The 115343-nt window shown below is 54.3% G+C and carries 96 protein-coding genes, 3 tRNA genes and 2 riboswitches (2 of these 101 cut by a window edge); of the genes, 44 read left to right on the top strand and 55 right to left on the bottom strand.

Features of this window, described 5'->3' with window-relative positions; genetic code table 11:
• Positions 1-1219 carry the 3' portion of a glycogen debranching protein GlgX gene (glgX, locus tag FDK21_RS06820; RefSeq protein WP_246657499.1) on the top strand. 911 nt of this gene lie to the left of the window's left edge, so only the last 1219 of its 2130 coding nucleotides appear in the window; the start codon falls outside the window, past its left edge; it ends in the stop codon at positions 1217-1219.
• The gene (gene malQ, locus FDK21_RS06815) at positions 1216-3330 is read left to right on the top strand and encodes a 4-alpha-glucanotransferase (protein ID WP_138147893.1); all 2115 of its coding nucleotides are present in this window, start codon (positions 1216-1218) and stop codon (positions 3328-3330) included. Before glgX ends, malQ begins: the two co-directional genes overlap by 4 nt.
• Positions 3331-3416: 86 nt before the next feature.
• On the opposite strand, the gene FDK21_RS20590 is transcribed toward malQ, so the two are convergent.
• From FDK21_RS20590 to phaC, 8 genes are all read right to left on the bottom strand, one after another.
• Entirely contained in the window at positions 3417-3737 is a 321-nt protein-coding gene (locus FDK21_RS20590; RefSeq protein ID WP_157967774.1) for a YARHG domain-containing protein, read from the bottom strand.
• A 223-nt stretch (positions 3738-3960) separates the two neighbouring features.
• Positions 3961-5712 (bottom strand): flavodoxin domain-containing protein, encoded by a 1752-nt coding sequence (locus FDK21_RS06805; RefSeq protein WP_138147891.1) that lies wholly within the window; start codon positions 5710-5712, stop codon positions 3961-3963.
• Between the two features lie 52 nt (positions 5713-5764).
• Positions 5765-11245 carry a glutamate synthase-related protein gene (locus FDK21_RS06800; RefSeq protein ID WP_246657498.1) on the bottom strand — a complete coding sequence of 1827 codons (5481 nt, stop codon included), beginning with the start codon at positions 11243-11245 and terminating at the stop codon, positions 5765-5767.
• Between the two features lie 617 nt (positions 11246-11862).
• Complete coding sequence (locus tag FDK21_RS06795) at positions 11863-12324, bottom strand: hypothetical protein (protein ID WP_138147890.1); 462 nt, start codon at positions 12322-12324, stop codon at positions 11863-11865.
• A gap of 137 nt (positions 12325-12461) precedes the next feature.
• Positions 12462-13529, bottom strand: coding sequence for an ABC transporter ATP-binding protein (locus FDK21_RS06790; protein WP_114011280.1), 1068 nt, complete (start codon positions 13527-13529; stop codon positions 12462-12464).
• Positions 13517-15250: an iron ABC transporter permease gene (locus FDK21_RS06785; protein WP_138147889.1), complete on the bottom strand. Its 1734-nt coding sequence runs from the start codon at positions 15248-15250 to the stop codon at positions 13517-13519. The genes FDK21_RS06790 and FDK21_RS06785 overlap by 13 nt, the downstream gene beginning before the upstream one ends.
• The gene (locus tag FDK21_RS06780) at positions 15250-16221 is read right to left on the bottom strand and encodes an ABC transporter substrate-binding protein (RefSeq protein ID WP_138147888.1); all 972 of its coding nucleotides are present in this window, start codon (positions 16219-16221) and stop codon (positions 15250-15252) included. The genes FDK21_RS06785 and FDK21_RS06780 overlap by 1 nt, the downstream gene beginning before the upstream one ends.
• Before the next feature lie 259 nt (positions 16222-16480).
• Complete coding sequence (gene phaC / locus FDK21_RS06775; protein WP_171021980.1) at positions 16481-18259, bottom strand: class I poly(R)-hydroxyalkanoic acid synthase; 1779 nt, start codon at positions 18257-18259, stop codon at positions 16481-16483.
• 452 nt (positions 18260-18711) lie between these two features.
• Between phaC and FDK21_RS06770 the strand changes: the two genes are divergently transcribed.
• Positions 18712-19104 carry a hypothetical protein gene (locus FDK21_RS06770; protein WP_138147886.1) on the top strand — a complete coding sequence of 131 codons (393 nt, stop codon included), beginning with the start codon at positions 18712-18714 and terminating at the stop codon, positions 19102-19104.
• A 2-nt stretch (positions 19105-19106) separates the two neighbouring features.
• Here FDK21_RS06770 and FDK21_RS20585 read toward each other — a convergent pair whose 3' ends face one another.
• Positions 19107-19256, bottom strand: coding sequence for a hypothetical protein (locus FDK21_RS20585; RefSeq protein ID WP_157967772.1), 150 nt, complete (start codon positions 19254-19256; stop codon positions 19107-19109).
• 32 nt (positions 19257-19288) lie between these two features.
• Here FDK21_RS20585 and FDK21_RS06765 point away from each other — a divergent pair, with 32 nt between their 5' ends.
• From FDK21_RS06765 to recJ, 4 genes are all read left to right on the top strand, one after another.
• Positions 19289-20467, top strand: coding sequence for an LL-diaminopimelate aminotransferase (locus FDK21_RS06765; RefSeq protein ID WP_114011276.1), 1179 nt, complete (start codon positions 19289-19291; stop codon positions 20465-20467).
• 321 nt (positions 20468-20788) lie between these two features.
• Complete coding sequence (locus tag FDK21_RS06760) at positions 20789-22117, top strand: homoserine dehydrogenase (RefSeq protein ID WP_114011323.1); 1329 nt, start codon at positions 20789-20791, stop codon at positions 22115-22117.
• A gap of 59 nt (positions 22118-22176) precedes the next feature.
• A complete protein-coding gene (glpX, locus tag FDK21_RS06755) occupies positions 22177-23166 on the top strand; it encodes a class II fructose-bisphosphatase (RefSeq protein ID WP_114011275.1) in 990 nt (329 codons plus the stop codon).
• Positions 23167-23299: 133 nt separating this feature from the next.
• Positions 23300-25111, top strand: coding sequence for a single-stranded-DNA-specific exonuclease RecJ (gene recJ, locus FDK21_RS06750; protein WP_138147885.1), 1812 nt, complete (start codon positions 23300-23302; stop codon positions 25109-25111).
• Between the two features lie 107 nt (positions 25112-25218).
• Here recJ and FDK21_RS06745 read toward each other — a convergent pair whose 3' ends face one another.
• Both FDK21_RS06745 and FDK21_RS06740 read right to left on the bottom strand, forming a co-directional pair.
• Positions 25219-26061 (bottom strand): PRC-barrel domain-containing protein, encoded by an 843-nt coding sequence (locus FDK21_RS06745; protein ID WP_171021964.1) that lies wholly within the window; start codon positions 26059-26061, stop codon positions 25219-25221.
• Positions 26062-26217: 156 nt separating this feature from the next.
• Positions 26218-27681: a sensor histidine kinase gene (locus FDK21_RS06740; protein WP_138147884.1), complete on the bottom strand. Its 1464-nt coding sequence runs from the start codon at positions 27679-27681 to the stop codon at positions 26218-26220.
• A 280-nt stretch (positions 27682-27961) separates the two neighbouring features.
• Here FDK21_RS06740 and FDK21_RS06735 point away from each other — a divergent pair, with 280 nt between their 5' ends.
• From FDK21_RS06735 to FDK21_RS06725, 3 genes are all read left to right on the top strand, one after another.
• Positions 27962-28282 carry a DUF883 family protein gene (locus FDK21_RS06735; protein WP_138147883.1) on the top strand — a complete coding sequence of 107 codons (321 nt, stop codon included), beginning with the start codon at positions 27962-27964 and terminating at the stop codon, positions 28280-28282.
• 3 nt (positions 28283-28285) lie between these two features.
• Positions 28286-28708: a hypothetical protein gene (locus FDK21_RS06730; protein WP_138147882.1), complete on the top strand. Its 423-nt coding sequence runs from the start codon at positions 28286-28288 to the stop codon at positions 28706-28708.
• 113 nt (positions 28709-28821) lie between these two features.
• Positions 28822-29331 carry a DNA starvation/stationary phase protection protein gene (locus FDK21_RS06725; protein WP_138147881.1) on the top strand — a complete coding sequence of 170 codons (510 nt, stop codon included), beginning with the start codon at positions 28822-28824 and terminating at the stop codon, positions 29329-29331.
• Between the two features lie 194 nt (positions 29332-29525).
• Here the strand turns inward: FDK21_RS06725 and FDK21_RS06720 are convergent, their stop codons facing one another.
• Both FDK21_RS06720 and FDK21_RS06715 read right to left on the bottom strand, forming a co-directional pair.
• The gene (locus FDK21_RS06720; RefSeq protein WP_114011268.1) at positions 29526-30080 is read right to left on the bottom strand and encodes a sigma-70 family RNA polymerase sigma factor; all 555 of its coding nucleotides are present in this window, start codon (positions 30078-30080) and stop codon (positions 29526-29528) included.
• 8 nt (positions 30081-30088) lie between these two features.
• On the bottom strand, positions 30089-30265 hold the full coding sequence (locus tag FDK21_RS06715; RefSeq protein ID WP_157967775.1) for a NepR family anti-sigma factor: 177 nt from the start codon (positions 30263-30265) through the stop codon (positions 30089-30091).
• Between the two features lie 209 nt (positions 30266-30474).
• On the opposite strand from FDK21_RS06715, the gene FDK21_RS06710 reads away from it, so the two are divergent.
• Together FDK21_RS06710 and FDK21_RS06705 are read left to right on the top strand one after the other, a co-directional pair.
• On the top strand, positions 30475-31257 hold the full coding sequence (locus FDK21_RS06710) for a response regulator (RefSeq protein ID WP_138147880.1): 783 nt from the start codon (positions 30475-30477) through the stop codon (positions 31255-31257).
• A 74-nt stretch (positions 31258-31331) separates the two neighbouring features.
• Positions 31332-31496, top strand: a complete 165-nt coding sequence (locus FDK21_RS06705) for a DUF1328 domain-containing protein (protein ID WP_114011265.1) — start codon at positions 31332-31334, stop codon at positions 31494-31496.
• Positions 31497-31704: 208 nt separating this feature from the next.
• Here the strand turns inward: FDK21_RS06705 and FDK21_RS06700 are convergent, their stop codons facing one another.
• Entirely contained in the window at positions 31705-31902 is a 198-nt protein-coding gene (locus FDK21_RS06700; protein WP_114011264.1) for a CsbD family protein, read from the bottom strand.
• Between the two features lie 255 nt (positions 31903-32157).
• On the opposite strand from FDK21_RS06700, the gene FDK21_RS06695 reads away from it, so the two are divergent.
• Positions 32158-33825, top strand: coding sequence for a CHASE domain-containing protein (locus tag FDK21_RS06695; RefSeq protein ID WP_114011263.1), 1668 nt, complete (start codon positions 32158-32160; stop codon positions 33823-33825).
• On the opposite strand, the gene FDK21_RS06690 is transcribed toward FDK21_RS06695, so the two are convergent.
• From FDK21_RS06690 to FDK21_RS06675, 4 genes are all read right to left on the bottom strand, one after another.
• Entirely contained in the window at positions 33822-34016 is a 195-nt protein-coding gene (locus FDK21_RS06690) for a PLDc N-terminal domain-containing protein (RefSeq protein WP_114011262.1), read from the bottom strand. The two genes, FDK21_RS06695 and FDK21_RS06690, sit on opposite strands and share 4 nt — an antisense overlap.
• Before the next feature lie 106 nt (positions 34017-34122).
• Complete coding sequence (locus FDK21_RS06685) at positions 34123-34617, bottom strand: DUF992 domain-containing protein (protein ID WP_245418539.1); 495 nt, start codon at positions 34615-34617, stop codon at positions 34123-34125.
• 221 nt (positions 34618-34838) lie between these two features.
• The gene (locus FDK21_RS06680) at positions 34839-37403 is read right to left on the bottom strand and encodes an ATP-binding protein (RefSeq protein WP_138147879.1); all 2565 of its coding nucleotides are present in this window, start codon (positions 37401-37403) and stop codon (positions 34839-34841) included.
• Positions 37403-38146, bottom strand: coding sequence for a response regulator transcription factor (locus FDK21_RS06675; protein ID WP_198663049.1), 744 nt, complete (start codon positions 38144-38146; stop codon positions 37403-37405). The genes FDK21_RS06680 and FDK21_RS06675 overlap by 1 nt, the downstream gene beginning before the upstream one ends.
• A gap of 322 nt (positions 38147-38468) precedes the next feature.
• On the opposite strand from FDK21_RS06675, the gene FDK21_RS06670 reads away from it, so the two are divergent.
• The 9 genes from FDK21_RS06670 (at position 38469) to FDK21_RS06630 (ending at position 50186) form a co-directional block, all read left to right on the top strand.
• On the top strand, positions 38469-39488 hold the full coding sequence (locus tag FDK21_RS06670; protein WP_114011320.1) for an ABC transporter substrate-binding protein: 1020 nt from the start codon (positions 38469-38471) through the stop codon (positions 39486-39488).
• Positions 39489-39586: 98 nt separating this feature from the next.
• Complete coding sequence (locus FDK21_RS06665; protein ID WP_138147878.1) at positions 39587-41764, top strand: iron ABC transporter permease; 2178 nt, start codon at positions 39587-39589, stop codon at positions 41762-41764.
• An 18-nt stretch (positions 41765-41782) separates the two neighbouring features.
• On the top strand, positions 41783-42850 hold the full coding sequence (locus tag FDK21_RS06660) for an ABC transporter ATP-binding protein (protein ID WP_138147877.1): 1068 nt from the start codon (positions 41783-41785) through the stop codon (positions 42848-42850).
• Positions 42851-42870: 20 nt separating this feature from the next.
• Complete coding sequence (locus FDK21_RS06655) at positions 42871-43530, top strand: HAD family phosphatase (RefSeq protein ID WP_138147876.1); 660 nt, start codon at positions 42871-42873, stop codon at positions 43528-43530.
• A gap of 345 nt (positions 43531-43875) precedes the next feature.
• Positions 43876-44964, top strand: coding sequence for an extracellular solute-binding protein (locus FDK21_RS06650; RefSeq protein WP_245418538.1), 1089 nt, complete (start codon positions 43876-43878; stop codon positions 44962-44964).
• 128 nt (positions 44965-45092) lie between these two features.
• Positions 45093-46223 carry an ABC transporter ATP-binding protein gene (locus FDK21_RS06645; RefSeq protein WP_138147875.1) on the top strand — a complete coding sequence of 377 codons (1131 nt, stop codon included), beginning with the start codon at positions 45093-45095 and terminating at the stop codon, positions 46221-46223.
• Positions 46224-46238: 15 nt separating this feature from the next.
• Entirely contained in the window at positions 46239-47108 is an 870-nt protein-coding gene (locus FDK21_RS06640) for an ABC transporter permease (protein ID WP_210238689.1), read from the top strand.
• A gap of 9 nt (positions 47109-47117) precedes the next feature.
• Positions 47118-47978: an ABC transporter permease gene (locus FDK21_RS06635; protein ID WP_138147874.1), complete on the top strand. Its 861-nt coding sequence runs from the start codon at positions 47118-47120 to the stop codon at positions 47976-47978.
• 267 nt (positions 47979-48245) lie between these two features.
• The gene (locus tag FDK21_RS06630) at positions 48246-50186 is read left to right on the top strand and encodes a GNAT family N-acetyltransferase (RefSeq protein ID WP_138147873.1); all 1941 of its coding nucleotides are present in this window, start codon (positions 48246-48248) and stop codon (positions 50184-50186) included.
• 172 nt (positions 50187-50358) lie between these two features.
• On the opposite strand, the gene FDK21_RS06625 is transcribed toward FDK21_RS06630, so the two are convergent.
• Positions 50359-52653: a fused MFS/spermidine synthase gene (locus FDK21_RS06625; protein ID WP_138147872.1), complete on the bottom strand. Its 2295-nt coding sequence runs from the start codon at positions 52651-52653 to the stop codon at positions 50359-50361.
• A gap of 345 nt (positions 52654-52998) precedes the next feature.
• Positions 52999-54051 (bottom strand): DUF418 domain-containing protein, encoded by a 1053-nt coding sequence (locus FDK21_RS06620; RefSeq protein ID WP_138147871.1) that lies wholly within the window; start codon positions 54049-54051, stop codon positions 52999-53001.
• Positions 54052-54501: 450 nt separating this feature from the next.
• Here FDK21_RS06620 and FDK21_RS06615 point away from each other — a divergent pair, with 450 nt between their 5' ends.
• The gene (locus tag FDK21_RS06615; protein WP_246657497.1) at positions 54502-54918 is read left to right on the top strand and encodes a TetR family transcriptional regulator C-terminal domain-containing protein; all 417 of its coding nucleotides are present in this window, start codon (positions 54502-54504) and stop codon (positions 54916-54918) included.
• A 115-nt stretch (positions 54919-55033) separates the two neighbouring features.
• Here the strand turns inward: FDK21_RS06615 and FDK21_RS06610 are convergent, their stop codons facing one another.
• The 5 genes from FDK21_RS06610 to FDK21_RS06590 form a co-directional block, all read right to left on the bottom strand.
• Entirely contained in the window at positions 55034-57415 is a 2382-nt protein-coding gene (locus FDK21_RS06610) for a glycoside hydrolase family 3 N-terminal domain-containing protein (RefSeq protein ID WP_138147870.1), read from the bottom strand.
• A gap of 26 nt (positions 57416-57441) precedes the next feature.
• Positions 57442-58602, bottom strand: coding sequence for a sn-glycerol-3-phosphate ABC transporter ATP-binding protein UgpC (ugpC, locus tag FDK21_RS06605; RefSeq protein ID WP_138147869.1), 1161 nt, complete (start codon positions 58600-58602; stop codon positions 57442-57444).
• Between the two features lie 125 nt (positions 58603-58727).
• Positions 58728-59561, bottom strand: a complete 834-nt coding sequence (locus tag FDK21_RS06600; protein WP_138147868.1) for a carbohydrate ABC transporter permease — start codon at positions 59559-59561, stop codon at positions 58728-58730.
• A 3-nt stretch (positions 59562-59564) separates the two neighbouring features.
• A complete protein-coding gene (locus FDK21_RS06595) occupies positions 59565-60491 on the bottom strand; it encodes a sugar ABC transporter permease (protein WP_210238687.1) in 927 nt (308 codons plus the stop codon).
• A gap of 98 nt (positions 60492-60589) precedes the next feature.
• Positions 60590-61885: an extracellular solute-binding protein gene (locus tag FDK21_RS06590; protein WP_138147867.1), complete on the bottom strand. Its 1296-nt coding sequence runs from the start codon at positions 61883-61885 to the stop codon at positions 60590-60592.
• A 348-nt stretch (positions 61886-62233) separates the two neighbouring features.
• Between FDK21_RS06590 and FDK21_RS06585 the strand changes: the two genes are divergently transcribed.
• Entirely contained in the window at positions 62234-63247 is a 1014-nt protein-coding gene (locus tag FDK21_RS06585; protein WP_114011247.1) for a LacI family DNA-binding transcriptional regulator, read from the top strand.
• A 243-nt stretch (positions 63248-63490) separates the two neighbouring features.
• Here the strand turns inward: FDK21_RS06585 and FDK21_RS06580 are convergent.
• From FDK21_RS06580 to FDK21_RS06565, 4 genes are all read right to left on the bottom strand, one after another.
• Positions 63491-63565: transfer RNA gene (locus tag FDK21_RS06580), tRNA-Glu, on the bottom strand.
• A gap of 175 nt (positions 63566-63740) precedes the next feature.
• Positions 63741-63950: a cold-shock protein gene (locus tag FDK21_RS06575; RefSeq protein WP_114011246.1), complete on the bottom strand. Its 210-nt coding sequence runs from the start codon at positions 63948-63950 to the stop codon at positions 63741-63743.
• A 410-nt stretch (positions 63951-64360) separates the two neighbouring features.
• Positions 64361-65131: a cobalt-precorrin-6A reductase gene (locus FDK21_RS06570; protein WP_138147866.1), complete on the bottom strand. Its 771-nt coding sequence runs from the start codon at positions 65129-65131 to the stop codon at positions 64361-64363.
• 14 nt (positions 65132-65145) lie between these two features.
• Positions 65146-66285 carry a cobalt-precorrin-5B (C(1))-methyltransferase gene (locus FDK21_RS06565; protein ID WP_138147865.1) on the bottom strand — a complete coding sequence of 380 codons (1140 nt, stop codon included), beginning with the start codon at positions 66283-66285 and terminating at the stop codon, positions 65146-65148.
• 115 nt (positions 66286-66400) lie between these two features.
• Here FDK21_RS06565 and cobA point away from each other — a divergent pair, with 115 nt between their 5' ends.
• Together cobA and FDK21_RS06555 are read left to right on the top strand one after the other, a co-directional pair.
• Positions 66401-67228, top strand: coding sequence for a uroporphyrinogen-III C-methyltransferase (cobA, locus tag FDK21_RS06560; RefSeq protein ID WP_246657516.1), 828 nt, complete (start codon positions 66401-66403; stop codon positions 67226-67228).
• Between the two features lie 5 nt (positions 67229-67233).
• Positions 67234-68559 carry a cobyrinate a,c-diamide synthase gene (locus tag FDK21_RS06555; protein ID WP_138147980.1) on the top strand — a complete coding sequence of 442 codons (1326 nt, stop codon included), beginning with the start codon at positions 67234-67236 and terminating at the stop codon, positions 68557-68559.
• A gap of 233 nt (positions 68560-68792) precedes the next feature.
• Here FDK21_RS06555 and cobM read toward each other — a convergent pair whose 3' ends face one another.
• The 18 genes from cobM to FDK21_RS06465 all read right to left on the bottom strand — a co-directional run bounded on the left by cobM (position 68793) and on the right by FDK21_RS06465 (position 88342).
• Complete coding sequence (cobM, locus tag FDK21_RS06550; RefSeq protein WP_138147863.1) at positions 68793-69575, bottom strand: precorrin-4 C(11)-methyltransferase; 783 nt, start codon at positions 69573-69575, stop codon at positions 68793-68795.
• Positions 69576-69635: 60 nt separating this feature from the next.
• On the bottom strand, positions 69636-71489 hold the full coding sequence (cobJ, locus tag FDK21_RS06545; RefSeq protein WP_138147862.1) for a precorrin-3B C(17)-methyltransferase: 1854 nt from the start codon (positions 71487-71489) through the stop codon (positions 69636-69638).
• Entirely contained in the window at positions 71477-72196 is a 720-nt protein-coding gene (gene cobI, locus FDK21_RS06540) for a precorrin-2 C(20)-methyltransferase (protein WP_138147861.1), read from the bottom strand. Before cobI ends, cobJ begins: the two co-directional genes overlap by 13 nt.
• Before the next feature lie 38 nt (positions 72197-72234).
• On the bottom strand, positions 72235-73470 hold the full coding sequence (gene cbiE, locus FDK21_RS06535; protein WP_138147860.1) for a precorrin-6y C5,15-methyltransferase (decarboxylating) subunit CbiE: 1236 nt from the start codon (positions 73468-73470) through the stop codon (positions 72235-72237).
• Positions 73471-73482: 12 nt separating this feature from the next.
• The gene (locus FDK21_RS06530; RefSeq protein ID WP_138147859.1) at positions 73483-74172 is read right to left on the bottom strand and encodes a precorrin-8X methylmutase; all 690 of its coding nucleotides are present in this window, start codon (positions 74170-74172) and stop codon (positions 73483-73485) included.
• 7 nt (positions 74173-74179) lie between these two features.
• Positions 74180-74365, bottom strand: a complete 186-nt coding sequence (locus FDK21_RS06525) for a hypothetical protein (RefSeq protein WP_138147858.1) — start codon at positions 74363-74365, stop codon at positions 74180-74182.
• A 276-nt stretch (positions 74366-74641) separates the two neighbouring features.
• Positions 74642-75289 carry an ABC transporter ATP-binding protein gene (locus tag FDK21_RS06520; RefSeq protein WP_114011239.1) on the bottom strand — a complete coding sequence of 216 codons (648 nt, stop codon included), beginning with the start codon at positions 75287-75289 and terminating at the stop codon, positions 74642-74644.
• On the bottom strand, positions 75273-76091 hold the full coding sequence (cbiQ, locus tag FDK21_RS06515; RefSeq protein ID WP_210238686.1) for a cobalt ECF transporter T component CbiQ: 819 nt from the start codon (positions 76089-76091) through the stop codon (positions 75273-75275). Before cbiQ ends, FDK21_RS06520 begins: the two co-directional genes overlap by 17 nt.
• Before the next feature lie 22 nt (positions 76092-76113).
• Positions 76114-76797, bottom strand: coding sequence for a cobalt ABC transporter permease (locus FDK21_RS06510; RefSeq protein WP_210238685.1), 684 nt, complete (start codon positions 76795-76797; stop codon positions 76114-76116).
• On the bottom strand, positions 76794-77411 hold the full coding sequence (cbiM, locus tag FDK21_RS06505; protein ID WP_114011238.1) for a cobalt transporter CbiM: 618 nt from the start codon (positions 77409-77411) through the stop codon (positions 76794-76796). Before cbiM ends, FDK21_RS06510 begins: the two co-directional genes overlap by 4 nt.
• A 29-nt stretch (positions 77412-77440) precedes the next feature.
• Positions 77441-78232 carry a DUF4198 domain-containing protein gene (locus FDK21_RS06500; protein WP_246657496.1) on the bottom strand — a complete coding sequence of 264 codons (792 nt, stop codon included), beginning with the start codon at positions 78230-78232 and terminating at the stop codon, positions 77441-77443.
• A 157-nt stretch (positions 78233-78389) separates the two neighbouring features.
• Positions 78390-78614: riboswitch (cobalamin riboswitch) on the bottom strand.
• A gap of 161 nt (positions 78615-78775) precedes the next feature.
• The gene (cobO, locus tag FDK21_RS06495; protein ID WP_114011236.1) at positions 78776-79402 is read right to left on the bottom strand and encodes a cob(I)yrinic acid a,c-diamide adenosyltransferase; all 627 of its coding nucleotides are present in this window, start codon (positions 79400-79402) and stop codon (positions 78776-78778) included.
• Positions 79399-83196, bottom strand: a complete 3798-nt coding sequence (gene cobN / locus FDK21_RS06490) for a cobaltochelatase subunit CobN (protein ID WP_138147856.1) — start codon at positions 83194-83196, stop codon at positions 79399-79401. The genes cobO and cobN overlap by 4 nt, the downstream gene beginning before the upstream one ends.
• Before the next feature lie 24 nt (positions 83197-83220).
• On the bottom strand, positions 83221-84315 hold the full coding sequence (cobW, locus tag FDK21_RS06485; RefSeq protein WP_138147855.1) for a cobalamin biosynthesis protein CobW: 1095 nt from the start codon (positions 84313-84315) through the stop codon (positions 83221-83223).
• A 9-nt stretch (positions 84316-84324) separates the two neighbouring features.
• Positions 84325-84738 (bottom strand): DUF1636 domain-containing protein, encoded by a 414-nt coding sequence (locus tag FDK21_RS06480; RefSeq protein ID WP_138147854.1) that lies wholly within the window; start codon positions 84736-84738, stop codon positions 84325-84327.
• A gap of 106 nt (positions 84739-84844) precedes the next feature.
• A riboswitch (cobalamin riboswitch) is annotated at positions 84845-85058 on the bottom strand.
• Between the two features lie 178 nt (positions 85059-85236).
• Entirely contained in the window at positions 85237-85557 is a 321-nt protein-coding gene (locus FDK21_RS06475; protein WP_138147853.1) for a DnaJ family domain-containing protein, read from the bottom strand.
• Between the two features lie 126 nt (positions 85558-85683).
• Positions 85684-86598, bottom strand: coding sequence for a bifunctional methylenetetrahydrofolate dehydrogenase/methenyltetrahydrofolate cyclohydrolase FolD (folD, locus tag FDK21_RS06470; RefSeq protein WP_138147852.1), 915 nt, complete (start codon positions 86596-86598; stop codon positions 85684-85686).
• Positions 86599-86671: 73 nt separating this feature from the next.
• Positions 86672-88342 carry a formate--tetrahydrofolate ligase gene (locus FDK21_RS06465; RefSeq protein ID WP_210238684.1) on the bottom strand — a complete coding sequence of 557 codons (1671 nt, stop codon included), beginning with the start codon at positions 88340-88342 and terminating at the stop codon, positions 86672-86674.
• Between the two features lie 205 nt (positions 88343-88547).
• On the opposite strand from FDK21_RS06465, the gene FDK21_RS06460 reads away from it, so the two are divergent.
• The gene (locus FDK21_RS06460) at positions 88548-89705 is read left to right on the top strand and encodes a saccharopine dehydrogenase family protein (protein WP_138147850.1); all 1158 of its coding nucleotides are present in this window, start codon (positions 88548-88550) and stop codon (positions 89703-89705) included.
• 278 nt (positions 89706-89983) lie between these two features.
• A complete protein-coding gene (locus FDK21_RS06455; protein WP_138147849.1) occupies positions 89984-91174 on the top strand; it encodes a saccharopine dehydrogenase family protein in 1191 nt (396 codons plus the stop codon).
• An 83-nt stretch (positions 91175-91257) separates the two neighbouring features.
• Here the strand turns inward: FDK21_RS06455 and FDK21_RS06450 are convergent, their stop codons facing one another.
• Positions 91258-92952: a U32 family peptidase C-terminal domain-containing protein gene (locus FDK21_RS06450; protein ID WP_138147848.1), complete on the bottom strand. Its 1695-nt coding sequence runs from the start codon at positions 92950-92952 to the stop codon at positions 91258-91260.
• Between the two features lie 219 nt (positions 92953-93171).
• On the opposite strand from FDK21_RS06450, the gene FDK21_RS06445 reads away from it, so the two are divergent.
• Both FDK21_RS06445 and FDK21_RS06440 read left to right on the top strand, forming a co-directional pair.
• Entirely contained in the window at positions 93172-93795 is a 624-nt protein-coding gene (locus tag FDK21_RS06445; RefSeq protein ID WP_114011227.1) for a hypothetical protein, read from the top strand.
• Positions 93796-93844: 49 nt separating this feature from the next.
• On the top strand, positions 93845-94783 hold the full coding sequence (locus FDK21_RS06440; protein WP_138147847.1) for a rhodanese-like domain-containing protein: 939 nt from the start codon (positions 93845-93847) through the stop codon (positions 94781-94783).
• A gap of 22 nt (positions 94784-94805) precedes the next feature.
• Here the strand turns inward: FDK21_RS06440 and FDK21_RS06435 are convergent, their stop codons facing one another.
• The 3 genes from FDK21_RS06435 to FDK21_RS06425 form a co-directional block, all read right to left on the bottom strand.
• Positions 94806-96572 carry a monovalent cation:proton antiporter-2 (CPA2) family protein gene (locus FDK21_RS06435; protein ID WP_138147846.1) on the bottom strand — a complete coding sequence of 589 codons (1767 nt, stop codon included), beginning with the start codon at positions 96570-96572 and terminating at the stop codon, positions 94806-94808.
• A 193-nt stretch (positions 96573-96765) separates the two neighbouring features.
• The gene (locus tag FDK21_RS21060; RefSeq protein WP_114011224.1) at positions 96766-97308 is read right to left on the bottom strand and encodes a D-Ala-D-Ala carboxypeptidase family metallohydrolase; all 543 of its coding nucleotides are present in this window, start codon (positions 97306-97308) and stop codon (positions 96766-96768) included.
• 529 nt (positions 97309-97837) lie between these two features.
• Positions 97838-98257, bottom strand: coding sequence for a VOC family protein (locus FDK21_RS06425; RefSeq protein ID WP_114011223.1), 420 nt, complete (start codon positions 98255-98257; stop codon positions 97838-97840).
• A gap of 77 nt (positions 98258-98334) precedes the next feature.
• On the opposite strand from FDK21_RS06425, the gene FDK21_RS06420 reads away from it, so the two are divergent.
• From FDK21_RS06420 to FDK21_RS06390, 7 genes are all read left to right on the top strand, one after another.
• Complete coding sequence (locus tag FDK21_RS06420) at positions 98335-99102, top strand: Sir2 family NAD-dependent protein deacetylase (protein ID WP_138147845.1); 768 nt, start codon at positions 98335-98337, stop codon at positions 99100-99102.
• 266 nt (positions 99103-99368) lie between these two features.
• A complete protein-coding gene (locus tag FDK21_RS06415; protein WP_114011221.1) occupies positions 99369-99950 on the top strand; it encodes a cold-shock protein in 582 nt (193 codons plus the stop codon).
• A gap of 556 nt (positions 99951-100506) precedes the next feature.
• Complete coding sequence (locus FDK21_RS06410; protein ID WP_245418536.1) at positions 100507-100896, top strand: DUF192 domain-containing protein; 390 nt, start codon at positions 100507-100509, stop codon at positions 100894-100896.
• Positions 100897-100991: 95 nt separating this feature from the next.
• A tRNA-Pro gene (locus FDK21_RS06405) sits at positions 100992-101068 on the top strand.
• A gap of 96 nt (positions 101069-101164) precedes the next feature.
• Positions 101165-101476: an ETC complex I subunit gene (locus tag FDK21_RS06400; RefSeq protein ID WP_114011220.1), complete on the top strand. Its 312-nt coding sequence runs from the start codon at positions 101165-101167 to the stop codon at positions 101474-101476.
• A 436-nt stretch (positions 101477-101912) separates the two neighbouring features.
• Positions 101913-101989 (top strand) — tRNA-Arg (locus FDK21_RS06395).
• A gap of 148 nt (positions 101990-102137) precedes the next feature.
• Entirely contained in the window at positions 102138-103076 is a 939-nt protein-coding gene (locus FDK21_RS06390) for an AEC family transporter (protein ID WP_138147843.1), read from the top strand.
• 88 nt (positions 103077-103164) lie between these two features.
• On the opposite strand, the gene FDK21_RS06385 is transcribed toward FDK21_RS06390, so the two are convergent.
• The 3 genes from FDK21_RS06385 to FDK21_RS06375 form a co-directional block, all read right to left on the bottom strand.
• Positions 103165-104340: a response regulator gene (locus FDK21_RS06385; protein ID WP_138147842.1), complete on the bottom strand. Its 1176-nt coding sequence runs from the start codon at positions 104338-104340 to the stop codon at positions 103165-103167.
• A 52-nt stretch (positions 104341-104392) separates the two neighbouring features.
• Positions 104393-105166 carry a hypothetical protein gene (locus FDK21_RS06380; RefSeq protein WP_138147841.1) on the bottom strand — a complete coding sequence of 258 codons (774 nt, stop codon included), beginning with the start codon at positions 105164-105166 and terminating at the stop codon, positions 104393-104395.
• Positions 105167-105314: 148 nt separating this feature from the next.
• Entirely contained in the window at positions 105315-106523 is a 1209-nt protein-coding gene (locus FDK21_RS06375; RefSeq protein WP_171021963.1) for an ATP-binding protein, read from the bottom strand.
• A 492-nt stretch (positions 106524-107015) separates the two neighbouring features.
• Between FDK21_RS06375 and FDK21_RS06370 the strand changes: the two genes are divergently transcribed.
• From FDK21_RS06370 to FDK21_RS06355, 4 genes are all read left to right on the top strand, one after another.
• Positions 107016-108788 carry a glycosyltransferase family 39 protein gene (locus FDK21_RS06370; protein ID WP_138147839.1) on the top strand — a complete coding sequence of 591 codons (1773 nt, stop codon included), beginning with the start codon at positions 107016-107018 and terminating at the stop codon, positions 108786-108788.
• 61 nt (positions 108789-108849) lie between these two features.
• Positions 108850-109698 (top strand): phosphatase PAP2 family protein, encoded by an 849-nt coding sequence (locus tag FDK21_RS06365; RefSeq protein ID WP_138147838.1) that lies wholly within the window; start codon positions 108850-108852, stop codon positions 109696-109698.
• A gap of 78 nt (positions 109699-109776) precedes the next feature.
• Positions 109777-110553, top strand: a complete 777-nt coding sequence (locus FDK21_RS06360; protein ID WP_171021962.1) for a glycosyltransferase family 2 protein — start codon at positions 109777-109779, stop codon at positions 110551-110553.
• Positions 110554-110555: 2 nt separating this feature from the next.
• Positions 110556-111311, top strand: coding sequence for a VTT domain-containing protein (locus FDK21_RS06355; RefSeq protein WP_138147837.1), 756 nt, complete (start codon positions 110556-110558; stop codon positions 111309-111311).
• Positions 111312-111380: 69 nt separating this feature from the next.
• On the opposite strand, the gene metC is transcribed toward FDK21_RS06355, so the two are convergent.
• Complete coding sequence (gene metC, locus FDK21_RS06350; RefSeq protein ID WP_138147836.1) at positions 111381-112568, bottom strand: cystathionine beta-lyase; 1188 nt, start codon at positions 112566-112568, stop codon at positions 111381-111383.
• A gap of 323 nt (positions 112569-112891) precedes the next feature.
• Between metC and FDK21_RS06345 the strand changes: the two genes are divergently transcribed.
• From FDK21_RS06345 to FDK21_RS06335, 3 genes are all read left to right on the top strand, one after another.
• Positions 112892-113908: an amino acid ABC transporter substrate-binding protein gene (locus FDK21_RS06345; protein ID WP_114011210.1), complete on the top strand. Its 1017-nt coding sequence runs from the start codon at positions 112892-112894 to the stop codon at positions 113906-113908.
• A gap of 175 nt (positions 113909-114083) precedes the next feature.
• Positions 114084-115277, top strand: coding sequence for an amino acid ABC transporter permease (locus tag FDK21_RS06340; protein ID WP_138147835.1), 1194 nt, complete (start codon positions 114084-114086; stop codon positions 115275-115277).
• Between the two features lie 9 nt (positions 115278-115286).
• Positions 115287-115343, top strand: the 5' portion of a protein-coding gene (locus FDK21_RS06335; RefSeq protein WP_114011208.1) for an amino acid ABC transporter permease. It continues 1251 nt past the right edge of the window; only the first 57 of its 1308 coding nucleotides appear in the window; it begins with the start codon at positions 115287-115289; its stop codon lies beyond the right edge, outside the window.

The following is a 115343-nucleotide window of genomic DNA, read 5'->3' as shown; positions in this document are numbered from 1 at the left end:
CTATTACCGTCTGATCGCCGGTCAACCACGCTATTATGTCAACGATACCGGCACAGGCAACACGGTCAATGTGGCTCATCCCTATGTGTTGAGAATGGTACTCGACTCCTTGCGTTATTGGGTTCAGTGCATGGGCATTGACGGCTTTAGGTTTGACCTTGCCACTACGGTTTGCCGCGAAGAGCATGGCTTTGACCTTTATGGCGGTTTCCTTGATGCCATCCGGCAGGATCCGGTGCTTCAAAAGGTCAAACTGATTGCCGAACCATGGGACATCGGCCCGGGTGGCTATCGTCTGGGGGGCTTTCCGCCTGAATTTTCCGAATGGAATGACAGCTACCGCGACACCACCCGCCGTTATTGGAAAGGGGATCCGCAAACCACGCCGGATCTCGCCTCGCGTTTGCTGGGCTCGGCGGACAAGTTTGACCGCGCAGGGCGTCGGGCCTGGTCGTCGGTCAACTTCATTTCTGCCCATGACGGCTTCACGCTGGCTGATATCGTGCGATACAACAATCGGCACAATCTGGCCAATGGCGAAAACAACATGGATGGCCATGGGGCCAATTACAGCGACAATTGCGGCTTTGAAGGGGATACCGACGATCCGGTCATCAATGCTCGCCGCCACCGCCGCCAGCGCAATTTCATCGCCACGCTCTTCTTCTCTCAAGGCACCCCGATGTTGCTGGCCGGAGACGAAATCGGCAACAGCCAGCATGGCAACAACAATGCCTATTGTCAGGACAATGAAATTGGCTGGGTCAGTTGGGACAAGGCGGATGACAACCTGAAGGCCTTTGTGTCCTATCTGTCGGATTTCCGCCGCGATCACAAGACGCTGCGACAGGATCGCTTCCTTCATGGGGCCAAGCGGCCCGAAGACGATCAGCCGGACGTGCGATGGACCGACTTTTCCGGCTTCCCGCTGCAATGGCGCGATCCGGGGCTGTCTAGCATCTGCGTCACGTTGCGTTGCTGTGCCGAAGCGCCGACCTACGAAACCAACGACGACGTCGTTTTCCTGATTTTCAATCGCAGTAATGTGGCTGCGAGTGTTGTCCTGCCCCCACATCCTGAAGGGTACCACTGGGTCAGAGCAGTGGACACGGCACTTCAGGTCCAATCGCCAAAGCGTGAGCCACGCGACGAAACGACGGAGGTCTCCGGTTCGTCTGTGGTTGCCTTGATACTTGAAGTGGATACTGACCCATCATGAATGTCGACAAACTCAATCTGCTTGCCAGACATTTCGGAATTCACCCCAACTATAATGACTTTGACGGTAATCTCGTTAATACGTCGATCGAAACCCAGATTGCCCTGTTGAAGGCCAATGGTCTGGCGCTGGACAATGAGGCCATGATCGATGAGGCCATTGCCTTCTATGTGGCCGTGGAGGAAGACCGCTGGTTCCCCCATGAACTGGTCACCGGGGCAGGCTATGGCTATGAATGCAATTTTGGCCTCGGCGCAAAGTGGCATATCGAACTCGATGATCAATTGAGCGAAGACGTGCGGTCTCAGGTCCATCCTGACAGCCTGTCGGGTGTTGCTGATACCCATATCTCCCTGCCTGCACTGCCAGCCGGCATTCATGATCTCATTTGCGAGGTTGGAGGGCGCTGTGAGATTGTCACCATTATCTGTGCGCCGCATCGTGCGCCTGCAATTGAAAGTCTGACCGGAAAGTCACACATCTGGGGCCTCAATGCGCCGCTTTATGGCCTGCGCAGTGAGCGCAATTCCGGACTGGGGGACTATGAAGATCTGGCGCGTCTGGCTGAGTATACCTTGTCGCTTGGCGGCAGCTATGTTGGTATCAACCCGGTTCATACGCTGGGCTTCAATGATCTCGATGCCATGAGCCCTTATTCGCCGAGCCACCGCGGCTTTTACAACACGCAGCATATCGCAGCCGACTTTGTACCCGGTCTTGATCAGATCCCCGAGGCGCGGGCCCTGTTCCAGACGGTGGAAGCGCAATGGGATGAACTGCGCCGCTCTGAGAGCGTGCGGTATCGCGATCACCGGATCTGTCATAATGCCGCTTTGCGCGATCTCCATACCTTGTTCAATGCCCATGCGAGTACGGAAAGCAAAATGTGCTTCCAGACCCATCGGCAGGCAAGTGGTGACTATCTCGAGCGTTTCGCTCTGTTTGAGGCGCTTTCCGAGCTTTATGGGCAGGATTGGCGCCGCTGGCCGGCAGCTGTGCGAGACCGGGACGCAACTGCGCTCGATCAGCATCGTACCCGTCTGGCGGCCCGGATCGACTTCCATGCCTGGCTACAATGGGTCGCCGAAACCCAGCTTGCCGACGCGCAGCGCCGCGCCTCCGCCGATGGCCGCTCGATGGGGCTCTATCTCGATTTGGCAGTCGGTGCGCGCCATGGCGGTGCGGAAAGCTGGTGCGAGGCTGACAGTGTTGCCATGGGCGTTTCTCTGGGGGCTCCACCCGATCAACTCGGACCTGACGGCCAGAATTGGGGTCTGATGACCTATGCCCCCAAAAAGCTCGCCTTGAACAAATATCGCAGCCTGCGCAAGATCTATCAGTCGGCAATGCGTCATGCTGGTATCCTGCGGATTGACCATGTGCTCGGCCTCAATCGCAGCTTCTGGATCCCAGAGGATGGCAGCCCTGGGGCTTATGTATCTCAGCCAATGGATGTTTTCCTTGCCATTCTGTCCATTGAGGCGAATGCGTCTGGCACATCGATCATCGGCGAAGATCTGGGACTTGTGCCAGAAGGTTTCCGCGAAAAGGTTCAGGCGCGTGGTGTCTATGGTTATTCGGTCCTGCAATATGAGAAATGGCCCGATGGCGCGTTCAAGCATCCAGATGATCTGCGCCAATACAGCCTTGCCTGCTTCAGTACCCATGATACGCCCACGCTCAAGGGATACTTAAGCGGCAGTGACATTGTCTGGCGCGATCGCCTGAGTGGAGATGGCAGCCGCCACTCTCACGAAGCCAAGGAAAGTCGCCGACGGGATGTGTCGGCACTTGCTGCGATGAACGGCGAAGACGGCAGTATGGATGACAGTTTCGACCATCTGTTCGACGTCGTGCATGGAAAGCTCGCAGCCTCCAAGGTGGCGATGATATCCGTGCAGATGGATGATGTGCTTGGTCAGGAAGAGGCACAAAACCTGCCCGGCACCATCGATGAGCATCCAAACTGGCGCCGCAAATACGCGTTGAGCCTCACAGACCTTGATACAGCTCCGGGTTTTCAGAAGATATCGGACATGATGGAGCGCAATGGCCGCAACATCGACCCGCCTTCGGGACTTGAAAATCCAGACGAACAATCGATCCACTAGTCAAACAAAAAGCCCCGCAATCAACCGATTGCGGGGCTTTGTTATTCTGATCCGATGACCTGATCAGGCATCAGTCTCAACGGGTCTTAACGGCAGCCAAAGCGCCGCTCCCAACTCACGATGCGATTGACACGCCGTTGCTGCGAAGCGGTCAACCGACCCCATGGCGCATAGCATCGTGGGCCGAAAACCTGGCGAGCGCGGCGGGTTTTGAAGCAGTAGCCCTGACGGGCATAGATCGCATTGCGCGCATGCCACAATTGATTGCAGCTCATATATTGGTAGCTCTGTGCTTGGGCCAAACCGGTGAAGCTGAACTGACCTTCGGTGTTGGAGAGAAGTGAGCTCGAAATGAAAAAGCCGGTTGCCAGCAATAGGACCGACAGCAAGGAATGAATTCTAACCATGAAAGCCTCCGGGCAAGACCAACCACGCCTCGCCATGATGAACCTGAACATCCCCACTATACGCCAACGCGAAATGTTCAACAAGGAAGTGGGGTGTACTAGATCATAATAGGCAAGAAGATAGAAAGGCGTAGGGCCAGTTGGTCTGTCTTCTCTCCAACAGGGCCCACAAAAAAGCCGACCCAGAGGGCCGGCTTTCATCATGGATTCGAGACTACGCTATTCAGTAGACGTCGCGGACATAGCGTTTGTCTTTTTTGAGGCGGTTGACATAGTCGACAGCCTGATCTTCATCCAGGCCGCCATGTTCGGCAATCACATTATGCAGGGCTTGGTCGACATCTTTCGCCATTCGGGTCGCGTCGCCACAGACATAGAAATGGCCGCCTTCCTCGAGCGCTGCAAACAGGTCCTTGCCATTTTCCTTCATCCGCGTCTGAACATAGATCTTTTCTTTCTGATCACGCGAGAAAGCAAGGTCGAGGCGGTTCAATATGCCGGACGCCTGCATCTCAGCCAGTTCGTCCTTGTAGATGAAATCGCATTTTTCATGCTGATCGCCAAAGAACAACCAGTTCATGCCACCAGCACCCAGTGCTTCACGCTCCTGCAGGAAGGCGCGGAATGGCGCAATGCCAGTACCGGGACCCACCATGATCATCGGCACATCGCCATTTTCCGGCACTCGGAAGGCCTTGTTTGGTGAAATGAAGACCTTTGAAGCATCGTCACCAACGCGGTCTGCGAGGAAACAGGAAGCAACGCCCACATGTTTGCGTCCGTGGCTCTCATACCGAACAGACGCGATCGTCAGATGAACCGAATCCTCGAATTTCTTCGAGCTGGAGGAAATCGAATAGGCGCGATGCTGCAAAGGCTTGAACATCGAAACCAGTTCGTCAGGGGAAAACTTGACTTCCGGATGTAGCCGCAACAGATCAAGCGCATCCTTGGACCACAGATAGGCCTCCATGGCCTCCTTGTCGCCATGGCCAACAATGTGGGCCAGATGGTCGTCATTGGCCCGCTCGCACACCGCTTTGACGAACTCGCTGTTCGGGGTCGAAATCTCGAACTGACTGAACAGCAATGCCTCAAGGGACTTGTCCTTGCCCGCGATCGCCGTATCACCCGAGACACCCAGATGCGTCAGCCAATCGGCCACCAAAGCCGGATCGTTGGTCGGAATGACATTCAGTGCATCGCCCGCTTCATATTTTGGTCCGTCATTCGACAGATCAAACTCGTAATGGCGAATTTCCTTGGCTGATCCTTCGCCGGACAGGAGGCGATTGACCGTGACCGGAGCCTCAAATGGGTTTTTCCGGGTCCATTTGGATTTTTCCGGTTTCTGCGCAGCTGCCGCAGGGGTGACCGCATCGCCAGACCCGGCAGGCTTCTGCTTGGCAAGTTCAGCCAGAACCTCATTGGTCCAGCTTTCAGCCGGTTCTTCGAAATCAACATCGCAATCGACGCGCGGCACCAGCCGTTTGGCGCCCAGCTGCTCAAAGCGCAGGTCGAATTGTTTGCCTGCTTCACAGAATTCGTCATAGGCCGTATCGCCCAGCGCCAGAACGGCAAACTGCATATGCTCCAGACGCGGCGCGGTGGTGGCCTTAAATGCATCCCAGAACAACTCGGCATTGTCCGGCATTTCGCCTTCGCCATAGGTGGACGTGACGATGAAGACAAAGTCCATTTTGAGCAGGTCTTCAACTTCGATATCGTCGAGCGATGCAACGCTTGCATTGATGCCATTGGAGCGCATCGACGCCCCAAGATCTTCAGCAACCGACTCCGAGTTGCCCGTCTGCGTGCCAAACAGAATATGGGCGGTCAGGCTTGCGGTTGATTCCTGAGCGGAAGCCTGCTGACCCTGCAGCATCTGGGAGTGCAAACCGGCATAAAAACCGGCCAGCCATGATTTCTGATCGCTGGAGAAGGGCGCGTCATCAGGAAGAAACGGGAGGTTCATGATATGTGATCCGTTCGTTGGAATGGGCGAGGCGGGCGGAACGGCAGGTGTCCTAAGACACCTGCTTGATCAGCTCGATGCTGGACGTTGAAGCAAACAGAGCTTCAAAGTCGGGCAATGTGCCCATGGCTTCACGGTTCAGTCGATCCTGCAGCAGGATCCAGCCATAGGTTCCAATGGAATCCATCAGCCGGACATTCCGGTTGGACAGGGCCGTCTTGTAGTCTTTCATCCGCTTGTCGGACACCATCACGGCAATTTCCATGTCGGAATAGCTTGACAGAGCCTGACGGGCGATCGCCGCCAACTTGGTCATCAGCGTAAAGTCCTCGGTCAGGATCAATTTGCGAACGCCAGAATTGAGCGTTGCATCATCGATATCCTGCCCCTTGTAGCGGCCTTTGACGATCTGTTGCGCCATGTTGATGACGGTGTAGTTGTTGAGCAGCTCATACATCAGCTTGGTGTCGTTCTGACCCTGCTGAGGCACCATGCCGTTCGCGACCAGTTTGCCATCGCGATAGGCTTCCTTGAACTTACGGATCTGGTAGGAAACCAGAGCCTGTGCCAGCTCTTCGGTCAGCTCTTTTGGCGTGTTGGCTTTCAGGATCGCCTCATAGTTCTGGTAGGTTTCGAGCGCCAGAGGGGTCGCAAACTTGAAGTTAGCGAGTTCTGTTTCAAAATTCTCCAGAAGGAAACGGGCCTTGGCCGAATTGGTGAATTTTACATGCCGTTCCAACAGCGTTTTCACCGCGATCCGGTGCAGCTTGGCGCGGTCACTGTCCGTATCAAGGCGGTGCAGTTTGACCGAGTCATGGCTGTAGAGCGATTCCAGCTGATCATACGGATCATACTGATAGGCCACACCACCGGACATGCCGTTGCAGAAGCCTTTGCCAAAGCCACCAAGGTTCATGATGGCGCCATTGGTCATATATTCGCAGCAGAAATCGCCAACGCCTTCGACCACCGCCGTCGCACCGGAGTTACGAACACCGAAGCGGTCACCGGCTCCCCCTTCGACAAACAGGGCCGAGCCGGATGCACCGAACAGGGCAAAGTTGCCGATGAGATAGTTTTCGGTCTCTCCGCCACCCGGAGAATGGATGGCAATGTTGCCGCCGGATGCCCCCTTGCCAACACCGTCGTTGCAGGTGCCGGTATGATGGAACACCATGCCCGAGTTGCAGAAAGCAGCATAGGACTGACCGGCAGATCCATGGGTATGGATTTCCAGCAACTCCGGCTTGATCAGGTTGCGGCCACGGTCATCGGTATAGATTATTGGCATAGATGCCAGATGTTTTTCCGACAATTCATGCTGCAGCATACGCTCGATATCGATCGCCAGCTGGCCACCAACGGTCTTGTTGCGGTTGTCGAGTTTCTTCTCGACCACCAGCTTGACCCGGCTCTGATGACGCTGAACAGCCTGATTTTTGAAGTCTTTCAAGAGCTGGTTGTCGACATCAAAATTGGCTTCAAGATAGACAGGCTCCTTGATTTTGACCTCATGGACCACCTGCAGCATCTTGCGCAGATCCATTTGACCGATGGCGCTTGGATGCTTGACCAGATGCAGATAGTCCGCACGGCCCCGCGCTTCCTTCAGGCTCTTGAAGCCAAGGCCTGCAAGAATTTCGCGCACCTCGTGAGCAATGTTCAGCAGATACTGGGCCAGCGCCCGTGGATCACCATCAAACACTTCGGAGTTGGTGGTCAGACCGGCTGGGCATTTGACGTTGCAGTTTTTCGCCATGACGCATTTCAGCATCATCAGAGCCGTGGTACCAAACTCAAAGCTGTCCCCACCCAGAAGGGCCGATTTGACAACGTCGGAGGCCGTCTGATGGGCGTTCGAGCACCGCAGAATAACCTTCTCGCGCAAGCCATTGACACACAGCGCCTGATGCACTTCCGCAAGGCCGATTTCGGCAGCCCGGCCGGTGTTTTTCAACGACGTCACAGCCGCCGCACCCGTGCCACCGGTGTTGCCGGCAATGTTGATCACATCGGCGCCAGCCTTGGCCACACCAACCGCAATCGTGCCGATGCCCTCGGACGATACGAGCTTGACGATAACCCGCACGCGGGCTGCTTTTGCATCGTGGATCAGCTGTGCCAAATCCTCGATCGAATAGGTGTCGTGATGCGGTGGAGGGGAGATCAGTTCTACCCCAGGCGTGCCGCCACGGGCCGCCGCGATTTCCACCGTCACCTTCTTGCCGGGCAGCTGACCGCCTTCACCGGGTTTTGCACCCTGTGCGATCTTGATTTCCAGCTCTTCAAGGGTCGGGTCGGCCAGATAACCGGTCCAGACACCAAAACGACCAGATGCCAGCTGCTTGATGCGGCTGGAACGAATGGTGCCATAGCGGGTGAAATGCTCCCCCCCTTCACCAGAGTTGGAGAAGCCGCCGGCCATGTTCGTGCCATGCGCCACCGCTTCGTGGGCTGGCGCAACCAGAGCACCGTGAGACATGGCGCCCGAGGCCAGGGTTGCCGTTACTTCGTGCGCAGGCTGGATTGCATCCAGAGGAAGCTTCGGATTGGCCGACTTCACATGGTCGAAATAGAAGTTTGCCTGACCGGATGCCTTGATGTGAATGACATCATCTTCGGTTTCAAGGCTTTCGAGCTCCTTGCCAAATTTGCCTTTGAGCGCAACCGTCAGCGCGATCAACCGGTCATGGGTGGCATTCTCTGTCAGCGTGACGTCGAAATGACCTTCGCCATTTGAGTCCACAGTCATGCCGCGCACAACGAAGTTGTTGTTGCCAACCAGATCATGCTGGAACAAAGACTGCGCAAACTCATCCGCCGACATGGCCCAGTTGATATCGGCAGGGAAGGCCAACACATCACGCAGGGCGGCAGGACGTTTTTCGCGCTCCTTGAACAAATCAAGTGAGAATTTCCGATAGCTCTCGGTGATCTGGAAGGCGTCAATCTCTTCCGGCGTCAGACGGCTGAAGCTGGTATTCTTGTAGGCTTCCGAGCCTTTGCCATAGGCATCTTGCAACCGCGCGACTTGCAACAGGCGCAGGTCCGTCGTGTCGATGTCATCGGCATCCCCGGATGGCTTGTTGCTCTGGATCGGCTCTTCGGTCATCTCCACGAAGCCACGCACGGCGGCGGTGCCGTAGGTATGGCCAGCGCCTTCGGAGCGTTCCTTGAACAGGCCGAGCAGCGGAATGTCTTCTTCCTTCTCTACCTGACAGGCGCGTTTGTGCCAGTCGACAACGCTCTGCGCGATAGCGGCAAAATTCACGCCGCCAACCGTGTTGCGCATGTTCGGGAAGTAGCGCTTGAGGATTTCTTCGTCGGTATCAAGGAAGTTCGGCTCGAAAAACTCGCCGCCAATATAGCTTTCGGCGGTGCACAGACCGACCTTGCCCATGGTTTTCATCAACGACTTGTTGGCCGCCTTGATATAGCGGGCAATGCCAGCTTTTACTTCGGCAGCATCGCCTTTGGCGAACAACTTGGCACGGGCTTCAACAACGATTGGCATCAGCGCAGAGGCCCCGAAACCAAGGGTCGTCGCAACCTGGTGGGCCGAGGCGATCTGGCCGCTTTCGGCGATGATGGACACCCGGAAGCGCAAACCCTGCTCGATCAGCCGCTGGTTGGCTGCCGAGATCATCAGCGGCAGCGGGATTGCAGCCAGTTTTTGATCGACCATTGCATCGGACAGAATGATGATGCCGCCACGTTCACGGGCCGCTTTCTCCACCTGATCGCAAACCCCATCAACCGCAGCAATCAGGTCATCCTGAGCCTTGGCGCTGTCCGCATTGTGATCGATCTCGAACACCATCTCGATTTCGGTGACCTTCACATCGCTCTGGGCACGAATGGTGGCCAGATCGTCAGGCGAGAGAACAGGGCTCTGAACAACCAACTGCTTGGTTTCTTCATGATTGAAGTGGGGCTTTGGCCCCAGCGCCACACGCAGGGTCATGCCATCGGCTTCCCGCAGGCTGTCGAGCGGCGGGTTGGTCACCTGCGCAAAACGCTGCGAGAAATACTTCGCCATGCCGCCTTCCTGATTGGTCAGCGAGTTGATGGCGACGCCATAGCCCATGGCCGAAATTTTCTCCGAGCCTGCCTGCATCATCGGGTCGAGCAGGAATTTATAGCTTTCCTGATTGAGACCATAGGCAACCGAACGCTGAACATCGTTGAAGTCGGCGGATACTTCCGTTTCGCCTTCCTTCTGCGGCAGATCGGCAAGATTGTTGCGGGCCTTTTCGAGCAGGGCGCGATAATCACGCTTCTTGGCAAGCATTTCCAGCGCGTCGGCAGAGGTGTAGGACTTCTTCGTTTCGTGGTCGAAATAAAGCATGCCGCCAGCCTCGATCCGGCCACGACGGATAATGCTGTCCGGTTCGAAGTCAATCTGACCGGCTTCGGACATCACGCACAGATAGTCGTCGGTTTCAACCGAGCGCAGCGGGCGTAGTCCAAGGCGATCAAGCCGAGCACCGATTACGGTACCATTGCCGAAAATCAACGCAGCAGGGCCGTCATTCTTCTCTTCATAAAGAGAGAAATATTCGAGCATTACCTGAACATCTTCGCTGAAGCGACGATCATTTTCCCATGCCGGAGGCATCATTGCCACAACGGCGGTGATCAGATCCAGATCATCTTCTATCAGACGCCGTTCCAGCGTCTGGTCAAGACGGGCAGAATCCGACTGACCCGGAGGGGAATAGATCTGCTGGTTCTTCATCTGCGCGATTGCAGCTTCAGACAGACGGTTCTTTTTGTCGGTGTTCAACTCGCCGTTATGCGCCATCAACCGGAAGGGCTGCGCCATGGAAGGCTGCGGCTCGGTGTTGGTCGAGAAGCGGGTATGGAAGAACATCGAGTGAATTTCGTGGTCTTCGTCCATCAGATCGATGAAATAGGGAATGATCTCATTGGAATTGAGACGGCCCTTGTAAACCTGCGTATGGGCAGACATCGACAGGGGATAGAGGCCCTTGAGGCTCGGCTCGAGATAGGCCACCTCTTCGATCGACATCAGCGCATCGTGAATGCGGCGATCAAAGGTCTTGGCATCCATGTCATTGGGTTTGATAAAGACGACCTGATGCACCGTCAGCATAAATTTGACGGCAGCAGGGCGAATGACTGCATTGTTGACCGGTGCGTCACGCACGAGAATGATCCGCAGATCATGCTTCTCAAGGCTTTCCTTGATCAGCTTGTCGGCTGCATCCCAAGAGCGTTTGTCCGCAGGCAGGAAGAAGTTGCCAACGCCGAACTCACCAAGCTCAAGTTTGCTCATGCCTGTGATCTTGCGGAAGAAGGACAGGGACAAGTCGACGCATACCCCCGCACCATCGCCTACGCCTTCAGAGCTCATGCCGCCACGATGGGGAATGGTGCAAAGAGCTTCGTGCCCCTTGACCAGAACATCATGGGTCTGCACCCCGGATTTGTAGGTCATGAAACCGACGCCGCAACTGCTTTTTTCAAAGCTGTGGTCATAAAGGCCATAAGAATGCTGAGACTGTTCCAAACCGTAAGTCCTCACTTTTTAGGTCTGCGATCCGCATTCCGGGCTCTAATTGTGAACCCGAGAGGGACAGACCGCTGTCTTTTCTCGAAACCGGGCAGCTATGCCCTTAGTGACGGCGATCGTCTGGTCGCCGGCTCTGTCGCCAACGGCACCCGGTCCGGTGCCTCGCGCCCTGTGCCTTGTGAGAGTATCTGTGGCGATCTGCTCACATTTGCGGCATCCGTATCGAACTCTAGCGGTTCGGGGCGCAAAAATCCCGGACAACCATTGTAAATAAAAAGGTTGCCGAGAAAATAGATTTCAGAACTGCCCAAGTGCGTAAATGTTAAGCAAAGAACCGTCAAGCGTCGAAGGGCAAAAAACGAAGACATTTTGCACTAAAAGGCTGTTTTAAGGCTCAAAATGCGCAATTGTTTCTCTTAAGCCGTGAATTAAATACGATTGTTCCGTTTGCTAAAACTTGCAAAAAGGCCCGGATTTGTGGGAATTTCTGCGTCAAAAGGCCACAGTCATAGAGACTGTAGCCCATTTGGTTATGAAACAATTGTATTCAGTATCTTCTGTGGCGGCAAGAGGGCTGCCGAGCAAAGGGTCTGGTTATGAAATATGCGTGGCCTTTATGGGCCAAAGCGTGTGATGACCATATTGCCTTGCCGGTCATTATAAGCCCGCACAACGAATGGGCGCCCACCCTTGACCGCATTCATCATTGTTTGAATGCCGCGGCTATTGGTTCGGAATGTGCAGCCCCGAGAGGAGCACAGGCTCTGTACCCATTTGCCATTGTCCCGAAACATCAGTTTGTTTGGCTCTCCGGGTCGAAAACCCCGATCAGACCAGGCGCATTCGCCGCTGCGTGGTGCGCGTGCCGCAGCCCCGGTGGAGGCAGGACGAAAGGTGAGAGTGGCAAAGGCTTCCTGCGTTGACACGCGTTGCCCGGCAACGGCCTGCATCTGCTGGCCCGGATTGCACATCAGCACATAGTCATTTGCCGCCTGGGCGTTGGTGCCAATCGTCAAGCCTCCGACAAGAGCAATGGTTGCGGCAAAAGTGGAAGAGGTAAGCATTGAGCGAGACATGAGGGTACTCCATTGTTGAACTCTGACAGCTGCGTCACTCATGGGTCGTCGTGAGGCAGCGATCGGTTCAAACAAAAACAGAAGAAATGATACGTTCCTCAAAATGCGATGCTGAGTTCGAGGATTTGCACGCGCATCTAAGCCACGGCCTGACCAAAGGCCCAGCCATCGGTGAAGGTGAAGCGAAGCATTTCTCCAATTTTTGCCGGTTGGTTGGCATAGGCTGCGACAGATGTCTCGTCCGGCATCTGCAAATGCAGGCGGTAGCGTTCGCCCAGATAGGAACAACCACTCACGCGCGCAGCCAACCCGCACTCCTGATGCAGCTGTACATGCTCGGGTCTGACGCAGACACGCACAGCACTGGCATCTGCGAGCCCGTTCACGCTTTCGCTTTGGCGCACCTTGAAGACCTGTCCATTGACGACCACGTCTCGTGTCGCACCACCTCCGCAGCCCTCCAGATGACCAGTCAGGATGGCACTTTGACCGATGAAACGGGCGACCCGTTCGTTGGCTGGCTGCTGGTAAAGATCCTGTGGTCTGGCCACCTGTGCTATTTCGCCATCAAACATCACGGCGATCCGGTCCGCCATCGCCATCGCTTCTGCTTGATCATGGGTGACATAGACCATTGTGGTTTGGGTGCGGGCGTGAAAGTCCATGAAGGTCTGTTGCATCACTTCGCGAAGATGGGCATCCAGATTGGCCAGAGGTTCATCAAGCAGCACCGCATCGGGATTCATCACCAGACAACGGGCCAGCGCCACCCTTTGGCGTTGACCGCCAGACAGGGTGGAGGGTGAGGCGTCCGCAAAGTTAGTCAGGGACACCACATCCAAGGCCATCGACAGGGTCTCGTCCAGCTCACGCTGTGATACGCGGCGTATCTTCAAAGGGTAGGCGATATTGTCGGCCACCGACATATGGGGCCAGAGCGCATAAGACTGGAAGACAATGCCCATATTGCGCTCTTCGGGCGCCAGATGAATGCTTTCATTGGAAAGGATTGCATTGTCCTTTGCTATGATTCCGGCATTGGGATGCTCAAATCCGGCCGCCAGCCGCAGCATGGTGGTCTTGCCGCAACCGGACGGGCCGAGCAGGGCTATCAACTCCCCATCTTCGATATCGAGAGACACCGCTTTGAGGACATCAACATCACCAAAGCGTTTGCTGACACGATCAAAACTCAGCTTCGCCATGGAACCACTCCTTTGGGCAATTGGTTGCCGAGCAGTTCGACCAGCGCCATCAGCACCAGAATGACGGCGACCACCAGCACGGCAACAGCAGAGGCGAGCACGCTGTCGCCACTGTCATCCAGATTGAAAATGATCACCCCAAGCGTCTCGTTGCCCGAGGACCACAAAAGCGCGGACACGGTCAACTCATTAAAGGCCGTGAGAAAGACCAGCAAACCGCCCGCCGCGGCGGATGGAGCCACTGCAGGCAGCAGGATGTCGATGATCCTTCGCCCACGTGAAGCACCACAGGCCTGTGCCGCTTCTTCCAGATTGGGGTCCATCTGTTGGAAAGAACTGAGGACAGGTCTCAGTGATATGACAAAGAACCGCGCCAGATAGGCAACGAAGATGATTGCCAGCGTGCCATAGAGACTAACGTCAATCAGCGGAATGCGTTGGAAAGTCAGGATGCAGGCAATGGCCAACACGATCCCCGGCAGGGCATAGGGCACCTCGACCAAAACATTCAGCAGATAGGCCAGCCGGTTCTTCTCCCGGTTCATGCCATAGGCAAGCGGCACGGTGAGAGCAAACAGCATCAGGGCCGCGCCAAGCGAAAGGGCAAAGCTGTTGCCAAAGGCCCGAATCGTTGCCCCTTGGCGGAACAGCACTTCGCGATAGGCTTCAAGGCTGGCCGTTTCTGCTGATAGCGTCAGGCCAAAAGCAGGCACCAGAGAGGCCGAAATCAACGCCAGCATCGGAATGACAAAGATAATGCCGAGCAAAGCCCAAAGTCCCAGCTCGACCGCCAGACGATAGCGCCCCAGCGATAAGGCCAAAGGCCGCCCTACCACCCCATGCAGCCGAAAGGATTTGCCCCGAACCAGCCAGTGATGCAGCATCACGCCAATCGTGGCAATCAGCCCGATCAGGATCGCCAATATGGCCACTTCCGACAGGATCGACGGGCCAAAAGAGGATAGTTTCGAGTAAATCAGGGTCGGCAACATTTGGATATTGGCCGGAATGCCCAACATCGCAGGAATGCCGAAATTGCCTATTGCGGTGACAAAGGTCATGGCGATACCGGCAATCAACGCAGGGCTGGTAATTGGCAGCACAATATCGCGCCAGACCTGCCAGCTCGAAGCACCAGCCAGCCGTGCTGCTTCGACCTGTTCACGCGGCAGTTGGCGGAGCGCCGCCCGCAAGATCAGGAAAATGATCGACCCATGCTGGATGCCCAACAACAGCGCGATACCCTGAAAGGAATAGAGCGGCTGAGGCGAGCCCAGCGGTGGGGCAAGGTTCAGCATCTTTAGAAGAGCACTCGTTGGGCCAAACAATTGCAGCCATGACAGGGCGGTGATCTGCGGCGGGATCATCATCGGCAACATGAAGCAAAAGACGAGAGCGGTCTTGCCCCGGATGTTGGTCAACGCCACAAGAAAGGCAAACAGCCCACCAAGCAACAGCGCGATCAGCGTTCCCAGAGCCGAAATGGATACCGAGTGCCACGTCGCGTACCAGGTCTGGGATGCCTGAAAGACCGAAAGCAAATGATCCGATGAAAAACTGCCATCGATCAAGACGCCTTCAAGCATCAGACGCAGGATCGGAACCAGGCATAACAGGGTGATGATCGGGGCAAGAATGGGTAGAAAAAGGCCTGACCGGTCAGAAGACCGGCCAGTAAATGTGTGAAATACACCACCATACCCAATAGGGCGTGGGGGCATTATTTCACTCCGAACAACTCGGCAAAGTGTTTCTTGTTGTCATCGGCATTCTTCAGGGCAGCGGCAGGATCAAATGCCATCAGCTTGATCTGATCGCGAGCAGGGAAGCCGGCAGGCACAGCCATGTCAGACTTGGCTGGAATATATCCCTGATCCAGAACCAGCTGCTGGCCTGCATCAGACAGCAGGAAGTCGACAAACTTCTGCGCGGCTTCAACATTCTTGGCGGTTTTCAGAATGGCGACCGGCTCCGTGACGTAGGAAACGCCTTCTTTGGGGAAAACAAACTCAACCGGGGAGCCTTTGGCCTTATTGCGGATGGCGAGGAAATCGACAACCACGCCATATGGCTTTTCGCCAGACGCGACGGCCTTGAATGTGCCACCATTGCCACCCTTGGCACGTGCATCATTCTTTGCCAATGCTTCATAATAGTCCCATCCCAACTGGTCATTGCCTGTCAGGGTTGCCAGATGGATCAGCGCCGCGCCCGAATAAAGTGGGCTTGGCATGGCAATCATGCCTTTCATGTCGCCTTTGGCCAGATCCTGCCAGCTTTGGGGCTGATCCTTGACACCGGTATTATAGACGATACCGCTGGTGATCAGCTTGGTTGAATAGTAAAAGCCTTCCGCATCATAAAGCGCGGGATCATAGGCTGCGGCAAAGTCGGATTTGTGGGCCTGCAGATGACCTTCCTGCTTCAGGCTTTCCAACGTCACCGTGTCGGCAATCAGCAAGACGTCCGGGCGTACATCGCCAGCCGCGATTTCGGCCTGCAATTTGGCCATGACCTTGGTGGTGCCATCGCGCACCCAAGTGACCTTGATATCAGGGTTGGCGGCCATGAAGGCGTCAACGGTCTGCTGGGCATCCTGATTTGGCTGACTGGTATAAAGAACCAGGTCGCCGGACAGGGCTGGGGTCGCCAGACAGACGGCGAGAAGAGAAGTGACAACAATTTTCCGCATATGATTGCTCTCGAGTATGGAATCCGGGGGGCAGCGCAGGGCGCCGATAAAGACGGCATCTAAGGACCGAACGATGAAGCCGCCATGACGCGGATGTGAAAGTCCTTTGACAAACGCGCAACGGTTTGATGACAGACCTGTCGGATGAGGCAATCCAGACAAGTATAGGGCGGCAAAAGAAACCCCCCGTGTCTAGAGACAAGGGGGCTCGTTGTTTGCGCTGAGTAACAAGAAGCGACTGGATGGTCTTGTGCTTTTGCTAGCCATAGCGTTTGGACGCATAGCTTCCCGGAGCATCTTCAATCGGCGCCACTTTGCCGCCACCGATGGCACGCGCAGGCACGGTCTTGTCCCCATGCAGCAAAACCCATTGATGCCAGTCAGGCCACCACGATCCTGCCGTTTCTTTTGCAGCTGCCTTCCATTCCTCAAGCGTTCCTTCGACTGGACCGCCACGCCAGAATTGATACTTTTCCTTGTCTGGTGGATTGACCACACCGGCTATGTGACCGGAGCCCGACAGGACGAAATCAACCGGTCCACCAAACAGCTTGCTACCCTTGAAGACCGACTTGGCCGGGGCAATATGGTCTTCTGCGGTAGCCAGATTATAGATTGGCACCTTGATCTTGGACAGATCCAGCTTCTTGCCTCCGATTTCCATCTGGCCATTTGCCAATGCATTCTCATGATAGCATTTGCGCAGGTAAAAGGCGTGATTGGCAGGCGTCATGCGCGTGGAATCGGCGTTCCAATAAAGAAGGTCAAACGGGAAGGGTTCCTTGCCGCGCATGTAATTGTTGATGAAATAGGGCCAGATCAGATCGTTGGAGCGCAGCATGTTGAAAGCGCTTGCCATCGACTTGCCATCTAAAAATCCCGCTTTGTTCATCTGCTCTTCGAGATCGTCCAGCTGCTCCTCATCGACAAAGACTTTCAAGTCGCCCGCATGAGTGAAATCGACCTGCGTGGTGAAAAAGGTTGTCGAGTTGAGCCGCGCCATCCGTCGGGCCGCCATATAGGCCATGCCGGTGGCCAACAGGGTGCCGCCGACGCAATAGCCAATCGCATTGACCTTGCGCTCGCCAGTGATCTTATGCACCGCATCCATCGCAAACAGGATGCCTTCCTCGATATAGGCAAGGAAATCCTTTTCCCTCAGTGTTTCATCGGGATTGACCCATGAAATGACAAAAACCGTGTGGCCTTGTTCCACGCACCACTTGATGAAGCTCTTTTTCTCGTTGAGATCGAGAATGTAGAATTTGTTGATCCAGGGCGGCACGATGAGGAGAGGGGTTTTGAGCACCTCCTTAGTCATCGGGGCATATTGAATGACCTGACAAACGTCACTCTGGGCAATCACCTTGCCTTCGGTCACCGCGATATTCTCACCCAGCTTGAAGACCGAATTGTCCGATTGTCGAATGATCAGATCGCCACCGCCAGCCTTGATGTCTTCGGCCAGCATCTGCATGCCCTTGATCAGATTCTCACCGTCATTCTGCATGGTTTCGCGCAGCAATTCGGGATTGGTGAAGACATAGTTGGAAGGAGACAGCGCATTGACCACCTGACTGAGATAGAAGTGCGCCTTGTGCTTGGTATGGGCGTCAATATCCTCGGCTTCCTCGACCATATCCTGCGCCCAATGCGATGTGATCAGATAAAGTTGTTTGATGAAGTCAAAAAACTGGTTCTGGTCCCATTCAGGGTCGTTGAACCGGCGATCGTCTTTGGCAGGTGGTTCGATGTCAGCTTCTTCGCTTCCCATCATTTTGCGAACCGACTGGCCCCACAAATCCATATACCGTCCCCACAGTCGCGTCTGCGCTTCCATGGCGCGCTGCGGATCTGAGGTCCAATATTCACCAACCTTGCCGAATGTGCGCACCATCTGGTTGACCGCTTCGACCGTATGGTCATCTTTGCCATTTTCCCGCGGTTTCAGATAAGCAGAGGCAGCTTTGCCTGCTTCCTCGACGATCCGGGCGAAGTTGGTGGCGAATTTTTCGGGGTCATGGACCATATATTGCATGAAGTGGCTGGCTTGCGGCGTTTGGTTGTCGGCCCCGTCGGGCGCATCCTTGTTCTGGCCTTCAGTGGATTTCCCACCGTCTTTGTTGTCTTCACCCGACATATAAACCCCGCTTCTCGCTTGTTGCTTTCCCTGCAATCCATGCCTCTCGACCGAGAGGCGCGTGATGGCATTGCGCGAAGGGCAATGTAGACAACCGCCTGACATTCCCATGCAACCCAAGATCGATTGTCATAATAGGCGCATTTCACCCCATTGTGACAAGGGGGAACAACAAGGCAAACCCTCGATAGTTAGACTAATTCAAATTAATCGAACTTTCATCAGAATATTAGACACTCTTCTTGTGATAAAAAGTGCCTTTTGGCTTCTATGGCTTTGTCTGGACATATTGATTTGAAAAACATAGACCCCACATGCACGCCAAGAGGCGATCCGACAAGGCGACCATAATGTTGATGAAAGCAGACAACCTGATGACACGGCATGCGCATTCCACCGGCAAGATGATTGCCGCGTGCTGTGCCCTGCTGCTGCTGTCTGGGTGTTTGGCAACCAACCCGGATCTGGCAGATCCCGTTGTCGAGGCCAAGGCGCTGCCTGTCATCGAGCCCAAACCTGTCGCCAAGGATGAAAAGTTGTTGGTTGAGAAAAACCGGCTCAACAAATATGTCAACCAGCAGGCCCCATCCCAGTTGCGCTATTCGTTGCAGGTGCTCAATCAGGCTGACGCGGACGACGGAATTTATCCCACCATCGAGGATCTTTCCACTAGTCAGGACAATCTGCGCACCGAAGAGGAGCGCCGCAAGCTCGAAAATGAGCTCGAAGCCCTCAATCGCTGATCTCAATGCTTGGTGTTTGCACCGATCACCGTCCTCTTTGCGCGCGCATTTTCACGACCAATTGCAAATTGCATGTGCAAAAAGACAAAATTAAAGTGACAATGCGCCATGAAGTTGGCCATTTTCGGTAGCATTTTCACGGCCTCGGCCACCCAATTCTCCAAATTTTGTCAGGAGCCTAGCAATGGATGAGTTCCATAAGATTCGCCGCCTCCCTCCTTATGTCTTTGAACCGGTGAACCGGATTAAGGCGAAGGCGCGAGCGGCGGGCGCGGACATCATCGATCTCGGTATGGGCAATCCTGATCTGCCAACCCCGAAGCATATTGTCGAAAAACTGACGGAAACCGTGCTCGATCCGCGCACTCATCGTTACTCGACTTCGAAAGGCATTCCGGGGCTGCGCAAGGCACAGGCTGCCTATTATCAGCGTCGCTTTGGCGTCAAGCTGAACCCGGATACGGAAATCGTCGCGACCCTCGGCTCGAAAGAGGGCTTTGCCAATATGGCACAGGCCATCACCAGCCCCGGCGATGTGGTTCTGGTTCCGAACCCGACCTATCCGATTCACTCATTTGGTTTCATCATGTCCGGCGGCGTCGTTCGCTCGATGCCGGCTGAGCCAAATGAAGAATTCTTCCGGGCAATCGATCGCGCCGTGCGCCACTCGATTCCAAAACCGATCGCTCTGATCGTCAATTACCCGTCCAACCCGACCGCCTATACGGTCGATCTGCACTTCTACAAGGAAGTGATCCGGATGGCCAAGGAACATGACATCATGGTTCTGAGTGATCTCGCCTATGCCGAGATCTATTTTGACAACAATCCGCCTCCCTCCATCCTGCAGGTGGACGGCGCCAAGGATATCGCGGTCGAGTTCACATCCCTGTCCAAGACCTTCTCGATGCCGGGTTGGCGCATGGGCTTTGCCGTGGGCAATGAGCGGATGATCACGGCTCTGACCCGTGTGAAATCCTATCTCGATTATGGTGCCTTCACGCCCATTCAGGTGGCGGCAGCGTCGGCCTTGAATGGTGCCGACAATTGCATTCAGGAAGCCTGCGATATCTATCGCGCCCGTCGCGACGTGATGGTGGAAAGCTTCACTCGTGCCGGTTGGCCGATCCCCAGCCCCAATGCGACCATGTTTGCGTGGGTGCCTGTACCAGAACAGTTCCGCGAAATCGGCTCGCTCGAATTTGCCAAGCAACTGGTCGAAAAGGCCCATGTGGCTGTCGCGCCGGGCGTTGGGTTCGGGGAATATGGCGACGAGTATGTGCGCCTTGCCTTCGTTGAAAACGAACAGCGCATTCGTCAGGCGGCGCGCAATATCCGTCGTTTTCTGTCCAATTCCGAGTGATTGATACACAATAAGACATGCAGCGGGTATCCGTAAGGTCAAATGACGCCATCGCCGTCAGATTGACCTTGCGGACCCGTTTCGCCTTGCGTATGTATCAAATGCTGAAGACATGCAAAATTGCGGCGTTTTGCCGATTTGTTATGCATGCAGCTTTGATCTGCCCCAGAGTGAATTGACGCTGGACCGGTCTGCCGGATAGCATCAAGGCACCCTGCGCAAGCGGGTTATGGCTTCAGTACGGTCCTTTTTGCCGTGCGAGTAGCCATCTACCGACCCGATACCGCCAAGATAATGAAGAAGAGACTGGAAGATCTGCAAATGTGCGAACCCCTGAAGCTAGGCCTCGCAGGCCTTGGAACGGTCGGCGTTTCTGTTATCAAACGCCTTGAAGCTCTGGATCACGAACTGGCCCAAAAAGCCGGACGCACCATGCAGATTACCGCCATTACAGCCCGCAGCCGCAACAAGGATCGCGGCGTGGAGCTGTCGGCCTTCGAATGGTTTGATGATCCGGTTGCCTTGGCCAAGAGCGATAGCATCGATGTGTTTGTCGAGCTGATCGGCGGCGACAATGGCCCCGCCGAGGCGTCTGTTCGTGCCGCGCTGGAAAGCGGCAAGCATGTGGTCACCGCCAACAAGGCGCTGCTTGCCAAACATGGCAACGCGCTCGCCCGTCTGGCCGAAGAAAATGGGGTTTCGCTCAACTTCGAAGCTGCCGTTGCCGGGGGGATCCCCGTCATCAAGGCGCTGCGTGAAGGGCTCACCTCAAACAATATTTCGCGCGTTTATGGCATCATGAACGGCACCTGCAACTATATCCTGACCCGGATGGAAGAGGATGGGATCAGCTTTGAGGACTGTCTGGCCGATGCCCAGCGCCTCGGCTATGCGGAAGCGGATCCGACCTTTGATATTGAAGGCAACGATACAGCCCATAAACTGGCCATCTTGACCAGTCTGGCCTTCGGCACCGAGATTGATGCGGAGTCGATCTTCCTTGAAGGCATCACGTCGATCAGCATTGCCGACATCATGGCGGCTGATGATCTAGGCTTCCGGATCAAGTTGCTGGGGGTTGCCCAGAAAACCAACTCGGGCATCGAACAGCGCGTGCACCCAACCATGGTGCCAAAGGAATCCGAAATTGCGCAGGTCTCCGGTGTCACCAACGGAGTCGCCATTGATGGCGATGCCGTCGGGTCGATTACTCTGGCCGGTCCGGGAGCAGGGGGCGACGCAACCGCTTCTGCCGTGGTTGCCGACATTATCGACATCGCCCGCGGTTTGAAGGTTGCACCACTCGGCCGCCCTGTCAGCGCATTGAAGCCTTACAGCTCATCCAGTCTGGGTACCCATGAAGGCGGCTATTACATTCGTCTGACGGTCAAGAATCGCCCTGGCGCCTTTGCTTCCATTGCCAGCCGCATGGCAGAGTGCGAGATTTCCCTCGAAAGCATCGTTCAGCGTCGTGGCCGTTCCAGGATCGTGGAAACCGATGTGAACAGTTTGTCGCAGGAAAAGCCCAAAGATGTCATACTCCTAACGTATGAGACGACTGAGGAAGCTGTGCGTAAAGCCCTCGACGCGATAGAAAAAGACGGTCATATTCTGGCGTCGCCGCAAATGATTAGAATAGAAAGACTATAAGGACTTATTTTTTTATTGGATGCATCCGCATCCAGAGCATTGGTTCACGGGGAAACACAATGAGTGAGATTAGAGAAGCCGCAGTTCTCGACAGGATTCTGACCCTTGAGATCGTTCGTGTTGTTGAACGCGCCGCTGTGTCCGCTGCCCGCCTTAGAGGTCAGGGCAACGAAAAAGAGGCCGATCAGGCCGCTGTTGACGCTATGCGCCGCGAACTCAACCAGCTGCCGATCGACGGTACGGTCGTGATCGGCGAGGGCGAGCGCGATGAAGCTCCAATGCTCTATATCGGCGAGAAGGTCGGCAACAAGCTCGGCCCGAAGGTCGATATCGCGCTTGATCCGCTCGAAGGCACCACCCTTTGCGCCAAGAACCAGCCGAACTCACTTGCCGTTATCGCCATTGCCGATGAAGGCAGCCTGCTCAATGCACCAGACGTTTACATGGACAAGATCGCCATCGGTCCGGGCTACCCCGAAGGGCTCGTAGATCTCGATCGCACACCCATTGAAAATTTGACCGCACTGGCCAATGCCAAGGGTGTGCCGATCAGTGAACTGAATGTCTGCATTCTCGATCGTCCCCGTCATGCCAAGCTGATCGAGGAAGTCCGCCTGACCGGTGCCGCCATTCGCCTGATTGGCGATGGTGACGTGCAGGGCGTTATTCATACCACCGATCCCGACGAAACCGGCATCGATATCTATATGGGCATTGGTGGCGCGCCTGAAGGTGTGCTGGCGGCCTCTGCCCTGCGCTGCATCGGCGGCCAGATGCAGGGCCGTCTGGTGATCAACAGTGAAGAACAGCGCGAACGGACCATTCGCATGGGCATCGCTGATCCTTCCAAAAAGTTCGAAATGATCGAACTGGCTGGTGGTGACGTGACCTTCGCAGCAACCGGTGTGACCGATGGCAACATGCTCGATGGCGTGAAAATTGGCCGCGGCGTTATTAAGACCGACACGGTCGTCATGCGCTCCACCACCGGCACCGTGCGCTACATCAAGGGTGAGCATCGCCAGTTCGAGAAATTCCATCTCGATTGATCAACAGCCCGCTTGTGGCTGTGACCGATTTGAAAAAAGGCGGGCCTTGTGCCCGCCTTTTTGCTGTTTGTTGCGATGTGGAATGCTAGATTTCCGCCAACCCAACCGATTCCTCTTTAGAAACGCGGCCACCATGCTTCCTTCTGCCTGCAACGCCAAAGCCTATCTCAATGTGTCCTGCTCCGCCAAGGAACGCCGCTGGGTAGAGCAATTGGATGTGCGACAAATGGAGTTGGCCAGCGCCATCGCTCAAAGCTGCGACATTCCCGAAATTGTCGCGCGCGTGCTGGTCGGGCGCGACCAGACGATGGAAAGCGCAAAGGACTTCCTTGACCCCAGCCTCAAGAGCCTGATGCCGGACCCTTCGGTCATGACCGACATGGATGCGGCCAGCGCCCGGATTGCCCGCTCGATAGAGGCAGGAGACAAGATTGCGATATTCGGTGACTATGATGTTGATGGGGCCACATCCAGTGCTTTGATGGCAAAGTTCCTGCGCCATTGCGGCTGTGAGGCTAACATCTATATCCCGGACCGGATTTTTGAAGGCTATGGCCCCAATCCTGACGCCATTGATCACCTGATTGATGAGGGGCACAAGCTGATCATCACGGTTGATTGTGGCGCCACCTCCTTTGCCGCTCTTGAGCGGGCCAAGGAGCGCGGCACGGATCTGGTGGTGCTGGATCACCATCAGGTGGGGGAAAGCCTGCCCCCATGCACAGCGCTGGTCAATCCGAACCGGCATGACGATGTCAGTGGCCTTGGGCATCTTGCTGCGGTTGGCGTCACCTTCATGACCCTTGTGGCCATCAATCGCACCTTGCGCCAAAGCGGGTTTTACCAATCCCGTTGTGCCCCGCCAGACCTTTTGAGCTGGCTCGATCTGGTAGCGCTTGGCACGGTTTGCGATGTCGTACCGTTGCAAGGTCTCAATCGGGCGTTTGTCGTCAAGGGCCTGATGGTGATCCGGGCCAACAAAAATTGCGGCCTGTCAGCTTTGCAGGCTGTCTCGCGCATTTCCGGACCCGTGACGCCCTATCATCTGGGCTTTCTGCTTGGACCGCGGATCAATGCCGGAGGCCGGATTGGCGACGCGGCCCTTGGCGCCACTTTGTTGACCTGTGATGACGCAGAGCGGGCTGAACATCTGGCGGCCGAGCTTGAGCGTCTCAACAAGGAGCGGCAGGCCCTTGAGCAGATCATGCTCGAGGAAGCCATCGCACAGGCCGACCACATCTTGATGTCCGACCCGGATGCAGCTGGGCTTGTAACGTCAAGTCCCGATTGGCATGCGGGCATTGTCGGTCTGTTGGCATCCCGTCTCAAGGAAAGGTTCCGTCGTCCCGCCTTTGCCATTGCCATCAACCCGGATGGAACGGCAACTGGCTCTGGACGCTCGATCCTTGGTACGGATCTGGGGGCTGCAGTCCGCTCGGCTGTGGAAGATGGATTGTTGGTCAAGGGGGGCGGCCATGCCATGGCGGCCGGTCTCACCATTCAAAAGGACGATATTGATCCCTTCAAGAATTATCTCGATCAAAAGCTCCGCACGCAGGTCAAAGAAGCCCGAGCGCTCGATGACCTGAAGATCGACGGGGCGCTAACCGCAAGCGGTGCAACAGAAGACCTGATCCATCTGCTGGAAAAGGCAGGCCCCTTTGGAGCAGGCAATCCTGAACCGGTTTTTGTCTTTCCGTCCCACAAGATCGCTTTTGCCGATGTGGTCGGGCAGGGGGGGCATGTGCGTTGTACCATTGCCAATCAATCGGGCGGGAAACTGAAAGCCATCTGCTTCCGCGCCGCCGACGAGCCGATCGGTGCAATGTTGCTAGACAATCGAGGTCAGACCCTTCATGTCGCAGGTAGCCTGTCCCTTGACTATTGGCAGGGGCGTCCCTCGGTGCAACTCAGGATTATCGACGCGGCCAAAGTTACGGTCTGACTCCACTTGCCTCAAACAAGAAGAAGGCGCCGTCCACCATTTCGCGGACCGCGCCTTCTTTCTTATGCTTTAGAGCATTTCATCGACGGGCACATGGCCCGGTGATGTTATTTCAGGAGGCTAATCTGGTCTGTCTCCTCATAAGAAGGCATGTTTTCCAGCTGCTCCTGAGTGAACGGGGTATAGACATGCAGAATACCTTTGGCGTCGGCATAGACATTCAGCTTGTCCGCTTCCAGTTCAATCGGCTTGGTGTTGATGCCAAGGAAACCGCCAACGTCAACGATGTAAGCGTCTACCTGTTCATCGGAATCCAAAATGACATCGCCGACTTCACCGATTTCATTCAGTTTCTCACCATACACGGCAGTCCCGATCAGCTGCTCGGCACTCAACTTGTTCTGGTCGATCACCAACAAGTTCGCATTGGTCATTTTCTCAACACCGTCACGGTTGAATTCAGGTGCGGATTCAAGCTCTTCCTTGGTGGATGCCATCACCAGACGACGCTCGCCATCCCAACTCATCCATTGCAGGCGGTCGAAATTCACCGCGACGTCTTTCTCGCCCAGACCAATGAACCCACCGACGCCGACAACTGCGGCATCCACGGTGCCGTCACCATCCAGAACGATGTCATTCACATCACCGATGACCAGATGTTCGCCAGACTCGTTCTTCATCGTTGAATAGACGGTCTTGCCCATCAGGCCACTAGCCAGAATCTGGCCCGGCGTGGCAGCCAGATAGCCGTTCTGGCTTTTGGTTGCATCCTTGGAAACGTCTTTGGAAAAGATGCTGAACTGCATGGCCGTACCAGCCATGGGCTCGGACATTTCCATCTTGGTACCCTTGTCCATTTCTTTGGTTTTTGCCGTGTTGTCCATCGCATACACGTTGGTCGCCAGCACAGAGGCCAAAGCAGTCGTAGCAACAAGAATATTCTTCATCATCTCTCTCCTTGTATTTATTTGCGAATATCAAGAAAACGAAACGTTTATTTTCAAAAGTAAACGTCAATTCCTCTCGACTTGCAGGAGTAAAACGAACTGGATTGGAGATGGTTCCGAATTTCTGAAATTTTTTATTTTTAAATGAGCGGGAAATTATATTGGAAGTGTGATTTTTGCTTCAAATCCGCTTGAGGGATAGGAAATGTCAACCTGGCTACCAACCACTTTGTTGAGGCTGTGTTCGATCAGCACAGACCCAAACCCATTGCGCCTGTCTTCTCTCACCACTGGACCACCACTTTCCTTCCAGAGGATGGTTGCCGCCTGTTCGCCTGATGGTAGGCATTGGGCGCTCAAACAGATCTCAAGCCTTCCATCTCTCAAGGAGAGGGCGCCAAATTGCATGGCATTGGTCGCCAGTTCATGCATGACAAGCCCCAGCGCAATGGCCGCATCTGCATTGATGGCGATCGGCTGCCCTTCAATGGACACCTGTTCGGCATAATGGCTGGCATAGGGTTTGACCTGCGTCTTGATCAGACTGACGAGATCAATATCGTCCCATTCCTGATCAGACAACAGACTGTGGGATGTTGCCAGCGCGGCAAGACGGCCTGAAAAGGCACGTGTGAAATGCTCCGGAGACTGGGTGTTGCGCAGCGACTGGCTGGCCAGAGACTGAAGGATGGCGAGCATATTCTTCACCCGGTGGTTGACTTCCCGAAGCAACAGGCGTGTCTTTGCCTCATTGCGCTTGCTCTCGGTAAGGTCAATGGCCACACCCAAGACTTTCTTTGGCAGGCCATCTTCGTCCCGTTCGAACAAATGCCCCATCACCATAATGTAGTTGTTGGTGTTTCTTGCTCGAAACTCGAAGATCAGGTCATCTTTCGTGGCATCAATTTTGCTCGCTTCTTCCTTCAGGCGAGCCAGATCATTCCGGTCTATATGTTGGAGAAATGACCGGGTCGTGATGGTGCCGACATCCTTGATGCACATCAGCTCTCGCATACTCGCATCGCATTCGACGACCTGTTCGCCCTTGTCCCAGCTCCAGGTTGCCACTTGGCCTGCCTTGAGCGCCAACGCATAGCGTATATTGGATCTGGAAAGGTCGAATTTTTGCATCACGCGAGTACGGGCCGACTTTTTCATCTCATATAGCGACGCAACAAGCAGGGTCGAGCGCATCAACTGCTCGTCATCAGGGCCAGAGGCGTCGACCGGAAATACGAGACAAAGACAGCCAATGGCATGGGCCGCGACCGTGATTGGCACACCCCAGACCTGAAATGGCTGCGTTTCAGACACCAAAAAGGGCGGCTGCCAACCCGCTTGCTTCTTCAGGCAGGCAACGGCAATCATGTCTCTGCCGTCCGCCAGATTAATCTCGCAATCCTTCGTTTTGGCGAAGGCCTGATAGGAAACGGTTGTCGCCCCGACCAGCGCAATGAACGCCTTGTCAGCCCCATTCTGTACGCGGATCAACTCGATCAACGTGTCAAAGTCGGTGTCTGGAATGATGCCGGATCCAGTGATCTGATGCGCAATGCTCAAACGGGCTGGATCTTGCACCAAGGCGCGCTGGTCTTCTGTCAGGTCTGAAAAATGGATCATCCTTTTGGTGGCCTCAAGTCGGAAAATGATCAGCGTTCGGAGTGCTTCGGTCCCACTCGCAGCAAACACAATGCCTGTCTGCCGAGGTCCATCATGGATGAGCGTGCGCGCGTGAGTCCTGTTTTTAACGCGCCAAAAGGCCGAAGGTTCCAAACAAAATCAAAAATATTTTCGGCGCATTTCTCGGAACTATGGGCAGCACTTCCGCATTGATTGGGTGTCTGACGAACAACGAAGACGACAGACGTGAAAACTTGATATCGAAAAAGGAGAGTGTGTTATGGCTACTGCTGCCAACAAAACCAATTCTGCCAAAGAAGTTGATCTGAGCAAAGAGATCGAACAGCTTCGCAGTGATATCGAAGGGATCACTGATCTGCTTGCAAAGCGCGGAACCGAGGATGTGATCAATCTTCAGGATCGAGCGCGTGGTGCCGCCAAGGTCGCCGTTGAGAAGGCTCAGGATAAACTGACGGACCTCAATGAAGATGTCGGTCGTGCCGAAGCCCGTATGATGCTTGAAATCCGCAAGAAACCGCTCGCCGCCGTCGGGGTGGCCGCAGGTGTCGGTTTTCTGGCAGCCCTCTTGGTGCGTAAGTAAATCATGCAGGCTTTTGTCTCCATATTGGGCGAAATGCTCGGCCCTGGCATGAGGCGAGAGCTCAAGGGCGGTGTCGAGGACGGGCTGCTGATGATGGCAGCCATCCTCGCCGGCCTCTTGGGACTGGCCTTCGCGATGCTCGCATTGTTCATTTGGCTGGAACAGGCTCTTGGCCTGATGCAAGCGTTGTTGATCATGGCGGCAATCGCATTTCTTGCCTGCGCGTTGGTCCTTTATGCCCTTGCGAAAAGGCGCAAACGACGGGCGCGCATCCGTGCCGCAGCGCGTTCCGCTACCAGCAGCGATATGGCAACCCTGCAGATACTTCTGCGGGTGGTTCGTTCATCCCCCTTGCTGATGATGGCGCTGGGAAGCGGCATAGCTGCCGCCGGTTATGTCAGCCGAAAGCGCCCGGACCCCAAATGAACCAGTCACGCACCGGTTCAGTAACCCGAATTTTTATTCGGCATTCCACCGGTTGCGGCGTTCATCGCCCGCAGATCCAGCGTGGAATGCACACTTAGAAAGGACGGAAGATCATGACAGTACAAGCTGTATTGCAAGTGTCCCCCTCGGCGTCCCCCATCAATAACGGCCTTGATGACACCTATCGCAAAGACATGGCCGAAGCCTTGTCCGACATTCTTGGCTCGACCTACAAGCTGACCGTGGTCAGCCACATCTATCACTGGAATGTTGTCGGTCCGCTTTTCAAATCCCTCCATGAGTTGACGGAGGATCATTACACCGACCTGTTTGCCGCAACAGACGAGATTGCCGAGCGCATTCGTGCCTTGGATGCGGTTGCTCCGGTGAAGGGCGTGAGCTTTGACAGTTTCACCCCGGATCGAGACGATATCAGCGATCTCAAGGCGCAGGATATGGTGGAAGACCTCATCGCCATGCATGAGGATCTGGTCCGCACAATGCGCCGGGCAGGAAAACTTGCCGGCGTCAACGATGATTTGGTAACGGAGGATCTGCTCACTGCGCGGCTCTCCTTCCATGAAAAAGCCCTCTGGATGTTACGCGCCATCGATAGCGAATAGCCATTCCAGCCATCGACCAACGACATAACAACGGCAGTCTGTTCCTTTGAGCCTTCCTGTTGCGTGCAGCATGGAAGGCTTCTTTTTGCCTGTCGGTAACAGCCGCATCATGTTTGGGTACAAAAATAACCCGATGGCCAGAAACGGCCATCGGGTTGATCTGTCATCAAAGGGAGGATTGGGAATATCAGTCACTAACTGGCAAAGGGCTGCGATACCACCGAGGCAGATGAATTGTCAGGTTGGTAGGTTCCGTCTTCATCCAGCGAGAGCAATTCCTGCAAATGGGTACGGGCCCGATTGACCCGGCTTTTGATTGTTCCCACCTTGCAGTCGCAAATGGCTGCGGCCTCTTCATAGGACATGCCCGAAGCTCCCACCAGAATGATCGCCTCGCGTTGATTGTCCGGCAACTGGGCCAGTGCCTGCTGGAAGTCTTTCAGATCCATTTGGCCATGCTGGGCGGGCTGAATGGAAAGATTGTTGGTGAAGGTGCCTTCACTATCCTGTATCTCTCGCCCGGCCTTGCGCATCTGGCTGTAATATTCGTTGCGCAGGATGGTGAATAACCAGGCCCGCATATTGGTGCCGGGTTCAAAGCTGGACTGCTTCGACCACGCTTTCATCACCGTATCCTGAACCAGATCATCGGCCCGATCATGCTTGCCGCACAGCGACATGGCAAAAGCCCGCAGGCTGGGGAGTACGGAAAGCATCTCCCGTTTGAAGCTCATATCCGTCTTTTCCATTGGATCTTTTACCCCTTACCACTTGCATTGGCAGCACGTTCTGCTTCGTCCAGTTGCTCGAGCAAGTCGAGGAAGCGATCCGGAATGGCTTCCTGTTCAGTTTGTGTATAGAGCGCCTTGAGCTTCTGAGCGATGGCACTGTTGGGATCCAGAGCATCTCTGCCCGGTCCCGTCCGTCCCAGCATGTCGGAAGCAGTCAAGATGCCTGGATTTTTGTTTCCGTCTGTCATTTACAACACCTTCTCCGGCCACAAAATTGGCTTGGTCTTGCTTGAAAAACGCCCCATTTGCAAAAAAGTTCCCTTAGGCGTGGAACTTTTTTTCGGCTGGCGAATTGAGACATTATAATCCAATTTCGATTTTCTGATCGATTGCATCAAGGAGACTGTTCCAGATGACGCTTTCTAGCCGTGTTGCCGCGCATCTTCCCCTTCTTCGTCGCTACGCAAGGTCCGTGACGGGATCCCAAACATCCGGAGATGCTTTCGTGGCCGCAACTCTGCAAGCCATGATCGCGGATGTGACACTCTTTCCCGACACTGGCAATGATCGAGTTTCTCTCTACAAGCTGTTTTCCGATCTGTATCGTAGCGCCAATGTTGAGGTACCGCTAGCAAACTCGCCCTTTGGTTGGGAAAGCCGGGCACAGGCCAATTTGCAGAATGTCCCGCCCGTGCCGCGTCAGGCCTTCCTCTTGTCTGTGGTCGAGGACTTCAATCCAGAGGAAATCGCCACGGTCTTGGGGATTGAGATTGAGGCCGTTTCCGGTGTCCTTGCCGAGGCCTCCGAGCTGATTTCCAAGCAGGTTGCAACCGACATCTTGATCATCGAGGATGAACCACTCATCGCCATGGATATCGAGCATATGGTCGAAAGCCTTGGCCATCGCGTCACCGGCATTGCACGCACCCACGCCGAAGCGATGGTGCTTTACAGCAATGACAAGCCCAAAATGGTTCTCGCCGATATCCAGCTCGCCGACGGGTCGTCAGGGATCGATGCCGTCAATGATATTCTGCTCGACAGTGATATTCCGGTGATATTCATCACGGCATATCCGGAACGACTGCTCACCGGTGAGCGCCCTGAACCAACCTTCCTGGTCACCAAACCCTTCAACGAAGACATGGTGAAGGCACTGATTAGTCAGGCACTGTTTTTTGAGGGAAGGGTATAGTAAAAATACCAAGGAATAGGGAACAATTTCTCCGGTCTGAACGTTACATATATGTATCACAAAGGAGAAATGACATGCTTTATTATGCTTTGGTGTTTTTCGTCGTGGCGATCATCGCAGGCGTGCTTGGGTTTGGTGGTATTGCAGGCGCATCCGCCGGTATTGCTCAAATCCTGTTCTTCCTGTTTCTTGCCTTCCTTGCCGTGTCCGTGATCATGCATCTGGTGCGCGGGCGTTAGGCCTTGATCCCACATAAGAGACCTCAAAAAGCGTTTGTGACAAAGATCACAAACGCTTTTTTCGTATCTGATTGGCATATCCAATCTTTGGAAATGAAATAGTTTTGACCTAACGCTGGGACAACAAGAAGAAAGACAAAAGAAAACGGAGCCCAAAATGGCTCCGTTTCTTCTCAGACACTCGGTCTGTCACAGTGTGAGAAAGTGTCTATTGCCGCGAAATCCAGTGCTCGATATCGCGTTCGATTTCTTCCTCACGCTTGCCATAGCGTTCCTGCAACTTACCGGCAAGCTGCTTGCGGTTGCCATCGATCACATCCAGTTCGTCGTCAGTCAGGCGACCCCATTCAGCTTGCACCTTGCCCTTGAATTGTTCCCAATTGCCTTCAATCTGATTCCAGTTCATAGCAGATCTCCATTCTTAGTTGGTGATACGGACCACTGCGTGACCCTCATTCAATCAACGTGTGAGAAGGAGCAAAGTTCCTGAATTCAAAGTAAATTTCTGGAATTTGTAGCCTTCGCAACAAAACGCGACTTGCCGGGGATTGAGGCAATTTTAAATGCCAATTTGGTTGCGTAGTTACTATAATCGACCAGTTGCTAGGGACAGTCGGGAAACTTCATGCCCGGGTAGGACTGCCCCGGAAATGGACACTGCATGCACAGACTGATAGCCCCAATTGTCTTCTCGACGGTCATGATAATCGGAACCGGCATTTCGCTCACGCTGTATGATGGCGCTGAGCAGGCACGGGAAATGCGGGCCGAAGATCTCGCCGGCCAGTTGGTTGACCGGGTTTCATTGCGTTTGTCGCAGCATTTTGCCCTGTTGCGTGCAACCAACGCATTTTTCTCCGCATCACCTTCACGCATCAAGCATGAGCGGTTCGCCAGGATGATTGACGGTGTGGGGCTGCAAGAAAACTATCCCGGCCTGCAGGGGATCGGCTTTGCCGAAGCTATATCTGTCGATCAAGATGCCAGCATGAATGCGCTCTTGCAGCGCGACTATGACTATGACGTCAAGGTTTGGCCGGAGACGGATCAGTCCGAGCGCGCGACCATTACCTTGCTTGAACCCCTTGATGCCCGCAACCATGCTGCCATTGGCTACGACATGTTTTCCGAAGCCGTGCGCCGGGAAGCAATTCAGAAAGCATATGAAACCGGTGAGTTGGTCGCATCTGGTCCCGTCGAGCTGGTGCAGGAAATCACGTCGATCAAGCAGTCCGGCTTTTTGGTCTATAGCCGTTATCTCAGCGATCAGTCAAAGCAGACCGAGCGGAGCAAATCCCCCGACGATCAACCGCTCTTGATCGCGCAGAAACCGTTGCGCGGTGTGATCTATGCGCCCTTGAGGGCTGGGGATCTGTTTCTAACGGCTCTTGGTGATCGCCCCCGTCTGCCGATTGCCGTAAAAGCGCAGGATCTGGATGACAAATCCCGGATTCTGTTCGAGTCTGCCTTTTACGATGACAAGGAACGATTTGCATCCCAGGTCACGCGGGTGATCGATGTGGCGGGCAGAAAGTGGGTGCTGGATATTCGGGTGGAACCAAAGACTGCGCTTAACATTCAGGATATCGCACCTTATACGGCGATCGGGCTCTTCTTCCTGATGGCCTCAATGTTGGCCTGGATTACGCATTCGCAATTGAGAGCGGTGCAAACCGCCCACACCATGCAGCGCCTGACCCAGAAGAACCTGTCGGAAAAAGATCTGTTGCTGCAAGAAATGAAGCATCGGATCAAAAACTCCATTGCCCGCATTCTGGCAATGGCGCGGCAAACAGCGCATCATTCCGATGATCTGGATGATTTTTCCGAGAGTTTCACCGCGCGCCTGCAAGCAATGGCCAATGCGCAGGATGCCCTGACACGCTCTCACTGGCAGCGGGCGGATCTGGCGGAGTTGCTAACGCGGGAATTGGGACAGGTGCTGGGGGACAGCCAGTATGAGGGTATGATTTCCGGGCCGACAATCGAGCTTGATGAAAGCATGGTGCAGGCCTTCGCGCTGACCTTTCATGAGCTTGCCACCAACGCGTTGAAATATAGTGATGTAGCGCAAGACAACACCGCATTGCGGGTCAGTTGGTCGTTGGAACCCAAAGGCAAGGAACAGATATTGTCTTTGGTCTGGCAGGAAAGAAGCGAGACACCGGTTGAAGCGCCAAGTCACAAAGGATTTGGCACCAAGCTGATTGATGCCAATATCCGGGGTGAGTTGCGCGGCGCGATTGAGCGGCGTTATGAGGCAAATGGGTTGTTGGTTCTGATCACAGTGCCGATCACGGCGCCGAGGGAGAAAAAATCAGCCCGTTAGAGACGGGCTGGACGGCGGCCGCCTGGTCCCGCAAAAAACCACACAATGAGTCCGAGGAGCGGGAAGAGCAGAATACCCAGAATCCAAAGCAGTTTGACACCCGTGCTTTCATAGCTGCCAATCACCTTGATGATGGCATAGATGTCGAGAAAGAGGATGAGAAGGCCCGCAAGGCCATAGCCGGAAAACATTACACACTCCTGTCGCGTGTCAAAATGGATAATCAGTTTGGGTTGTCGAGACCGCATTCAACACTCAGTCTGATACGACCTCGTCGTTATCACCAAAAATGGGCGGTCAGTCAGCGAGGGTGCGCAGTTCAATCTCACTGATTGCCAGCGCGAAGTTGAGCCCGGTCTGCACCGAAACACTCAACGGTTGCAGGGCAATGGTTTCGCGAGAGCCGCCAATCAGCAGGTTGCCACCAGCCCCCACGCCAACCGTGGCCTGCGCACTGATGCCGCGATAGTCACCTGCCAAAGCGCCGGGGCGATAGCGGTCGGTGGTTGGGGCCAGAACCAGCCACGAGATCACGCCGTGATCGGTCGAGCCAATATCAATGCCGAATTTGTTGATGACGCCGAAATAGGCTTCGTCCGGCACACCGCTTTTGGCCGATTTGAAGGTGCAGGACAGATCCTTGGTTGATTGAATGATAAAGCCCTTGCCACCCTTCACAACGCAATCAAGCTTGCCAATCTCAACACGATCAATCGGTTTTGCCGCGCTGGAAGTCGCAAGAGCAAAAACGGGCAGGGCGGCCAGAAGAAGACTTTTTAGCATGCGATTCATGGTTCGAAACTCCAGATCATTGGTCAACAAATTCGTGTTTGGATCACTAACCTGCGATTAAGCGGTTCGTCGTCCTGTTCGTGTCGTCAACGCGATAGAAACGAAATTGGTTCCCAGAATCTGGACGACAGATGTTGAATATGGGGCATGAGAGAAAAGGCTCCGAGGGCAGGCATGCCGTTATTATCAGAGCTTAAATATTTGAAAATATGCGCTAAAATTTAATCTGTGCCTGATGTGCGAGATGACAGAATGTCTATCAATATCTCACTATTCAAAGGCTTGGCAAAGCAATGCACGGTAGGGAATTTGTTGGCATCCTGAAACGGATGGTGAGCGGGCATATGGCCAGAAATGAGGAGCACAGATAGACCGGGCCGTGTTTGCAATGCCTGCTCAATCAACGGCCACGCCAGTCTGTCATCATTCAGATGCAAATCGCTGATCAGCAGATCAAACCCCTCTTGCGAGACAATGACTGCTTCGGCGTCAGAATAGGTCGGGGCACTGTGCGCCGAGACACCCAGTGAAGACAACAAACGCTCGGCCAAGTGACGGTCCGACGGATTATCTTCAATGACCAGAGCCCGCAATTCTTGTGCGGAAAAATCGGGTACGACCGTCTCAGGGGATGCGAGCGGAAGGATAAGCCGGATCTTCGTGCCTTTCTCAGGAGCGCTGTCAATCTCGATGTCCCCACCACTTTGCTTTATGAAGCCATATACCATGGCAAGACCAAGACCGGTGCCCGATGAACCATCTGACCGTTCGGAATAAAAGGGTTCAAAAGCCCGCTCCTTGGTGTTGTTCGACATACCGACACCATTGTCACTGACCTCGATATAGGCGTTGCCATTGTCGTCCTGCCCGACTTCCAGTACGATTTTGCCCGATTGATCGATTGCCTGATTGCTGTTGATGCACAAGTTCAGCACGGCATTCTCAAGCTGCCCGGGATCCACCTTGACCATCAGGGGGGAAGGGGCAATCCGCGTTTCAAAACACACGTCTTCTTTCAATCCGACGCTGATCAAGTCCGACAGACCCTCAATCAACTCCGTCAAATCCAGCAATTCCGGTGCCAAAGCCTGCTTGCGGGCAAAGGCCAGCAGCCGTTGAACCAGCGATGTGCCAATTTCCGTTGCATTCTTGATCCGATCAATGAAGTCCTGTGCCTTGTCGCGGTCCGGATACCGTTCGAACAAATGGATGTTGGCTGTAATGCTGGATAGCACATTGCCGAAATCATGGGCCACTTCACCGCTGACCTTGCCAAGACCTTCGATATGGCGAATTTGCGTAAGCCGTTCCTCGACCCGTTTGCGTTCCGTCGCATCAGAAAACAGCCAAACGCCGCCGCCATCCACCAACGGGCTGTGTCGCACCTCTATGATCGAGCCATCCGACCCGGCGAGCACAGAAAAGCCCTCGAAAGCGTCCAGTCTGAGACAGTCCGGAACATCCTCAGCAAAAACAGTTTGGGCGAGCAGACCATCCAGACTTCTGTTGCCGATTGGCTCGCCGTGAGACAGTTTCAAGACGTTGGCAAAGCTGTCATTGACCGCCGTGATCCGGCCGTCCTCAGAGGTAATTGCCACACCATCGGTGATGTTGCCAAAAACGCGCTCAAACAGGGCATTTTTCAGCTTCAGCTGCCTGTTGCTGCGGTCAAGGCGCAAAGTGGTGGCGCGGAATTTGCGGAAGGAATGGATCAGCTTGGCGATCTCGTCATTGGCCGAAATCTTGAGGCTCAATTTGGTGCTCCGATCACCGCGGGCCAATCGCACCATGGCATGGGTGATGGCTTCAATATTCGCAGTCACATAGCGCGAAACGAAAAAGGCTGAAGCCAAGGCAATCCCGATGCTCAGTAGGCCGCCAAACAGGATCAGTACCTTGATCACATCGAGATTGTTGGAGGTTTCCCGTCGTCCCTGAGAGAGAAAGTTTTCAGCATTCTCGGCAAAGCGAGCGGAGAGGTCGCTGATATAGACGGCCTGCAATCGAATGCGGAACAAGGCATTTTGCGCCGCCAGCCGATGACTCAATTCACGTCTGCGGATTTCAAACAGGCCTTGGGACCCATCCGCCAACCAAGCCAATCTGGCGATGGCTTTTGTCTGAGATTGTCGCAAGGATCTGTTGCGCATTTGCGTCAGCAGGGTCTGATAGCGGCGATGATATTCCCCGACACCGAGCAAATTCTTGGAATGCGCCGCTCCAGACAGGGCGTTGCTCAAGGCCTGCAGCAGGAACCATGTCGAGCGGTCCCCGTCGATTGCATCATCGGCAATGGCATGGCCATAAAAATCCCGTTCCAGCTTGCGGATGGAATCCACCCGGATCTGCGTCACATTGCGCTCATAGTTCAATCCATTGGCCGACCCGATCAGATCCTTGGTGGCTGCTTGCATTTGACCGATGGCATCCGATATTTCTGCCTCATACGCATAAATGGGTGAGGATGCTCCACCCGTCTGCGACGGCCAGTTGCTGACAATATGCTCCAGCGTCGTGATCAGGGACTGGCCTTCTCGGTCGATCAAATACTGGGATCGATAATTGAGCAGGAACGGCGCCGAGGTTGCGATGTCAGACGAGCGTTTGGACAGTTCGAGCGACTTTGCCACTTGCGCCAATGTCTGGCTGTGCAGCGCCTGCATCTGCGTGTTGGCGCGGTCAAGACCATACCATGCGATGGCCCCGACGCTGATGGTGGACAGCGTCAAAAGGGCGAGCGCCATCGACAAACGCCCCTTGATGTCGAGCGGCGGGAGGAAGGTCATCACGCCGTCTCATCGTCAGGCTGTGGCACGAAGACATAGCCTTGGCCGCGACGGGTCTGCAGATGGACAGGTTTGGCTGGTACCGGTTCGATCTTGCGCCTCAGGCGCAAAATGAGCACATCAATGGTCCGGTCAACATAGTGGGACAGATCGCTGCCAATTTCCTCTAGCAGGCGGGGCCGGGAGATGATTTCGTTTGGATGCAGCAGGAAATATTCAAGTAGGCGATATTCCGCGTTTGTCAGGTGGATTTCTTCCCCGTCACCATCAAAGACCTGTCGATTGTCCCGGTCAAGATGACGGCAGCCAAAGGCCAGGATGTCATCGGAGGTCCGAGCCGGAGCTGGTGGCTCGAGCCGGTGGCCGTAGCGACGAAGCACGGCCCGCACGCGGGCAATCAATTCACGCGGATTAAAGGGTTTGAGGATGTAATCGTCCGCCCCTGTTTCAAGCCCGACAATTTTGTCGGTCTCGTCGCCAACGCCCGTCAACATGACAATGGGCAAATCCTGCTTCTGTCGAATGTTCAAGGTCAGAGTCAGACCGGATTCTCCTTCAAGACGCAAATCGATCAGGGCAAGATCCAGTTTCGGGTCGCTGCCCAGCGCAATGAAGTCTTCGCTGCCGCGCAAAGGCACCGGTTCAAATCCATTTTCAAACAGCAGGCTGGACAGAGACGCGCGGATCTCCGCATCGTCGTCAACAATGGCGACACGTGCTCTCCTCCCCATCATGTCTTCCATCTCACTCCTCCTGAGACTTGGCTTTCCTGCACCAAGCGGCGCTGAAAACCGGATGGCTGGGCGTGACTCCCTCCCAAGATGTCACACCTGCCTTCCTCTTTGGTCAGCCATTTGGTTACAGCTTTCAAGCAATTTGGATAGGAATGAAACATTGTTAACACGAATCGTCATTTCGATAAGATCTGTTAACCGGCGAACAGTCGCATATGCTATCGAGCAAAGGCTAGCCTTCTGACAAGACTTCCTGCGCCTTGGATAGGATATCCGGGATGAGAGAAAGGGGCAGGTGGTTGGAAAGCAATTTTCTGATCGGGAGGATCACATGAAAAAACAGATGCTGCTGGGCGTCGCAACGCTCACCTTTGGTCTTTATGCTGGTGGCGCCTTGGCTGCCGACAAGCTCAATGTTGTCTGCTCAAACGAGCAGGACTGGTGTGAGCTGATGGCTGACAATTTTGAAGTGGCCACAGGCATCGACGTATCCATGGTGCGCAAGTCAACCGGCGAAACCCTCGCCCAGATCCGCGCTGAAGCTGGCAACCCGAAGATTGACGTCTGGTGGGGTGGTACGGGCGATCCGCACTTGATCGCAGCGGCTGAAGATCTGACCCAGCCATCCGGTGCCGACACCAGTGAATTGCTCGGCTGGGCCGTCAACATGGCCGATATTTCCGAAGGCAAAACCATCGGCATCCATGCCGGTGCTCTGGGCATCGCCTACAATGCTGACCTTCTGAAGAAAAAAGGTATCAAGCCACCATCCTGCTGGCATGATCTCAAGGACCCTGCCTACAAGGGTGAAATTCAGGTTGCCAATCCCAACAGCTCCGGCACGGCCTACACCGAACTGGCCACGCTCGTTCAGTTGTTCGGCGAAGATGATGCCTTCAAGCTTCTGGCCGAAATTGGCGAGAATGTGAACTCCTACACCAAGTCAGGCTCGGCGCCTTCAAAAGCAGCTGCCCGTGGCGAAACCGGCATCTCCATCGGCTTCATGCATGACATGGTGAAACTCGCCAAAGCGGGGTTCCCGCTGAAAATCGTCTCCCCATGCGAAGGCACTGGCTATGAAGTCGGCGGCGTCAGCGTCATCAAGGGCGCCCGCAACGTCGAAGCCGCCAAGAAATGGGTCGATTTCGCCATCAGTGCAGAGGCCCAGTCCCGTGGACCCGAAGTGGGCGTATACAACGTGCCGTCCAACAGCAAAGCGACCGTACCACCAGAGTCTCCAGCGCTCGAAACGATCAAGCTGATCGATTATGACTTTGCCACCTACGGCGCCTCGGAAACCCGCAAGCGCTTGTTGGCTCGTTGGGACAAGGACGTCAAGCCTCAGAGCTAAGGCTTCGCTCCCCTAAAAAGGTCCGTTCGAGGCGGGATTGCTCTCCCGTCCCGAACGGATAGGGGCTATTGACGCCGTATCCAACCAAGGAAAAATCAATGTCACGCACAACCGGTCTCTGGCTGATTGTGGGAGCGATCGGCTATTGTCTGCTGCCATGGTACAGCCTTGAAGATCCTTTCTGGTCCTTTGGCTGGATCGGTACCGCAACGGATCCGGACATGGCGCCGGCTTTGCTGCAGGTTCTTCTTTTTGGCAAGCTCTATCTGCTCGCACCCATCCTTGCTTTCTTTATGATCGCCGCTCTGTTGCTCGCACCAATCAATCGGGTGACGCGCGCCAAAGTGAACAGCCTCATTGCGGTGTTCGGCATTCTGGCCACTGCCATGCAGGGCCTGATCGTGGTGCGCGCTGGTCCTCGCATTCTGAGTGATCTGTTTGTTGCCCTTGGGGGGCAAGATGGACAGGTAGGGTTCGGTGCCGGAGCCATGGTAACCTTGCTGGCCCTGCTGTTTCTGCTGACCACAGCCATCTCGGCCATGGGCAAGGGGCGGGGCGATGCCTTCATCATTGGTCTGATCGGCCTGATCATATCTTTGGTCGGTGTCTTTGTCTTTTATCCGGTTCTGCATATTCTCGTCCGCGCCTTCGAAATTGAGGGCGGTGACTGGTCCTTGTGGGAATTCTTCCCGCGTTTCTTTTCCTCCGATATTTGGGGGCTGGGTTGCTTGACCGGCGGCTCATGTGGTCCGGCGGTCAATTCTGTTTTCTTGGGTGTTTCGACCGGTCTTGGTACGACCTTGCTTGGCCTCGCATTTGCCTTGATCTTCACCCGCACGGATTTCCGCGCCAAGAAGCTGTTACGGGTGTTGACGATTATCCCCATCATCACCCCGCCCTTCGTGATCGGTCTGGCTTTGATCCTGCTGTTTGGACGCACGGGCACGATCACCCAGGTTCTGGCTGATTTGCTGGGCCTTGAAGCGTCACGCTGGATCTACGGCTTTGGCGGTGTGTATCTTGCCCAGTTGCTCTCCTTCACGCCGATTGCCTTTCTGGTGCTGATCGGTGTCGTGGAAGGCATCAGCCCATCGATGGAAGAGGCGTCCCAAACGCTCAATGCCAATCGCTGGCAAACCTTCCGCCATGTCTCCTTGCCCCTGATGCGCCCCGGTCTTGCCAATGCCTTTCTGCTCGGCTTCATCGAGAGTATCGCCGACTTCGGCAACCCGCTGGTTCTGGGCGGCAATTTCAATGTCCTGTCGACGGAAATCTATTTTGCCATCATTGGGACTGTGGCAGACCCTGCCAAAGCGGCGATCCTCGCCATCGCGCTTCTGACCCTGACCCTTTCTGCCTTTTTGGTTCAACGTCAATGGCTTGGCAAGAAGTCCTATGCCACGGTCACAGGCAAGGCAGATTCGGGCCGTCATGCGGCCCTCAACAAGGGTCTTAAATGGACATGCTATGCGACTGCCTTGCCGTGGGCAGCCTTCACCGCAATTGTCTATTCGATGATTGTCTTTGGCAGCTTTGTGAAGTTGTGGGGCTATGATCACAGCTTCACCCTGCATCACTATATCCGCGCCTTCAAGATTGACCTGAGCCATGGCTGGCGATGGTCCGGGGTGGCATGGGATAGCTATTTTACCACGCTCACCATCTCAACCATCGCTGCACCTTTGACGGCGTTGGTGGGCTTGGCGACGGCCTACCTTCTGGTGCGGCAGAAATTTGCAGGCAAGAGCGCCTTTGAATTCAGCACGATGCTCAGTTTTGCCATTCCCGGCACGGTGATCGGTGTCAGCTATATTATGGCCTTCAACTTCCCGCCGATTGAGTTGACCGGCACCGGTATCATTCTGATCGTTGTCTTCGTCTTCCGAAATATGCCAGTGGGCGTGCGCGGCGGCATCGCGGCCATGTCCCAATTGGACAAAAGCCTTGATGAAGCCTCGATCACGCTGGGTGCCAACAGTTTCACGACTGTGAGGCGGGTGATCGCCCCCTTGCTCGGGCCTGCCGTTCTGGCAGCGCTCACTTACAGCTTCGTGCGGGCCATCACTTCGGTCAGTGCTGTCATTTTCCTTGTCAGTGCGAACCATAACATGGCGACCTCCTTCATCGTCGGTCGTGTCGAACATGGGGAATTCGGTCTGGCAATTGCCTATTCAGCTGTCCTCATCCTGACCATGCTCACCGCAATCCTTCTCATGCAGGCCATCATTGGCAAACGCAAACTGCGCCGCACCGATCGCGTCGATCCCGCAGTCTGACCCCAAAGGGAGATAACCATGTCACAATTTGAAAAGGGCTCCGTGCATTTCGACGCTGTGGTCAAGAAATATGGCGCCGTGACCGCCCTCAAGCAACTCGACCTGTCGATCGAACCGGGTCAACTGGTCACGTTGCTGGGCCCAAGCGGTTGCGGCAAAACCACCACCTTGCGGTTGATTGCGGGTTTGGAAGGAGCCACCGACGGCAAGATCTTTATCGGCGGCGAAGATGTCACCCATCTGTCCGCCACCTACCGCAAGGTCTCGATGGTGTTTCAGTCCTATGCTCTGTTCCCTCATATGACCGTTGCGGAAAATGTCGCCTATGGCCTGACGGTTAAATCCATGCCGAAAAAGCAAGCGATCGAAAAAGCCGAGCAGGGACTGGAAATGGTCGGGCTCGCGGGCTTTGGCGAGCGTCTGCCGAGCGAACTGTCTGGTGGTCAGCAGCAGCGCGTGGCCGTCGCCCGTGCCGTGGTGCTGGAACCCGAGGTTCTTTTGCTCGATGAACCTCTTTCCAACCTTGATGCCAAGCTGCGCCGCCATGTGCGCGAACAAATCCGCAAGATCCAGCAGGAACTGCAATTGACGGCCGTTTATGTCACCCATGATCAGGAAGAGGCCATGGCTGTCTCGGATCGGATTATCGTCATGAAAAACGCTGAGATCGCACAAGAGGGAACACCGCACGATCTCTATGAAAGCCCGAACTCTGCCTTCATCGCCGACTTTATCGGCGATTCCAATCTGGTTGAATGCGACATCCTCAAGTCCGGATCCGATGGCACGGAAATTCAACTTGGTGCCCAACAACTGATGCTGCCAGTGCAAACGGATCTCAAAGGACAAGCCAAAGCCGTGTTGCGGCCTCATCACATCAACCTGCATCCGGCCACGGAAAAGGACGCCTTGATCGGTGAAGTTACCTATGCTGCCTATCTCGGCAACGAGATGCAATATACGGTCGAAGGGGCGTTCGGCGAGTTATTCGTCATTGCTCAGTCCATCGGGCAGCCCATCAAGGTCGGTCAGTCCGTTGGCATTGGCATGTCGATTGACGACTTGCGCCTTGTGCCTATGGACTGAGAGACCAACTGGATCAGAAGATGACTGCTATGAACAACATTCAGACTTTTACCACCTTCAAGGCAGCCATCTTTGATCTGGATGGTACGCTCATTCATTCCGAACATGCTTGGGAAAAAGCCAAAATCGATGTGCTGGCCCGCTATGGCATCGTGCCGGATCAGGCTGTTCTCAATGCCTACATTGGCCGAGGCATGAAAGATTTTCTCAACGAACTGCTTGATGAAAGCGCAACCGACGCCCTGAAAACCGAAATCAGCAATCAGGTCGGCGCCTTGGCCGATGACCTGCTTCCCATTATGCGTGAACCGGTGCTCGGGGCTTCGGATCTGCTGAAGGATCTGGCGGGCAGGGGATTGCGCATTGCGATTTGCTCTTCTGCACCCCGTCGCCACATCTTGAGTGCCATGGATGCGCTGACAATCAGCGACCATGTGGAACTGATCGTGTCTGGTGCCGAGTTGCCAATCGGCAAACCGGATCCTTTGCCCTATCTCACCACGCTTCAAGCCTTGAATCTTCAGCCGCACGAAGCCTGTGCCTTCGAGGATTCCATTCCCGGTGCGCACTCCGCTCACAAAGCCGGTTTGGCCGTCTATGCCATCGGACAAGGCTGTTCTGACCGGGCATTCGACTTCTGTGATCTGCAGGCGGAAAGCTATCTCGAGTTGTCGCTCTGACAGAGTGAAGCCGACCCAGTCCGGGAACCCGGCTGAAATAGTCCGAACCGTTTCACAAAAAATCATGCACAGCATCAAAATGTTGCGCAGAAGCGAACAAGTTGGGCTTGTCATTTAAAGCTGAATGGCTTCACACGCCTCTGAGGTGTGAAAAAAATTGTAAGCTTCTTACTGGAGTGAAAAAAAAGTTACACAATTCCCTGTTACTGCGTTGTCAGCTGGTAGGAAATATGTCTACATTTCCAGACTGTTTAATAACAACATATCAGCAATCCTTTGCGCGGCCCAAAAACCGCAAACCTTTCCGCAAGTGACATTTGCAACGACACCAAGGGGAACAATCCTATGAAACTGTCTGTTACCATTAAATCCGCTATGCTGGGTGTGACTGCACTCGCTGGCCTTGCTATCGTTTCCAGCGCCGCCCAGGCCGAAGAATTGCGTCTGCTGACCTGGGGTGGCTATGCGCCGGACGAAGTGGTCAAGATGTTCAAGGAAGAGACCGGCATCGACGTGAAGGTCACCAAGTCGAACAACGAAGAAATGATCGCCAAACTACGCGCAACTGGTGGTGGCGGCTTCGATCTGGCCCAGCCTTCTCAGGACCGTGTTGCCGGGGCTCAGGCTGAGAACCGCATCTACAAGCCGATGGATCTCTCCAAGATCGACGCAAGCCAGTTCATCACTTCGATGCTCGAGGCCACCAAAGCCAACACCACCTTTGAAGGCGAAGTCTATGGTGTGCCACATGTGTGGGGGACGTCTGGTCTGGTGCTCGACACCAAAAAGGCTGGCATGGTCAAGGACTATACCGATCTTTGCTCTGACGAAGTCAAAGGCAAGGTTTCCTATCGCCTCAAGCGCCCAACCCTGATCGGTTTCGCTTTTGCCATGGGCGAAGATCCGTTCGCTGCATATGGTGACAAAGACGCCTATCAGGCGATCATGGACAAGGTTCAGGAAAAACTGATTTCCTGTAAGTCCAACGTCAAAACCTACTGGGAAGGCGGCGACTCGCTGCTGAACCTCGTCCGGTCTGGTGAAGTCACTGCTGCCATGGCATGGGATACCGGCGGTTGGAAGCTGAACGGTGACAATCCTGATGTAACCTTCGTTGCGCCAAAATCGGGCGCTCTGGGCTGGATCGACACGTTTGTTCTGCCGAAAAAAGGCAAGAATGACGACGCTGCCTATAAGTGGATCAACTTTGTGATGCAGCCAAAAGTGGCAGCCATGATCACCGCGTCCGCAGGCAACTTCACCGCGTCCAAAGGCGCTGACGATTATGCCGAAGACAAGCTGAAAGCCCAGTTCAAGGCTTCCTTCCCAGCGGCAGATCTGGACAATATCAAATGGTATCCAACCGTTCCGGCTGGTCTGGAAACCATCGAAGGCAAAGTGCTCGACCGCGTCAAAGCGGCTTCCAGCAACTAAGATCCTGATCTGAGAGTAAGGCACCTCACGGCTTGGCCGTGGGGTGCTTATGTGCGTCCGTATCCTTCAGGCCGCATCCTGCAAACTGTCCTGAAATCCCGCCGAAGCCAAAAAGAGAAGACCTTGCCATGAGCCAACCGCTAGACCTTGAATGTCGAAATCTCGTCAAGACCTTCGACGCATTCACTGCCGTCGACCATGTGTCGCTTCAGGTGCCGCAGGGCTCATTCTTTTCCATTCTCGGACCCAGTGGTTGTGGCAAAACCACGCTCTTGCGCATGCTGGCTGGTTTTCTGGAACCGACTTCAGGAGATCTCGAAATCAAGGGCAAGTCGATGCTCGGCGTGCCGCCCAACAAGCGGCCGGTCAATATGGTCTTCCAGCATCTTGCCTTGTTTCCGATGATGAATGTCGCCGAAAATGTTGCCTATGGACTGAAGCGTCGGAAGATGGCCACCAGCGAGATTGATCGCCGCGTTAAAGATGTGCTGGAGCGCGTTTCCCTGCCTGATGCCGGCTCGAAATCGATTGATCAGTTGTCCGGTGGTCAAAAGCAGCGTGTCGCAATTGCCCGTTCCTTGGTCCTTGAACCAACGCTTCTTCTGCTCGACGAACCGCTCGGTGCGCTGGATCTCAAGCTGCGTGAGCATATGAAAGTGGAACTGAAACAGCTTCAGGCCCAGATCGGCACCACCTTTGTTTACATTACCCACGACCAGTCCGAAGCTTTGGTCATGTCTGACCATGTGGCCGTGATGAATGAGGGTAAATTCGAGCAGGTCGGCACACCGCAAGATCTCTATTACAATCCTCAAACCGCTTTTGTGGCCGGTTTTGTCGGCGATGCCAACCGCTGGTCTGGTCAGGTTTTGTCGGTGTCGGGAAATCAGGCGGTGGTCACCCTTGATGAAGGCGGTGAAGTGGCCGTTGAGGCGGCAACCGACGCGCCGATTCAGGTGGGGGGCAACATCGAATTGTTCGTCCGTCCAGAAGCCATTTCAATCGAACGATCCAGCGGCGAAGTCAGCCGCACCCATATCGAAGATGACCACAATGGTTTGGTTGGTCATGTCACCAATTTGTTGTTTGACGGTGCCAACAGCCGGGTTGAGGTTTATGATGAACTCTCCGGCCATACCGTTTTGGTGACCTTGCCGCAGACGGGGGAATTCGCTGATCTCAAGCGCGGCGAAACCGTGCAGTTGGCATGGAAGATCGAGAAATCCCGTGCCTATCCCAGCCAACCCAAAACAGCATAAGGTGAGGGTCGTGATATGACATCTTCAAGCAAGATGGCCTTCAAGGCGAGCACATTGCTCTTGATGCTGCCACTTCTCATCTGGCTGGTTTTTCTGATTTTGCTGCCCCATGTGGATCTTCTGATCGTTTCCCTGCGGGAAAAACTGGGCTATCGGGACTATGTCTTCAGCCTTCAGAACTATACCGAGTTCTTCACCGAGCCGCTCTATTGGAACACCTTCCTGCGGACGGCGATCATGTCGATCATTGCCACCATCATAACCCTGATCATTGGCTTTCCCATTTCTTACTACATCGCCAAAATAGCCAAGGGTCGTCTTCGGGCGCTGCTGTTTTTGGCCTGCCTGCTGCCTTTCTGGGTATCGGAACTGGTGCGTACCTTTGGCTGGATGATTTTGCTGCGCGAAAGCGGGGTCATCAGTTCGTTCCTGCAATGGACCGGGATTGTCTCCGGTCCGGTTGAGATGCTTTACAATGATGCATCGCTGATGACCGGTCTTGTCTATACATCGATGCTCTTCATGATCGTGCCGCTCGTCACTGTGCTCGACACCCTCGACGACAGCTTGATCGAAGCGGGCTATGATCTGGGAGGCAACGGTTTTACCATTCTGCGCGACATCGTCATTCCCCATGCGATGCCGGGCATCGCATCGGGCTGCATCGTCGTCTTCATGCTGACCCTTGGCAATTACCTGACCCCGACGCTTCTGGGTGGCAAGGACAGCCTCTGGTTCACCGAACAGATCTATAACCAGTTCATCACCCGGTTTAACTGGGAATCCGGCTCTGCTTTCGGTTTCTTGCTGTTGATCCTGTCTTCCCTCATCGTCTGGGTCGGTCTTAAGCTGAGCCGCCAGACCCTTGCCGATACAGTGAAATAGGAGGTCAGCATGATCCCATCCATTCCACAACCCAAGGCAGGCGTCCGGCTTTATCAGGCCTATGTCGCGCTGTTTTTCATCTATCTGGCTGCCCCGCTGATCGTGGTCGGTGTCTTTGCTTTCAATGATAGCCTGTTCCCGTCCATGCCTTGGGAAGGCTTTACGCTCGACTGGTTCATCGGTGATAGCGATCCACGTCTCGGTATTTTCAATGACGGTGCCCTGATGGAGAGCCTTGGCTATTCCGCTTTTGTCGCGGTCTGGGTGACCGTCTTGTCGTTGTTTGTCGGCACCTGTAATGCCTTCCTGTTTGAACGCACCAGCTTTCCCGGCAAGAACATGCTTTATGTGCTGGCGCTGACACCTCTGGTCATTCCCGGTGTCATTCTGGGCATTTCGATCCTCATTTTTGCCAATTCCATCGTCAACAATATCGAGGATGCCTGGGGCTATGAAATCGAAGCTTTGCGCCCAAGTCTGGTGCTGGTGATTTTGGGTCAATTCGCCTTTATCACCACCATCACGACGCTGGTCATCTCGGCCCGGTTGCGCAAGTTCGACATCTCTCTGGAGGAGGCCGCGCTCAATCTTGGCGCAACCAAGCTGGAAGCCGTGCGCACCATAACCATTCCCTTTCTGAAACCGGCTCTGGTTGGCGCAGGGATCATTTGCTTTTTGATGTCGTTCGAGAATTTCAACACCACGTTGATGTTGACAGGATCGGATTCACCGCTGACCATCACCATGTTTGACCGTCTCAAGCAAGGGTCAACCCCGGCGCTGAATGCCATCTCGCTGGTCCTGATGATCGTTTCCGCCAGCCTGGCCTTCATCTCGATCTTTGTGCAGCGAGACAAAAGCGGTCAGTAGGATCTATTGCCAATCGGCAAGCAAAAGGCGAGGGAAACCTCGCCTTTTTTGTTGCAACGCAGGGCCTCTCCTCCCGGTGTCAGCTGCATGGCTTGGTCGCAAAAAAACACTTCATTTCTGTGCACTTTTGATTGACTTTCAGGGCGTTCCGCAACAATTCTTCTAGGCACGGCAGGTCCGCTGGTATATAGCAGCCGACACCCGGAATGAATGAACCGTCACGCGTTCCAGTATTTCCCTTTTCCCAAATCTTGCTGAAAGCCAGTCATGGCCACACACACGCTTCTGCCGACGCTTCTGCGTACCGCCAAGATCGAAGATCTTGAGCAGTTGATGGCACTTGAAATCCGATGCTTTGCCGGGGACCGCATCTCTGCACGGTCTTTTCGCTCCTTTTTCAAAACCGACTCCTCCCGTCTGATTGTTGCAGTCGACAGGGATGATGCCATTCTGGGATATGCGGCCATTCTGCTGCGAGAAGGCTCAAGCGTAGCGCGGCTCTACTCATTGGCTGTGGATCCTGAAAAGTCGAGCCTCGGCATCGGCACCCAGTTGCTCGGCGGGGCCGAAGCCATCACCCGTGAACAGGCGTGTGATCGTCTTTCGCTTGAAGTGCGCAAGGACAATGACCGTGCCATCGCCCTCTATGTCAAGCATGGCTATGAGGTTGAGACCGAGCTGCCTGGCTATTATGAAGACGGTGCAGATGGTGTTCGGCTGGTTCGCCATATCGATCATATGCCAGAAGGCTCCAGCCCGGCCAACCGGTCCCGATTGCCGATCATTCTGGTAGATCGGTTGAAGGATTTGGCAACAGTGCCCAAGGGCTGCCACGCCATGACTGTGCGCGATTATTTGGCCCTTGAATATGGGGTGCCAGGCCGTCGTGTCATCAATCTGTCTCGCTCCTATGAACCTTTGTCCCTTGGTTATTATTGCAGTCTGCTTGCCAGCGCCCGCAAGGAACGTTGTCTGCCCGAAGCCGACGCCCTTCTCGACATCAACTGGAAACGGATCCACAAACGCGCTTTGCTGAGCCTTCAGGCGTTGCTCGATGAAAAAGGCGAGGACATCTATCCCGACGCGATAGACATTTATTTTGGCCGCACTACGGACAAGCGCTTCAAAGCCATTGCGCGTCAGGCGTTTGATCTGTTCCGTTGCCCGATCATTCGGATTAACCTCCAGCTTGAGCCGAAGGTCAAAATCAGGGACATCGAAGCGCTTGCCATCCATCGTCTGACCGAGGAGGCCCAACCCGTCTTCGATGCGGCGCTCAAGGCCTTTGTCAAAGGCAGCCTGCCGAAACCGGCGCTTCGCAAGATCCCCAGCACCATTGTCGGCATCTTGGTCAATCCCGATGAGGAAAGCCCGCCGAGTGATGCAAAGGCACTTGAATCCTTCGTCTCAGCAGCGGAAAGCGTCGATGCGCGTGCCGAGTTGATCACCGCCAAGGACTATCGCCGTCTGATGGAGTTTGACGCGCTTTTCATTCGCGAAACGACAGCGCTCAATCATCACACCTATCGTTTTGCCAAACGGGCCTTGCAGGAAGGCATACCCGTCATCGACGATCCGCATTCTATTCTTTGTTGCACCAACAAGATCTTTTTGGCCGAATTGCTGCGTTCAAATAGGGTTCTCACTCCCAAGACTGTAGTTTTTGACCGTCAACGGATGAAACAATTGGCTGATGATTTGCAATTTCCCGGTATCGTCAAAATCCCTGATGGCTGCTTCTCGCGCGGCGTGCACAAGGTGAAGGATGCCTCGGAACTCAAGGCGCTCGGCAAGGAGTTGTTCAAGCAAACCGACCTTTTGATGATGCAGGAATTTCTGCCGACAGACTTTGATTGGCGCATAGGGGTTCTTGATGGCCAACCGCTTTATGCCTGCAAATACTACATGGTCAGCGGCAATTGGAAGATCTACGAATATGAAAGGGACGGGTCGGTCAGCTCTGGCGATTCCGAAACCTTGCCCATCGCAGAGGTTCCGCAAGATGTTCTCAATGTTGCCTTGCGCGGTACCCAGTTGATCGGCAACGGCTTTTACGGCGTCGACATAAAGGAAACCGCCCTCGGTCCGTCAATCATTGAAATCAACGACAATCCAAGCATCGACTTCGGCATAGAAGACAGTGTCTTGGGCCCCGCGCTCTATCAGCGCCTGATGGCGGTTCTGGTCAGTCGGGTGGGGCGGCCCTAGAGGGCGGTCCGTGCGACGAGCGTGCCCAATACAAGCGCTGCCCGATTGGTCCAGACGGTACCATTCATCGCTTGGGAAAAAATATAAGCCCCGCCACGCAATGAAGTGCGGGGGCTTATTTTTGTAAGTGGTACTGGTTCACCTGATGGCAACCGAGCATGCCGGGGGCTCGTTAGTTCCAGAATTTAATCTTGTCAAAATCAACGGCCTTGAGCACCGCGCTAAGGACATCTGAATAGTCATCCGTCCACGGGCGCATATCACCTGCCTGCGGCTTGATCCAACGGTCACTGTCCAGCAGCTTTCCAAAGTGCGCCTCATCACGAGCCAGGACGATTACAGCACTTGGATGGATGTGCGGATGACTTGCGATCAGTTTGGTTGTTGTCGCTGGATTGAACACTGCAGCAAGACCTTCTGATTTTGCGGTTGCAGCCACCGCTTCTTCGAGGTTCATATTCTGGTTGCTGATATGCATCGTAAGAATGCCATCCGGCTTCAGCTTGCGGAAATAGAGTCGAATGGCTTCTTGCGTCATGAGATGAACCGGGATGGAATCTGATGAGAAGGCATCGACAAGAAGATAATCAAGTTCGCCATCAGGCATGTCTGCAAGGGTCAGACGGGCATCGCCAATGATGATTTCGGAATTGGGCGCACAGTCAGACACAAAGCGAAACTTGTCCGGATTTTTCGCAATTTTGACGACCAAACTATCAATTTCGAATGTTGTCCATTTTTCATCAGGCTTGGTGTGACAGAGCATGCTGCCGGTTCCAAGACCGATAATGGCTCCATGCTCGATCGAACCTCCTCTGCGGGCCTGCATTGCGCCAAGAGATTGAGCCATGCCTTCAGACGAATGATAGTAGGTGAGGGGAACCGGCTTATGCTTGAGATCTTCCGGTTTGGTGGACATGGCGCCGTGAACGGTCGTTCCATGCATCATCAGACGAAACGGGCCTTCTTCGCTCTGTTGAACTTTCACGACACCGAAAAAGGAACGGTCGAAAGAGCTTTCCACCTTGAACTGATGATTAAAGAAAGTTGCTGTGGCTCCCAATGACAGGAAAATCACGGCAAGGGGGATGGACTTGATTTGCAAAACCGAGGCGACGACAAAGGCCAAAATGGCAAAGACCACATTGGTGCCGTAGGACTGAAAAGCCGGGATGAGGCCAGTTGATGTCAAACCCAGAAATCCAAGACAGAAAATGAGCGAGACAAGCGCCGACACTTTCAGCTCATTTTTATTCTCGAGGCGCATTGAGAGGCTCAATATCAAAACAGCCAAAAGAAAGAGTGGGTATTCCGCAACCCAATTGAAGACCGCTGGCGCCAGAAGCGAAGTGAAGCACCCGCCCAGAAAGCCTCCGAAAGACATCCAAAGATAAAAGGCTGTGAGATGACGTGCGTCGGGTCGTTTTTGGAACAGCAGCAAATGACAATAGAGCGCGATAAAAAAGAAGGCCGACAGGTGCAATATCAGGGAAAACCAGACCGGCAATGCTGCGGGCAAGAATGAGCTGACGATGATCGCCGTGATGACGAATGGCAGGTATCTGGACAATGTCTTGAAAGAGACCAATGGTTCTTGCCGGAACACGAAAACAAACGTCGATAAGAACAGGGCCAGAGGAATGACCCAGAGAAACGGTGCTGATGCGATATCAACTGATATGTGTGCCGTTACAGAAACCAGAAGTCCAGATGGCAAGGCCGCCAGAACGATCCACCAGATGACGTCGGTCTTGGCGACATCCAGATTTTTGTGATTTGCAAATTCTGTTTCAGATGGAGAGGATCTTTTCTTGCCATTGATGACCAGCAACCCACATGAGGCAATCATCACTGACAGAATTCCAAATCCATACATCCAGAGCACGCCCTGATCTGTGAGAGAAAAAGAAGGTTCTATCAAAATGATATACAGGAACAGGGACGCAAAACTGCCGATATTGCTGGATCCATAGAGAAAGTAAGGGTCTGCTGCGTGTGGATGGTCCGTTCGCGAGAACCATGCTTGCAGCAGGGGAGCGTTTGCTGAAACCGCAAAGAACGGAACGCCCACGGACAATGCAAACAGAGCGAAAAGCCACATTGCTTGCCCTTCAGTCGGGGGGGACCCCATGACCGAAGTGATGGAAATTGGAAGAAAGACAAAGGCGACAATCGCCAGAAGACTATGAATGATCAAAGCACTTCTTGTGCTGGCCCATTTGGTAAGCGCATGCGCATAGCTGTAGCCGAGCAGCAAAACGCCCTGGAAGAAAACGATCGCGACAGACCAAACGCCGGGAGAACCACCAAGTTTGGGTAGAACGAGCTTGGAAAAATAGGGCTGGATTGAGAAGAGCAGAAATGCACTAAGGAAGATCGACACCGAGAAAACGGCCAGAAGGACAAAACTACTTTGTTGTGGCTTGTAGGCAATTTGCTTGTCTGCCAAATCACAAGACTTATTCATAATGAAAAGTTCCTCACTCCAGTTTTGGAGCGGCCAGACTATCTGGAAAGTGCAATCATTCAGTTAAGGTGTTTGGAGACAGTTGAATTGCTCCCGAATAAAAACGCGCATTCGCAAAAAAACAGATCCTTTTATTGTTGCCACTTACTGTCCTTTGAACCCTGTTCACCGACACCAGATGAAATCTGCAAGGCACCTCAAGGGTGCGTTGTTCGACTGAAAGCATCTCGCCCCACGGAGTAACGATGAGCACTGGCAAAAAGACAAGTTTCGCCAACCCGACATTGGCCGCAGTGGGGCCTGTGATCGCTTTGGCTTGTCCGCCATCTGACGTGTGGATGTGTGTTAGCCCGCCAGTTTGCGCATGATGGCTTCTATTGGGCCCCGCTTGAACCAACGCGTCCAGATGAGGGCATAGACAATGGCAACCAAACAGAACAAGAGAGATGCGCCAACGGTTTGTGCAACAGTTTGCCCGCCAAGTTTGTCGAGCGCTTCAAGTGTTCCCATGCCAATCAGAATATGGGCAATGTAGAGCGTCAGAGTTTGTCGCCCTGCTGGTAGCAGCAATTGCAGAACCCCTATCGCCCTAAGGCTATTGGAGAGCAGGAGACAGGCCCCCACAACAATGCTTGCCGTACCAACACCCGCGAGCGTGTATTGTGGCATCGGAGGAACAGGGGAGGTTGTCACAAGTGCCGAGAGCTCTGGAGCAATTGGTACGAGCTGGGCTATCAGTAAAGCACTTACACCCTGCGCCACGGCAAACGCAATTGCACCACCGATGACCAGTTTCCATTGCGTTGCCCGTTTGGCCAGCGATGCGCGACTGAGGACAATGCCGAACAGCAAAAAGCCGATCCACGGGATAACGGGGTGCCAGCCATTGAAGAACAGGTTTCGGACAAAGCCAACAGGCGTCCAGAAGCCGCTATAGCTGTAGTCGCTCCAATTCCAGCCTGCATCATAGTTCAGGGTCAGGATCATAAACGGAAAGGCGACGTTGATACCAAGCAATATCCAAAAAAGTGCACGTGAGCTGAGCGGCAGTAGAAACACGCCAAACAGAAAATAGAATGCATAATAATGCAGGATATCGGCTTCGAAGATCGTCATGTTCAACAGACCGATTACCAACAGAAAAATAGCTCGTTTGATGGTGACCGAGATCGTCTGATCAAGCCTGTTCTGCCCTGCCAAACCGAGGCCGATTCCTGCCAGAACGACAAAGGTGGCGGCAGCGCGCCCTTCAAGAGCCGTCGTCAGAAAGGATAGATATCCGTTGCCTCCTTCCGCCCCCATGGCGATCTTGAAATTCACAATTACCATGCCAGCAAAAGCCACAAAGCGGGCCAGATCGAGACCGTCGAGCCGGTTGGATGCAGGAGTTTTCTTCATTTCTTCCATCGCTGCTTTCTGCTTCGCATATTTGGTGTGAAAGATGGGGTGTCTGGCATCTGTCGGAAGGCGAAAGTCACTGGTACACTGTGACAAGGGCGGGTTCAGAGCACAGGGTCTGACAGATCACAGCCGGTTGAAAAGACCTTCATCAGACCGAAAAGCCCAAGAAACCAACACTTCGCAAATGTCATGGTTAGCCCTTTCCACGCGACGGGTTTGATGCTATGAACGAACGATCGTTCATAGTTAGGAAGCGAGTGTTGGAGTGTCAAGCCTTTGCCCGAAAATGAACCGCCCATCCATCCGCGCAAGTTCGAGATCACACAGGCTGCTGTGATCTGTTTTCTGGAGCGTGGTTATCACCAAACTGGTGTTCGCGATATTGCCAGACAGGCCGGGATCAGCCTTGGCAATCTTTACAACCACTTCTCCGGCAAGGATGCCGTTTTGGCTTTCATTGCCGAGTTAGAAGGCAAGGAGCTGGCCGGATATATCGATTTATTATCAAATCCAGATGACCCACGAGCTGCAATAGAGCAATTCATTGATGACTATGCAGTCTATGTCTCTCACCCGGAAAATGCGCTGCTGGGCTTGGAAATTCTGACCGAAGCCCTGCGCAATCCAATGATTGCCGACGTCTTTGGCAAAAATCGAAACCGCTTGAGCGATGCCTTGGTTTGTTGTCTGAACAAGGGCGCCGAGGCAGGCATATTTGTCCCTTATGACGACCCGCATGCTGTGGCCTGTATGATGTTGGACACACTTGAAGGATTGGGCCTGCGTCGATTGTCCAACAAAACGCCAAACGAGAACGGCATTCAATCCATTCGTACTTTTATTTTCAACGGATTGAAGCTTTAGCGCCAGCAAACATCGCGCTGGACAGAGCCTGTCTTTCGATCAAAAAGGCAAAGGTGCCCACTGCCTAGAGCGGGCACCTTCATTGTGTCGAAGCGCAAGGGAGAGAGTGGCGAGGCTAGGTTGCCGAACCGATGACGCTTTCGCTCTGCATTCGCCAATTGCTTTCGAGGAAGTTGGCGGACCCTGTCAGAATGGCTCTGGTCTTGAGGCGAATATCACCGCTTGACTCGCCGATCATCAGAGTAACGGCACCTGGTTCAACCATTCGTTTTCCCTCAGCCCCCGTAAAGCTCAGCATGTCGGTTGGCACAACGAAGGTGACCGTTTGACTTTGACCGGCCTCCAACGCCACGCGCGCAAAAGCCTTGAGTTCTTTCACCGGGCGCACAACCGTGGCCAGTTCGTCACGAACATAGAGCTGTGGCACAGCGACCCCGGCGCGGTTGCCTGTGTTGGTGACACAAAAGGACAGTCGAATTTCACCGGTTTTGCAGTCCGTTTGATCTTCCGCCAGCACGATATCCGAATAGGTGAATTCGGTGTAGCCAAGGCCATGGCCAAACGGGTAGGACGATCCGAAGTGGCGGGCAATTGGTGTGCCAGAGGCCTTGAAATTGTGGTTATAGAAATAGGGAGCCGCACCAGCGCTTTTCGGGATGGAGATGGTCAGGCGGCCTGAAGGTTCCACCGCGCCGGTCAAAATATTGGCCAACGCCACACCACCCTGTTGTCCCGACAAGAAGGTCATGACTTGCGCAGCAATCTTGCCTTCTAGTCCACCCAGAGTGTAAGGGCGGCCCGAAGAAAGCACCACGATGACCGGTTTGCCAGTCGCAACGACGGCCTCTAGCAGGTCCTGCTGAACTGCAGGCAGCTGCAGGCTGTCGACGTCGGATCCTTCGCCAACGGTGCCCGTCTGGAAGATACCGGACAGATCGCCGACGCAGACAATGGCGAGATCGGCATCCTTGGCCTTCGTTACGGCCTCCGGGATCATGTCAAGGCGCGTTGACAGGGAAGACGCCTGCTCCAGGCTGGTGCTATCGTCCACATCGCCTGGGAAGACAGGGGCTCCGGCCTTGCGCTCATCAAGAATGTTGCAGCCCCGAGCATAGGTGATCTCGACCTTGTCGCCAATCAGGGTCTTGAGACCCGCAAGCGGCGTGATGACATTGCCGATTTCTTCCTCTTCCTCGTTATGGATCAGGTGGACAGGGAAGCTATAATCTCCCAGAAGGGCCAGCGGGTCGTCTGCGGTCGGGCCGATCACGGCAATCTTCTTCTGGTCTTTAAGGGGCAGGATGCCGTCATTGGAGAGGATGACGACGGATTGTTCAGCCACCTCACGCGCCACGTCAACGGCTTGTTTGCTTTGCAACTGAATGGCGCTGTCATCGGCATAGGGCTTTTCGAACAGACCGATGCGGAATTTCTCGACAAGCACCCGCCGAACAATTTCGTCAATGGTCTCCTCGGTGATCTGGCCGCGTTCGACGGCAATCGCCAGGTCCTTGGCGCAATCATCACCGGGCAATTCGACATCGAGACCGGCATTGAAGGAAAGCGCGGCGGCCTCTGTTGTGTCGGCTGCAATGCCATGATGTTGATAGAGAAGCGAAACGCCCACATAGTCTGCAACGATCAAACCGTCAAAGCCCCAGTCCTCGCGCAGCACCTTGGTCAGCAGATGACGTGACGCGTGAACGGGTTCGTTGTCGATGTCATGATAGGCAGGCATGACCGAACCGGCATTTGCCAGCTTGACCGCCATCTCAAAGGGCAGCAGGAACATGTCGTTGAGCTCACGCCAGCCCATATGGACCGGTGCGTGATTGCGACCGCCTTCGCTGGCTGAATGGCCGGCATAATGTTTGAGGGTCGCCAACAAGTCGCGCTTCTCGCCCTGCAAACCTTTGACATAGTGGGTGGCCATCAGACCGCACAAATAGGGATCTTCGCCAAAGGTCTCCTCGGTGCGGCCCCAGCGGGCATCACGGGCCACATCGAGCACCGGTGCCAAACCTTGATGACAGCCGATCATGCGTGCTTCTTTGCCGATCTGCTCACCGACTTTCTCGATGAGCGCCGGGTTCCAGGTGGCACCATAGTTGAGCGAAGAGGGGAACAGCGTTGCTCCCTTGATCATCAGGCCAGAAAGGCATTCCTCGTGCGACATCACCGGGATACCGAGACGGGTTTGCTCAAGCATGAATTTCTGTAAATTGTTGAGGGCGCGAACACCTTCAGCCGGATCAATGCTGCGGGTTCCGAGCGGGCGTGTGATCTGGCCCAGCCCGTGCGACAGCATCTCGCGCAGGGTGTCGGCATCGCTCTCACCGGTAAATTGATCACTGCGCACCTGATGGTCGCCATTTTCGTTCAGAAACAACCAGACGGCATGCATTTGCCCGATCTTTTCTGCACGAGTCATGCGGGAGAGAAGGTCATCGGCTCGGGCTTCGGGGCTGAGGGATGGATCTTTATAGAGTTCAGTCATCTTTGTGGTGTCCTTTAATGCGCGCTTCAGAGCGCCGTGGCATCAAAGCTGATGGATTTTGGTGCGGGATTGAGGTGTGTGAGCGCATCACCAGCCTCGTCGAACAGGTGACAAAGCTCAGGCCGGATCTGGAACTTGATTGCGCCACGAAGACTGACCTCCGTCTCGTCCGAAACCTTGGCGATCATCGGAGCATCCGTGCTTTCGGAGAGATAGAGGAAGCTGTATTCGCCAAAATTCTCAACGGCGTTGAGGGCGCGCGAGAAGACCTGCTCTGTTACCGCTTCACCAACCGGTGTCATGTGTTCGGGGCGGATTCCGAGCGTCAATTTTGCACCGATCGGCAAATGTCCAGCAGAGACCGGAACAAACAATTCCTCGTCGCTATCGAGCTTGACACGAGCACCATCCTCGCTGGCCGCCACAAGGGTAACGGGCAGAAAGTTCATCGACGGGGAGCCAAGAAAACCCGCTACAAACAGATTTTTGGGTCGATGGTAAAGTTCAAGCGGTGAACCGGTTTGGGCGATCGAGCCTTTCGTGATCACGTCATCGCCCGCCCGCAGCAGGACAATTTTGTCCGCCAAGGCCATCGCTTCGGTCTGATCGTGGGTTACATAGATCATACTGGCTTCGGGGAACTTGCGATGCAGATTGGCAATCTCGGTGCGCATATGCACTCGCAAGGCGGCATCGAGGTTGGAGAGCGGTTCATCGAACAGGAAGACGGCAGGCTGGCGCACAATGGCCCGGCCAATGGCAACGCGTTGACGCTGACCGCCCGAGAGTTCTTTGGGCTTGCGTTCCAGCAGATTTTCGATCTGCAGGATGCGAGCCGCCTCACCGACGCGCTCAACAATCTGATCTTTGGGTGTCTTTGCCTGTTTGAGGCCAAAGGCCATATTCTCATAGACCGACATGTGAGGGTAGAGCGCGTAGTTCTGGAACACCATGGCGACGCGACGCTCTGCTGGCAGAGCTTCGTTCATGCGCTGGTCTCCGATTTTCAGCTCGCCCTGTGTGAGGGTTTCTATGCCAGCAATCATGCGCAGCAAGGTCGACTTGCCGCAGCCCGATGGCCCAAGGAAGACGCAGAATTCGCCATCTTCGATTTCCAGATTGATGTCATTGAGGACGGTGGCACGGCCGAACCGTTTCGCTGCATTGTCAAGGTGAATGCTGGTCATGACTGGAAGATCCTCTTTGCAGAGATGTCTGTGTTCGGCCCCAAGAAACCGCAGGGAACGCAGCCCGTTGAGCGGAGGAGCGGGAAGGGGATGTGGGTAGGCTGGGCGCAGATCTCTGTCATGGCTTATCCTTTCAGGGATCCGGCCATCATGCCGTTGACGATCTTTTCCTGACCGATGGCATAGACGATGATCAGGGGAAGCGTACTGAGGGTCACCACAGCAAGGATCGCCGGGATGTCGGCTGCATACTGGCCCTGAAAGTCCCAAACGGCGAGCGGCAGGGTGCGGGTGTCCGGCGAACTGGTCAGCACATAAGCGAAGACAAATTCGTTCCACAGCATGATGCCATTATAGATGGCTACCGTTGAGATGCCCGGCCCGGAGAGAGGGAAGAAGATCTTGAAGAAAATCTTGAACGGGCCGCAGCCGTCAAGAAAGGCTGCTTCTTCCAGTTCTTTAGGCACCTGACGCATAAATTCGGTCAGAATGAACACCGAAATCGGCAAGCTGCAGGCAACATAAGGACCGATAAGGGCGAACATGGTGTCATACAGACCCATATTCCGGATCATCAGATAAATGGGCACAAGAGTGACGTGGAGTGGCACGATCATGCCCGCGACGATCAACCCGAACAGCAGGCCGTTGAAGCGGAATTTCAGCCGTGCCAACGCATAGGCTGCCATGGAGCTGACCAGTACGATCAACGCAACCGATACGGATATGACGAACACCGAGTTGCGCAGATAGATCAGGAAGGAGTTATTGAGAAGCTGGAGGTAATTGTCAAAATTCCAGCTTTCGGGCGGCATCCAGACCGGATTGGTATAGGTTTCCTGCAATCCCTTGAAGCTGGTAAAGGCCACGAAAAGGAAGGGCAGCGTGGTCACCAGCAGCCAGAACAGGCCAAGCGCGGGAAAGGCAACTTTCGAGATTTTGAAGGCTTTCTTCTGCATCGCTCAGATCTCCGTTTCGAAGCGTTTGGACAGGCGCATGGAAACGGCGGCGATCACCGTGATGATGATGAACATTGCCGAGGCAATGGTGCTGCCATACCCCATCTCAAAGGAGTTGAAGACGGTGTGGTACATGTAGGTCGCCATCATTTCCGACGAATGCTCCGGCCCGCCGTCCGTCATCACATAAACGAGGTCGAAGTAACGCATGGAGCCGATAACCGCGAGCAACACGGCGGTGCGGAAGGTGCCCTGCAAATGGGGCAGCTTCAGGCGCCAGAAGATGGTGGACTGGCTTGCGCCATCCAGATTGGCCGCCTCAACGATCTCGCGGGGGAATGAGGACAGGGCAGCAAGGAACAGCACCATATAGAAAGGCACATTTTGCCAACAGACGACGGCAATGACAGAGCCAAGCGCAAAATCCGGGTCGCCCAGCCAATCTTGCGTCCAGTCATAAAGCCCAATCTCGGTGAGGATCGAGTTGATGGGGCCGAAATTGGGGTCGAAGATATTCTTGAACAGCACGCCAAGCGCGACGCTCGACATCAAAAGCGGGATGAAATAGAGGATCTTGAGGATCCGGGATCCTTTTGATGCCTCGTCCAGAACCACGGCCAGAAGAACGGCAATCGGCAACTGGATCAGGACGGAGAAAACCGCAAGATAGATATTGTTGAGCGCTGATTGCCAGAAAACCGCATCTGAGAGAAGCCTCTCCCAGTTGTCAAACCCGGTAAAGCGCGCACCGTCACCCAGCCCGTTCCAATCGAGGAACGACAGCTCGAAACTATAAATCAGCGGGTACAGCAGAAAAACCGACAAGAGAATGATCGCCGGGGCAAGAAAGACGATCGGGGCCAGCTTCTGCGCCCGCCGGTAGGATTGCCTTGAGCGAAGTGTCATGGATTGCACAGATCCATCCGACATGGGGAAGGTCCCTTCATTTGGCAGCAACCGGCCGTTGCCCCTGGGGAGCAGCGGCCGGAAAGATCGATCACAAGTCGACGGGTGTCTCTGAGGAGAGATTATTTGTTGGCAAGCTCTTTGGCGACCGCTTCCATCTTGGCTGCGGCTTCCTCAGGCGTGATGGAAAGGCCAAGCAATTGCTGTGTGGTGTCCTTATGGACCTCAGCAAGAGCCGGAGCCAGTTCCTGATCGTACCAGAGTTGGATGCTTGGTGCTTTGCCAACGGCTTCCATCACCCCAGCAAGATAGGGATCTTCCACCTTGGCGTTCTTGATCGGCAGGATCTTGTTATCTTCCATCTTCAGTTCCGCTGCACGATCATCGGTCGAGAATTTCAGCAGGTCGAAAGCGGCATCCTGATAAGGGCAATCGGCGTTGATGGAGATGTAGTTATCGCCCATGGTGCCAATGGCATTGTTGGGATTGCCCTTGCCACCCTCAACCGCCGGGAAGGTGAAGAAGCCGACATTCTTGGCAAATTCGGGATTTTCGTTGGCAATTGAGCCAAACTCCCAGCTGCCCATCAGTTCCATTGCGGCACGGCCCGAATAGAGAAGGCGACGGGAACCACCGATATCATAATCAAGTCCGTTGTATCCGCGGGCAAATCCACCAGCCTTGACCAGATCCTGAAGCATCTCGCCAGCCTTGATGAAGGTTGGATCTTCGAAGGAGCCGCCGGGTTCACGATCAGCAGCTTTCTGGAAGACTTCCGGACCGCCAATGCGATCGGCCAGATAAACGAAGAACATGGAGCCCGGCCATTTTGCCTTGTTGGCCAAAGCAAATGGAGCGATCTTGTTCTCATTGAGAACTTTGACCACGTCCATCAGCTCTGTCCAGGTCTTGGGAGGCTCGATGTTGAGTTTCTTGAAGATATCCTTGTTGTAGATAACAACCGCGACAGCTGTGCCCATGACCGGAAGGCCATAGGTGTCACCTTGATATTTGGCGGGTGAGAAACTGGCGGGCAGGAAACGGTCGGCGAAGTCCTTGTTCTTCTCAAGATAGGGCGTCAGGTTGGTGACTTTTCCTGCCTTGATATATTCACGCAACGGACCTCCACCCCAACTGGTAAAGACACAAGGTGCCTCATTGGCACCGAAGGCAATTTTCAGCTTGGTTTTGTAGGCGTCGTTGGCAATGTGGGAATCCTCGACCTTGAAACCGGGATTGGCGGCTTCAAAGCGGTCGGCAGCATCGCGAATGGTCGCGACGGTGCGTTCCTGAGTCTGCAAATCCCAGGATGTGATGACTTTGGCATCGTCGGCCAGTGCGCCTGAAACAGGCAGCAGACCAGCAACGGCGACGCCGCAGAGTAGTTTGGTGATACGGTTTGACAGCGTTAACTGCATTATGTCCTCCCATCGTTCGAGACTTGTCGGGATCATGATACGATCGCACAAGTTTACATCAGTAACGTTATCGGTAACGTAGTGTTTTGTCAATGGATTTGAATCTGCTCAAAAAGGTAGTAAGAAGAGCAGGAAAATGCGGGATTCTGCTGTGAAGTCCGGGACTTTCTTGACAAGGCACCACAAGAAAATATTCGTTGAGCAAAATGGCCAATGCACAAGAAACCTTGTTTTGAATGACACAGTCCAGCGCAGTGAGCTTCGCCGGATCCAAAAGTAACGTTACAGGATATCGTTGCCTTAGAATGCAACGAGCAAGCCAGACCAAATGAGGTTGCGCCAGTGAAAATGCCAAGACCCACCCTTGCTGATGTTGCAAGAGTAGCAGGTGTCTCCCGGATGACAGCATCCCGCGCACTCAATGACAAACCGGGCATGTCTGACAAAACAAGAGAAGACATTCAGCGCATTGCCAGCGAAATGGGCTATGTTGCCAATCCGATGGCGCGAAAGCTTTCGAGTGGTCGCACGCATATCATCGGCGTTATCGCCCAGTTGCACACCTCCTTCACCGGAGAGATGGTGATGGGCATCGGCACCACCATCCGGGGTGCTGGCTATGAAATGCTGGTCTACTCCCTGTCGGACAATGACACCCAACCTCCGTCCAGCGTGGTCAATTTGTTGCAGCAAGTGGCGGACGGCATCATTGTGCTGTTGCCCTATGAAGCGGACTATCTTGAAAAATTGCGCGATGCCTCCCTGCCTGTCGTGACGGTAGAGACCGTGTTTGACGAACCGACCTTCCCAGCTGTCATCACCGATGGCTATCAAGGAGGGCGGCAAGCCATGACACATCTGATTGAACTTGGCCACAAGCGCATCGGCTTCATCACCGGCAATCTAAAGCTTCTATCGGCCCGCAGCCGATTGAAGGCTTATCAGGACATGGTCGCGCAATATGACCTTGACGACGACCCGGCCCTGATCTGTGAGGGAGATTACATGCAACTGGGCGGTTATGATGCTGCCAAGCAGTTGCTCGCCCTTGAGAACCGCCCGACCGCGATTTTTGCCTCCAATGACGTCAGTGCACAGGGTGCCATGTCCGCCATCCGTGAAGGGGGACTTTCTGTTCCGGACGACATTTCACTGGTCGGGTTCGACGATATCGGTCTGTGCGAGCAGATGCACCCAACCCTGACCACCGTGCACCAGCCCCTACAACAGATGGGGCGCTCTGCCGTAAACATGTTGATGGCTATGATTTCCGGGCTGGACGTTCCATTCAACCAGATCACATTGCCAACGGAACTGGTGGTGCGACAGTCAACCGCCGCACCGAAAACAAACCGGAATTAGCGGCGGGTCAGCCGTCAGACGACGCCATGTCCATATCCCGTCCGATTTCACAAACGTCGGACGTAACTGGCATGAATAGCGGAACGCTGAAACGCTACTGGAAGCCCGCAAAATGGGATGAACGCGACCCAGAAAACAATGGCAAACAACGCGATGGCGCGGCTGAAATGATAGCGAGCCTCGCTGCCCAGTCAAACAAAAGGCCCCGCAACTCATTGAATTGCGGGGCCTTTTCGTCGAAAGTGGCACGCCCTACGGGACTCGAACCCGTGTTACCGCCGTGAAAGGGCGGCGTCCTAACCGCTAGACGAAGGGCGCTCGCTATCGGTGAGGCGGTTTATATGAGGCTTTGTCGCAAAGCGCAAGCGTCAAAGTGACTTTTTTAAACCGAAGTTGGACTTATCCAAACCCTGTGTGAAACACGAAAGAAAACCCCGATGCTACAAAGCACCAGGGTTCGATTTTTGGAGCCTTAATGGCCGGAGTCTGTCGGTTAACCGACAACCTTCAGATTGTCAGCATTTTCCTTGCCGTTGCGACCTTCGACCATTTCATATTCAACCTTCTGACCTTCGGTTAGGGTTGTCAGGCCGGAACGTTCAACCGCAGAAATATGAACAAAAGCGTCTTTGCCACCTTCGGCCGGCTCGATGAAGCCATAGCCTTTTGTTGGGTTGAACCACTTAACAGTTCCGGTTGCCATCTTCGATTTCCTTTTGACTTGTGGGCCTTCCCCTACGCACCTCATATACGTTGGGATGTCTATTTCACGAGCGCCAGAACAACAAACCCTCTCCGTCGATCCGCATATGTCCGGTGCCTGATGAAAAATCAACACGAAAAGAGTACATCAAGAATTACGTTTTCGGAAGAATAGAATTTCATCTGCAACTAAGTTTCATGAAATTGAAATAATTTATACCATTTGACCCAAGACTAATGGGCGCTATCCCAATGAAATATAGAGGGAAAACGACATCTAACCTTTTTGTATCAATGCAATCAAAACCGAAATGGAGCGCTCAAACTGACAAAATATGGGCCTTCTGCCACAAATTTTGCCACTGCTGAACGATAAATTTAGGCAATTTTCAGGCATATTGCAGACGAATGTCAGCCCTTCAGCCAGTCAAGTATGGTGTCCAAATTGTTGAATATACGACAATCCGGCAGAATTGGACGCTTGATCATGACCACATCCAAACCAAGTTCATGGGCCGCGGCTATCTTGTGATAGGATCGCTTGGCACCGGAATTCTTGGTCACAAGACAAGAAATTTCTTTTTCTTGCAAAAGCTGGATTTCTTCTTCGATAGTCTTGCCCGGCATGGCTTGGCAAAAGGAAAAGTTGCCCCCAAAGTCAACAACGTTGGCGGGCGCAATTGAACGCAGGAGGAAATGACAATCGGTGCGGGCTTGAAAGGGCTTTGCGGATTGTCGACCGACCGCCAACAGAACCCGCGCCCCCTGCGGTATGCATGTCGCCGCATCGTTCAGGTCTTTCGCTTCGATCCAGCACTTTCCTGCAAGAGGCTCCCATGCGGGGCGCTCAAGACGGACAAACCCTATTTGACACCTGTTGGCGGCCTGATGGGCATTTTGGCTGATTTGCGCTGCATAGGGATGTGTCGCATCAATGAGCAAATCAATGGCTTCAGCCTGCAGATAGGCAGACAGTCCATCAGGGCCGCCAAAACCACCAATTCTGATATACAGTCGGGAAAGATCGGTCTTTTTTAAGCGATCGCGAAAGGATGCCTTTGTCCCGTCTCCCAGAGCCCCGGCAAGAGAGAGGGTGACATCGTGCAATCCTTCATCGAGCAAGCCCTTTACCAGTTCGCGTGCTTCACTCGTGCCGCCCAGTATGAGGATTCTTCTGCCCATATGGTTCACGTACCCTATGCCGGATCGCTTGATTGGCGTTGCTCTGGCATCGCGACCGGGGTGCGTGCCAGCAATCGGCCATCACGACTCACCGCAACAATATCGACTCCCACCGGAGCATCGCGAAGTATCCGCAAGGCTTCCTGTTGCGCCCGCAGGGCAACAGCCCCGGCGACATCAACTCCGCACCGTTCTGCGTCTTCCAATATGGCCATTGCCGTATTGGCCGTACGTGATCGCTCGACCAAACCAGCATCCGCCCCCATGTCGGCCAGAAAGTCTGCCATCCAGTCGAAATCCACCTGACTGCGGCCGGAATGCAAATCCATATGACCCTGAGCCAGCTTCGACAATTTGGCAAAGCCGCCGCCGATCGTCAGGCGTGGAATGGGATTTTTGCGCAAATACTTCAACATGCCACCGACAAAATCGCCCATATCCAATTTGGCAAAATCGGGAAAGTCATAGAGACTGCAGACCACCTTTTCCGAAGTTGACCCTGTGCAGCCGGTCACATGCCCGTGCTTTTCAGCGCGCGCCACGTCAATGCCGCGATGGATGGAATGGATCCAGGCCGAACAGGAGAAGGGCACAACGATTCCCGTCGTGCCGAGGATGGATAGGCCGCCAACAATACCCAGTCTGGGGTTCCATGTTTTCTTGGCAAGTTTTTCTCCATTCCGCACCGAAATCGTGATTTCGATATCTGGCGAGAAACCATGTTCTTGTGATAAATTCATCACCACTTCGCGCATCAATTGCCGTGGTACCGGATTGATGGCCGGTTCTCCGGCAGGAATCGGTAATCCGGGGCGTGTCACCATGCCGACACCGTCTCCTGCCTTGAAGGTAACGCCAGAGCCGGGGACGCCCCAAGTTACTTGAGAAAGCACAAGGGCACCGTGGGTTACATCGGGGTCATCGCCGGCATCTTTGACGATACCGACTTGAGCTAGATCATCCTCAAGACGCTCAAAGCTCAACGTAAAGGCAGGTTGTTGACCCTTGGGCAAAGTGATAGTTACAGGGTCAGGAAAAGCACGAGTGACAAGGGCCGTCAGCGCCGCCTTCGTGGCTGCGGTCGCACATGCGCCAGTCGTCCAACCTCTACGCAGTGCCGTGCCTTCTTCTGGTTTTTCTTCAACTTCTGACATGGCTCAGATATACACCGCATATGAGCGTGGTGACCACGCTTTAGATGAAATTACAGGAAATAAGATGTCGACTGATCCGAAACTCGATACCGACAGTGTGTCCCTTTTTGAAGGTATGCCGGAATTTCTTCCCGGCTGGGTATGGCTCGTGGGCGCGGGGCCCGGTGACCGCGGTTTGTTGACATTGCATGCCATCAATGCGATCCGGCAAGCTGATGTGATCGTGTATGACGCTTTGGTCGATAAGTCCATCCTCTCTTTGGCGCACTCTGGCGTCGTGACCGAATATGCTGGCAAGCGGGGCGGCAAGCCTTCACCAAAGCAAAAGGACATCAACCTACGCCTGATCGCCCTTGCCAAAGAGGGCAAGCGTGTCCTGCGCCTGAAAGGCGGGGACCCCCTGATTTTCGGCCGTGGTGGTGAAGAAGCGTTGCAGTTGGTCGAAGAGAAAGTCCCGTTCCGGATTGTACCGGGCATCACTGCAGGCATTGGCGGGCTGTGCTATGCGGGTATCCCTGCGACTCACCGCGCAGTAAACCAGTCGGTCACCTTCCTGACCGGGCATGATCAGACCGGTGAATTGCCATCCGCGCTCGATTGGGATGCCCTGGCCAAGGGGTCACAGGTCCTGGTCATGTATATGGCCATGAAGCATCTAAGCTCAATCGTCGATAAGTTGATCGCTGGTGGCCGTCGTCCCGAAGAGGGGGCTGCTGTTGTGTGCAATGCCACCACACCGGAGCAGCGCATTCTGGTATCCACGCTTGGTGAAATCGTTGAAGACCTTGAGAAAACCGATCTTGCACCACCAGCCCTGTTTGTCATTGGCGATGTGGTCAAACTGCGTGCAGGGCTCGATTGGCTCGGCCATGCGCAATATGGCAAGGAGCTGATTTCCGATCCACTGGCAGCGCCAGCTTTGCATGAGACCGTAGACGCATGAGGCCAATGACAGGCACACCCGGTCTGATTTTGGCGGCAAGCAGTTCCAATTCAGGCAAAACAACCCTGTCGCTCGGCCTTCAGCGGCTCTTTATCCGCAAGGGTTTGAAGGTGGCTCCGGCGAAAACCGGGCCGGATTATATTGATCCGGCCTTTCATGCGGTTGCGTCTGGCCGTCCCTCCATCAATCTCGATCCTTGGGCGATGGCGCCAGAGGCGTTGCGTACGCGCAGTCACAAGCAGGCCAAGGGCTTTGATATGCTGTTTGTCGAAGGCGTGATGGGCCTGTTTGACGGCGCGGCCAACGGGCAGGGGTCAACGGCGTCGCTCGCCCGGATCCTCAACCTGCCGGTTATTTTGGTACTGGACGTCAAGGGGCAGGCGCAAACCGCAGCCGCCATCGCCAATGGCATCAAGATGCATGACCCAAATGTCACCATTGGCGGCGTTATTCTCAATCGTGTTGGCAGCGAAATCCATGAAGGCATGCTGCGCGATTCCTTTGACAAGATCGGCATCCCGGTGGTCGGCGCAGTGCGCGTGTCGGATGATCTGTCGTTGCCTTCTCGGCATTTGGGGCTGGTGCAGGCCAGCGAGCATCATGAATTGTCCAACAAAATTGATCGCATCGCCGACCATGTAGGTCAATATGTCGACCTTGATCACATGCTGTCGATTGCCGAGGCAGGCGCGCTGGCCAATGAATATGCGTCAGCAGGTCCCGACCACATGTTGGCCCCTTTGGGGCGCCATATTGCCATCGCCAAGGATGCGGCCTTTACCTTCATCTATCCTCATCTGAATTCTGAGTGGCGGGAACAAGGTGCTGAAATCTCGTTCTTTTCTCCGCTTGCCGACGAAATTCCAAATCCTGATGCCGATGCAATTTATCTGCCCGGCGGCTACCCCGAACTTTATCTTGAACAGCTGGATGCTGCCAGCCATTTCAAGGCCAGCATGAAGGCTGCTGCTAAAGCCAATATCCTGATCTTTGGCGAATGTGGGGGCTATATGGTGCTGGGGCGTGAGATCACCTCGAAAGAGGGTGTCGCATTCCCGATGTTGGACCTTCTGCCAATCAGCACAAGTTTTAATAAGCCTAAGTTAAAATTAGGCTATAGAAAACTTAGCCACAAATCAAACTTACCGTGGCCACAGGGCCTGAATGCCCACGAGTTCCACTTCTCCCAGATCACCTGGATGGGAGAGGCCGAGCCGCTGTTCGACGCGAAAGCAGCCACGGGTCGCGATGTTGGTGCCATGGGGCAAAAGGTCGGATCGGTGCACGGATCCTTTGCCCATATCATCGCTCCAAGTTACGCAGATTCGTGAGACTTCAAACCTGAAGATGCCCCGCGCCTCAGTCAAAATCACACAAAAAGGGTCAGCTCAGATGAGTTGACCCTTTTTATTGGCCGTTTTCGTTTGATTGCGCGGCACCATTTCAGTTTCACGCACGACCAACGCTGGCATGCGAGCAAAAAAACCCCGGAGAGAAAACTCACCGGGGCCGGGCGTCGAAGTTGGTTCCCATAAAACGTTGCTGGTTTTCGATGGTTTCCGCTTTACGCGTCGTCTTCGACTGCGCCCTTTGTTCCCACCCGCAGGACATGCGAGAAGTCAGCGTCATAGAGTTTGGAATCGGCAAACCCCTTGGCACCCATGGCCGGACCGACAAGGATCAATGCCGTGCGGGTGATTTTGGCCTCGCGCACTTTCTTGCGGATCGTAGACAAGGTGCCGCGGATAAAGGACTGGTCTGGCCAGCCGACGCGATAAGCAACCACAGCCGGGCAATCTTCGCCATAATGTGGGATCAGGTCACGCTCGATCTGCGGGATGTTGCGGACCGAGAGATGAATGGCCAAGGTCGCACCAGATGCGCCCAGTTTATCGAGGCTTTCCCCTTCCGGCATGGAAGAAGACTTCATTGCGGTGCGGGTCAGAATGATGGTCTGGGCAATGCCCGGTACGGTCAACTCGGTCCCCAAAGCAGCCGCCGCAGCAGCAAAGGCTGGCACACCCGGCACCACTTCGAACGGAATGCCAAGGTCATCAAGGCGGCGGATCTGCTCAGCAATCGCACCATAGATTGATGGGTCGCCAGAATGGACGCGAGCCACATCCTGCCCCTTGTCATGGGCTTCCTTGATGTCAGCGATGATCTCGTCGAGATGCATCGGAGCCGTATCCTTGACCAAAGCGCCTTCCGGGGCTTCCGCAACGGTGGATTCTGGCACTAAAGAGCCGGCATAAAGGCAGACCGGGCAAGACTGGATCAGCTTGAGGCCACGAACGGTGATGAGGTCAGGCGCACCGGGACCGGCGCCAATGAAATAGACTGTCATGTTTCAATTCCTGTCAGGGGGATGGGAGAGGGCAATTGCCGCCCGTCTCCTGTCCATGTTTCATTCTTTGTCGGCGTCGATGCGTTTGGCATAGCCGCGCGGTGTATAGGCCATCCAGCCATTGTCACCGACCGACCGGTCGCCGTTCTGCAAAATGCGGGACTGGGACGAGCCAACCAACACAACGGTCATCATGTCGACTTCATCCACTTCCAGCTCGCCAAGCGTACGAATGCGCAGATTTTCCTGCGGCCGGCCCAGGCTGGAGGCCAGCAATACAGGGGTTTCCGGCGGACGCTTGGTCAGCAGAATTTCCTTGGCACGGGCCAGCTGGGTCCGGCGTTTCATCGAGACCGGATTATAGAAGGCCACCACAAAGTCACCCAAAGCCACAGCTTCAAGGCGCTGTTCGATGGTTTCCCAAGGGGTCAGCAGATCCGACAGGGACACGGTGCAGAAGTCATGGCCGAGAATGGCACCAAACCGCACAGAAGCGGCCTGAAGCGCCGAAATGCCCGGCACATTGATCAGCTCAACCCGTTTGGCATCGTCCGACACGCCGCCATTGTCGGCTTCGCGGTCGAGCAATTCCATCACCAGTGCACCCATGGCATAGATGCCAGCGTCGCCAGAGCAGATGAGGGCAACATTTTTGCCTTTGCCTGCCTGCTCGAGCGCATAGCGGCACCGATCTTCTTCGCCACCTAGCGGGAAGTCGCTGCGCGATTTGCCTTCACCCAGCGGGCCAAGCAGGTCGATATAAAAACCATAGCCAACAAGCTCTTCAGCTTCGGCAATCCGGTTGGTGGCTTCTGGCGTGCGCCATTCCGACTGGCCCGGCCCAATGCCGACCACAGACAGACGACCGCGCGCTTTGCCCGGCAGATCGCCAACGAACGGAGCGACCGCCATGCCAACAGCACAAGTGGCTTTGTCGGATTTGACTTTCTCGACCAGCAGGGAACCGCAAGCCCCAACCGCTGCCAAGGCAGCGCCTTCGGCCACCCCATGGCAACCAACTTCCGAGTAAACCACATCGGACGGATTGGCCAGACGATCTTTCTGGGCTTCAAGCTCAGACGCCGGGAAGAAGCGGGCAGGGACGCCAAAATGCTTGGCTGCCGCATGAATGGCTGCTTCATCCATTTTCACGTCGATGGACGCAATCAAACCCAAAGCTTCAACGGCCAGATTGTTGTCGTCCAGCACCTTGGTAATGTGGTCGATCAGATGCTCGGCTGCAACGCCGCGCTCACAGCCAACCCCAAGCACCAGCTTCTGGGCGCTATAGACCAGCGCATCTGCGCCAGAGGCTTTCTCGACACTATTTTCAAGGCGGATCGCAGCGTCGTCGGCAAGGGTCAACTTGTCTTTCTTGACCCAATCAAGGCCTTCGGCAACCGAAACCGCTTCACCATTGACCATGCGGGCCATCAGCGGGCCTGCAGCGCGAGCATTTTGCAGCTTCCAGCCTTTTGGCGGATGATCAATTGCCATGCTGAACTTACAATCGCCAGCGGTGGTGACAGCGGCGTGGGACTTCATTCCTTCCGCAATCAGGCGGGCCAGATCGTTCGAGCCATGATGGCCACCCAGCAACGGCACCACAGAGGCCCCATCACGAGAGACGGACAGAACAGCGGGCTCATCGAATTTGCTGTCGAGCAAAGGCGCAACAGCCCGGATGACAATGCCGCTGGCGCAAATGGCAATGACATTCTTGCCTTCTGCAAACAGGGAGCGAATGTGAAGAATGCTGTCAGAAAAGACCTGATCCACGCCATCGGTGCCTTCCTTGCCGTGGACAAGGGCCACTTCACCCGCCCCTTGCAGGATCGTGCGGAACGATTTGGCGAGGTCCGCCGTGCCCGAAGTGACACAGACGATCACATTGGTGCGATTTACTTTTTCCATGCTTCGCCTCCGTCATAGATAAGGATCATTGAGAAATAAGGGACGCAGCTCTCATCAACATCGGCAAGGCGCATGACCTTTTCCGTTGGCAATGTGGCGCGTTCAACATAACCGGCATTGGCCAACAGACCATGCTTTTCGAGGATGGCGCGGATGCGTGGCATATGGCGACCAACCTTGATGATGACAAAGGAGCCACCCATCGCCAGACGGCGTTCCAACTCGTCGCTTTCCATGGGTCCGGGCAGAATGGTCAGCACATCGTTGCGACCAGCCAACGGCTGGGCCAGACGACCAGCGCACGCCACCAGCGAGGAGACGCCCGAGACGATCTCAATTTCGAACTCATCATGCAGGCGATCATGCAAATACATGAAGCTGCCATAGAAGAAGGGGTCGCCCTCACACAGAACCACCACGTCGCGACCGGCGCGCAAATGCTCGGCAATATCCTTGGCGCCTGCGTCATAGACCGTCTGGGCTGGGAAGCGCTCGGTTTTCATGGGCACCGGCATTTCGATTTCGACGCAAGCGGTGGAAATATGGGCCTTCGCAATCGACCGGGCGAAGCTTTCTCCGCCTTCTGGTGCGGGATAGGCCACAATATCGGCTGCAGAAATCAATCGGGCAGCCTTCAGGCTGATCAGTTCCGGGTCACCGGGGCCAACGCCGACCCCATAAAGTTTGCCATTACCATTCTTGTTCATTGTTTTCTCTTCGATCAACTGGTCTTGGGAGGACACATCTATTGTTTGAGAAAGACCCATTGGGTCACGGGCATTGCAGATTTCCAGCCATGAAGCGGGCCAACCGGCTCCGCTTTGGCGATCGACAGACGGGTCAAATCACCACCATGGCTTTGATAAAGATTGAGCAGGAGTTGTTCAGAACCCAGCGTGACCGCATGGGCCACCAGACGACCACCGGGCTTCAAGGCCTTGAGACAGAAATTGACGACGTCGGCACTCAGCCCGCCACCAATGAAAATCGCGTCGGGGGCTTCTTCACCGCGCAAACCATCAGGGGCTGTGCCATTTAGCAGCCGCAAATGGGGCACGCCCAGCATTTCGGCATTGTGAAGCGCATAGGCGCGCCGCTTTTCCTGAGGTTCGATGCCAACAGCGCGGCAGGTCGGATGGGCCCGCAGCCACTCAATGGCGATTGAGCCACAGCCCGTGCCCACATCCCATAACAGCGCATTGGGGCGCGGGGCTAGCTTGGCCATTGCACTGGCGCGAATATCCCGTTTGGTCATTTTGCCGTCATGATCAAAGGCATCGTCGGGCAGGCCCGGTGTAACCGGCAGCCAGAAAGGCATTTCCTGCGGCAGAGACACGGCGATCACATTGAGATCGGCAAAGCGGAACGCGTCGCCTCCCGCAGCAATGGCCGCGGCGTTGCTGGCAATGATCTTTTCCTCATCACCACCCAGATGCTCGAGCACCGAAATGGACGCTTGCTCAAGACCGCGCTCCACCAGTTGCTTGGCAACGGTGGCCGGCGACGTGCCGTCCTTGGACAGGATCAGTAACTTTGCGCCGGGCAGATAATGCGGCAGCAAGGCCGCCGGATTGCGACCATGGATGGTAAGCAATGTGGTTTTGTTGAGCGGCCATCCCATCCGGCTGGCGGCAAAGCTCAGGGAACTGGGGAAGGGCAGGACCCGCACTTCTTCCCACGGGAAATGCCGTGAGAAGGTGCCGCCAATCCCGAAGAACATCGGATCGCCGCTGGCAAGAACCGCCACCTTTTTGCCCCGCAGGCGTTTAAGGCGGGCAAAAACCTCCGACAGAGGGGACGGCCAGACAATGCGTTCGGCCTCAGGGGCGAGATCATCGGGCACCATCGCCAGATGGCGGGCACCGCCGAGGATATACTCAGCTTGTGCCAACAGGCTCCAGCCGAAATTGCTGATATCCTCGACACCGCTTTCGCCAATGCCGATCACACTCAACCAGGGCTCTTTTGCTACATCATTCATTCTATCACTCAATCAACCAAGATTTTCCCGTGGTTGATCCTTTGCTCCAAGGGCAGCGATGGCCAAGGCATTGACCGCAGCACTGGCAAGCGGCGTTCCGCCGCGACGCCCCAGAAGGGCCATGTAATCAAGGCCGAGCCCGGCGGCTTCATCAACGAGGGCCTGTTTGGATTCTGCAGCTCCCACGAAGCCAACTGGAAAGCCGAGGACGAGGGCTGGTTTGCCAGCACCTTCACGAACCATTTCAAGCAAGCGGAACAGTGCCGTCGGTGCATTGCCAATCGCCACAACGGCACCTTCCAGATGCGGGCGCCACAACTCCATCGCCGCGGCCGAACGGGTCGTGCCCATTTCCTTTGCCAAACCGGGCACCTGAGGGTCGTTCAGCGTCACCATCACTGCATTGTCCGACCCGCCATAGGCTTTGGTCAGGAACCGGCGGGTGATGCCACCAGCCACCATTTGCGTATCCACAAGGATTGGCTTGCCCGCCTTCAGGGCTGTCAGCCCCGCTTGGACCGCTCCGTCACTAAAGCGTAAATCTGGCACTAGATCGGTCATCCCTACAGCATGCATCAGCCGCACGGCAATCGGTTCGAAATCTTCCGGCAGGTTGGCGAGCGCTGCGCTTGTTTCATCACGGATGATCTGAAAGGACTGCTCGTAAATTGCAAACGGATCTTTTTCGTAACTATGGGACATTACAAACTCAAAATGCTCGGTCTTGATTGCCATTGAACGGCGTGTTGATAAGGGCGGGATAAAGCGTGGAAGAGAGAGGTGCCAGACGCTCAGATACCCACAAGCCATCAACAAACACATCACAGCGGGCAACTTGCACGCCGCCAAGTGGGCTTACTCCGATATCAGCATCATGTAGGTGGCGCATCGCCATAACTTTGGTCTCTATCCCTTGGACCGCACGGATGGAGCGGCCGACATTGGGTTGCACGAACCAAGGGCACTCGACACAGAGCACCTTGATCAATCATGAAAGCAGGGAGAGAGCATCATATGGGGACTGTGTTTCCCATACGGTAATCATTCCTGCAGGTCAGACTTGGTCTCCGACTTGGATCAACCGCACTGACTTGTTTTTCAGCTTCCGTCACGGGAAGCACTGCGAAAGTTGGACAAAGCATAACGCTGCGGCACTGACAGGCAAAGGGCCTTAGCTGATTTGTCCACCCTCCATCAGAATAGTACGTGTTACTACGTCCTCGCGAAACGCCCTGTCATGAGACACAACAATCATCGCTTGGGGCAGGGACACAAGGATCTCGATCAAACGCAGACGGGTCTTCTCGTCTAGGGCGTTGGTCGGCTCATCGAGCAACAGGATGTCCGGCTTCATTGCCAGAACGGTGGCAAGGGACACGAGCCGCTTCTGTCCACCAGACAATTTATGGGTGACGCGATCGCGAAATTCCGTCAGATTAAGCGCAGCAAGGGTCTCATCGACGATGCTCATTGCATCTTCCTTGCTGTAGCCCAGATTAAGCGGTCCGAAGGCAACATCTTCTGCAACGGTGGGGCAAAAGAGCTGATCATCGGGATCTTGGAAGACCAGCCCGACCCGGCGGCGCAGCAGGCGAAAATCCTCTTCCGTCTGATAGTCACGACCGAAAGCACCAATCCTTCCGGCGCTGGCCTTGTTCAGCCCCACCAGCACATGCAGCAAGGTGCTTTTGCCCGCGCCATTGTGACCAACCAGTCCAAGCCGTTCCCCCGCATGCAGAGCAAAGGACACTCCGTTCAGACAGGGCGCAAAGCCGTGATAGCCAAAATGCAGATTGTCGGTTTCAAGCAACGGGGCCATTTAAAACCTCGATCATCAGCATGGAAATCATCACCAAGCAGGCAAAGGAAAAGAAAAGAGCATCGCGCCGGGTGAAGGCCATGGTGTCGAGTAGATGAAACTGCCCCTGAAAGCCCCGGCATTTCATCGCCTTCATGATGCGTTCAGAGCGTTCGAAAGACCGGATGAGCAGCATGCCCACCAGATATCCGACGCTTTGATAGGTGTGCCAGCTGTTGGTTGGCACAAAGCCGCGACATTTCATGGCTGTCCGCAGGCGATGATATTCCGCATGCAGAACTTCAATATAACGCACGGTGAACAATAGAAGATGGACCAGCGCCTCAGGCACTTTCAGACGTGCCAGTGCGTGGCCGAGCGTCACCGCTTCCAGCGTGCCAACCAGCGACATGGTCACCATCACAATCGCATTGGCTTTGAGCAGGATGACAACTGCCTGATTCAGGCCTTCATAACTGGCAGCAAAGCCCCACAGCGTAAACATTGTTTCGCCCGGCGTGGTGAAGGGCAACATCACCAGAAGAAAGGCGATGAAGCCATCCATCATTGCAACCCGCTTGGCGGTTGACCAGAAGGGCAACCGTGCCTGAGTCATCAGAATGACGGCAAACAGCAGAGCACATGCCAGAATGGACATACTGGTCAGCTGAACCGCAGTGATCGCAAAAGCGGCGACACTGACAACCCGAACGCGCGGATCCAATTGGCGGATCCATAGTCGGTTGGAGACAAGCTTGATTGCCTCCTGCGACATTCCCTGTTCGGTTTTGATCTGGCCGGCCTGTTCCAGCAAATCACTCATGCATGTGCTCCACGTAATGCCATCAGTTGTTGCTATTGGTTTGCTTGCGGCGGGCAACCAGATAGAAACCAACCCCGAAGAGACCAAAGATATAACCTACACCGCCAAGAATGGACTGCATGTCATTCTTTTCTTTGTAGGCGGCGACTTCCTTGTAGAGGGGTTTGACTTCCCGGCGGACCGCCGAGGCGATGTCGGACTTGAAGGCCTTCAACTCGCTTTGCACCCCTTGGCTGATCAGCGCCTGCAAAAGGGCAGGGTCCACAGCTGTACCAGCAGTTGGCGATGCAGTTGCTTCGGCAGTTGTGGTCGAAGCAACGATCTTGTCGTTTGGCTTGTTCTCTGCCTTTACATCGTCAGAAGAAAAGATGTCCGGCAATTCATCCACTTCCATCTGGTAGGTGGCAATATGACCTTGCCCCAGATTGGCGCGGAATTCCAAAGCAATGGCTTGTTTTGGCGTATACTGGAAGACACCATCTTCATCGGTCTTGGTCTCGCCGAGCTTGTTGCCGTCCATGTCGAAGACTTCGACCACGGTGTCAACCGCCATGTCACCGCTGGAAAAGCCGATTTCCCCTTCGATATAGGTATCCTCGGCATAGGCAGAAACGACCACCTTGTGGGCCTGTGCAGGCAGTGCCATGACACTGGCCATCAGCAGCGCCCCACCGGCAATCGAGACTATGTGTTTGTTCAGTTTCATGATTTTTGGCTCATAACATGGAAGAGTTCTGGCTTGACGCGATAGATCAGATAAACCGCAGCAGCACTCAACAATCCTTCAACGATCATCACCGGAATATGGGCAATGAAAACCAGTTTGGCGGCGGCGACAAATGTCTCACCCGACAAGCCGAGGCTGATTGCCACAAACAAGGTTGTGAGCGAAACAGCCAACCCACCGGCAATGCCACCAATCACAGCAACAGAGCGGGCAGAGGCCGCACGCAGGATCATTGGGCGGGCCAACAAGCCGACGATCACCGCTGGACCAGCAATATTCAGGGCATTGACGCCAAGTACAGAGATGCCGCCAAAGGCGAAAAACACCGCTTGCAGCAACAGACCGACAAACAAGGCAGGAAAGGCTGCCCAGCCCAGAATGATGCCAGCTAGTCCATTCATGATCAGGTGTACACTGGAGAATCCGAGCGGCACGTGAATGAGCGAGGCGACAAAAAAGGTCGCACTCAACACACCGGCTGCCGGGATCAGTTCCATATCCAGTTTGCGAAGGCCCATTACCAGGCCGCCCACAGACAGGGCGGCACCGGCAATGACAACTTCGTTGGTCAGGGCGCCATCAATGATATGCATGACTTGGCTCCTTCACCAATGAGGAGGGACTACTTGACATCATAAGCCCGGATCCAGATGACAGCATCCTGAGACAGTTCTTTGCCTTCATGCTCAGTGTCAGGACCGGACCCCAAAGCAGCAAAACCCCAGAAACCGGCTTTTGGAATGCCGAAGGAGAAATAGCCATTGTCGTCGGAGAGTGCGACGATTGCGCCACCAGGCATGCCGCCAGCTTTTGGCTCGGTTGCGGCATTTGTTTCCATGTCGGGTTCAGCAGACAGATATTCGATTTCGATTTCCGCGCCAGCAACCGGTTTGCCATTGGTCAAAACGCGGCCGGTGAAGGTCGATCCGGCCAGAATGTTGGTTGGCTTGTTCAGTGGAACAATCTCGGTCTTCAGGCCAACGGGCTCGTTCCAGTTGGTCGGAATGCCGCCTTTGTTGATGTAGGACTTGGTGATCTGCTGAATGTAGATATCTTCGCTGCCTTCATAATAAGGTGCAGGCTCGACCACGACGATATAGTCGCCATTGCGTTTGGCTTTCAGGGTGCCTTCGAAGGCTGCAGCTTCGTTGCTTTCACCTTTGAAGGTGATCGGCTTCAAGCTGTCCATCAGATCGATTTTCTTGTCTTTGAAAACCGCAAAGAAGGCATTTGGTTTGCCCATATCCATGGCATGGCCATTTTCCATCGGGTGCCAAAAAATCAGTTTGAACGGAACATTGCCTGCTTTTTCCAGATTGACTTCCGGCGTGTAAGCCAGCTGGAAGTGAGCCTGCGCTGCTGAGGACAGAAGCATGGTCGCTGCTATGAGGGAAGCGGAAAGCGTTTTAAGCACGATAATCTCCTTTGGCATTTTGCCAATTTTTGGAGACGCGTAGGAGGTATTCAGTTTCTTGGGGAAGGACCCTGACAAGTGTGACGCTGCCAGACCCGCTCTTCACCAAACGCACACCCCGGCGTCTTGTTAAGAGTGCCACATGCGACACGATTGTCTCATGCGACGGCCTGATGGCAGGTCTCCTGGCTCACGGGTCTTGGCTCGAGCATCTCACCTTCCCAATCCCGAAAGGATCAGTGGTATACCGAGATGCCGGCTATCCGTTTACAGTTACGGGGGTAGCCATGGATTCAGCCCCTGTTGGGTACGCCTCACCATGTTCCCTTTTCATCTCATTGCCGCGCCTGGGCAAATAAGAACCATCATGCGATCATTTTTAGAACCGCCCCTTAGTCCCGTCAACGGCACCAAAGGCGATCCTTCTTGCATTTCTCTTTAGGTATAGTTTTTGAACGTGTAACTACCTAAGACTAAGGCTTAATCCATTGATCAAGCCTATGACTTGAGTGAAATCAAATCGCAAAAAATTATACGATATGATCAGAACTCAATGCCCTCCTGAGCCTTCACTCCGTCGCGGAATGGATGCTTGATCAGGGTCATTTCTGTCACCAGATCAGCCACTTCGATCAACTCATCCTTGGCGTTGCGACCCGTAATGACCACATGCGTGTCCTCAGGCTTGTCATTGACCAGAAAATCAACCACTTCCTCAATGGGCAGGTAATCGTATCGCAGGACGATATTGAGTTCATCAAGCAGCACGAACTGATTCTCAGGATTGAGAATTTCTGCCTTGGCAGCCGCCCAGGCAGCTTGCGCATTCTCGATGTCTTTCTGACGGTCTTGCGTTTCCCAGGTAAAGCCTTCGCCCATCGACTTGATGGTCACCTGATCGGGGAACTTCTCGAGCATGACCTTTTCGCCAGAATTCCAAGCCCCTTTGACGAACTGGATGACCGATATCTTGTGGCCATGACCCAGCGACCGGAACGCCATGCCGAACGCGGCAGAGGATTTCCCCTTGCCCTTACCGGTATGCACGATGATCAGACCTTTCTCGATGGTCTTGGTTGCCAGAATCTTGTCACGAGCGGCTTTTTTCTTGGCCATTTTTTCTGCGTGACGGGCATTTTGCTCTTCTTCAGTCAGTTGTTTTTTGATCATCCATTCATTTCCTCAAATGCGCCAGCGGATTGTCGAGATTGCTGGCTGTCTTCCAACATGAAGGCGGCACTGTTGGACCGAGGGACCCACAGGCCGCGCTCAATTGCCTCCAGAAAACGGTCCACCATATCATCATAGGCGGGCCGGTTCTTCTCTTTCAAGAAGTCAGCGACTTCTTCGTCTTCGATATAGGACTCGTACAATTGGTCAAAATGGTGGTCACCAACCGCATTGGTGGTTGCGGCAAAGGCAAAGAGATAGTCGAGCGTTGCAGCCATCTCGAATGCGCCCTTATAGCCATGACGCATGACACCTGCGATCCATTTGGGGTTCGAGGCACGACCACGCACAACGCGGGCAATTTCTTCATCAAGCGTCCGGATGACTGGGCGCTCAGCCCGAGAATGGTCATTGTGATAGACCTTAGGCGCGGAGCCCCTGAAGGTCTCTACACTGGCTGCCAGACCACCTTCGAACTGATAATAATCATCAGAATCAAGCAGATCATGCTCGCGGTTGTCTTGGTTTTGAATGACCGCATCCACTTTGGACAAGCGGGTCTTGAGATGGTCGGCTGCCTCACCGCCAAAATCGCCAGCGCCATAGGCAAAGCCACCCCAAGCAACAAACGCTTCGGCAAAGTCAGAGCGCTTGTCCCAGATCTTTTCATCAATCAGGGCCTGAAGGCCAGCACCATAGGCCCCCGGCATTGAGCCAAACACCCGGAAGGTCGCTTGCCGCTGGGCCAGATCACCAGACAGGCCCTTGGCTTCAGCCTCGGCGCGTTCACGTTTGACACGGGCAGCCAACGGGTTGGCATCCTCAGGTTCTTCCAACGCCGCAACTTTGCGGACCGCACTGTCAAACAAGTCGATCTGATGCGGGAAGGCGTCGCGGAAGAAACCGGATATACGCAAGGTCACATCAACGCGCGGCCTTTGCAACTCGGACAGTTTGATCACTTCAACGCCGGTCACGCGGCCCGAAGCGGATTCCCAAACCGGGCGTACCCCAAGCAAGGCAAGCGCTTGGGCAATGTCATCCCCGCCGGTGCGCATATTGGCGGTGCCCCAACAGGTCAGCACGATTGCTTGAAGCCATTCGCCTTCATCCTGAAAATGCCGTTCCAAAAGCCGCTGGGCCGACAATTCACCGATCGTCCATGCGGTTTTTGATGGCACAGAGCGCACATCAACCGCAAAGAAATTCCGCCCGGTCGGCAAAACGTCGGGACGACCGCGGGTGGGGGCACCCGACGGACCGGGAGGGACGAAAGCTCCGGACAAGCCAGCCTTCAAATGACGAAACTCATCGACGCCACAGGCAGCAATAGTCGGTGTCAGCTCATGATCGATCCAGTCAAGCACCGCTTTGGCCTTGTGCCAATCAGCGGGACAAGAGATTTCCTTGGCCACCAGCTTTTGGGCCAACAGCTCAATCCGTTCTACCGCATCGCCCGCATGACGCCACAGGGCTTCAGACTGTTGTTGCAGGATCTCTGGCATTGCCCCGTCCCAAGGGGCAGCAAAATCGCAATCAATCGGATTGAAGCATTCATTGGCAAGGACAAGGCCCAGATCATCACTGATCGCGCGATGAAGAGAATGATCCTTATCGTCATTGCCACGCGGCACCCGCGCAATCGCCACCATCAGGTCCGTGCGATAGCTGCCTTCCGGAGATTGCCCCAGAATATGCAGACCATCGCGGATTTGCAGCTCCTTGAGGTCACACAAATGAGCGTCGAGCTGCTGCAAGGCGGCTTCATTGTCGTCGTCCATCGCCACCCCGGCATCCTTGTCAAGGCCGGTGCGGGTGGCCAGAAAGCGGATTTCTTCGAGCAACTTTTCCGAGCGCCGCGGATCCACCCCTTGGGCGGTGTAAAACTCATCGACCAAGGCTTCGAGTTCTTCGCCAGCCCCATGGGATTCGGCCCGCGTCAGCGGTGGCGTCAAATGGTCGATAATCACTGCGCTGGTCCTGCGTTTTGCCTGACAGCCTTCGCCGGGATCATTGACAATGAACGGATAAAGATGTGGCACAGGGCCCAGAATGGCTTCCGGATAGCAAGCCTCGCTCAAGGCCAAGGCCTTGCCGGGTAACCATTCCAGATTGCCATGCTTGCCCGCATGGATCACCGCGTGCATGCCAAATTTCTCGCGCAGCCAGACATAAAAGGCGAAATAATTGTGCGGTGGCACCAGATCCGGATCGTGATAGGTTTCCTTCGGATCGATATTGTAGCCACGCGCAGGCTGAACGCCAACGACCAGATTGCCAAAGCGATGGATCGCCAATTGAAAAGCCCCATCGCGCACCATCGGATCCTGATCGGCTGGCCCCCAGCGACCGGTAATTTCGGAGCGCACCTTTTCCGGCAATTGATCAAACATCGCCTGATAGTCAGAAACGGACAACTGCACGTCGCTGATCCGTTCCGTTTCGCCCAAGGCGTTGGTGGGACCCGCCAAAATCTGCTGCATCAAAGCGTCGGAATCCGCAGGAAGCCCGTCAATCTGATAGCCATCCGCCAGCAAAGATTGCATCAAGCCAACCGCAGACGCCGGGCTATCCAGACCAACACCATTGGCAATGCGGCTATCCTTGTTGGGATAGTTGGCCATGATAATCGCCAGTTTGCGATCCGCTTCTTTGCTTTGACGCAACCGTGTCCAGCCAGCCGCCATCTTGGCCACAAAAGCCACCCGGTTGTCATGTGGCACCAATCGGACGGGTTTGAATTCGGTTGCTTTATCCAGCGCGCCTTCTTCTTTGAAGGCGATGGCACGCGAAAGAATGCGTCCATCAAGCTCTGGCAACACCACATGCATCGCCAAATCGCGGGCCGACAGACCACGCGGGCTCTCCACCCACGCTTCCTCGCTGGAGCCGGACAGGATCACCTGAAGGATTGGACAACCATAGACATCAAGGAAAGTCGGCTCATAACGCTGCCCGGCCTTCGACAAGGCGAAGGCGGATGTATTGAGGAACACCGCGGGGCGAAACGTTTCAAACGTCTTGTTGAGAAATTCCTGTGCCTCAGCGTCCTTGAGGCTCGGCACGAAGAAGGCAATGGCATGGAGTCCATTGGCTTCCAACGCCTTGCACAAGGCATCAATCGGCGCGGTGAGGGCACTTTGAATATAGGACCGGTAAACGAAGATCGGCACCACTGGCCGCTCCTCTTTGCCTTCAAACAAACTGATATAAGCCTCAAGCCCATCATCGCCACTAAAGCTACGACCTTCATGCAAAATGCCGACACGGGGCAGGGCGAGAGGCTGAGGGGCATCCGCGCGGTTCGAGTCGATCAAATGGCTCGCATAATCGAGCGCATGGATCATGTTGTCCTGTCCGCCCTCGACACAATAGCGCCAGAACCGACGGACAACCGCAGGGTCAACACTTGACCAGGACGCAAGATCTTCATCCCATTTATTGTCCCCCGGCATGACAAGCAAATGCATGCCAGTGCCGCGAGACAGTTTTTGCAATTGTTCCAGGCCATAGCGCCAATATTCCGCCCCGCCCAACAGCCGTAATACGATCAGCTTTGCATGTTGCGCCGTCTGTTCCACATACATGTCGACCGAGTAGGGATGCCCCAGCGCCATCAGACTGGCAAGGCGCACCCGATGGTCTTGCGACCGCCGATAACGGGAGGATTCAACAAAGGCGGAAAGCTCACTGTCGGCCGCTGACAGAATGAGAATATCGCCGGGGCTTTGCCCCAGATCGATTGCTTCATCCTGATCATCAATGCGGCCGGCTTGTGGTGCGAGAATATGCATGGGACTTGCTATGACCTTTCAAAATCAGGAGAGCGTGGCTTCTGCCGCTGCCTGATCAAAATCTTTAAGGCCGATCACCACCAGACCGGTCTTGGCTTCGCCTGATGTATCGAACCAGCTGTCAACCCGACGACCAACGGCCTGAATGACAACGCGGGCTTTCTTGCCCTCAAGCGCCGCATAACCCTTGACCCGCAGAATACCCGGCTGCGCCAGTGCCTTCTCAACACTCACCTTCACATCTTCCATCGAGGCAAAGACGCGCGGCGGTACGACAATGGAGTGGAACTCGTCATGATGATGATCATGATGGTGGTCGTGGTCGTGGTCATGATCGTCATGGTCATCATGGTCGTCATCATGGTCATGATCATGATGGTGATCGTGGGCGGCCTTGCGGCTATCCAGATCATCCTCAGCCACGGAATCAAGCCCCAGCAAAATGGCGGCTGAGACATCGCCATTGCGTGAGTGAATATTCTTCACGCCTTCGCGGGCATGTTCGCCGATGATCGCTTCAACCCGCGCCATACCTTCATCGTCCACCAGATCGGCTTTGGAAATGACAATCATGTCAGCGCATTTCAACTGATCGGCAAACAATTCCTCAATCGGGCTTTCATGATCAAGGCTGTCATCCTGCGCGCGCTGCTTGGCAATGGCGTCTTCATTCTGGCTGTAATGCCCATCGCTGAGCGCAGATGCATCGGCAATGGTCACAACTCCGTCCACCGTGACGGAGGCCCGCACGCTCGGCCACTGGAAGGCCTTAACCAACGGCTGAGGCAGGGCAAGGCCAGAGGTTTCAATGACGATATGATCCGGTTTCGGATCGCGCTTCAGAAGCATTTCGATGGTTGGCAGGAAATCATCAGCCACCGTGCAACAGATGCAGCCATTTTTCAGTTCGACCACATCGTCGGCAGTGCAGTTCGGGTTGCCGCAGTCGCTGAGCAATTCGCCGTCAAAGCCCATGTCCCCGAATTCATTGACGATCAGCGCGATTTTCTTGTCGCCGGCCTGTTCGATCAGTTTGCGGATCAGGGTTGTCTTGCCAGCACCAAGAAAGCCGGTCACGACAGTTGCAGGAATCTTTTTGTTGGAGGAGGCAAAGGACATGATGGACCTCTAATCTTTCATATCGGGAAATTCGGGAGACGGGTGCAGGCGGACGAGGGTGTTCTTGCGAACATGCTCTGGGCGCTCTCGCCAAACCGGTGCGCCGGTATCAGACGCAACATAAAGCCGGGAGAAGGAAAGTAGATCGTCGACGCGTTCATCAGACTTATCGAGGTCAGCAATCACATAGCCATATTTGCCAGCGCTGCGCAGGCTGACCGTGCAGGCTTGCTGGCAACTATTCATGCATTGCACAGGTTCAACGGCTAGCGTATCGCGCAACACATCGTCCTTGCCAACCGCTTCGACCAACCGGTCGTGTAGCAACTGGCCTTCGATGGGCCGGGCATCCGCTGCGGTGTCCGTAGGATCAATGCGCCGACAGGTCACACAGACCTGCATAAGCCCAGACTTCTTCGCCATTTCGCCTCCTGATAGGCCTGTTGGACAAGGCCGACTTGAATCGAGATAGACCGGGTAAAGTGGAGCATGCGGAAAAGGTTCCACGGCTCCGATCCTCCCCGACCGGTCGTGAATTGCTGCGGCAGGCAGGTCTCCTGGCTCGCGGTTTTGCGCCATTTCGCCTTCCCGGATTAAAAATCCAGTGGTCCTTTGAAATGGCAATCCGCTTACAGTTGCGGGGGCAGCCACGGTTTAGGCCCCGAGTTGGGTCATCCGCACCGTGTTCCCTTTTCATCCGCCTTGCCTTCTTGCAAAGCAGAACCTTCCGTAACTCCCCTTGTGCGGGATAACCCTAGGATTGTCAATCACAACGGACAGATCGAAAGGAGAAGTCTGTCAAAGGTCGAACATTCGACAGGAAAAATGCGAGGAATGACATCGAACCAACAAGCCAGCAAAAAGAAACCCCGCCAATCCGTCAGGACAGGCGGGGTATAATAGAAGCGCAGAGCCGTGCAATTATTCTGTGTAGAATTTGCGCCGCGCATCCTGTTCTACGCCGAGCACCATCTGCAACTCGGCAAGTTTGCGAAACTCTGCTTCGCGCTCTTCCTGACTGGCTGCTGCATTGAGGCGTTCATATTGATCGGCGATTGCCTTCTTTAGTTCGATTTCTTTGGGTAACGCGCCGGTTTCCTCCAGAATGCGATAACCCGCCTTCAAAAAGGTGTCGTCGCTTTGCTTGGGAGGTTTGGGCTTGCGTGCCCGCTTGTATTCATCAAGCAGACCATCCGCCTTGATCTTGGCGATGAGATATTCTGCGACGTCCTTGTTCGGCATGGTTCACTCCCTCAGAACGCTGGATCTTACTCTTATAATATAAGCCTCAAGTGACGCTTTTACAATCATTTCAGCGCGTTGGGTGCCAAAATAGGACCCATAAAGCGCGCCGTAAGAATGCAAAGATCACGATAGCATGGATGCGTAATCCAGATCATCAAGCCCGGCCGAGCGACGCGCCGCTGTCAGGGTGTTGGCCATTAACAAAGCAATCGTCATCGGGCCGACGCCACCCGGCACCGGCGTTATGGATCCGGCCCGCTCAACAGCACTGTCATAGTCTACGTCCCCGACAAGACGGGTCTTGCCTTCGCCGCGCTCTGGCGCATCAATCCGGTTGATCCCCACGTCGATGACACAGGCACCGTCCTTGATCCAGTCGCCCTTGACCATTTGAGGCCGCCCAACCGCAGCAACGACAATGTCAGCGCCACGCACGACATCCGGCAGGTCTTTGGTCCGGCTATGGGCAATCGTGACGGTGCAGCTTTCCGCCAGCAGCAAAGCCGCCATCGGTTTGCCAACAATGTTCGAGCGGCCAATGACAACCGCATTCTTGCCCGACAGATTGCCCAAAACCCGCTTGGCCAGAATGAGCGAGCCGGCAGGGGTGCAAGGCACCATCGCCTTGTCGCGCTCCCCTGCGGTCAACAAGCCGACATTGATCGGATGGAAACCATCGACATCTTTGTCTGGGCGGATCAGATTGAGCACCTTGGACTCGTTGATGTGATCGGGCAGCGGCAACTGCACCAGTATGCCGTGAATGGCCGGATCGTCATTCAAATCGCCAATCAGAGACAACAAGGCTTCTTCCGTGACATCATCCGCCAAAGTATGTTGCACAGAATGGAAGTTGCATTCCTTGGCGGCTTTGCCCTTGGAGGCGACATAGACCTTGCTGGCGGGGTCTTCGCCGACAATCACCACAGCAATGCCGGGCACCACGTTGGTTTCCTTGATCAGTTTCTCGGCTTCGATCGCGATTGTCGCGCGCAAATCAGTGGCGATGGCTTTGCCATCAATTCGGGTGGCGGTCATGCTGTTTCCCTCAAACCCATTGGCGACAAAATGATGTCGCTATGCTCTCAATTCCCGCCTACCTATAGCCCCGTTAAAACAGCCCTTCAATGTCGCCATTGTTATTAAGGTGGATAGATAGGGCTGCCGGTTTGCGCGGCAAGCCCGGCATGGTCATGATTTCACCGCAAATCACCACGACAAAACCGGCTCCGGCAGACAGGCGCACTTCACGAATCGGAACGGAATGCCCGGTCGGAGCGCCGCGCCAATCTGGATCAGTTGAAAAGCTATATTGCGTTTTGGCCATGCAAATCGGCAAATCGCCATAGCCTTGCTCTTCCCAACTGGCTAACTGGTTGCGAATCTTCTTGTCGGCGATCACTTCATTGGCGCGGTAGACCCGTTTTGCAATGGTTTCGATCTTTTCAAACAAAGGCATCTTGTTGGGGTAAAGTGGAGCAAATTGTGCATTGCCGCCATTGGCCAGTTTCGCCACTTTGTGAGCCAGATCGAGCGCACCCTTGGAGCCTTCTGCCCAATGGCGACAGACAATTGCCTCAATGCCAAACTTGGTGACATAGGTCTGAATTGCTTCTATTTCCGCGTCCGTGTCAGACGCGAAATGGTTGATGCCGACCACCACCGGCACGCCAAACTGTTTCACATTCTCGATATGGCGACCCAGATTTTTCAACCCGGCTTTCAGAGCCTCAAGATTCGGCTGGTCCAGTTCATGGTTGGTTGCTCCGCCATTCATCTTGAGGGCACGCACCGTCGCAACCACCACAGCTGCGTCCGGTGTCAGACCGGCCTTGCGGCATTTGATATTGAAGAACTTTTCTGCCCCCAGATCGGCCCCAAACCCTGCCTCCGTGACCACATAATCGGACAATTTCAACGCTGCTTTGGTGGCCACCACGCTGTTGCAGCCATGGGCAATGTTGGCGAACGGACCGCCATGAACAAAGGCGGGATTGTTTTCCAGCGTCTGCACCAGATTGGGCTGCATTGCTTGTTTGAGCAGCACCGTCATCGCCCCGTCTGCGCCAATGTCGCGGCAGAAAACCGGGCTTTTGTCGCGGCGATAGCCGACGATGATATCTCCCAGTCGTCGCTGCAAGTCTTCCAGATCGTCGGCAAGACAAAGAATCGCCATCACTTCCGAGGCAACCGTGATGTCATACCCGCTTTCGGCAACAAAACCATTGGCAACCCCACCAAGGCCGGTGGCAATATTCCGGAGTGAGCGATCATTCATATCAACCACCCGTCGCCATTCGACGCGGCGATTGTCGATCTCCTGTTCATTGTCCCAATAGATATGATTGTCGACCATGGCAGACAGCAGATTGTGAGCCGAGGTGATGGCATGGAAATCACCGGTAAAATGCAGATTCATGTCTTCCATCGGAACGACCTGCGCCAATCCGCCACCCGCCGCGCCACCCTTCATGCCAAAGCAGGGGCCAAGCGAGGCTTCGCGAATGCAGATAGACGTTTTCTTGCCAATGGCATTGAGCGCATCGCCCAGACCGACTGTCGTCGTCGTCTTACCTTCGCCTGCGCTGGTCGGACTGATGGCGGTCACCAGAATCAGTCGACCATGCTTGCGCCCATTCAGACTGTTCAGGAAGGTTGTCGAAAGCTTTGCCTTGTCGTGTCCGAAGGGAACAAGCTCTTCGGCAGGAATGCCCAGTTTCGCGCCGATCTCGCTGATTGGGAGAACGCTCGCAGCGCGTGCAATTTCGATATCAGTGGGCATGCAAACTCCTTCAAATGCTTCGCTCAACGCCATCACAAGGACAAGTGTTCATGGCGCATCTTTCATATCAACTCACAATTTCGCCAGACTTGCCATCCATCAAAATGGGGAAAAAATGACTTCTCTTCATCGAGGAAGAGACAAGCTCTTTGCAGATTGGATCCAGAATGCTCATATGTCGCGAACAATAAAGGAGCAATCCACCATGGGAAATATTCATTGGCTGGGGGCAGGGCTGTCTTCAGTCCCCGGTATTCGTCGTCTGATTGAAAATGGCCGCCCGGTCACGCTTTGGAACCGGACCGTCGAAAAAGCGGAAGCCGCCACGGCTGGCCTGTCTGGAAACTTTTCGGTCAAAGCCTTCTCGCTCGACGCCCTGTCTGCCGATGTTACGGCGGGCGATGTGGTCATCTCGATGCTGCCTGCGACCATGCATCTGCAAGTCGCAGAGCTTTGCCTGCAAAAGGATGCCCATTTCGTATCATCCTCTTATATAAGCCCGGAAATGGCCGCTCTTGATGCAAAAGCCAAAGCCTCTGAGCTTTGCTTCGTCAACGAAGTGGGCCTTGATCCCGGCCTTGACCATTTGATGGCCCATCTGCTGATGGCGGATTATCGTGCCAGCGATGTCTTTGATCCGACCAACAGTCACGATTTCCGGTCTTATTGCGGTGGCTTTCCGGCCAAGGCCAATGACTTCCGCTACAAATTCAGCTGGTCGCCTCTTGGCGTTCTGAAAGCACTGAAAAGCCCTGCCAAGGCGATCCTCGGTGGTGAGGAAGTCACAACCCAAAAGCCTTGGGATGCGATTTCCGATTTCACCGTGGGGTTGCCAAGCGGCGCGGAAACCTTCCAGTCCTATCCAAACCGGGATTCCCTTCCTTTCATGGATCACTATGGGTTTGAGAGTGACTGGTCAGTAAACACCTTCGTACGCGGCACATTGCGTTTGAACGGATGGTCCGACGCTTGGTCAGGCATCTTCAAATTTGTCGAGGAAGAAGCCGACGGCCCGGATGGCGAGGCCAAACTGGCAGCCTTGAGCGATCAGCTTTGGACCGATCACGCCTATGATGACGGCGAGCCGGATCGTGTGGTGCTTGTCGTTGACCTCAAAGCCTCCAAGGACGGGACCGTGGTCTGGCACAAGGATTATGTGCTGGACGCAAAAGGCGGCGCGGACTTCTCTGCCATGGCACGTTTGGTCTCCATCCCGGTCAGCCTTGCCGTGGAAGCCGTGCTGGACGGCGAATTGCCCAAAGGTGTTCAGGCCGCCCCAAGCAGCCCGACCATCATTCATCGCTGGTTCGAGGCACTCCAAGCCCAGGGCGATGAGTTCCATTTGACCGAACATGTCGCCTAAGACGCGCTTCGAACGGCGCGTATGACTCGCACACTGCGAAAGCCCGGCCAATGGTCGGGCTTTTTGTTATCCTCAGTGCATGGCTGGCCAGCGCCGGGCGCTCGGCAATCTGTCTCCTGCAATCCAATCACCAAGACAGTTTGTCAGCCAACGCCCGGCATTTTGCCGAACCACCCATTCATCCCCCTTGCCGTACCCGCATCTCTCCAGCAAAGCTTTGTTTCAAAGACAGTTTTCAAAAGCTGCACCCAAGCAATCACCTTGTTGGAGACCCACATATGAACGCTAATGCAAAGACAATCCATTGGCTTGGAGCAGGGCTTGCCTCTGTTCCCGGCATTCGCAGATTGATCGCCAAAGACTATCCTTTGAAGCTCTGGGAACGCGATCTCGACAAGGCCATTTTGGCGACCCGTGGACTTGCAGGCCAGTTCGAAATCTGTGAAGCAACTGATGGAGCGCTCGAGGCGACCATCCGAGCCGGCGATATCGTGGTGTCCATGCTGCCAGCCTCATTCCATCCAGCAATCGCTCAATTGTGCCTTGAATGTGGAGCCCATTTTGTCTCCTCTTCCTATATCGGCCCTGACATGCAGGCCCTTCATGACGCCGCCAGAGAGAAAGGGCTGGTCCTAATCAACGAGGTTGGTCTCGATCCGGGCATTGATCATTTGCTGGCTCATCTCTTGATGGATGACTATCGCAAGAGCAGCCATTTTGACCCCTCAAACAATCATGATTTCCAGTCTTATTGCGGCGGCTTTCCTGCCATTGCCAATGACTTCAAATACAAATTCAGCTGGTCGCCGCTTGGCGTATTAAAAGCCCTCAAAAGCCCGGCACGGGCAATTCAGGATGGCCGCGAGACCGTGATCGAGCGGCCATGGGATGCGGTTGAAGACTACCCGATTGAGTTGGCATCCGGCTTTGAAACTTTCCAATCCTACCCGAACAGGGATTCCCTGCCATTCATGGCCGAATATGGCATTGGAGAAGACTGGAATGTGACGCGCTTTGTACGAGGAACCTTGCGTCTGGCTGGATGGTCAGAGGCATGGGCAGATATTTTCAAAACCATTGAAACGACCCATAGTGAGAATGATGACGCCGAGCTTGCCCAACTGTCCGACCGCCTCTGGGCAGACCACGCCTATCATGAAGGTGAGTGGGACCGGGTTGTCATGTCAGTGGAATTGAAAGTGACCCGCAACGGCCAAACGCTCTGGCATAAGGCCAAAAGTCTCGACAGCTACGGCACCAATCAGGCAAGCGCCATGGGCCGTTTGGTGTCGATCCCCGTCAGTCTGGCGGTGGAAGCCATCTGTCATGATGAATTGGCAGCTGGTGTTCAGGCTGCACCTCATCATCCCGCGGTCATCCGCAGCTGGCTTGAAACCATCGCTGAACATGGCGACATGATCCACCATGCAGACTATTGCCTCAAGGCCCGCATGGAAGCCGCCGAATAACAATCTGAATAAACAATCTGAATAAACAAAAAGCCCGGAGCGTCAAACGCTTCGGGCTTTGTCATAACAGTTGAAATGAAGGGTCATGAGACCTTTTTGATCACTTCCTGTTTGGCTTGTTGTTTGGTCAACAGCTTGCCTTGCTCGCTCTTGGCCAGCAGAGCGCGTGCCTTTTCATATTTGTCGTCATACCAGAACATCGTGCAGCCATTGCAGCCACGACCACAACACCCTTCGGTGCCAAGACGCGGGCTCTTGGTCGACCGCTTGGTCTGGTCCGCGTCCATCGCCGCCTGTAGCTTGACATTCTTGCGCTCATACAGCCCTTCATCGCCCCGACCCAATTCCAGATCATGGGCCTCGGAATCATGCTTCAACCGCTCCCACTGGGCAGGGGTCAAGGCGCGTTCCTTGCGCAAAACCGTCATCACGGGCACATGCTGGCGCAAGATCTCGGGGTCTTCATGGTCAAACAGCGAAAACGGAATCCGCACCTGCGGCTTGGTGCCCGGATTGATGATGGTCTCGATTTTGCCATTCTTGGCATCTTCAAATTCATACAGGCGGATCGGGATCGGCGAACGCAAATATGGCGACACCAGCTCGATCACGTCACCAGCCTCCAGCCGGTTCTTGACGTCAACAATGAAGGCATCCTCGCGCACTTCCGACACCATGCCGGCAAATTCCCACTCGGCAAAGGTCGATGTCTCTTCATAACCATGGGCGTAATTGGTCAAGCGACCATCATGGAAGGCAAGGGTATAGCCACGGTTTGGCACAGTCGCCAACTCTTCCATATAGGCTTCCGGGTCCCAATTGTCGCGATCTTCATACCAGTCATCAATCGCCATGCGATAGGCACGCGCCACCAGAGCCACATAATAAGGGCTCTTGCCGCGCCCTTCGACCTTGAGGCTGTCGACGCCAATGGAGAGATAATCAGACAGCTTTGGCATGATGCACAGATCGCGGCTATTCAGAATATAGGAGCCGCGCTCATCCTCAGTAATCTGCATCAGCTCGCCGGGGCGCTGTTCCTCTTCAAGGAAAAAGTCAAACAGCTCCATATTCTCTTCCGACAGTTTCAATTCGCGCACGGTGCCGTCGCGCAGCTTCATATGAACCTTATATTTCCAGCGGCAGCTATTGGCGCATGACCCTTGGTTGGCGCCGCGCTCGGCCATGAAGTTCGACAGCAAGCAGCGGCCCGAATAGGTCATGCACATCGAGCCATGAACAAAGGCTTCGAGCTTGATGTCCGGGCACTTCTCCCGCACCTCGGCCAGTTCCTTGTACGAAACTTCACGCCCCATCACCACCAGCTTGGCACCCTGCATTTCCCAGAATTTGACCGATTGCCAGGAACAGACATTGGCCTGAGTCGAGACATGCAGTTCCAGCTCGGGGGCTTGCGATTTGACGAACATGAAGACGCCGGGGTCAGCCACGATCAAGCCATCTGGCTTCACCTTGCGAACGGTCTCGACATATTGCGGCAGCTTGTCGATATCCTTGTTGTGGGAGAACAGATTGAGCGTCAGATAGACCCGCTTGCCGTGCGCATGGGCGAATTCAATGCCCTCAACCACATCATCAAGGCTCATCTGAGACTTGGTCCTCAGCGACATGTCTGGTGTACCCATATAGATGGCATCCGCACCATACAGCACGGCCATTTTCAGTTTTTCAAGATTGCCCGCAGGCATCAACAATTCTGATCGGTCCGGGCGAATGGATTCGGTCTGATCCGAATTGATAGCGGTCACGCTGGCCATATGGGTCTCCTTATTGCCTCGCAAGGCGTGACTGATACCAAAAGATCCCTATAAAAACCACCCCAAAGCGCGACATTCTTGCTGTGGGGATTGCCAGATTTTGTACTGGCATTGAACAAAATCAATTCAAGCGGGTGCATTATTTCTTATACTTGCGATAATAGAAATATTGCATATGCGTTTGGGCAAGGCGCAACAACCACGCAACAGGGGGCGAGAATGGAGCTATCCGGTGAAGTGTTGTGCGCAGCGAACGCTGCGGAGGTGCGGCAACGGTTTTTCAACCCGATCTTGCTGAAAGCCTGTTTTCCCAATTGCCAAGACATACAGGAAGTGGCCCCGGGGTGGTTTCATGTTCGCCTGTTGCGTTGGGGAGACGACAAAGAGGAAACCCGGCAGGAAATCCGCTTGCTTCCTGGTGAGCACGACAACGCGTTCACCATGACCTCCAAAGCCCTTGACGAGAATGCGACTATCCTTAGCAGTCACAACAGCATCCGACTGGAAGAAAGAGCAGAGGGCACCCTTCTGACCTATCATGTTTCCCTCGAACTGGGAACCTTGACCGATGATCCCGCGTTTGATCCCAAGAGGACACTCATGTTGGCCTCGCAACTCTTCGAAGCGATCGCAGACAAGGTAAAAAAGGAGAAACTCCCAATGACAGATAAGGAAAAGGAAGCTGAACTGGAAAAAGCCATGCACAAAGCCGAGGACGCGGTTTTGGAACTCGAGCAGGAAGCAGAAGGAGCCGCTGCAAAAGGGTTTTTGGGCGGTGCACAAGGCTGGGGGCTGATAGCTCTGGGTATTCTGGTGTTGGCATTGCTGATTTTTTACCGTTGATGACCCGCTGTCATCAGTGAATGGAAAGACCACAAACAGGGAGGAGCCGATGCGTGCTGCCCGCAAACAGCAATCTGGCGCAACGGCGTATGAGGCATGCCTCGCTTGGGCGCGGACTCTTGTCGCCTTTTTTATATTCACCGTGAGCACCTCTGTCGCTTCGGCGAGCAGCCCGCTGGTGAGTGCCGAATGGGTCTTGAGCAATCTGGGAAGCGAAGATGTCGTTTTTGTCGATCTTCAACCTGTCAATGGATATGCCCGCGTCCACCTGCCCAACGCAGTGAATACCCAATATGGCCAATGGCGTCAGCGTCGGCCGGTCAAGGGCAAGGCCTTGCCGGATATTGCCTATCTCGAAAAGCTGCTTGGCAGCCTCGGCATAAAGCCGACCGATCACATTGTCCTTACCCCAATTGGCATGAATGCAGGTGAAATCGCTGTTGCGACAAGAATCTATTGGACCCTCAAAGTCATTGGACATGAAAAGGTGTCGATCCTTGACGGTGGCTTGATTGCCTATAGTCGCTTGCCAAAACCCATTTTCACCAAACAAATGACCCGTGTGAGGGCGACAAAATATACTGCAAACCCCAATCCCGCCATGGCACCCTCGATGGATGACGTGTTGACTGCGTGGAAGAAGGGTATGGCCATTTTTGACTATCGCTCGCATGAAGAATATGTAGGCAAGGCGGGCGGTCCACGTCCCGGTACGATCCCCGGAGCGCAAAATCTGCCATTTGATCAGCTGGTTGAACCCAAGCAGGGTGGCAAATTCCTCACTCTGGAGCGCGCCAAAGCTTTATTTTCCACGCAGGGCATGGATCCGATGCAGGCTCATATTGGCTTTTGCAACTCCGGCCACAGGGCATCTTTGGCCTGGTTCGTTACCCATGAGCTGCTCGGCAATAAACAGGGCTTGCTGTATGATGGATCGATGGCCGAATGGCAGCAATATCCGGACAATCCAATCGCAGTGCCCAAATAGAGTTTGCTGATGAAGGTGGGGTCTAGTCCGGTTTTTTGCGTGGTGGAAGAATGCGTCCCAAATTGGCTTCCTGAGCATCGCCAGCTTTGAGATGATGCATCAGCAATTCCAGATCACGCTCACGGACATCCGCTTCGATGTCCTGAATGCGTTCGGTCGATATGCCCAGATGATCAAGTGCGGCGCGGCCGAAATTAATGCCGCTCTCGAAGGTCTCGCGCACCTGAAAATCAACGTCACATTTGGTCAGCTCCACCGCATGGGCGCGGTCAGTTGCCCGGCAAAATATTGCGGCTTTGGGGAAATGTTCCCGGATCAGATCGATGGATTTTGCCATTACGATCGGATTCTCGACGCAGAGCGCAATCAACAAAGCCTGTTCCGCACCGGCCAGTCTGAGCACATCCTCGCGTGTGGCATCGCCATAATAGACCGGCAGGCCATGACGCCGGGCGACAGCAATACGCTTGGTATTGTTATCAATGGCCACGATCCGCAACCCCTCCGCCATCAACATCTGCGAGACGATCTTGCCGAAGCGACCAAAACCCACCACCAGCACATGCGGTTCGCTCTTGTCGACCATCTCTAGTTCGGGCTCGATGCGCTCCGGGTAGCGATTGGCCAGATAGCGCAGGGCCGCATCATGGCCTTTGCCGACAAAGGGCGTCATCACCATGGTGACAATCACGATCGCCGTCATGACTGTGAAAGCAGGACTTTGCAAACCCGCAGCTGATGCGGCGGCAAACAGGACGAACGAAAATTCGCCAGCCTGTGGCAAGGCAACCGCGATATAGCCGGCATCGATACTGGAAGAACCCGTCACTCTGGCAAGCAGCCACAGGATCAACCCCTTCAACGCCATCACCACCACGACACCAGCGAGAATGATTGGCAACTCCGCCAAGGTCACCGGCAAATCGAGCGTCATGCCGACCGTCATGAAAAACAGTCCCATCAGCAGCGAACGGAAGGGAAAGATATCCGCTTCCAGCGTGTGGCGAAAGCTGGATTCCGCCAGCATGATTCCTGCCAGAAACGCCCCCAAAGCCATCGATAGACCGGCCAAGTGCATGATCCCGGCGCTGCCCAGTGCCACCAACAACGCAGCAGCCAGCATGATTTCACGGGCCTTTGTGGCAGCCAGCATGGAAAAGACATGGGACAGCAGATAGCGCCCCACCAAAATTACGATCAGCACGGCCGCGACGGTGATGCCAATCTGACTGGCAACACTTTCATGACTTTCCACCCCAGAAGAAGGCGCTACAATGCTGACCATCGCCAACAAGGGGACGATCGCAATATCCTGCATCAACAGGATTCCAAAGGCCCGTTGACCATAAACGGTCGAGAAGTGTCCGCGCTCTTGCAGGATTTGGACGGCAAAGGCCGTGGAGGACAGGGCCATACCGAACCCACCGACAAAGGCGATTGGTTGGGACAGACCAAACAAGGTGAAAACCGCTCCCAAAACCAGTCCAGTCAAAACAATCTGGCTGGTTCCAAGCCCGAAAATATCGGCCTTCATGCGCCAAAGGCGCTCAGGTTTGAGCTCCAACCCCAAAACAAACAGCAGCAGCACGACCCCTAACTCGGCAATAGGGACGATGTCTTCTGTCGAAGGGATGAAGGAGAGACCAAACGGGCCGATAATCATGCCTGCAATCAGGTAACCGATGATCGATCCGACCCCGAGACGTTTTGCAATGGGCACGGCAATGACGGCGGCGCCAAGGAAAACGATAGAGTCAGTTAGATATGAAAAGTCGGCTGAGCTGGCCATGTTACCTCAAGCAAGGGATATGGGGAGAGGAAAGAACCTCAATCTCCCAAAGCGGCGTGATTCTAGTTGCATTATAGTCTTTACCCACGCCCCTGAATATCGCTTACCTAGGAGTTATACGAAAGCCGCAATTGAAAAAGCCCGCCACGCAAAGGCATGGCAGGCCGGACTATTTCGAAAAATCGGCGACAATTTAGCGTCGCGCCACCCTGCGGCGCTTCTTATTGCCACATCCCCAATACCAGTCCCGTCGATTGCCCACATCAACATGCACATAGGACGAGCGGCAATAGAGGCCGACGCCGCCAATGCCGGGCAGGGTGCGGGCAAACTTCACCAATGCCTGCTTGCTAACGCCCGGAACGCGAATATCCGCAGCCTTGCAATACATGTGCTGGGAGTTCTTTGCCCCACGCACCCGTCGATTGTGGGACTTTGACCGATAGCCGGACGTGATGACGACTTTCTTGCCATAGTGCTTCTCAATCTTGGTAAGCAACTTCACAAGGTCAGGCTTAAGACAGCCAAGCTGAACCTTGCCATGGGCCACCAGAAACCGCGATTTGCCGCTGCGGACCGGCTTGCTGTCCAACCCGTTGGCATAGGCCATCACAGTTCGCTTGGACATGCTGTTATGCGTACTGGTCGACATGGTGACACCATTGTTGCCAGTGGTCTGACACCCCGCCAGAACAAGTGCAAGAATGGCAAAAAGCCCAGATTTGAAACTCAACATCTATACTACCTCATCGCGGACACCGAGGGCCCACATCGTCATGGCGCAGCGAAGGTTGGGGGACACGGCTGCGCACAAGGGCTCTTGCCACGCAACACAATGAAGGTGCATGAGCGAAGGCCAAAAACAGTTCGCTTGCAGGGCCGGTCAGGCTCTGTTGCGGCGAACAAAAAACTGGAATTCGAGCCCTTCAAGGGCGTTCATCGGTGCGCCCGGACTTCATCGCCGCGCGTCGTTCCTTCGGATCTTTTTTGTCTTGCGAAGAAAGACGCGGTCACCATGGGGTACTTCTGTTGAACCCCAAAGGCTGACATGAGGGCAGCATCACGCATGCCGTCACGAAAGCGTGACCGGAAATGATGGTCAACTGTGACAGCATTAAGGCGTTGGGGCTGATCAAAAGGCCCATTTTTACGAATATTTGCCTCAAAAGGGCAGGTTTAATAACCGAATGCTTAATAGAAAACCCGAGCGACCAGCGGGATCGCTCGGGTAGGATGCAAATTATATCATTGCACCTGAAACAAACTTACCACTTGCCGGTATTTTCCATCGAAGCCCAAGGCTCCTGTGGTGGCAGGCTATCACCTTCCTGCAGCAACTCGATGGAGATGTTGTCCGGTGAGCGAATGAAGGCCATGCGGCCGTCACGTGGAGGACGGTTGATCGTCACGCCGGCATCCATCAGCTTCTGACAGGTTTCATAGATGTTGGGAACACTGTAGGCGAGGTGACCGAAGTTGCGGCCTTCATCATATTCTTCCGGATCCCAATTGTGGGTCAGCTCGAGGCAATTTTCATATTCCCCGTCAGTAGAAAGGAAAATCAGCGTGAAGCGACCGGATTCATAGTCGTTTCGGCGCACTTCCTTCAGACCCAGTTTGTTGCAATAAAAGTCGAGAGACTTTTCAACGTCGGCGACGCGCACCATAGTGTGCAAATATTTCATGGTATGAATTCCTCGATTCAAACAAAGACCAGTTCAGACACGGACTCGGTCATTTACGTAAGCACAGGGAGCGGTGGATGCAAGACACAGTTTCAACCCGACATACACAGGACCCCGCGCAACTGCTTCTGAAGCTGATTGATGAAGCCTCTTCCATCGTCGCCTTTACCGGTGCGGGCATCAGCACTGAAAGCGGTATTCCCGATTTTCGCTCCCCCAATGGCATTTGGTCGAAAATGGAACCCATCCAGTTTGCCGATTTTGTTCGCTCTGAAGCCGCACGACGGGAAGACTGGCGCCGCCGTTTTGTCATGAACGAAGAATTTGCGATCGCCGAGGCCAATGAAGGGCACAAGGCGCTTGTGCGCTTGCAGGCGATGGGGAAACTGACCTGTACCATCACGCAGAATATCGACGGGCTGCATCAGAAAAGCGGGCTGTCCGATGACCATGTCATCGAGATCCATGGCAACAGCACCTATGGCGCTTGCCTTGATTGCCAGACCCCAATGTCTCTGTCTGATGCAAAGACCCATATCGAGACGCATGACAAAGCGCCACGCTGTGACGCATGTGGCGGTCTCGTCAAAGCGGCTGTCATTTCCTTCGGGCAGGCAATGCCTGAAGACAAGATGGACGATGCCCTCACACATATTCAGATGTGTGACCTGATGATCGTGTTGGGATCGTCGCTTGTGGTCTATCCTGCAGCACGTCTGCCAGAGATCGCCAAACGCAATGGCGCAAAGCTTGTCATCATTAACCGCGACCCAACGCCACTTGATGACATGGCAGATCTTTGCGTGCATGGAGAAATCGGCAAAGTTATGCAGTCCATTCGTTGATCTGGCAGCATTCAAACAGGCCCAGATCCGGCATTGCTATGCAGACCAAACACAAAAAGACAGCGACTCCCGCTTTCTACTTATTTGGACTGTAAATAGACGAGCGATTTTTTGCCCATGCGTGAGAAAAACAGGGCGCAAAAACGAAACCTGCAAAAAGTAAAAAATTATTGATGCACTCACGGTGGCAAATGGTATCCTCCTTTTGAGAATCGACCATAGTATTGAGTCGGGAACGAGGCTACGCAAAGCATTGAGGCACTAAGATGGGGGTGAAAAACGCACCGGAGCGGCAACCCGTTGAAAGTGAAGCATCTGAGGACCAGTCTGTTGACGTCATTCAGGTTGCTGGCAAGATCAAATGGTTTGACGTAGCCAAAGGCTTCGGCTTTATCATGGCTGATGACATGAGTGCCGACATCCTCTTGCATGTGACTTGCTTGCGTCGTGACGGATACCGGACCGCATATGAAGGCGCTCGGATCGTCTGCGAGGCGCTCAAGGGTCCCAAGGGCCTGCAGGCCCTTCGAATTCTGTCCATGGACGAAAGCACAGCCCTCCATCCTTCCCAACTGCCACCTGCCAACACCCATGTCAAAGTGACGCCAACCAGTGAGCTGGAGACCGCTTGGGTCAAATGGTTCAATCGGGAAAAGGGCTTTGGTTTCCTCACGCAAGGTGAGGGGACCCCGGATATCTTCATTCACATGGAGACTCTGCGGCTTTATGGCCTGACCGAACTACGCCCGCATCAGGAAGTTATGGTGCGTTATGGACCAGGGCCAAAGGGCAAGATGGCGACCGAAATTCGGCCCTCTACTGGCGGCCACATTCCACCATCCCATTGAGTTTTGCGGCATTGCTCGGCCAATGCACGTCGAAAATCACCTCTCAGCCTTGTGTTCATGCAGCAGTTGAGGCGTGATCGGCTTTTGTATTTCTGTGGCTATTTGACCCTTGAGCGTGTGCTGAAAGATTCCTCTCGCAATGATAGCATTGCTGCGGTAGCCGATAACCAAAGCAGGAACCGTTTCGGGCGTACTGCTCGGGCACTCGTGCAAAAGAGCGCCTGTTCGTGTCGACTACCACCCCCAACTTTGCTTGTTGAACAATCAACATTGGTTGAGCATCTCGACCTCACTCGTGGAAATATTGTATGATCCATGCAAGCGGCAGAGTGCATCGGCCCTTGGTGAGTTCTGAGCGCGTTGCGGGTCTCTTATATTCCCTTGTTGTTCTTTCAGTTGCAGTCGAGACATGTTCATGGCCTCAAGATTTTTTGCGTTTATGGTTTCCTTGGTAAAATGCTGTCTGGCGGTGAGTCTGATGTTTGTCACACTCTGCGTCATTGGACCGGGTACTTTCATCCAAGCTCAAGCCAACCCGACAGCGAGCGCTGACAAAATGAATGCTAAACTCATCATTCAGTCCGGTGAAAAGCGACACAATTTTTCAATAGAAATTGCCGACGATGATGCCACGCGTGCCAAGGGTCTGATGTATCGCACCAAAATCGCGCCGGACCACGGCATGCTGTTTGACTTTGAAAAGACCGAACAGGTCTATATGTGGATGAAAAACACCTATCTTTCCCTCGATATGCTGTTTGTCAGTGCCGATGGCACCATCCGTCATATCGTCAAGAACACCACGCCCTTGTCCCAGTCGATCATCAGCTCCGGTGGCCCGGTGCGCTATGTTCTGGAAGTGAAGGCCGGGACTGCAGACCGACTGGCACTTTCTCGCGGCGACAGGCTCCTGCATCAATTGTTCACACCCCCCAAGGCAAAATGACGAGGTGGGTGACTTTGCGCTTGCTCCTTTTGAATGCGGTTGCTATTCAATCGCCATCTTCGTTGGCTGCATAACGCACCCTTGCGAAAATATGTCGGAGCGTAGCGCAGCCTGGTAGCGCACCTGATTTGGGATCAGGGGGTCGGAGGTTCGAATCCTCTCGCTCCGACCACTTCTTTCAGCAAATGATTGAAATCTGTAGGCACGGGCAGTATCTTGCTCCGGCGTGGTGACTCATGGACTAGCACCACCAAAGGGGAGAACATCGATGGCAAAAGCGCGCATTTATCAACCGGCAAGGAATGCAATGCAGTCCGGCATGGCCAAGGCCAAGCATTGGTGCCTGAAGTTCGAGCCCATTCAGGGTAAGAATGTTGAACCCTTGATGGGCTATACAAGTTCCACAGATACGCGCCAGCAACTCGATTTGACCTTTGAAACCAAAGAAGATGCAATTGCTTATGCCAAGCGTCATGGCATCGACTATCAGGTGAGTGAGCCCAAAAAGCGCAAGCGGATCGTCAAGGCCTATTCGGACAATTTTGCGATCAACCGCATTGATGGCAATTGGACGCATTGAGTCCAACCCCACATTTGCCTGAAGAATGCATCACAGAAAACCAAAACCGTTTTTGAGCCGATCAGACAATCTCTCGTGATCCGCGCTCTAACAATGTCTTGCATTATTCTGTCCCAAGCAGGTATTGCCGAGGTCTGACGACACCGGTGAAAAGACGCCATTGCGTCCTGTGGCCGGGTCAGACGGGTTTTCAAAATCCTTGTTTGGCAAGTTATCAGACGCATGCGTCGCCCTGATACTGGTCAAACGGACACAGCCTATGGCGCGTCATTCACAACTGGTCTCAAGATTTCCAAAAAACTGATTGAAAAGCACCAGTGAGACCCTTAAAAGTGGCCTCCAAATTGCAGTAATCTCAAATGAGATGCGAGACGGACCTTTCCGCATCTCGCCGCATGCCGGCCGAAGCAAGAATATCTCATTGTTTCAACGTGTTGGCCCCTTAGCTCAGTTGGATAGAGCAGCTGACTTCTAATCAGCAGGTCGAGGGTTCGAATCCTTCAGGGGTCGCCAGCTTTTCCAAGGTTTCAGCCGTGCATTGCCGGTGGTTTCTTCTAAACCCAACCTCTGCGTCAAATAATCCAAGCCACACCTTCAATCTTGCCAATGGTTTGACCGCGTGAAACGATAAGTGCCTCTTGACCCCGCATGTGAGGCGATCATGTCCATTTTTGACTCCCTGCTTCCCATTTTGTTTCTGATTGTCTTGGGTACGGTGCTGCGCTGGACCCAGTTGGTCAGCAGCGACGTCATCGAGGGTATAAAGAAGCTGATCGTCAGTCTGATCTTGCCGAGCGTTCTGTTCACGGTCTTTCTCGACATGGAGATGAAGATCGCCTATCTGGGACTTTGGTTGCTCGTGGCGCTAATCTGCTTGGGGCTTTATGGGTTGGGACTTCTCTTTGGGAAATGGCTGGCGCCGCACCATCCCTGGTTTCCATTTTTGTTCACCGGCTTTGAATATGGCATGTTGGGTGTAAGCTTATTTGGTGGTGCCTATGGCATGGAATCGGTTGGCTATATTGCTATTGTCGATCTGCCGCATGAATTGTTCATTTGGTTTGTCTTTGCACCAATGCTGATGGTGCGTCGAGATGGACGTTCCAACCCGTCGGCGATCCTGAAAATGTTTGTGACATCTCCTGTTACCTTGGCATTGTCGGCCGGGCTTGTGCTAAATGCACTGGGACTCGCTGAGATTGTCAAAACAGCACCCGTTTTCTCAAGCTTTTATGCAACATTCAAACTGCTAACCGTCATGGTTGTGCCGCTGATCTTGCTGGTTGTGGGATATGGCATCAAGGTCCAACGCGAAGGTTTGGGAGATGTGGCTCGATTGGTGATCCTTCGGTATGGTCTTGTCGTGCCAGCGGCCTTGCTGCTCAATCACATTGTGATCGACGGGTGGCTCGGCTTGGGGGCTGGCTTTCAGGCCGCATTCTTTATTTTGCTGATATTACCACCACCCTTCATCATTCCTCTTTTTATGCAAAAGGCGAGCGAAGAGGAAATGGCATTTGTGAGCAACAGCTTGGCGGTATCAACCGTTATCAGTCTGATTTGTTTTAGTCTCTATTTGATAATAAACCCGATTGTTTGAAGCACCAATCACAATGCCCAGCCAACAGTTCAACAACACTGAGGCTTTCTGGAAAGTCATAGCAAAGTCGTGATTGGATAAGGACGGGTTAGTTGAGAGCGTCGATATTCAAAGGGATGCGGAGCTTGATTTCCGTATTGTTGTCCCGACGGCCCATTGCCCAGCTGCCTTGAAGACGCTTGAGGATATGATCAGCCACGAGAAAGCTGCCTGTCCGCTCTTCGCCGAACAAGTTGGAGAGTTGCATGACCTCGCGGCCTTCATAATCATAATTCTCAACTTCGGCATCTTCGGATGCGCCGAATTCGGAAATGAAAATCTCCAGATTTGTTGGCTGCAGCTCGTAACTGACTGCGATGTCGCTGGCCATTTCCCCATGACGAATGGCCCCGCGAAGCGTAATGGTCAGCAGATCTTGCAGCAGCATGGGATCAGACAGGATGATGGAATCCTCAACCTGTTCGTAGAAACTCACCCGTTTGCTGAACTGCTCAGCCTCCAAACTGCAGGCTTCGACCGTGCTTGACAGCAACTGACTGACGTCGAACGGCGAGAGGACGACTTCTGATCGTTTGTGGCCATTGCTCAGACTCGCATTCATATAGGGCATTTCATTGCGAATGCCCGACAGACATGCGATCGCATCGGCCAGATGACTTTTCGCCTCCTCCCTCGTGTGGTTGTGAAGAGACGACATGGCTAGCACGGAATAGCCATGCACCTTATCCAACTGAGACCGCAATGACCGCATCCAGGCATCGGTCCTTTGGTCTTCGTCGAGATGGTGCTGGGTATTGGCGCGGCGTTTTGATGCCGCGTAAAACACCCGTTGCAACAGTTTCTCTAGGGTAAGATGGGATAGATTCTGCTTGGCTAAGAAGAAGTCGGCACCGGATTCAAGGCTCAAACTCTGAAAGCTTTCATCATCCAGCGAAGACATGACCACCATCATATGCGGAGCGCCTGATCTGGAGGCGAGTTCCTGCAGCAGGGAAACAGACGATTCTTCTCCCATCCAATAATCGAATAGATAAAGATCGAACTCTTGCTGGGTGCAAAGACGGCGCGCCTCTCTGAGAGACGAAGCCGTTTGAACCTTCAAGTCGAAACCGTTTGCCTGTTGCAATAGCCAGCTAACATAGCGAATGTCGATCGGATCATCGTCGATCAACAGACACGACATCTGAACCGAATGACCCCCATAGTCAGCGCCATCAGAAACAGGGCTAGTTTCCGATATATCATCCATCAAACTGCCAGCCATAGTCTTCCCCCAAGCTCCAGCCGTCTCTTAAAGGTAATAGACAAAGCGGATTTCACAAATGCAATTTAATGGAGAAGCCTTCCCGGCCAGAAAAGTCTTCTGACAAAGTCCAACCGTGACGCTTGCATACCTGGGCACAAATACTCAATTTCAGCCCGGTACTCATATCGATGTCATTGGTGCTGATGGTTGTGAATGGCTCAAATAGTCCGGATTTTCCCGTGGTTTCAAAAACATAACCAGAGACCGAAATGTCGAGCGTCCTCGCGAAGGGTGAAACCTCGTCCGAATGCAATGATATTTTGATCAACGGCGACAAATCATAAGATTTGAACAGAAATATCAACAGGTTGTTAAAAAGGAGGGTCAGCAGCATTCTGTCGGCTTGGACCAAAATCTCTTCATCACTTGCAAAAGTGACTCGATCATCACCAAGCCCCAAGCTGAGTCGGCATGACTCTACGATTTCGACGAAGGAAACAGTCTCGCAGTTTAGTGGTAGAAAATGCGCGGAACTGAAGGCGCGGATTTCATCCAGTCGAATATCAAGTTCTGCCGCCCGGTTCTTGATCATATCGACAACGGTTAGCGTCTCCTCATCAACCACTCTCTGGGTGTTCTGAACCAGTATTTCGCTAAGTTGAGCGATTTGCCTGACAGGTGCTTTGACATCATGGGCTATACGCCGACTGACTTCATGATACGACTTGGAAGAGTGTGGGAGATGGTCGTTGGCCTGTGCTTGAGCATGTTGATCAAGCTGCCTTTCCAATGCATAAATATAGTCAAACAATTCATCTCGAGAAAGAAGAGTAAGATCTGTCACATATGCACCCAAAAAACCATTGATTGATCGGTCGCGGTCGCGATCCGGTCCACAGGCTGAAGACTAGCACGAGAGTCCGCGCGTCGGTCAAGGAAAGCCGCATCCCCAAGGAGGGTGAGACGCTCACGCATTTTTCTCACAGCTGGCTTCACTGAATGGCAGGCAATTTGAGCGTCACTTTCGTTCCCACTCCGGGCTGACTTTCAATCAAAACACCTCCCTGATGACTGACGGCAATTCGATCCACGATCGATAGTCCCAGCCCGGTGCCTTCCTGAGACAGCTCCGGTGGCAATTTGCAGCGCCCAAATGGGGCTTTTGCGATTTTGATGTCGTCTTGGCTCATGCCGATGCCGGAATCCTCGATCGACACACAGTGGGTTTCGCCGCATGAATGTACGCGAACCGCAATATGCCCGCCATCTGGCGTGTATTTTATCGCGTTGGACAGAATGTTGACAATGGCTTGCGTAATCAAGGACGGCTGACAATAGACCGGAATGGCCTCATTTGATGGAGAAAGATCCACGTTGATGGACTTGTTCTGAGCCAAGATCAGCACAAGCTCAAGCGCCTTGTCTACCAACAGATTAAGGTTGGCCTGTTCAAACGGCCCACCAACGCTGTTGATCTTGTCGCTCGCGCTTAAGACAAGATTGTTGATCACTTCGAGCAAATGCAATCCGCCCGACCGGATCAAGTTGGCATAGTCACGATACTGATCTGGAACCGGCAAGTTGAGGCAGTTGCTTGAAATGATCTCTGCATACCCCATAATTGCATTCAATGGCGTCTTCAGATCGTGGCTCATGTTGGCATAGAAAGCATTCTTCGCTCGGGTCGCTTCCTCAAGATCAAAAATGGCCCGATGAAGCTCTTGTTCCAGTCTGTGATTGTGCAGAGCGGTGGTTATTGTGGCTTCCAGCATTTTAGAATTGAGCTGTTCTTTGTCGATACAGCTGACAGCACCGGCTTTGAGGGAGATCTTTTGGATATCCGGGGCCAACATCCCTGTAATCAGGATCATCACGCAATCAGACTGACGGCCGCCAAAAGCGCTCATAGCAAGCACGCCGGTGTCGTCTCCCAAACAGAAGTCAATCAGAACAACATCATAGCGACGGTGAGTGGCAGCAAGCTTGGCTTTGGCAAGAGAAGACGCTCGGTCAATTTTGGCGCTGTATCCTTTGGCTTCGAGCATGAAGCGTTTGATGATGTGAAAATCAAAATCATCATCTTCAACAATGAGCACACTCAACTGCTCTTTTTGCGCAAGAGATTGTCCATGCCAGCCCTGATCATCATTTGGGACTGGACAGCTCTCAACGGCGTCCAACAATTGACTCTCATAACGCATAAGTTCGCCCCCTTTCCAGAAACTGGCATACGAACTAACAACGCAAAATGGCGACATAGGTGATTCTTCCTACGTAAGTTATTTGTAACATGCAAATATAAGATGATCAATCGCAATACTTTCACTCCCCTGGCCGTTACTTGAAAATAATAGACAGAATCACTCAAAAGCATGGAATCGGAACTGGATATTTGCTGCACTACCGACCATGTTTGAAATTCATTTGTGACAATGACGATTTCTTTCACAATTGAAGTAGTGCAATCATGTGGCGGCAAACCTCAAGACAAGCGCGTCCCGCTGCGCAACCCGATGGAGTGGTAGCAACACGTAAGGCTTTACTGCACTGCCATTTATCCAACGCGTGCACACCCTCAGTTTACACAGTGAATTCATTCCTTTCCCTGTGCAAAGGGTATCAAATCCGGTAAGACAAGCCATCTCTCGATCCTTTTTCGCCGCGAGCGGAAGTGACAAGACAAAGAGGCTACCATGTCTGACACCGGCCTGTTTCCAAACGATCCGTCTTCACCGGACAACCAGCCACGCTGGCAGTCGGGCCCGGCTCAGCCACAACCTGAACCAGATTGGATCACATCACTGAGTGATGCGACGGAAAACTGGCTCTCTGCCCTTTGTTCCTCACGTCTCAAGGCCTTTCTGGCGCTGATGCTGTTCGCCTTGGTGTGTTTCATGCCCGGCTTTAACACCATTCCTCCCGTCGATCGTGACGAAGCCCGATTTGCGCAGGCCTCCAAGCAAATGATGGAAAGCGGCGACTATGTCGATATCCGCTTTCAGGATGGCACCCGCTACAAGAAACCGGTTGGGATCTACTGGCTTCAGGTTGCCGGTGTCAAAATTTCAGGGCAGGGGGAAGATGCCGGTATCTGGGCCTATCGTCTGCCTTCCATGGCCGGTGCGTTGCTTTCTGTCGGCTTCACTTTCCTGATTGGCATGCGTATGGCCTCTGTCCGTGTCGGATTTCTGGCAGGCATCGCCATGTCGGCTGCGATCTTGCTTGGGGTCGAGGCACGATTGGCCAAGGCCGATGCCATGTTGCTCGCGACGATCCTTGCCGTGCAATGGCTATTGTGGGAGCTCTATGAAAACCGAGCAGGATTGAAGCGCTATCAGGCCTCCATTCTCTGGGTGGCTCTGTCTATGGGCATTCTGATCAAGGGGCCGATTGTCCTGATGGTCTCGGGCCTGACCGTCCTTTTGCTCGCCGCACAAGAACGCTCTTTTGCATGGCTGAAGGGCACACGGTGGAAGCTTGGTATTCCGTTGATGTTGTTGATCACGCTGCCATGGTTCATCGCCATTGGCCTGCATACGGACTGGGCTTTCTATGTTGACTCGGTCGGCAAGGATATGTTGGCCAAGGTTGCCACAGGCAAGGAATCTCACGGTGCGCCTCCGGGAACCTATCTCGCAATTTCCAATCTGACATTCTGGCCTGTCTCCATTTTTCTGCTCTTGTCCCTTGGCTGGGTCTGGAACCAAAAGAAACAACATGCGGTGCGCTTCGCCCTGTCTTGGATCTTGCCCACCTGGGTGATCTTCGAGCTGGTCTCCACCAAGCTGCCGCACTACGTCCTGCCGACTTTCCCGGCATTGGCTTTGTTGACGGCCTTGGCATTGGAAAATCGCGCAACGAGCTGGAATAAGCTCTGGGCCAAAATTATCGCTGGGTTCGTGCCGCTGATTGCCGCCATTCTCGGCATCGGCGCCCCGATTGCCCTATTCATCATTGAAGGCGTAATCAACCCCGCAGCGCTGGGGCTGGGCCTTGTTGCTGTTGGTCTCAGCCTGTTGTCCTTCTCGGTTCTGGTGCGTGGGCGGGTGATGGCAGCCTTCCTATTGGCAGCACTCGTGGCTCCGGTCCTGTATCTTTCGATCCATGGCACCATTTTCCCGGCCCTGAACAATGTCTGGCTATCAAATCAGATGGCAGCATCTGTCAATCGCAACAAACCCTGCGAGTCGATCGAGTTGGCCAGCGTTGGCTACAGCGAGCCAAGTCTGGTCTTTTTGATGGGCACGGATACGCAACTGATCGATCCCAGCCAAACCAAACAGGCCGCTGACTTTCTGATTGAAGCAGGGTGCCGGATGACCATCATTGAACAAAGCAGGGAACCTGCCTTCCTTGAAGCCATCGGCAACCGGGCCGACCTGATCGAGGCCGTCGATCACGTGAAGGGTTTTAAACTGAATGGTGGTAAGTGGCAAAGTTTCGCCCTATATCGGATGAAAATGTAAGCCAGACCGCAAAACCAGACCACCAGCCCGGCCTCGTGCTGAGACAATTTTGGAACAATTCATGTCCCTGCTTGCCTCTATTCCCCGTGCTATTTTTCGCCTGAAAGACCAGTGGAAGCACTTCCGCACGCTTCGCGCCGTCCGGTCTTTTCAGGTGCGGTCCGGGCATTTTGGCTCCGCTGTTCGGCATCCCGATTGGCTTTTGATCCTCGCGGTCGTTGTCAGTCTCATTGCCATTGGGTTTCTTTTCGTTGATCAAGCCGCCGGCCACTGGAAGTCAACCATCTCGCCGCAGACCTATGCCTTCTTTCGCACATTGACGGAAGTCGGCAAGTCCGAATTTCTTTTGGTGCCCGCCGCCTTGGCCATTCTCCTGCTCGGCTTGCTTTCGTGGGACCATTTGCCTCGGTCGGCCAAGGCAGTGCTGACCAACTACCAACTGTTGGGACTCTATGCCTTTGTTGCTGTCGCTGGCTCGGGCATCTCAAACAACCTTTTCAAAATGGCCATCGGACGCGCACGGCCGCGCCATTTTGATACCCTCGGTCCTTTTCATTTTGACCCGCCGGGCCTGTCCTCGGGCTTTCAGAGTTTTCCATCCGGTCATTCGGCGACAGCAGGTGCCATGGCGATCATTTTCCTTCTGCTCTTTCCTCGCCTCAAATGGATCTGGCTTGGTCTGGGGCTGTGGGTGGCCGCATCACGCGTCATTGTCGGGGCGCATTACCCTTCCGACACGGTCGCCGGTTTTGCCTATGGCGCAAGCTTTGCGTGGCTATTGGCCCTGTGGTTTGCCAACCGCCGCTTGCTGTTCCGTGGTGAAAAAGGCTTGATCCGCTTGCCCTCCAGTCGCCCACTGGCTATATCGAAGCTGCTCAAGGCTCTTCACTTCCTGCGCCACAAGGCCTAGGACCAAGCCGAAGTGCAGGGCGACCGGCGTCCGAGAGCAACAACAACGCCCGATCAAGGGCAAGTTCGGAAGGCATTCATGCTTGCACATCTGCCCCCCATGTCCCATGCGCTGGAAGTCAGCGTGGTCATTCCCTGCAAGAACGAGAAAGACAATTTGGCCTTTCTGATCGACGAAGTCGGCAGCGCTTTAGCCGGCCGGCCATTCGAGCTTATCATCGTTGACGATGGGTCGGATGACGGGACGGATCAGTTGCTGCAAGCTTATTCCATCGAACGCCCTTGGCTGCGCCATATCCGCCATGAGAAATCCTGCGGCCAGTCCAATGCGGTGCGAACCGGATTGCTCCATGCACAAGGGGAGTTCATCGCCACTCTTGATGGTGACGGTCAGAATGATCCGGCCTTCTTCCCACAAATGATCGACGCTCTGAAAGCTGGTGATCCTGACCACGCACTTGCCGCTGGTCAGCGGATGAAGCGCACCGACGGCTTTGTCAAGAAATACGGCTCACGATTGGCAAACAGCATCCGTCAGTCTTTGCTCAAGGACAATACACGCGATTCCGGCTGTGGTCTCAAGGTGATCCGCCGTCAGGTCTTTCTCAATTTGCCCTTCTTCGAAGCCTGGCACCGGTTCCTGCCTGCCTTGGTCGTTCGTGAAGGACTGAAGGTCGTCCATATCGATGTGATTGACCGTGGTCGGTCCCATGGCACCTCAAAATATGGAATCTTTGATCGTCTCTGGGTCGGCATACTCGATCTGCTCGGGGTTTATTGGTTGCGCAAGCGTCGCAAGAAAATTCCGGTGATCAAGGAAATTTCTTTGACTGGTCAGAATGGACCTGAAACCTGATCATGCGTGAACCTGCAAATGCTCGCGGCGGCGGTCTGTACCAGACCTTGCGCCCCTATCTAAAAGGCCTGATCATGATCGGGTCTCTGGTCGCTATTGGTTACGGCCTCAAGGCGATCGGCATTGCGGATATGTTTGACGAGCATTGGGTCGACGCGCAAGTCAAGGGCAGGGGCGTTTCGGGATATCTGCTATTCGTCGCCATGGGTGGTCTATTGGCAGCGGTCGGCTTTCCGCGTCAGGCCATTTCATTCATGGGCGGTTATGCCTTCGGCTTTCTGGGCGGCACTGCGCTCGCCGTATTGGCAACCAGTTGTGGCTGCATCCTTTCCTTCACCTATGCCCGCCTGATGGGGCGCGGCTTCGTTCAGCGCAATTTCGGCAAACGCGTCGCACGCTTTGAACAGGTGCTGACCGGCAGCCCCTTCGTCACCACGCTGTTGATCCGGTTTCTCCCGGTGGGCAGCAACCTTGTCACGAACCTCATCGCAGGGGTCACCCATGTGCGGGCCATCCCCTTCGTGCTTGGGTCTGCGGCCGGATATATTCCCCAAACCGCCATTTTTGCCTTGATGGGCAGTGGCGTGCAAGTGGATCAAACCGCACAGATCGGCGTAGGGGTCGTCTTGTTCGTGATTTCCGGTGCCTTGGGTGCCTATCTGTATCGTCACATCCAACTGGGCAAGCGATTGGAACAGACCAAAACGAGTGTCGAACTAGCGCTCGAAGATGATGAAATCATGAAGGACGTCATCTGACACGAGTCATGAGGGCAACAAAAAAAGGCAGCCACAGGCTGCCTTTAAGTGTTTTCAAGATCAATTCGCCTACTTGGCTGAGCTCAAGGCCGCGAAGCCACCTTCCAGATCCTCTTTCAGGTCTGAAACATCTTCCAAACCAATGTGCAGCCGGATCAACTGGCCGGGCTCATTCCATGTGGTTGCCGTGCGATAGTTCCGCGGATCAGCATGAATCACGAGGCTTTCAAAGCCACCCCAACTATAGCCCAGACCAAACAGGTCCAGAGCATCGATGAAGGCGCAAGCCTGTTTCTTGCTGACATCTTTCAGCACCACGCCCATCAGGCCGCACGCGCCTGTAAAGTCCCGTTTCCAGATGGCATGACCGGGATCCGAGGGCAGAGGGGGATAGAGCACCCGATCCACCTCAGGCCGCGCTTCCAGCCATTGGGCCATCTCGAACGCACTTTCCTGATGCTGCCGCAACCGGATGCCCATGGTACGAAGGCCGCGCAAGGCTAGATACACATCATCCGGCCCGACATGATAGCCCATCGCGCCATGAACATCATAAAGACGCCCCCAAGCCCGCTCGTTGGCCGAAATGGTGCCCAGCATCACGTCAGAATGGCCAACAATATATTTGGTGCCCGCCTGAATGGTGATGTCCACACCATGTCCCATCGAATCAAAATAGAGCGGCGTACCCCATGTATTGTCGAGCAGAACCAGAATATCCCGATCCTTGCAGGCAGCAACGATGGCCGGAATATCCTGCATCTCGAATGTCTGCGACCCGGGCGCTTCGGTGAACACCGCAGACGTGTTGTCCTTGAAGAGGGTTGCGATTTCCCCTCCGATCAGCGGGTCATAATATTGAACCTCGACGCCCATTGGTTCGAGAACAGTCTTGGCAAAGTTACGGGTTGGCTCATAAACGCTGTCAGTGATCAGCACATGATCGCCTGCTTTACACGCAGAAAGCAGGGCCAGTGAACAGGCCGCAAGCCCGGAGGGGGCCAAAACGGATCCGTGCGCTCCCTCAAGGTCGGTCAGTGCATCGGTCAGCGCATTGGTGGTTGGGGTTCCCCGACGGCCATAGGCAAATTTGGATTTGCCAGAATAGAGTTGCTCGGTCGAATCAAACACCACAGTTGAGGCGTGAATCACGGGTGGATTCACAAATCCATCCTGTTCTTTTGGCGAGCGTCCAGTGGTCACAAGGCGGGTGGCAGTCTTCAGTGCCTTGGTGTTTTTTCCAGTATGATTTTTCATTGGTGACCTTTTGACTAGGTTTGAGCTCCACAGAGCGCGGCAGATTCATCGGAAATTGATCCCGCTCCGATTAAAATATTTCAAAAACCCGGTGTTAAGAAACATTTTTCATGGGAATCGACAAGTTTCGTGGATATCAGGTCACATTTCCTCTTGACCGAGATCAAATAATTTCCTTCGATAGCGGTGTCAATTGCACATCCTGCAATCGACCAAACAATGAAAGAACACGTGGCGGGATGCATCCAGTTCGGATTTTCCCGACAACATGTTCAAACTTGCAATCAAATCTTTCCTATCGGGCAACGAACATAGGCTGCAATATGAAAAAAGCTCTTCTCTCCGTACTTATGGGTTCTGCAATGGCTGTCGGCGCAACTGCTGCTGGCGCTGCCACTCTTGATGACGTAAAGGCCAAAGGCGCCGTACAGTGCGGTGTGAGCCAGGGTCTGCCAGGCTTCTCCAACCCTGATGATCAGGGCAACTGGACCGGCCTCGATGTCGATTTCTGCTACGCGGTTTCCGCTGCAATTTTTGGTGACGCTTCGGGCGCAAAATTCTCCCCACTGTCTGCTAAAGAGCGTTTCACCGCCCTGCAGTCTGGCGAGATCGACGTGCTGCCGCGTAACACCACCTGGACCATGACCCGTGACACCGCTCTGGGCCTGAACTTCGCTGGCGTAAACTATTATGACGGTCAGGGCTTCATGATCCGCAAGTCTCTGGGCGTCTCTTCCGCTCTGGAACTGTCTGGCGCATCTGTCTGCACCAACACCGGTACCACCACCGAGCTGAACGTGACCGACTATTTCCGTTCCAACAACATGGAACTCGAACTCGTTCAGTTCGAAAAAGCTGACGAAGTTGTTCAGGCATACGATTCCGGTCGTTGCGACGTTTACACCACGGATGCTTCCGGCCTGTATGCACAGCGCCTGAAACTCACCAACGCTGCTGACCATGTCGTTCTGCCGGAAATCATTTCCAAAGAGCCACTTGGCCCAGTTGTTCGTCAGGGTGACGACCAGTGGTTCAACATCAACAAATGGGTTCTGTTTGCAATGATCAACGCTGAAGAACTCGGCGTATCCCAGGCCAACGTTGATGAAATGAAAGAAAGCTCCAACCCTGCAATCCGTCGTCTGCTCGGCGTTGAAGGGTCCTTCGGTGAAAATCTGGGCCTCGGCAATGACTGGGCTTACAACGTGATCAAAGCCGTCGGCAACTATGGTGAAAGCTTCGACAAAAATGTCGGTCCGGACACCCCACTTGGCATTGCACGCGGCGTAAACGCTCTGTGGTCCAAAGGTGGTCTGATGTACGCACCGCCAATCCGTTAATCAATTGGATTACGCCCCGGCAGATACCACGAATCTGCCGGGGTAATTTTTTTGTTCGCGACAAAACAGCGTAAATACAATCATAACCCACATAAGTGGGAACGCTTGGCGTCGCGTCTCGATAGCCTGGTCAAAGCAATAACGAGCAACAAGACCAGTCACCAACGAGGCACAAATGGCTGCTAACTCTCATCAGGCTGGGGATGGTTCCTCGGCCAAGGGCTCGATATTTAACGATCCCAAGGTAAGGGGCTACATCTATCAGATCGTTCTTGTCGGCGGTTTGGTCTATTTGGTCTGGAACATTGTCCAGAACACCGCCCATAACCTTGAGAAACAGAATATCGCATCCGGTTTTGGCTTTCTGGACAATACGGCAGGCTTTCTGCCCAACCAGTCCCTGATTGACCTCTCCGCAACCTCAACCTATGCAGAAGCCCTGCTGGCGGGTTTGCTGAACACCTTGCTTATTGCAGTGATCGGCATCTTTTTCGCCACCATTGTCGGCTTCGTCATGGGTATTGCACGGCTGTCGAATAACTGGGTCATTTCCAAGATGGCTACGGTCTATATCGAAATTGTCCGCAACATTCCGCTGCTGTTGCAGCTGTTTTTCTGGTACTTCGCTGTTCTACGGACCGTTCCGCATCCAAAGCAGTCGCTGGATTTTGGCGGGGGCTTCTTCCTCAACAACCGCGGCTTCTTTATGCCAAAACCAGAATTTGGCGAAGGATCGGCTCTGATCCTGTATGCTCTGATTGCTGCGGTTCTCGGCGTCATCATCATGTACCGATGGGCCAAAAAGCGGCAAATGGCAACGGGCCAGCGATTCCCGGTCTTCATGACAGGCCTTGGCATGCTTATCGGCTTGCCTCTGGTTGCCTATTTCGTTGCCGGCATGCCGGTCACCTATGATCTGCCAGCGCTTAAAGGGTTCAACTTTGCCGGTGGCATGAAGGTTATCCCCGAATTTGTAGGCCTCTTACTCGCTCTGACAATCTATACCGGCGCCTTCATCGCCGAGATTGTCCGCGCAGGTATTTTGGCGGTCAGCCACGGGCAAACAGAAGCTTCCTATGCATTGGGTGTAAAGCCAAGCCATACGCTGCGATTGATCATCATCCCGCAAGCGATGCGCGTGATCATCCCGCCGCTGACGAGTCAATATCTGAACCTGACGAAAAACTCGTCCCTTGCGGTGGCGATTGCCTATCCAGACATTGTCTCGGTTGGTGGCACCGTGCTGAACCAGACAGGTCAGGCAATCGAGATCATTGGCATCTGGATGCTGGTCTATCTGTCCCTGTCCTTGATAACCTCCATGATAATGAACTGGTACAACCGGTCCATTGCCTTGGTCGAAAGATAGGAGAGATCGATGTCTGATATTCAAGCTGAGCAATCAGTCTCCTTTGTTCGCAAGGAAATGACGCCG

The organism is Cohaesibacter sp. CAU 1516 (assembly GCF_005771485.1).
Classification (GTDB): Bacteria; Pseudomonadota; Alphaproteobacteria; order Rhizobiales; family Cohaesibacteraceae; genus Cohaesibacter; species Cohaesibacter intestini.
This window is presented reverse-complemented; position numbering and strand designations above follow the sequence as displayed.

Coding starts and splice junctions, on each gene's coding strand:
- FDK21_RS06420 (WP_138147845.1), top strand. CDS start 98,335: ATGCAAGACACAGTTTCAACCCGACATACACAGGACCCCGCGCAACTG.
- FDK21_RS06600 (WP_138147868.1), bottom strand. CDS start 59,561: ATGCAGAAGAAAGCCTTCAAAATCTCGAAAGTTGCCTTTCCCGCGCTT.
- FDK21_RS06660 (WP_138147877.1), top strand. CDS start 41,783: ATGTCACAATTTGAAAAGGGCTCCGTGCATTTCGACGCTGTGGTCAAG.
- FDK21_RS06360 (WP_171021962.1), top strand. CDS start 109,777: ATGCTTGCACATCTGCCCCCCATGTCCCATGCGCTGGAAGTCAGCGTG.
- FDK21_RS06455 (WP_138147849.1), top strand. CDS start 89,984: ATGAACGCTAATGCAAAGACAATCCATTGGCTTGGAGCAGGGCTTGCC.
- folD (WP_138147852.1), bottom strand. CDS start 86,598: ATGACCGCCACCCGAATTGATGGCAAAGCCATCGCCACTGATTTGCGC.
- FDK21_RS06565 (WP_138147865.1), bottom strand. CDS start 66,285: ATGTCAGAAGTTGAAGAAAAACCAGAAGAAGGCACGGCACTGCGTAGA.
- FDK21_RS06450 (WP_138147848.1), bottom strand. CDS start 92,952: ATGGCCAGCGTGACCGCTATCAATTCGGATCAGACCGAATCCATTCGC.
- FDK21_RS06670 (WP_114011320.1), top strand. CDS start 38,469: ATGAAAAAACAGATGCTGCTGGGCGTCGCAACGCTCACCTTTGGTCTT.
- cobW (WP_138147855.1), bottom strand. CDS start 84,315: ATGTCCTTTGCCTCCTCCAACAAAAAGATTCCTGCAACTGTCGTGACC.
- FDK21_RS06650 (WP_245418538.1), top strand. CDS start 43,876: ATGAAACTGTCTGTTACCATTAAATCCGCTATGCTGGGTGTGACTGCA.
- FDK21_RS06685 (WP_245418539.1), bottom strand. CDS start 34,617: ATGAATCGCATGCTAAAAAGTCTTCTTCTGGCCGCCCTGCCCGTTTTT.
- cobA (WP_246657516.1), top strand. CDS start 66,401: ATGCCGGAATTTCTTCCCGGCTGGGTATGGCTCGTGGGCGCGGGGCCC.
- FDK21_RS06620 (WP_138147871.1), bottom strand. CDS start 54,051: ATGAAGAAAACTCCTGCATCCAACCGGCTCGACGGTCTCGATCTGGCC.
- ugpC (WP_138147869.1), bottom strand. CDS start 58,602: ATGACCAGCATTCACCTTGACAATGCAGCGAAACGGTTCGGCCGTGCC.
- FDK21_RS06435 (WP_138147846.1), bottom strand. CDS start 96,572: ATGGCCAGCTCAGCCGACTTTTCATATCTAACTGACTCTATCGTTTTC.
- FDK21_RS06785 (WP_138147889.1), bottom strand. CDS start 15,250: ATGCCCCCACGCCCTATTGGGTATGGTGGTGTATTTCACACATTTACT.
- FDK21_RS06445 (WP_114011227.1), top strand. CDS start 93,172: ATGGAGCTATCCGGTGAAGTGTTGTGCGCAGCGAACGCTGCGGAGGTG.
- metC (WP_138147836.1), bottom strand. CDS start 112,568: ATGAAAAATCATACTGGAAAAAACACCAAGGCACTGAAGACTGCCACC.
- FDK21_RS06510 (WP_210238685.1), bottom strand. CDS start 76,797: ATGAAACTGAACAAACACATAGTCTCGATTGCCGGTGGGGCGCTGCTG.
- FDK21_RS06720 (WP_114011268.1), bottom strand. CDS start 30,080: ATGGAAAAGACGGATATGAGCTTCAAACGGGAGATGCTTTCCGTACTC.
- FDK21_RS06475 (WP_138147853.1), bottom strand. CDS start 85,557: ATGCCGAACAAGGACGTCGCAGAATATCTCATCGCCAAGATCAAGGCG.
- FDK21_RS06740 (WP_138147884.1), bottom strand. CDS start 27,681: ATGATCCATTTTTCAGACCTGACAGAAGACCAGCGCGCCTTGGTGCAA.
- FDK21_RS06780 (WP_138147888.1), bottom strand. CDS start 16,221: ATGCGGAAAATTGTTGTCACTTCTCTTCTCGCCGTCTGTCTGGCGACC.
- FDK21_RS06675 (WP_198663049.1), bottom strand. CDS start 38,146: ATGGAAGACATGATGGGGAGGAGAGCACGTGTCGCCATTGTTGACGAC.
- cbiM (WP_114011238.1), bottom strand. CDS start 77,411: ATGCATATCATTGATGGCGCCCTGACCAACGAAGTTGTCATTGCCGGT.
- FDK21_RS06610 (WP_138147870.1), bottom strand. CDS start 57,415: ATGACTGAACTCTATAAAGATCCATCCCTCAGCCCCGAAGCCCGAGCC.
- FDK21_RS06340 (WP_138147835.1), top strand. CDS start 114,084: ATGGCTGCTAACTCTCATCAGGCTGGGGATGGTTCCTCGGCCAAGGGC.
- FDK21_RS06710 (WP_138147880.1), top strand. CDS start 30,475: ATGACGCTTTCTAGCCGTGTTGCCGCGCATCTTCCCCTTCTTCGTCGC.
- FDK21_RS06770 (WP_138147886.1), top strand. CDS start 18,712: ATGTTGATGAAAGCAGACAACCTGATGACACGGCATGCGCATTCCACC.
- FDK21_RS06355 (WP_138147837.1), top strand. CDS start 110,556: ATGCGTGAACCTGCAAATGCTCGCGGCGGCGGTCTGTACCAGACCTTG.
- phaC (WP_171021980.1), bottom strand. CDS start 18,259: ATGCAATATATGGTCCATGACCCCGAAAAATTCGCCACCAACTTCGCC.
- FDK21_RS06635 (WP_138147874.1), top strand. CDS start 47,118: ATGATCCCATCCATTCCACAACCCAAGGCAGGCGTCCGGCTTTATCAG.
- FDK21_RS06715 (WP_157967775.1), bottom strand. CDS start 30,265: ATGCTGGGACGGACGGGACCGGGCAGAGATGCTCTGGATCCCAACAGT.
- cobJ (WP_138147862.1), bottom strand. CDS start 71,489: ATGGAAAAAGTAAATCGCACCAATGTGATCGTCTGTGTCACTTCGGGC.
- FDK21_RS06390 (WP_138147843.1), top strand. CDS start 102,138: ATGTCCATTTTTGACTCCCTGCTTCCCATTTTGTTTCTGATTGTCTTG.
- cbiQ (WP_210238686.1), bottom strand. CDS start 76,091: ATGAGTGATTTGCTGGAACAGGCCGGCCAGATCAAAACCGAACAGGGA.
- FDK21_RS06530 (WP_138147859.1), bottom strand. CDS start 74,172: ATGTCCCATAGTTACGAAAAAGATCCGTTTGCAATTTACGAGCAGTCC.
- FDK21_RS06365 (WP_138147838.1), top strand. CDS start 108,850: ATGTCCCTGCTTGCCTCTATTCCCCGTGCTATTTTTCGCCTGAAAGAC.
- FDK21_RS06705 (WP_114011265.1), top strand. CDS start 31,332: ATGCTTTATTATGCTTTGGTGTTTTTCGTCGTGGCGATCATCGCAGGC.
- cobO (WP_114011236.1), bottom strand. CDS start 79,402: ATGATCAAAAAACAACTGACTGAAGAAGAGCAAAATGCCCGTCACGCA.
- FDK21_RS06595 (WP_210238687.1), bottom strand. CDS start 60,491: ATGTCGGATGGATCTGTGCAATCCATGACACTTCGCTCAAGGCAATCC.
- FDK21_RS06805 (WP_138147891.1), bottom strand. CDS start 5,712: ATGAACCTCCCGTTTCTTCCTGATGACGCGCCCTTCTCCAGCGATCAG.
- FDK21_RS06585 (WP_114011247.1), top strand. CDS start 62,234: ATGCCAAGACCCACCCTTGCTGATGTTGCAAGAGTAGCAGGTGTCTCC.
- FDK21_RS06590 (WP_138147867.1), bottom strand. CDS start 61,885: ATGCAGTTAACGCTGTCAAACCGTATCACCAAACTACTCTGCGGCGTC.
- FDK21_RS06625 (WP_138147872.1), bottom strand. CDS start 52,653: ATGAATAAGTCTTGTGATTTGGCAGACAAGCAAATTGCCTACAAGCCA.
- FDK21_RS06480 (WP_138147854.1), bottom strand. CDS start 84,738: ATGGCGAAGAAGTCTGGGCTTATGCAGGTCTGTGTGACCTGTCGGCGC.
- FDK21_RS06695 (WP_114011263.1), top strand. CDS start 32,158: ATGCACAGACTGATAGCCCCAATTGTCTTCTCGACGGTCATGATAATC.
- FDK21_RS06345 (WP_114011210.1), top strand. CDS start 112,892: ATGAAAAAAGCTCTTCTCTCCGTACTTATGGGTTCTGCAATGGCTGTC.
- FDK21_RS20590 (WP_157967774.1), bottom strand. CDS start 3,737: ATGGTTAGAATTCATTCCTTGCTGTCGGTCCTATTGCTGGCAACCGGC.
- FDK21_RS06665 (WP_138147878.1), top strand. CDS start 39,587: ATGTCACGCACAACCGGTCTCTGGCTGATTGTGGGAGCGATCGGCTAT.
- recJ (WP_138147885.1), top strand. CDS start 23,300: ATGCTTCCTTCTGCCTGCAACGCCAAAGCCTATCTCAATGTGTCCTGC.
- FDK21_RS06795 (WP_138147890.1), bottom strand. CDS start 12,324: ATGTCTCGCTCAATGCTTACCTCTTCCACTTTTGCCGCAACCATTGCT.
- malQ (WP_138147893.1), top strand. CDS start 1,216: ATGAATGTCGACAAACTCAATCTGCTTGCCAGACATTTCGGAATTCAC.
- FDK21_RS06760 (WP_114011323.1), top strand. CDS start 20,789: ATGTGCGAACCCCTGAAGCTAGGCCTCGCAGGCCTTGGAACGGTCGGC.
- FDK21_RS06375 (WP_171021963.1), bottom strand. CDS start 106,523: ATGCGTTATGAGAGTCAATTGTTGGACGCCGTTGAGAGCTGTCCAGTC.
- FDK21_RS06465 (WP_210238684.1), bottom strand. CDS start 88,342: ATGCCCACTGATATCGAAATTGCACGCGCTGCGAGCGTTCTCCCAATC.
- FDK21_RS06725 (WP_138147881.1), top strand. CDS start 28,822: ATGACAGTACAAGCTGTATTGCAAGTGTCCCCCTCGGCGTCCCCCATC.
- cobN (WP_138147856.1), bottom strand. CDS start 83,196: ATGCATATTCTCGCACCACAAGCCGGCCGCATTGATGATCAGGATGAA.
- FDK21_RS06440 (WP_138147847.1), top strand. CDS start 93,845: ATGCGTGCTGCCCGCAAACAGCAATCTGGCGCAACGGCGTATGAGGCA.
- FDK21_RS06425 (WP_114011223.1), bottom strand. CDS start 98,257: ATGAAATATTTGCACACTATGGTGCGCGTCGCCGACGTTGAAAAGTCT.
- FDK21_RS06410 (WP_245418536.1), top strand. CDS start 100,507: ATGAATGCTAAACTCATCATTCAGTCCGGTGAAAAGCGACACAATTTT.
- FDK21_RS06765 (WP_114011276.1), top strand. CDS start 19,289: ATGGATGAGTTCCATAAGATTCGCCGCCTCCCTCCTTATGTCTTTGAA.
- FDK21_RS06575 (WP_114011246.1), bottom strand. CDS start 63,950: ATGGCAACCGGAACTGTTAAGTGGTTCAACCCAACAAAAGGCTATGGC.
- FDK21_RS06645 (WP_138147875.1), top strand. CDS start 45,093: ATGAGCCAACCGCTAGACCTTGAATGTCGAAATCTCGTCAAGACCTTC.
- FDK21_RS06520 (WP_114011239.1), bottom strand. CDS start 75,289: ATGGCCCCGTTGCTTGAAACCGACAATCTGCATTTTGGCTATCACGGC.
- FDK21_RS06630 (WP_138147873.1), top strand. CDS start 48,246: ATGGCCACACACACGCTTCTGCCGACGCTTCTGCGTACCGCCAAGATC.
- FDK21_RS06400 (WP_114011220.1), top strand. CDS start 101,165: ATGGCAAAAGCGCGCATTTATCAACCGGCAAGGAATGCAATGCAGTCC.
- glpX (WP_114011275.1), top strand. CDS start 22,177: ATGAGTGAGATTAGAGAAGCCGCAGTTCTCGACAGGATTCTGACCCTT.
- FDK21_RS06700 (WP_114011264.1), bottom strand. CDS start 31,902: ATGAACTGGAATCAGATTGAAGGCAATTGGGAACAATTCAAGGGCAAG.
- FDK21_RS06690 (WP_114011262.1), bottom strand. CDS start 34,016: ATGTTTTCCGGCTATGGCCTTGCGGGCCTTCTCATCCTCTTTCTCGAC.
- FDK21_RS06370 (WP_138147839.1), top strand. CDS start 107,016: ATGTCTGACACCGGCCTGTTTCCAAACGATCCGTCTTCACCGGACAAC.
- FDK21_RS06640 (WP_210238689.1), top strand. CDS start 46,239: ATGACATCTTCAAGCAAGATGGCCTTCAAGGCGAGCACATTGCTCTTG.
- cobM (WP_138147863.1), bottom strand. CDS start 69,575: ATGACAGTCTATTTCATTGGCGCCGGTCCCGGTGCGCCTGACCTCATC.
- FDK21_RS06745 (WP_171021964.1), bottom strand. CDS start 26,061: ATGAAGAATATTCTTGTTGCTACGACTGCTTTGGCCTCTGTGCTGGCG.
- FDK21_RS06735 (WP_138147883.1), top strand. CDS start 27,962: ATGGCTACTGCTGCCAACAAAACCAATTCTGCCAAAGAAGTTGATCTG.
- FDK21_RS06790 (WP_114011280.1), bottom strand. CDS start 13,529: ATGGCGAAGCTGAGTTTTGATCGTGTCAGCAAACGCTTTGGTGATGTT.
- FDK21_RS21060 (WP_114011224.1), bottom strand. CDS start 97,308: ATGTTGAGTTTCAAATCTGGGCTTTTTGCCATTCTTGCACTTGTTCTG.
- FDK21_RS06460 (WP_138147850.1), top strand. CDS start 88,548: ATGGGAAATATTCATTGGCTGGGGGCAGGGCTGTCTTCAGTCCCCGGT.
- cbiE (WP_138147860.1), bottom strand. CDS start 73,470: ATGAATGATGTAGCAAAAGAGCCCTGGTTGAGTGTGATCGGCATTGGC.
- FDK21_RS06525 (WP_138147858.1), bottom strand. CDS start 74,365: ATGGCGATGCGCCACCTACATGATGCTGATATCGGAGTAAGCCCACTT.
- FDK21_RS06680 (WP_138147879.1), bottom strand. CDS start 37,403: ATGACCTTCCTCCCGCCGCTCGACATCAAGGGGCGTTTGTCGATGGCG.
- FDK21_RS06415 (WP_114011221.1), top strand. CDS start 99,369: ATGGGGGTGAAAAACGCACCGGAGCGGCAACCCGTTGAAAGTGAAGCA.
- FDK21_RS06555 (WP_138147980.1), top strand. CDS start 67,234: ATGACAGGCACACCCGGTCTGATTTTGGCGGCAAGCAGTTCCAATTCA.
- FDK21_RS06570 (WP_138147866.1), bottom strand. CDS start 65,131: ATGGGCAGAAGAATCCTCATACTGGGCGGCACGAGTGAAGCACGCGAA.
- FDK21_RS06385 (WP_138147842.1), bottom strand. CDS start 104,340: ATGGCTGGCAGTTTGATGGATGATATATCGGAAACTAGCCCTGTTTCT.
- cobI (WP_138147861.1), bottom strand. CDS start 72,196: ATGAACAAGAATGGTAATGGCAAACTTTATGGGGTCGGCGTTGGCCCC.
- FDK21_RS06730 (WP_138147882.1), top strand. CDS start 28,286: ATGCAGGCTTTTGTCTCCATATTGGGCGAAATGCTCGGCCCTGGCATG.
- FDK21_RS06655 (WP_138147876.1), top strand. CDS start 42,871: ATGACTGCTATGAACAACATTCAGACTTTTACCACCTTCAAGGCAGCC.